A 115343-nucleotide genomic window follows, 5' to 3' on the forward strand; every position below is an offset into this window, starting at 1 on the left:
GGATTAAGACCAAATTAAAAGGCCTGAGTCCGGTGCAGTACCGAAATCAGGCCTTGGCTGCTTAGTTTTTCACTGTCCAAGTTTATGGGGTCAGTTCACCAATGGGTTGCCCGTTTTTGTTGGTATGTCGACAGCTAAGCATCAACACCAAATATCTTTCAATGGCGTTTCAGGTCGATAATGGGTGGCTATTTGCGCCTGCAATAGCTCTGCGGTGGCCAATGCATCCACCAGGGCATGATGTCCTTGATAAGGGGGCAAGCCATAGCGCTCACGACTCGCATGCATACGGATGGAAACCGGTGGGCGACCCAGCCAGCGGCGGAACCGCGCCCATAGGGTTTGGCGGTGCATCCGCGCTTCCAGCGACATGGTATCAATCATCGGAAACAGCACCCCTTCCCCACGTCGGGCTTTGACAGCTGCATTCAAAAAAGGCCGTTCAATATTGCGAAAATGAACGACCACTAGGCGACCTGCTAGCTGGGCCAGAAGTTCGTCCAGTATCGCATCTAAGTCCGGCGCCTGGGCGATCTCTGAATGGGTAATGTGGTGGTAGGTAATTGAGGCTTCTGCTAGCGGCCGCGAAGGGTTCACTACCCAATAGCGCCGCTCAGCCAATTTGATACGATTTAACGTGAAGGGCACGAGGCCAATACTAACAATCGCATGGCGCCTCTCATCCAGCCCAGTGGTTTCCATATCCAGCGCCACCATGGGCACCTCAGAAATGGGCGTTTCAGGATCAGGCAACGGCGTACCAAAGAATTGCTGAAGGGCAGGATTTTTCGCTTGTTGCGCTCGTTGGGCCATATAGCCCTTCCAATCGGCCTGGACGATTTTTTGACGTGGGCGTATACCGCGCATCTTAGCGCCCCTGCCGTTGTGCAGGCATGGGATAGCGGAACTTGAGGAATTTTTGCGCGTTGCTAAGCACTTGGAAAGCGTCTTTCAGGGTGTGGCGTTCGCTGTCCGCCACGTTTTCGGGCTCGATATTGTTATCCGGCAGGCGATCCTCTTGTAGGTCAATCATTTGATGGCGAATCCGCGACATGCATAAAAACTCAAACGCATAACTTAGCTTGTCGCTCATGCCGGTCGCCAATAGTTGGGTCTTACTGATGTCATTCAAGCGCTGAAAGGAGTTCTGCGCTTTGGAACCGCAGGCCAAAGCGTGAATACGCACCAAATCCACCATCGGCGCAGTTCCCCGGCGCTTCAAGTTGATCGAGTTGTTGTGCTTGCCATCTTGCTCCATCACAAAGGTACGGAAAAACCCCAGCGGTGGCGTACGGTTTAAGGCATTGCGCGCCATGGCGGCTAAAAACAGCGGTGATTTTGGCGCTGTCTCGGCAATCAAATCTTGCAGCGTTTCCACATAAAGGTCTTCGCCATAGCAACTATCCAGGTCAAAGAAAATCGAGCTGTGCAGCAGCCGTTCAGGCGTGGGATTGGCCATCCAATCCTGAAAATACCCCTTCCAAACGCTGAGCGGCTGACGCCACTGAACGTTGGTCGCCATAACGTCACCTTTGCAGTAGGTGTAACCGCAGGCATCTAAGCCATCGCTGACAATTTTTGCCAGGGCGTAAAAGTAGTCGTCATGCTCTTCGGGATTAAACTCGTCGGAGAGGATCAGCGCATTATCCTGGTCAGTGACGATGCTCTGCTCATTGCGGGCCATTGAGCCATTCACCATAAAACAATAAGGCACCGGCGGGGGGCCCAGTTCTGCTTCAGCCATTTCCAGCAACCGTCGAGTAAAGCTGCGTCCGATCGTGGAAAGGGCGCTACCCACCATCTGCGAGTTAGCGCCCTCTTGCACCATACGCACAAACGCCGCGCTCACATCCGGCGCCAAGCGTGCCAGCCCCTGGGCGCTGGACTGATTAAAAATATTGCTGACCAGATAGAGACCACTGTGGGTCTCGTAGCGAATAATGTCGGAGAGATGCACTACGCCCACAGGGCGCTGACGATAGAGCACAGGCAGGTGATGCACGTTACTGCGCAACATCGTCAGCATCGCTTCATAAACAGAGGCGTCAGACTGGATAGTAATTAGCCGCGAGGAAATCACTTCACCGACGGAGGTTTGTGGCGATAGCCCCTCGGCCACAATGCGGGTACGAAAATCACTATCGGTTAAAATACCGCACATCTGCCAAGTTTGGCCTTCGCTATCTTTAAAACTGTAGCGAGGGTTATCGCTCCCCTCTTTTATTACCAGCAGGGCGGAGGCTTGAGCCTCGCTCATTTGCTGCGCGGCGTGCTGAACGCTGGTAGACGTTTCCACCATTACTGGATAGCGGGTTAGCAGCTTGCGTATCCGCGTCACCATCATGTCGTTGGACTTCTTTTGCTGCTCGGCAGCGCTCTCAAGCCGCGGTCGCTCCAACTCGACAAAATCCGCAAAATGGTCATCCTCCTCGCACAATCGCAGGAAGACCGCCTTGGGAATAAAATAGATCAGGGTATCTTCGATCGCCTGGGCTGGGAAACGCACCTTATGGTTACGCAAGAGGCTGAAGTGACCGAAAATATCGCCTTCGCCCAGGCGGTTATACAGCTCGCCCTGACTACGATAAACCTCCACAGCGCCACTGCGGATATAGCAAAGATCATTGAGCATCTCGTTAAGCGTTAATATGCTGCTACCTGTTTTGAAGTAGCTCACTTCCACCTGCTCAGCAATGGCATCAAGGAGATCATCCGACAGCCCATCAAAAGGGGGAAACCGTCCCATATGTTGGCGTATTTCTAACAGTTCGACATCCATACGGACTCCTTGGTGTTGCCGGTCAATAGGCTGGATAATCAACGCATAATCTAAAGTGTGGCGGGAAGGCTAAGTTAGGTAAACCCCACTAAGGATAATAAAACTAACCGTAGGCCAATCGGCTCACAAAAAAAGCCCGGTGCAGTTATGCACCGGGCTTTGGTGGCCGAAACCATACTAATATTAACGTTGCTAAATAAAGGTTGCTATATTAGCCAGACCAAATTAGCAAAAACACATCAGCCACTTTTAGCAGTATGACTTATGACTGGTTAGCCATTTCCTGCACACGCTGCATCATTTCCGGATCTTGCTGAATGGATTGACCAATAGCGTTGAAGGTATCAACATCTAGGCCGCTGTCTTCGACCACTTCGATCATGCGGTCGTTAGCTTCGGTGCGCACTTCCTGTTGCGCTGATTCATCTTCCGCTTCCTGCAGACGCTGGGTATATTCCTGAGAAATAACCGCAATTTCTTGAGAAGCATCGGCAAACTGCTGGAGCTGGTCGTCAGAAAAATCCTGGGCAGGAGCTTGCTGGGTTGCCATTGGATCTTGTGCAGCGCCTTGTTGCTCTTCCTGGGCGTGGGCGGTGGCCGTCATCAAACCGGTCGCGAGCAGAGCAGCGGAGAACAGAGCAGTCATACGTTGCATAGAAGAAACCTCAATATTGCGTTGTGTATGTGCCCTCTGTGACGCGCCATGCTCAAGCAGGTTCAATCTTTTATGTAAAAGTTAGTAACAAAAAGAACCAAATGTATCTAAAAGACGAATTAAACACGCCACCTCGGAAATAATATGTCTATCATATTCAGCAAGTTACGTAAAAACGACTTACCTTCAGCAGGACTTGCCGCCATGCCCGCACTTTTTGTTCTGCTTTGGAGCACTGGCTTTATTGGTGCAAAGTTCGGCCTGCCTTACGCAGAACCTTTTACGTTTCTGTTTATTCGCTTTGTACTCACGCTACTGCTACTGACTCCGCTGGTCGTTGTGATGCGGATACCTTGGCCCTCATCACCCAGGCTATGGACACATATCGCCATATCAGGCTTTCTAGTCCATGGTGCTTACTTAGGTGGCGTCTTCTATGGCATTTACCTGGGCATGCCCGCCGGTTTAGCGGCCTTACTGGTGGGGCTGCAGCCGCTTCTGACCGCCGCCTTCGCTGGCCCACTGCTGGGTGAGCAGCTCTCTTGGCGCCAATGGACAGGGCTAGCGCTGGGCCTGATAGGTATCAGTTTAGTCCTCGGCAGTAAGCTTGAGCTGGGTGAGTCGCTGTTTGACGGCTTCGGGATTAGTGCTCTGCTGTGTGTCACCGCCGCGTTAATGGGGATTTCGCTGGGTACGCTCTATCAGAAAAGATACTGCACCAGCATGCCGCTGCTTTCAGGGGCGGTGATTCAGTACTTAGCAGCGGGCGCTCTGCTGGGCGTTGGAGCCCTGCTTTTTGAGTCCCGCCAGGTGGAATGGAGCAGCACCTTTGTGCTGACCATGGGCTGGTTGGTGTTGATTCTCTCAATTGCAGCTATTCTGTTACTCATGGCCTTGATTAAAAAGGGGGAAGCCTCGCGTGTAGCGAGTCTTTTTTATCTTGTGCCGCCAGTCACGGCGCTTCAGGCGTGGTGGCTCTTTGACGAACGCCTTCCCTTGTTAGGGCTTGTGGGTATGTTGGTGGCCATCACTGGGGTAGTGATGGTGATACGGAAACCCGGCCCTAAGGCGAGTAGGCGATGACCCGATTTTTATAATGGTCGATAATTTTATTCCAGGGCTTGGCTAAACATGTCAGCACAACACCACTGTGCCAGGGTGAACGGACACTGTAACCGTTGCAATTCTCCGGTACCTTTTGCATTCACGATGGTGTTTCAACCGATCATCAATTGGGGGGCGATAACGACAAGTGCTACCAAGCCATACTGCATAGCCTGGTGGCACTAGCAAAAACCTTGGGCACTCAGCTAATTGCTGAAGGTGTTGAAACCCGTGAGGAATCACGCGGCCTGCTGCCCTTGGGTCTTCCCATGTAGCAGGACTATTACTTCTCCTATCCCAATCTGGAAGCACTCGCGGAAATTGACGACGCTAAATACGAATAGCGTGGCTAAAAATAGCTATATAAAAATAGCTATAGATGTTGCAAATAATCAGCCCCACCTAAGTTACGCATCTGCTGGCGAATCCACTGACTTCGCCGCTCAACCTGGGCATCGGGGCGTGCGGCGCTGCGCGTCAGCGGGCTGGGTAAGATAGCCGCGAGAAGACTTGCCTGGCGCTCAGTTAACGAAGCTGAAGAGACGCCAAAATAGTGCTGAGCAGCGGCTTCTAGGCCAAACACACCGCGATCCCACTCGGCGACATTGAGATAGACCTCTAAAATACGCTGCTTGCTCCAGAGTATCTCGATCAGTAGCGTAAACCACGCTTCTAGCCCCTTCCGCGTCCAGCTGCGACCTGTCCACAGAAAAACGTTTTTAGCCGTTTGTTGGCTCAAGGTACTGGCACCGCGCAGTCGTCCGCCGTCCCGACTAGCCTGCAATGCGCGGCGCAGTTCGACCAGATCAAACCCGCCGTGGTGTGGAAAGCGCTGATCCTCCGCGGCAATCACTGCCAGCTTAGCGTTCACCGAGAGCGAGTCCCAGCCTCGCCACTCGCGCTGTATACGAATCGGATCGCTGTGGATCCAGCTCTGAATTTTGCGCTCGACCATCACCATCGACCCCGGTGGTGGAACGACTCGAAACAGCAAGACCAGCGCGACCGACAACAGTACAAACGCTAAAACGCCGCGCCATACAATCCGCCATAGCAGACGCATAAAACGGCGCAGCAAGCGATTGAGCATCCCGTTATCCTTAACGCTTCATGAGGTGATCTGCATGATAGCGCAGATGATCCTCAATGAACGAGGCAATGAAGAAGTAACTGTGATCGTAGCCCGGCTGGCGGCGCAGCGTTAACGGATGATCATGCTCTTCGCAAACGGCTTCTAAACGCTCTGGCTTAAGCTGCTCCTCCAGGAATTGATCCGCTTCGCCCTGGTCGATAAACAGGCGCTGGCGTGATGCGCCGTTGGCCACCAGCTCACAGGCATCGTACTGACGCCAGCGGGACTGATCGTCCCCCAAGTAGGCGTTAAACGCCTGCTGCCCCCAAGGGCAGTTCATCGGGTTGACCACTGGAGAGAAGGCCGACACAGAGCGGAAACGACCTGGATGACGCAGCGCCAGGATCAATGCTCCGTGCCCACCCATCGAGTGTCCGCTAATAGATTCGCGCCCATTGACCGGGAAGTGCTGACGCACCACGGAAGGCAGCTCCTCAATCACATAGTCATACATGCGATAGTGGGGCTTCCAGGGTGACTCGGTAGCATTGACGTAAAACCCAGCCCCAGAGCCTAAATCATAGCTTTCATGCTCGCCGGGCAAGTCGGTGCCCCGTGGGCTGGTATCAGGGCAAACAATCGCCACGCCCAGCTCAGCGGCAATACGGTGAGCGCCCGCTTTCTGCATGAAATTTTCGTCATTACAGGTCAGCCCCGAGAGCCACCACAGCAGCGGTACGCGCTCGTTTTCCGCCTGGGGTGGCAAGTAAACGGCGAAGATCATGTCGCAGTCCAGCGCACGGGAATAGTGGCGGTAGCGCTTATGCCAGCCCCCGAAACTACGGTTGGCAGACACCAGTTCTAGAGTTTCACTCATGCTCATGGGCAGGTTCCTTTAAATACAGCAAACGCGGCAGGTCTACCCTACCGCGTTTTAGCGTTTCAAACGTGCTTTCTATACTACTTAATAATGCTAGGCCTAGTAATGCAGCACGGTACGAATGCTCTTACCCGCATGCAGTAATTCAAACGCTTCGTTGATCTTTTCGAATGGCATATCGTGGGTAATGAAATCGTCGATATTGATTTCGCCGTTCATATAACGATCAACGTAGCCCGGCAGCTCGCTGCGTCCTTTTACGCCACCAAAGGCGGAGCCTTTCCAGACCCGCCCGGTGACCAACTGGAATGGCCGTGTGGAGATCTCTTCACCGGCTCCAGCGACACCAATGATGATCGATTCACCCCAGCCTTTGTGGCAGCACTCCAGCGCTGAGCGCATCACATTGACGTTGCCGATACACTCAAAGGAGTAGTCAACGCCGCCATCGGTCAAATCGACAATGACCTGCTGGATTGGATCTGAATACTCTTTGGGGTTCACAAAATCAGTGGCGCCAAACTGCTTGGCCAGCTCAAATTTATCAGCGTTGACGTCGATAGCAATAATACGCCCCGCCTTGGCCATGACCGCGCCTTGGATGACGGCCAAACCGATAGCCCCGAGACCAAACACTGCCACCGTGGCGCCCGGCTCTACTTTAGCGGTATTGAGCACCGCACCGATGCCGGTGGTCACGCCGCAGCCCAGTAGGCAGATTTTATCCATGGGTGCTTCTTTAGAAACCACCGCCAGGGAGACTTCAGGCAACACGGTGTACTCGCTGAACGTGGAGGTGCCCATATAGTGATGAAGCATTTTGCCCTCGAGTGAAAAACGCGAGGTACCGTCAGGCATGACCCCTTTACCTTGGGTAGCACGCACGCTGCCACACAGGTTGGTTTTGCCCGACAAACAGAATTTACACTTTCCACACTCAGCGGTGTAAAGCGGAATAACATGGTCGCCTGGCTTAAGGCTGGTAACGCCCTCGCCGACTTCCTGTACAACGCCAGCACCTTCATGGCCCAACACGGCAGGGAAGTTACCTTCGGGATCAGCACCGGAGAGCGTGTAAGCATCGGTATGGCAAACGCTTGTCGCGGCCATTTTAACCAGCACTTCCCCCGCCTTCGGGCCTTCAACATCGATCTCAACCAGTTCAAGCGGCTTACCCGCTTCCAGTGCAACAGCTGCGCGTGATTTCATATTGACTCCTAAATGTTCATTACTTCAACAACAGACACTAAGCCGTTACTCGTCAACTGCCACTGGGCCAAATTCAATCGGCAGCCAGCGATAGCCTTCTTCATCTTTTACGATATGACCAATGCCGGGAAATGGCATGTGGGCACCGGCGACCCAGTGCTTATCTTCAACCGCGCTTTCGAGCACTTCTTCTCGAGTGCGAATGGCTTGCTCGGGGTCTGAGTCAAACTCGATAGCGACAGTGGGATCAGCAAATTGAACGCCGTAGCTGTGTACTACGTCCCCCCATACCAGCATGGCGTCATCATCGCTATTGAGCATAAAGCTTGAGTGTCCGGCGGTGTGGCCATGTGTATCTTGGGCAACAATGCCCATCAGAACTTCATCACCAGCCGTGAAGGGGTTGAAACGATCAGCTTCCTGATAAGGCGCTACCGCGTCTTGAGCCATGGTAAAGAAGGGTTGATTGGCTTCAGGCGCCGCAGCCGCACGCTCCTCATCCAGCCAAAAATCGGCATCCGCTTGGCTGGCACGCAGTTCAGCATTGGGATAAACCGCTTCGCCCTCCTCATTGGCCAAACCACACACGTGGTCAGGATGCAGATGAGTCATCAACACCGTGTCGACATCCTCCGGCGAGTAGCCAGAAGCGCGTAGGTTACTCTCCACCTGACCTAATGAGGGGCCAAAGCAAGCAGCCGAGCCGGCATCGACCAGCACAAGGTTCTCGCCAGTGTGAATAAGAAAGGCATTGACCGCAGTTTGCATGCCACTCTCTGCATCGATAAATAGCGCATCCAAGTGGCGGAGAATCTCTTCTTGCTCCATGCCTTTTAGCAAGGAGGTATCAATAGCCGTATGGCCATCGTATAGCGCGGTTACCTCATACTCCCCAACCATCATGCGAAACCAACCTGGCGCCTGCTCCTGCTGCTGGGCGGGCAGCTCTGCCTGGGCACTGACTGCCCAGCCAGCGCTCACGGCCACTGCTAGCGCACCGCGAGACCACTGAGATAAAGATATAGACATAAGCAAAAGACTCCAGTCATAGGCTAGCGATGCTAGCAGTGTAGGCCAGCTAGGCGCTCTTGATAAACCGGGATACACTCATAAAATTATTGCCACACAGCAACAATCGCTATCAACCCAGGGAGTTAGCATGCAGCACTGGAGCCGTATCGAAGCCTTTGTTGAGGTGGTGCGTTTAGGCACGTTCTCTGCTGCGGCCCGCCACCTGAAGGTATCGACCTCGCATATCAGCCGTTTGGTCAGCCAGCTCGAAAACCAGCTGGGCGTGCAGTTGCTCTATCGTACCACCCGCCAGATCCGCTTAACCGATGCGGGCACTATCTACGTGGAACACTGCCGCCATCTATTTGATGGGCTACGCGATGCCGAGCAGGCGCTTAGCGAACTTCAGGCTACCCCCAATGGGCTGCTTAAACTTACCTCGGCCACCACCTTTGGCGAGCGTTTTATCGCACCGCTGGTTAATGACTTCCAGTGTTTGCATCCGCAGCTGGATGTTCACATGCACTTCACTAACCGACCGGTGGAGCTAATTGAAGAGGGCTACGATATTGCCATTCGGATGGGCGTGTTGAAGGATTCCAGCCTGATCGCCAGACGGTTATGCGACCGCCGCGAGTATATCGTCGGCTCACACAGCTACTTTCGCCAAGCGCCACGCCCGCATACGTTGAGCGAGCTTAGCCAGCACCGCTGCTTGATTGGCTCACGGCCCAACTGGCTGTTTGAAGTCAACGGTCAACGACGCGAGGTGCGCGTAGAAGGGCGCTGGAGCGGTAATTCTGGCCCTGCTTTATTAGATGCCGCACTTAAAGGGCTCGGCCTTGCACAACTGCCCGACTATTACGTAGCGCCCTACTTGGCCAGCGGTGAGCTGGTGGCCGTGCTTGAGCCTTTTCAGCACCACGATACCGCTGTCTGGGCGGTATACCCTCGCCACCGTCACCTGTCGCCCAAAATCCGCCAGCTGGTCGACTACCTAGTCACCAATATTGACAGCTTACTGCCTCCTAATCCGCTGGCCTAGCACTTGATGACCTAGCACTCGATGGCATTGACGGCGAGCCCGCCCTTGGAGGTCTCTTTGTATTTGTCCTGCATGTCACGGCCAGTATCGCGCATGGTACGGATCACTTTATCCAGCGATATAAAGTGCTCTCCATCGCCATGCAGCGCCATTCGTGCAGCGTTTATAGCTTTGACGGAGGCGATCGCATTGCGCTCGATGCAGGGCACTTGGACAAGCCCGCCGACCGGGTCGCAGGTCAAACCAAGGTTATGTTCCAAGCCGATCTCAGCGGCATTTTCCACCTGCCCAGGTGAGCCGCCTAGCACTTCGGCAAGCCCTGCGGCCGCCATAGCACAAGCGGAGCCAACTTCGCCCTGACAGCCCACTTCGGCACCGGAAATGGAGGCGTTCTTTTTGCATAAAATGCCTACGGCCCCGGCGGTAAGCAGAAAATCCACCACATCAGCTTCGCTAGCGTCGGGTTCAAACTTCAAGTAGTACGCTAATACGGCGGGCACGATGCCCGCTGCGCCGTTGGTCGGCGCAGTGACCATCCGCCGCCCGGCGGCGTTCTCTTCATTTACTGCCAACGCAAACACGTTAACCCAATCCATTACGGTAAAACTCGACACGATCAGACGCTGATTTTTCGGTGGATGAAGCAACTGCTGGTGGAGCAGTTGCGCACGGCGGCGCACATTTAATCCACCGGGCAAATGGCCTGTAGCGCGTAGGCCATTCTCAATGCTATCGCTCATAGCGTGCCAGATGGTCAGCAGCTCTTCACGAATGGCCGATTCGCTACGCCAGGCTTTCTCGTTTTCTAACATAAGCTGGCTAATACGCAGTTGATGCTGCCGGCATAGTGCGAGTAGTTCGGCCGCCGTATTGAAGGGATAAGTCAGTTCAGTAGCATCTTCACCGACCTCGCCTTGATCTGCCTTCGCTTGATCGACATAAAAACCGCCGCCGAGGGAGTAAAACGTATTGGTCGCCACTAGCGCGTCATCACAATAGGCGCTCAGCACCATGGCATTGGGATGGAACGGCAAACAGGCCTCATCCCATTCGACATCGTTATGAGCGTCAAAAGCGATCTGTTGGCCATTGGCCAACAACAGCGGCTCGCCTTCGGCAAGTTGTTTTAACCGCGACGTAATCGTGTCTGGATCGATACTTTCTGGTGCTTCGCCCATCAGCCCCATGATGACGGCTTGATCGGTACCGTGGCCCACCCCGGTGGCGGCAAGTGACCCATGAAGCCTTACCACCAGCCGGGTAACGCGGGTATCGCCAAGCGCCAAGGCAAAATCTCGCGACGCGCGCATCGGGCCCACAGTATGGGAACTCGATGGCCCGATGCCAATTCGGAAAAGATCAAACACACTAATAGCCATGCCTGTTACGCCTCACAACGCTGTTATTCCCTGCGGTATGTTGATTGTGATGGATTCACAGTTCGCAGGTCGAGCAAAATGTCAGCAAGTTATAACGTCTTAAAGACTTATTCTGCAGCCCCCATTTTAGGCTATTTCAGCCGACTGTATGCTATCACTAGCCTCCAAAATCACTCTTTACAAAATGCGCCCCCTCCTTTGCATCTTACCCACAACCGCTGGGTTGGTCGGACAACACTCGAAACGGGGAGATAACCGGTTCGGTGTCGCTCCACCCAGGAAAAAAGCAGGAAATAGAGCGTAATAAAAGGCCACTTAATTTAGTACGAGGTAGAGAACCCACTTAATCGTCAGAGATATTCACAACCAACTGAAAGAGTAAGCCAGGTTCCATCCTTTGGGCAAAAATTGACCAATCATGAACATGTGCTATTTCCTGACATATAGACAAGCCTAAACCTGCCCCAATATCCCGCCGGTGATCTCCTCGCCAAAAACGAGTAAATAAGAGTGGTAGCTGGCTTTCATCAATGCCACTCCCCCAATCTCTCACCTGAATTTTATTAGAATAAATTGCTATCAGAATAGACGTACCAGCAGGAGCATGTTGTATAGAGTTTTCTAATAAATTTTTCAACAAGGTAAATAGTGCCCCCCTGTCGGCGCGCCATTGGCTTCCGTTACTATAATCCTTTACAACAAAGTTAACTTTCACAGCTTCAGCCATCCGCTGCAAATAACATACTACCTCATTGACTACATATTCAATATCGACAACAATAAAGTTATAGTTATTAAACTCACTCGTTTCAGCCAATAAAAGCAATTGCTGAACCTGGCGAGACATGTAATTAGCGTCATTTAGCAACCAGTTACGCTCTTCTGTTTCTTCCATTAACTCCAGCTGTGTGCGAATTAGCGCCAGCGGTGTCTTTAATTCATGAGCTGCTGTGGAAAGAAATTCTTGTTGTGTGCGATAGCCATGTTCAAGCCTTTCAAGCGTATGGTTAAAACTGATTACTAAAGGAGCAATTTCTGTCGGCAAATTGTTATTTTCAAGCCGAGCCTGCAAAGATCGTGGAGAAATTAACGCAGCCGATTCGGATAGTTCACGTAACGGTTTAAGTGTATGCCGAACAATAAAATGGGCACAGAAAAAAAAGACTAAAAGTAGTACTAAAGAAAATATTACCACCCCACTCCTTACAAAGCGAAAACCAAATGTATCGTGAGAAAAAAACATAAACCGTCTACTTACAGCAAGCTGAACAAACCAGCTTTTCCCGCCATTTTCTGCCTTTGCTGTGGCAGCATCCATTAACACACCTTCATGTTCAAACTTAAAAGGTCCAGTAGTTATTGGATGGGCAATATCAACGGAAGACCAAAATGAAGCTCCTGCAGCAGAATATAATACCACTTTTCCAGATTGATCAATGACTCTGTAAGCTGCTTCCTGCACTAAACTTTCAAACAGCCAAGGATATTCCAGCTCAAGTCCCATTCTTTCTGGAATACCCTCTTTATTGTATAGGATCTCTTGAGAAAAATTCTTAGCAAAATCATTTACATCAGTTTCTGAAAAGATACTATTCTTGAAAAAATATACGGCATCCAGCACGAAAACAATGAGACTAATGCTCAGTATCATGCTAACAAAAAAAGCCAGCAAAGTTTTAAAACTGATACTATTTAGTTTTTTTTCTATCCTGAAGCGCATAGCCGATGCCTCTTCTATTCACTATCCATTGCTGTGAACCAATGGCTAGCAATTTACGCCGAATCCGGTGCAAAGTAACATCCAGCGCATTGGGTGTAACGGCTTCGCTTAACCCCCAGCCAGCAGCTTCCAGTGCACTGTGGCGTACCGACTCTTTATACCTATGCACCAGCAGTAACATTATTTGCATTTCAGCCTGGGCCAAAATTTCGCATTTATCTCCACAACAAATAAGGCTATCAGCCGGTCGTAACGTTAAATCGCCGCACTGAGGCTCCAGTGTGCGGGTTTCTACAGGGCGGCGCAGCAGCGCTCGCACCCTTGCGACCAGCTCTTCCATTGCAAATGGTTTGGCAAGGTAATCATCCGCTCCGGCGTCTAGGCCCTCCACTCGGTCATGTAATTCTGTGCGTGCTGTCAGCACCAAGCAGGGAATGGCATTGCCTGCCGCGCGCAAATGCTGCAACAACGATAAGCCATCACCGTCTGGGACGCCTCGATCGATCACCAATGCTTGATAAGGAACTTGCTGTAAAGCAGCCATCGCGTGATCAATGCGGCTGAATACATCAGCGACGATACCGGCCATTGCTAGCCCTTTACATATCAACCGCGCCAAGCGCTCATGATCTTCAAGCAGAAGTATACGGTTCATCAGAAACGGTAGAGATAACCAAACGCTATAGAACTCTCGGTTGAACTATCAACCAAAGGGCTGTCTTTAATTTCTGAGGCTAGGCTTGTTATGCCAACATCAAGAAGCACAAAATGTTTTTGCTCGAACACATAGCCTCCAAGTACGCCTACTTCGACATTGAAACCGGTTTTACCATTGTAGTAGCCACGACCAACTGTCACTTCATTTTTACGCACGCCATAGTAGTAGTCGATATAATGACTATCTAGCCAATTAGCAGTTAGACGAGGTGTCAACATAAAATTTTCTTTAAAAAGCCACGTTTTTTCTATAGCTAAATTAAAGCTGCTGCCTTTACTATCACCAGCGGCTTCAGTGGCAAATTCAGCGCTAATATCAGCAAAGCTATTTTGCCACTCTGTTTTAAAGCCTGCCCAGAAGCCACCATCACGACCTTCCATACCATCCAGAATGTGTGCATCTCCTTCTTCGTAACCAAGGAAATCATACCTTCCGAAAATACTGAAATTAAACTCATTTGAATCACTAAACTCATAACTGGGCAGCTTAAGCGCAAGTTCAGGCCCTGAAAGCTGAATATACCTATTTTCAAATGCCACTATCGGCAATGGCATAATATCACTATCCATACCAGTATAAGCCTCTTGGCTACTGACGACTCCCAATCCGATCTCCCAGAATGAATCGTCATCTGCCTGTTTGCCAGTAGCGAGCGCCGTCAGAGGTAGGGCTAGGCCAATAATAGTTAGCGTAGAAGCTGCACGACGGATAGCTGCTGTATCGAGACAACGCGCTGCTGTGAATGATGACTGCATAAGGAGCCTCTTTGCATTTTTCTCTGTTCCCCAAAAGGCAGTATTCATCATCTGACTTACATGAAACTTACTGAAAAAAAACTCCTCATTTAAGCCAGGCTTGTCGTCGCCACTCATGTGCATTTTTATGCCAATGTGCCAAAAGCCAGTTTTTTAGTCAGGTGCATCTCCATATCGCACTCGATTTTGGTGAAGTTGGACGCAGAAATGATTGTGGCATCGACGATTCTGCCTTCGCGCAGCATCACGTCATTTTTCTCCAATTGCTCCCAATGGAATTGCTTGCCCTTCCGCTCCAGAAAAATTCGAGGCCAATCTTTCTTTTTGGTTATGGTGATCGGCCTCGTAGACATTGGCTTTACCCATGGTAGCACTGAAACCTATGCAGTTGATGATGGCCGTATTATCGCTGATGTCAGAGATTTACCTGGCATAGAACAATCTGTTGTAGATCACTTCTATTGATAAAACCAGGCACCTAAGACAAATAAAATTAGGCATAGGTACTATCCATAAGTAAGTTTCAGGTAAGTTTCGGGTAAGTGGCTGGTAAGTTTAGTGTTCTATTGTGAATAGCCTAACGGACTGATGAGAGCACTACCATGTATCTCCCTCCCCAAGCTAAAACTAATGGAAAAGGAATAAAGCGCATATATCGTGCTTCCGTGAACGCTATTGATGGACTCTATGCTTGCTGGAAAAGTGAAGCAGCGTTTAGACAGGAAGTTGTCGCTAGCCTTTTTCTTTACCCTCTTATCTTTATCTTAGACACAACGCCAGTTGAAAAGGCAGTCCTATTTCTGTCGCTGACATTAGTTCTTATAGTTGAATTAATTAATTCTGCAATCGAGTCAACTGTAGATCGAATAAGTTTTGAGCACCACCCTCTTAGTGGCCGTGCAAAAGATATCGGCTCTGCTGCAGTTTTATTAAGTATAACTTTGATGATAGGAGTTTGGCTTTTCGTGCTAGTAGGTTAAGGCTATAAAACCATAGCCGATACCAGTTATTTAATAACACACTACACCGAAAACAAATCCCCCCTATTTTTTCATTAAAAATTGGTAGCAGCCATCATGAATAGATATATATTTTTTTATTACAAGCTAACCTCTAAAGCTATAATTTATCGTCCACGCATAAGTTCTGAACTACTTACATTGCTGGTCACAATACTATTTACCATTATGTATAACAATGCCTTCTGGCATGAAGCTTTATTTGGGTATGACATAAGTAAACCCCGGTCAGCAGGCATAGTAACACTTATGCTTTTAATTATCACCAGCCTTCATTTTGTTGTATTTTTATTATTTTCTTTTTACTGGTCTGCCAAGATTTTACTGACAATCTTACTCCTCTTAGCTTCTGTTGTAAGTTACTTTACTGGCTCTTACGGGGTCTATTTTGATACGACCATGCTGGACAATGTTTTGCAGACAGATACCAGTGAGGCTCGGGAACTTTTGACATTCGGTCTGCTTCTCCACTTATTGCTCTATTTTATTGTGCCTTCGATTGCATTATGGCGAGTCAAGCTCAAGAAAACATCCTGGTCTAAAGCAGCGATACGTCGCCTTACCTATTGGCTGAGCGGAGTGGCTGTACTCCTTGTCTCGACAATTCTGTCTTATCAAGATATGTCATCACTAATGCGCAACAACAAGGAGCTTCGCCACCTTATAACACCAGGTAACTACTTGGTCTCCATGGTAAAAGTGCTTGCTAGCGAAGCCCCTTCTGCTAATACACCACGTTTGTCCGTTGGAGAGGATGCCTTTATAGAACCAGATGAGGGAGCAAAACCCAAACTTCTCGTCATCATTGTGGGCGAAACTGTACGTGCCGCAAACTGGGGGCTTAATGATTATCAACGCCAGACAACACCTGAACTGGCCAATCTGTCGTCTGTCATTAATTTTAAACAGGTAACATCTTGCGGTACGAGTACAGCAGTTTCCTTACCTTGCATGTTTTCGCTGCCTGGCCGTCGAGACTACGATAAAACCTATGCCCAGCAGCATGAATCTTTACTTGACGTATTGAAACGTGCTGATCTGAATGTCATTTGGGTAGAAAACCAGTCAGGCTGTAAAGGCGTCTGTGACCGAGTGGAAACCGTGAAGATAACGGCTGAAGAGTATCCCCAACTTTGTCAAGAAGGACGCTGCTTAGATGAAGCACTTGTGCACGAGCTTAGTAGCCAGATAAGGCAGCCAGACCCACGTGACACGGTTATTATTCTGCACCAACTCGGCAATCATGGCCCAAGTTATTTTCAGCGCTATCCCAGCAATTTCGAACGGTTCATTCCAACCTGTAAAACTGCCGATTTATCACAGTGCTCTCAAGAAGAAATTACTAATAGTTACGATAACGCTATTCTTTATACAGATCATATTTTGAGTCAGATCATTGAAATGCTAGCCAATCAATCAAACTATGATGCCTCAATGATCTATCTATCTGATCACGGAGAATCGCTTGGTGAGAAAGGGCTTTATCTACATGGCATTCCTTATGCCATTGCACCGGATGAACAAACTCATATCCCTATGTTGTGGTGGCTTTCACACGATTTTTCTCAACGTGAAAATATAGATATTGAATGTCTAAACGAAACTGCTGAAACCCCCGCATCGCATGACAACTTATTCCACAGCGTACTGGGATTACTGAATGTATCAACAATGATTTACCAGGACGAATTGGATATCAGCCAACGATGTTCCAGCTAAGTCTGCGTTGCTTCGTTGTAGAGCTGATCCTTTAGTCACTTCGTAGCGCCGACGACTAAACATCGAGAGATTAACTGCAATATCGACGTGCGAACACATAAGTGTGACGATATAATGAACATTCACCCATGCATGTTTTAAAATGCGAACAGCAAAACTGCTTACCCACAGAGGATGTTGGTATGTCTTTCCCCCCTGTCTGGCCCATCGGGTTTCAAACCATCTTAGTGCGTGCGGTGCTGTACGTATTTTTTATTGGCGCGATTGCCCAAGGCGCCTATTTAGAAGCGCTTTATCTCCCCTCAGTACGCTTTTCTGAGCTGGGTTTTACCGAATTTACTCAAACACTGGTGCTGGCCACCTGCTGTGCAATGCTGATTTACATTCGTCATGTACTTAAAGTGTGGCCCACCGTTACACTGTTGCTGCTGGCATTTGTGGCCGCCTCCTTGGTACGCGAACAGGATCACTTTTTAGATAACTATGTGGCTCATAACACCTGGAAGGTACTCGTTGCACTGATTATTCTCCCATCGCTTTTTTGGGTGGTGAAGCAGCGCCAACGCTTTCTTGCGGAGTTCGCTCATTACAGCAACACCTTCGCCTTTGGTTTGTTTACGGCAGGCGTGCTGACCACTTATATATTCTCGCGCCTGTATGGGCGACAAGAGTTCTGGCAAGCCGTTCTTGAAGACAGCTATTCAGGAACCTTTAAGAGTGTTGCTGAAGAAGTCGTCGAACTACTCGGTTATAGCCTAATTCTGATCGCCACCCTGGAATTGCTACTACTGGCTCGCCGCATTTATAAAGCCCGGCAGATACCCAATTAAGCGCGGCACACATCGTCTTCAACAATAGTCCCCATAAAAAAGCCCGCCGTTCAGAGAACGGCGGGCTTTTTGGTCTTAGCGGCGACTACTTTCTATTCACCACTTACTACTTTCTATTTACCACTCACAACTTACGACATTCACTCGTCGAGGAACGAACGCAGCGGCTCAGAGCGGCTGGGGTGACGCAGCTTACGCAGCGCTTTGGCTTCAATCTGACGAATTCGCTCACGGGTTACGTCAAACTGTTTGCCCACCTCTTCCAGCGTATGGTCGGTGTTCATATCGATACCGAAACGCATGCGTAGTACCTTCGCTTCGCGGGCGGTCAAGCCACCTAACACGTTGCGCGTTGCTTCGATAAGACCTTCACCGGTAGCCATATCAATGGGCAGCAGCATGGTACCGTCTTCGATAAAGTCACCCAGGTGTGAATCATCATCGTCACCAATCGGCGTCTCCATGGAGATCGGCTCTTTGGCGATTTTGAGCACTTTGCGTACTTTATCTTCCGGCATTTCCAAACGCTCGCCGAGTTCTTCCGGCGTTGGCTCACGGCCCATTTCCTGCAACATCTGGCGCGAGACGCGATTGAGCTTGTTGATCGTCTCAATCATATGCACCGGAATACGGATGGTGCGCGCCTGGTCGGCAATCGAGCGGGTAATTGCCTGACGAATCCACCAGGTGGCGTAAGTCGAGAACTTATAACCACGGCGGTATTCGAACTTATCGACCGCTTTCATCAAGCCGATGTTGCCTTCCTGGATGAGATCCAAGAACTGCAAACCACGGTTGGTGTACTTCTTGGCGATCGAAATCACCAAGCGCAGGTTAGCCTCAACCATCTCTTTCTTGGCACGGCGAGCTTTCGCCTCACCAATCGAGAGCTTGCGATTCACCTCTTTAAGGTCGGCAACCGAGAGCTGCACCATATCCTCTTCGAAGGCGATCTTGCGCTGAGCACGAGCAATATCGGCGCGCAACGGCTCAAGGCGGTCTGCGTACTTGCTCTGCGCTGCCTGGAATTCATCCAGCCATGTTTTGCTCGACTCATTACCAGGAAACGACTTGATAAACGTCTTACGCGGCACCTTGGCTTTTTTCACGCACAGCTGCATGACCGCTTTCTCTTGGGCACGCACCTGCTCAACACTGATACGCACTTGACCGACCAAGCGCTCGAAGTGCTTAGGCACCAGCTTGATAGGCGAGAAAAGCACCGCTAAGCGGGCTTGCTCGGCCTTTAACTCAGCACTGCCGCGGCCATGCTTGGCAAACGCCTCTTCCACCAAGGCGTTCTGCTCGCGAATCTGCTCGAAACGTGCACGCGCCTCTTCGGGATCTGGGCCGCCCTCGCTGGCCGTAGAATCCTCGTCCTCATCGTCGCCGTCGCTCTCAACGTCGTCGTCAATCTCGGCTTCAGGCTCCGGTTCGGGCACCTCTGCTTCGGCAACGCCGGGGATACCCTCATCGGGATCGATGAAACCAGAAAACAGATCCGAAAGACGCCCCGGCGCTTCTTCATCCTGGGTAGCGTCATAGGCGTCCAAAATAGACGCGACGGCACCCGGCAAATAGGCCAGAGACGACATCACTTCACGGGTACCCTCTTCGATCCGTTTGGCGATTTCGATTTCGCCTTCACGGGTCAAAAGCTCAACCGTGCCCATTTCACGCATATACATGCGTACGGGGTCAGTGGTGCGGCCTACATCGCTTTCCACGGCGGCAAGGGCCGCTACGGCCTCTTCCGCAGCGGACTCGTCCGTGGATTGATCCGACATCATCAAAGTGTCTTCATCTGGCGCTTCTTCAGCGACACTTATACCCATGTCGTTGATCATGCCAATGATGTCTTCCACTTGATCCGGGTCGGCGATATCCTCAGGTAGATGGTCGTTGACCTCGGCATAGGTCAGGTAACCCTGTTCCTTGCCTCGAGCGATCAACTCCTTCAGACGCGACTGCTGCTGCGCATTTCCAGCCATAGAAACCCTATCTCGACGAAGAAGAATGAAACACCTGGAGCGCTGAATCGATTAAACTCAACAAGCCGTACAGTATAGCGTAAAAAGCAAGAAATTTTCCAGCTCGACGTATTTGCGCGGTAATTCAGGTGTGTTAGTTTGTTCGGTTAGGCCAACGCTCGGTGGCTGACCCTATATCTGGTGCTGAAACGCTAGGAATTCAACCCCCATCGCCCAAGACACCGCCTCATTGGCGCTGAGCAAGCTCCATTACCAAGCTTGCCAAACGCTGGCGCTGCTCCTTATCCAACTTTTGCCCGGCGCGCTCCTGCGCCAGCAACGCCGTGTACTCCTCTTGAGGAGAACGCTGGCGCTGAACGTACTGCAAGTGTTCCACCAATCCCTTCAGCTCTGCTTCCCGATCTTCCTTGGGAATCAACAGCTCGCGCTTGGCGAAAGCCGCCAAAGCCTGCCCCTGCTGGCTGCCTTGAAAATGCGCCAACACCACTTGTGGGCTGCGGTAGCGCCCTGCCTTGAGCAGTTCAATCAGCTCGCGGCATAGCGGCGCATCGCCATCTTCCGGCAACCACTCCAAATGATCAGGGAGCGTGACCACCAGATTGGGCTCATGCAATAACAGCTGCACGATACGCCCAACCGGGGAGAGCGCCTGAGAACGTGAGCGCGATGAGCGGGCTGGCGCTGCCAAAACAGCGCCGTTCATGGCGGATGAGGCCGATTCGGACTCCAACTGCTCTGCCGGCTCCTGCGAAACATCACCTTGGGTGACGGATCGCTGCGACGCCTGGGAACGCTTTTCGAGCAGCACTTTCAACTGCTCTTGCGCCAGCCCACTACGCTTTGCCAATGACTCCAGCAGTAGCGATTTGAGCATGCCTTCAGGCACTTTGTTCAATGCTTCGAGCACCTGACTGGCAAACCGCTCGCACCCTTCCACGGTATTCAAGTCGCGCCCTTGGGCTGCCTGTTCGAATAGAAACTCCGACAGCGGCATGGCGCAGGTCACGCGATCCTGAAATGCCTGGGTGCCTTCACGGCGCACCAGGGTGTCCGGGTCATCACCTTCGGGCAGAAACAGAAAGCGCGCTTCACGGCCATCAATCATTTGCGGCAGTGCGGTTTCCAATGCCCGGCTAGCCGCCTGCCTCCCGGCACGATCACCGTCGAAACAGAACACTACGCGACTCACCAGTCGAAACAGGCGGGTCAAATGGTCTTCTGTGGTGGCGGTACCCAGCGTCGCCACAGCATTATGAATACCGTATTGCGCCAGTGCCACCACATCCATATAGCCTTCGACCATGACCAGTTGCTCAAGCTTGTTCGAGGCTTGGCGCGCCTCATACAAGCCGTAAAGCTCACGACCTTTATGGAATACGGGTGTTTCCGGAGAGTTGAGATATTTGGGCTGGTCATCGCCCATCACTCGACCACCAAAGGCAATCGTACGACCGCGCAAATCGCGAATGGGGAACATTACCCGATCACGAAAACGGTCGTAGGTACGCCCGGTATCCTCACGGTGAATCAGCAGGCCGTACTCCACCTGCACTGGCTCACCAATACCGCGCTCGCTGAGGTGCTGTTTTAGCGCCTCCCAACCCACCGGGGCATAGCCAATGCCGTAGGTCTTGATCACCTCGTCCGAGAGCCCACGACCCGACAAATAGCGTTGGGCCGGCTGGCCCTCCTGCATCTTTAATCGCTCGCGATAAAAACTGGCGGCGAGTTCGAGCAGGTTAACACCCTCTTTGCGCTTCTTTTCACGCTGCTGGGCACGCGGGTCATCAGCGCCTTCACGCGGCACTTCAATACCCAGGCGACCGGCCAACTGCTCTACCGCCTCAGGAAACGGTAGTTTGTCGTACTCCATCAAGAAGCGTAGTGCATTACCATTAGCTCCGCAGCCAAAGCAGTGATAAAACTGCTTATCAGCACTGACGGTAAACGACGGGGTTTTCTCTTGATGGAAGGGACACAGCCCAGAGTAGTTACGACCAGCCTTTTTAAGCTGCACGCGCTCACCAACCACCTCGACCACGTCAACGCGGCCTAACAGATCATCAATGAAACGCTGTGGAATTTGGCCTGCCATGAACTACGGGCATCCTCGCGCAAAGCGCTAACTTTCGAGACTGTTTTTAAAAGCCCTGTTTTTTAAAACACTGCCTAAGGTCATCAGACCCATTGCCAGATCAGATCATCATAAACAGCGACGGCCTTTAGCAACGACAGCTTTGAAGAACAACAGTCAAAAACAAACGGCCACCTAGTGGCGGCCGCTTGGCATCCCTCTTGAGACGACCAGCTAACTGCTCCGGCCCCCTCGGGTACGGATCAATAGAGCCGTTCGAAACGCTTTTGCTCACGCTGAACTTTCTTAGCGTGGCGTTTTACGGCAGCTGCCGCTTTGCGTTTACGCTCAGCAGTCGGCTTCTCATAGTGCTCGCGGCGGCGTACTTCAGAAAGAACACCGGCTTTTTCGCAAGAACGCTTGAAGCGACGCAGGGCGACGTCAAACGGCTCGTTATCACGTACTTTTACAGAAGGCATTAAGCACTCACCTACCTTAAGGAGTCTTGAGTTCGGATAGTACGTACACTGCGATATTACATTTAGAACGCGGTGTACGACCCAGTTTTACAGCGCACAGTAGTTTAGTCGCCGTTGGCCATCTTTGCAAATGCTTACGCTGACCCAGGACGACAATGCTAGACTAGTGCTCTTGTGTTTTTCACCTTTACATCTTTTGAATAGCCTTTGAGAGGCCCTTTTTATGCGAGTTCTGGGCATTGAAACATCCTGCGACGAAACGGGTGTCGCGCTTTACGACACCTCGTCAACCGGCGGCAAGGGGCTACTTGCCGATGCGCTGTATAGCCAAATCGCCATGCATGCAGAATTTGGCGGCGTAGTGCCCGAACTCGCCTCTCGCGATCACACCCGCAAACTGCTGCCGCTGATCGAGCAAGTGCTCGGTGACGCCAAGCTAACGCGCCGCGACCTGGATGGCATCACTTACACCGCTGGCCCCGGCTTGGTCGGCGCATTAATGGTGGGTGCCAGTACCGCCCATGGCATGGCTCGGGCCTTGAACATCCCCGTGCTCGGCGTACACCATATGGAAGGCCATTTACTGGCACCGATGCTGGAAGACGAGCCACCCGAGTTCCCTTTCGTGGCGCTGCTGGTATCCGGCGGCCATACCCAGCTCGTCGAAGTTCAGGGGCTGGGTCGCTATCGACTGCTCGGCGAATCGGTGGATGACGCGGCTGGTGAAGCGTTTGATAAAGCCGCCAAGATGCTCGGCCTGGCCTATCCAGGCGGCCCTCAGGTAGCCAAGCTGGCGGAACAGGGTGACCCCAAGCGCTTTCGCTTCCCGCGCCCCATGACCGACCGGCCAGGGCTAGACTTCAGTTTTTCGGGCCTAAAAACCCACACCATGACGGCCATTCGCCAGCTGGAAACAGCCGACGAACTCGACGCCCAGGCCCGCTCCGACGTTGCCCGCGCCTTTGAAGAGGCCGTTGTCGATACGCTGGTGATTAAGTGCCGTCGAGCACTGGATCAAACCGGCTTGAAGCGCTTAGTGGTGGCGGGCGGGGTCAGCGCCAACCATCGCCTGCGTGAACGACTGCAGGCTGAGTGCGAAAAACGCCAGGCCCGCGCCTACTACCCGCGCGGGCGATTCTGTACCGACAATGGCGCCATGATTGCTTATGTCGGTGCTCAACGCCTGGCAGCGGGAGAGTGCGACACCCCTGGCATGATGCAGGCGACGCCCCGCTGGCCGCTGAATCAGCTGACACCGCCTGTCTCACGCTAAGAACCACGAAACGGCGGCTCTTCACCGCGTCGCAGTCGGCGAATATTAAGCCCGTGACGGGCCAGCACCAGCAGGCTGAATCCACCCACCACCATGACGTACTCCGGTGCCAGCCAGCCGCAGGCCAGCGGCGCCACGAGAGCACTCACTAGCGACGCCAGCGCAGCTGTTTTTAATCGCCACGCTAGCAGCGCCCATATCGATGCACTCAGTAACGCCACCTGAGGCACTAATACCAACAACACACCAAAGGCACTGGCGACCGCTTTACCGCCACGAAAGCCATGCCACAGTGGAAAGCTGTGGCCTAGCAATACTGCCAATCCCACAAGCCCCTGCAGCCAGACCGGATAGCCCATCAGCTTGGCACCCAAAACAGCAGGCATGGCTTTTAAGGCGTCTAACAGCAGGGTGGCTGCCGCTAAGCGGGGGCCATATAGGCGCAGTACGTTGGAAAAGCCGGGATTAAATGAACCGTGTTGACGGGGGTCGCCCACACCCGCCAGGCGGCAAACGCTCAGCGCTGCCAGCCAACTGCCACTTAAATAACCCACCACTATCCATACCATGGCGCCATGCTCGCTTTGTGGCCCGATATACTGTCGTTTAGCCCCATCCTAACGTACAATCGCCCGCTTGTTACCGTAGGGGGAAGCTGGATGGATCGCATTTTGATTGAAGCGTTAAGCGTCGATACCGTGATTGGTGTCTACGACTGGGAGCGCTCGATTCAACAGTCGCTAAGCTTAGACTTGGTGTTGGCGACCGATATTCGCTCGGCGGCAGCCACCGACGATCTGCGCCTCACCCTGGATTACGCTGCTATCTGCCAGCGCATTCAGCAGTTTGCCGATGCCCATCAGTTCGCCCTGGTAGAGACTTTTGCCGAACGCCTCGCTGAGTGCCTGCGTACGGAATTCCCTATCACTTGGCTGCGCTTGACGGTACGTAAACCGGGCGCGGTTGCCAACGCCGTTAGCGTCGGCCTGGAAATCACCCGCGGCAACCTGCCGGAGGCAACCCAGGAGATCAGCGCATGAACCTGGTGACCGTCAGCTTAGGCAGCAATATTCACCCTACTCGGCATATTCGCTGCTGCCTGGATGCGCTTGCTGATACCTTCGGCCCCCTGCAGATCTCCCGTGTGTTTGAAAGCGAGCCGGTCGGTTTCGCCGACAGCCGCAATTTCTACAACCTGGTGGTGGCGTTTCACAGTGCTTGGACACCCGGCGAACTTCAGGCATGGGGGAAGCAACTGGAAATAGAGCATGGCCGCCTGCCTGGTCTTGCCAAATTTAGTCCCCGCGCGCTGGATATCGACTTGCTCACGGTGGGCAGCCTTTGCGGCACGGTTGACGAAATCGCCTTACCGCGTAGCGAAATTACCCATAATGCGTTTGTTTTGCAGCCGCTCGCCGAGTTGCTGCCCGAGCAGCGCCACCCCCGCTGCGGCACGTCCTATGCCGCGCTATGGAGCGCCTTCGAGCTAGGCAGCCAGCGCCTTTGGGCGGTGGATTTCAGCTGGCGCGGCCGCTGGATCTCCCAAGCGGATGAACAGCCCCTGCTGGCGGCGGCACGCCGGTAAATTACTTGGTTAGCGCCGCCTCCACGGCCTGCCCGCGGCGCGCTCGCAAGGCCTCGCCCAGCGCTGCGCCTTGATATCCCTCAGCTATCAGTGCCTGGGGGCTTACCTCCCGAGCAGCCTGCCAGGCGTTTTCGAGCGGGCCAACCTGCTCAGGCGCCAACACTTTGACTAACGCCAGCTGTCCCTCGACCTGCTCAGGCTTACGCCAACCATCCAAACGTTCCAGCCAACGTAGCACGCTGGGGCCCTCTAATGCGTCGGAAGGCAGCGCATGGTTTTTTAGCGAATGGTTTATTAAAGAATAGGTAAGCGCGGTATGGCGAGCCAATTGGGCAACGGCATTGGGCAGTTTGAGTCGTTCCGACAAGGCATCGCGCTGCTCAGCGCTTAGCGGCGATACCAACTGCGCATGGCGCCAATGAGCCAATGGGAACATATCGCTATCAGGTACCTCAGCCATCGCTGCCAAGCCCTTCACTAACGCTTCGCCCGCCAATTCTGGCCACCAGACGTTGAGCGCGTCGCAACGTTCAAGGGTGGTGAAATAGACCTCTGGGCTTGGCTCACCCAGCGCTTTTTCCGTTTCGACCCACACCCGCTCGGCGGCCAGGTGCTCAAGTTCGCCGCTGTGGCTCACCTTACGCATTAGTGCCTGGGTTTCAGGGGCAATGGTGAAGCCCAGTGACGCATAGCGGGCCAGAAAACGTGCGGTACGCAGCACTCGCAGCGGGTCTTCGCTAAACGCCGCGGAGATATGCCGCAACACGCGCCGTTCGATATCGCCTTGACCATTAAACGGATCGGTTAATTCGCCCTCAGTACTCTGGGCAATGGCATTAATGGTTAAATCACGCCGCAATAGATCCTCTTCCAGGCTGACATCGGGGCTGGCATGCACTTCAAACCCGCCATAGCCGTGGCCAGACTTGCGTTCGGTGCGGGCCAGGGCGTATTCCTCAGCGGTTTCGGGATGCAGAAAAACTGGAAAGTCGCGCCCCACGGGCTTAAATCCGCGCTTGCGCATGGCGTCTGGCGTAGTGCCCACCACGACCCAGTCATTGTCATATACCGGCCAGCCGAGTAACTCATCGCGCACGGCGCCGCCTACCCGATACACGTTCAAGCCTGCTAAGCGGGGATCACTGTTTGTTTCTTTCACTGTCGTTTTTCCTGCTGAAGGCTAGCTACACTGGTTCGCTCGCCGCTGTCCAGATTGAGCGCGGTTAGACGTCCGCCCCACACGCAGCCCGTATCCAACGCCTCAACGGGTACCCGAGCCTGGGGGGTACTCCCCTCCAGCGCCGCCCAGTGGCCGAAGAGTAGGCGAGTGTCATCGTCACGCGGGTATTGAAACCAGGGCAGAAAGCCCTCTGGGGCACTGTCCAATCCCTCTTTGGCCGCAAAGTCCAAACGGCCCTGGGCATCAATAAAGCGCATCCGAGTCAGCACATTGACAGTCAGGCGCAGCCGATCCATGCCGTCTAAATCATCGTGCCAGCTATCCGGCTGGTTACCAAACAGTTGGGTTAAAAACTCACCGGATGCCTCACTGCCTAGCGCCATCTGCACTTCGCGCCCTAAAGATTCGGTCTGGGCTACGCTCCATTGGGGAAGCAGCCCCGCGTGGGTCATTAACGTACTGTTTTCAAACACGCTAAGCGGTTGGCTCTGCAGCCAATCCAGCAGCGCTTCGCGATCAGGCGCGCCAAGAATATCGCTCAAGGTATCGTTTTTTTTCAGCTTGCCGCCCCCGCGCGCTACGACCAGCAAATGAAAATCGTGGTTGCCCAATACGCTGCGTGCCGAGCTACCCAGTGCGCGCACTTCTCGCAGACACTCCAATGAACCAGGCCCACGATTAATCAAATCGCCCACCAGCCATAGCGTATCCCGCGCGGGGTTGAAGCTAAGCTTTTCAAGAAGGGCTACAAATTCGGCGTGACAGCCGTGCAGATCGCCGATCGCATAGGTGCTCATGCACGAGGCCTTTTTAATAAAATGAGTAGGCTAAATACTACCACTTCACCGACATCCTATGCCTGTCGCTGGTGGCTTATGTTGATGATTAGCACTGGTGAAAAGTACAAACCTGGATCACTATAAAAAGTACGCTTTGGCGCTCTTGAGCTTCTCGCTAGCTTAACCACTCAATCGAGTAGCCACCTCGCAACAACTGTTAAGGAAAACGGTACGCTTATGACAATGGATTACTCTCGACGCGGGCTACTGAGAGCGGCAACTCTGGCAGGTCTTGGCGCACTCATACTCCCCGGCACAACACTTCTTCCAGCCGCACGAGCCGCTGCTCCCAAGCTTGGCCCGCCCCCCGCTGCGGTGACGGTTAATGGTTGGCTCCTGCGCAGCAGTGACTGCTGATGTATATCGCTTTTGAGGACATTAGCGAACACAGCCATGCAGTGGATGTCTGCATTATCGGCGCGGGTGCGGCGGGCATTTCCATGGCCGTTACCCTGGCCGAGCGGGGCCACCGCGTACTGCTCTGCGAAGGTGGCGATGCGGACTACAGCGAACGCTCCCAGGAGTGCTACCGGGGCGAAGTCGTCGGCGACCCTTATATTCCCCTTTATGGCGCTCGCCTGCGCTATTTGGGCGGGTCGACCAACCACTGGGGTGGCATCTGCCGACCACTCGATCGCTATGACTTTACCGCCAAAAGTGCTGCCAGTGAGACGGCCTGGCCTATTGGCCGGGATGCGTTATCGCCCTACTACCGCGCCGCGGCCAGCGTGCTCGACTTGGCGCCTACGCCTGCTGATCAGCCGATCACGGATTCTGGGCTCAAGCGCATCTATTTCTCACTGGGCCACCCGACGCGTCTGAAGGAGAAATATGCCACCACGCTAAGCGAATCGAACACGTTGGAGTGCTGCCTAACGGCCAACTTGGTGGCGCTGGAAAGCCAGAATGGCAAAGTCACCGGCGCTATCTTCAAAAACTACCAAGGCGATTACCGAAAGGTTCAGGCGCGCTACTTTGTGCTGGCCTGTGGCGGCATCGAAAACTCGCGCTTGCTGCTGTGGTGCAACCAACAGTTAAATGGCCAGCTTATACCTCAAGCCGACACCCTAGGGCATTACTGGATGGAGCACCCCCACGCCACGGTGGGTCAGGCGCTAATTTTTGAGCCAGCGGCACTGGGGCTGGACGAGGATTACAACGTGTTCCTCTCCCCCACCGCTCAATCCATCAGCTCACGCCAAATACTGAATTGTGGGCTGCGCTTGCACCGCATGAACGCTGAAGCCACCCAGGAACTGATTGACGAGCTCGCGGATCAGGCCCCCACGCTGGCGGGACGACTGCGTGTCTGGCAGGCCCAGGGACGGGTGATACACGGCGCGGTACTCAGAGCCGCCTGGGAGCAAGAGCCGCGCTTTGACAATCGCATAGAGTTAAGCGAAGAGCTGGATGATCTGGACGTACCCCGCAGCCGATTGGTGTGGCAGCAGTCCGAGCTGGATCGCCATACGATCCGCGAGAGCATGCTGCTATTAGGGGAGTATCTGCGCGACCACGAGGTGGGAAGGCTGCAAATGGCTGACTGGCTGGCCGATACGCCGGTACAACTGCCTACCGAGGGCGAGTTGGCTGGCCGTCACCATATGGGCGGCACGCGTATGAGTCTTAATGCCGAGGAAGGCATTGTTAACCCCGACTGCCGACTGTTTGCCCAGGATAACTTCTATGTGGCGGGTTCCAGCGTTTTTGCCAGCGCCGGGCACGCCAACCCGACGTTAACGCTAGTACAGCTGGCCCTGCGGCTTTGCGATCACCTGGAGAGCAGGCTAACCCAAACTGTCTAATGGAGCTGAAGCGGTACGGCTAACCTAAAAGGAGTAATGGCTACCTCAAAAACACGCTGAGTAGAGGTATCCAACAGCGTATAGGCACCCTCCATCACCCCCACCGGGGTTTGCAGAATGGCGCGACTGGTGTAACGAAAACTCTGGCCGGGGCCAATTAGCGGCTGTTGGCCGACGACGCCTTTGCCGCGGACTTCCTGGCAGTCGCCGCTGCCCTGGGTGATTTTCCAGTAGCGCGCCATCAGCTGAACGCTATGGGGGCTCTGATTGTGGACAGTCACGGTGTAGCTAAACACATAGCGCGACTCTCCATCGTTAGACTCATCAGCGCGATAGCTAGGGACGACGCTCACTTTGATTGCTAGGCCACTCACGTTTGGCTGCCCCGCTCACCGCTTGCCTGCTCATCGGCGGCGACACGGTTGGCAATCGCCACGTACTCCGCCACGGTCAACGTTTGCGGACGGCGGATGGGGTCAATGCCCAGATCTTCCAGGGTGTCGGCACTCACCCGCCCTTTGAAGTTATTGCGCAGCGTTTTGCGCCGCTGACCAAAGGCGAGCTTCACCAGCTCAAACAGCATCGCTGGGTCATCCGCCGTATGGGGCAGCGTTTCATGGGGGGTTAAGCGCACAATGGCGGAGTCGACTTTGGGTCGTGGCACAAAGGCTTCCGGCGGCACGATAAACAGCTGTTCGACCTGGCAGTAGTACTGAGCCATAACCGACAGACGCCCCCAATCAGCACCGCCGGGTTCTGCGGCTAAGCGTTCAACCACCTCTTTTTGCAGCATAAAGTGCATATCTTGTATGGCACTTCCTGCAGCCAGCAGATGTATTATCAGTGGTGTGGAGATGTTGTAGGGTAGGTTGCCTACCACGCGTAGCGCGGGCCCATCGCCTTTCAGCGCAGCAAAATCGAACTTCAGTGCGTCGCCTTCATGAATCACAAAATCGGGATAGTTGAAAAACTGTACCCGCAAACCGGGAATCAGATCGCGGTCGAGTTCGATCACCTCCAAGTGCCCCGCGGCTTCCAGCAACGGCTCGGTCAGCGCCCCCTGGCCTGGGCCAATTTCGACGAGGCGATCCGTCGAGCGCGGGCCAACGGCGCGAACGATCCGCGAGATAATGCCAAGGTCGCGTAAAAAATTCTGACCAAAGCGTTTACGAGCGCGGTGTTGGGGCACAGTAGACATCAAACGGTGTTCCTTGGGGTGCGGATTCAATCGGGAGTATGTAGTAGCCAGCACTGTTGCAACTGGTCGTCTGCTTGCATCAGTACCAGAGTAGGTTTCCGCGAGGGCGCTGTGAACCCGTCCTTGGGCGCTACTTTTCCCATCTGACCGCCATGGATGGCGGAAATGCCGGAATTGTCAGGAACATTTTCCGGCCCTGGAAAAAGACCCTCGCTGCAACCTACCCTGGCACCGGATTAAATTTCAGCCGCAGACAGCCGCCTTGCGGCTAAACGGCGCGCAAGGGCGATAGCGACGTTTAGGCTGCCGGGATCTGCCACGCCTTTGCCTGCCAGATCCAGCGCGGTGCCATGGTCGACCGAAGTGCGTACCAATGGCAAGCCCAGAGTAATGTTAGCGGCCTGACCAAAGCCTGCGTATTTTAACACCGCTAAACCCTGGTCGTGGTACATCGCCAGCACCGCATCGACACCAGCCAAATGCCTGGGGGTAAACAGTGTGTCGGCGGGCAAGGGGCCAAGTATATCCATTCCCTCAGCGCGCAGTGCATCAAGGGCGGGAATAATAACATCCAGCTCCTCGCGCCCCAGGTGACCATCTTCACCGGCGTGGGGATTCAAGCCACATACCGCAATACGTGGCTGGGCAATCCCAAACTGGCGCTGTAAATCAGCCGCAAGCAGTCGGCTAATACGGGTTACCCGCTCAAAGGTGATGGCGTCGGCAACATTGCGCAGCGGCAAATGGGTGGTCACCAGCGCCACACGCAGATCGCCGCCACCCTGCCAGCTTGGTGACGCAGCATGCAGCGCCGTATCGGTGGCGAGCATCATTACCACCTCATCGACGCCGCAGGCATCGCGCAACCACTCAGTGTGGCCGGTAAAGGCTGGGTGACCACCTTCGATGATGACGCCTTTATGAAGTGGCGCCGTAACCATAGCGGCCGCCTGACCTTTTTGGCAGGCATCCACCGCCAGCGCCAAGGTAGCCAGCACATAGTCAGCGTTGGCCGGATTGAGAACGCCCGGCGTGGCCGGTTGGTTCAGCGCAACCGGCCAGACCGGCAAACCATGGGGGCTACTTGGGTACTCGCCAGGCGAACACTCAATCACCGTGACACCTAGTCCCAGCGCTGCTGCACGCTGGCGCAGCATATCCGGGTCGCCAATCGCTACTGTACCCGCGGGGAGGATGCCCTGGGCCGCTAGCAACAGCATTAGCTCGGGGCCAATGCCCGCCGGCTCGCCGGTAGTCACTACTACCGGCAGCTCGCTATCGGAAGATAAAGTGCCCGCTACCATTCCCACTACCATTAGAGTCGAATATCAACAAAGGCCTGGGAGCGAATCTCTTGTTGCCATGTCTCTAACTCTTCGTTCGCGCGACGCTGGAAGATCGCCTGGCGCACCTGCTCACGCTGGCTCTCTTGGGTAACGTTTTGACGACGGCGCTCTTCCACCTCAATCACGTGGTAGCCAAACTGAGAGCGAACCGGCTGAGATATCTGGTTAACATCCAGGTCGCGCATCGCCTCTTCAAAGGCGGGTACGGTTTGCCCTGGGCGAACCCAGCCCAGCTCGCCGCCGTTGAGGGCAGTGCCACTGTCGTCGCTCATCTCACGCGCCACCGAAGCAAAATCCTCGCCTTGTGAAAGGCGCTGACGTACCTCTTCTGCTCGCGCGCGGGCCTGGTTTTCATCGCGATTAGGGGTCAGTGCAATCAGCACGTGGCGGGCACGGGTCTCTTCAATAAAGTTCTGCTCGCCGGACTGGCCGGGCTGCTGGTTTAGAAAGCGCTCAACGTCGCGATCGCTGACCGATACGCGGTTGCTAATTTGGCGCTGCTGCACCTGACGCATCAGCATTTCGCGGCGAATATCTTCGCGCACGCTGGCCAGCGTCATACCATCAGCTTCCACGGCATCGGCAAACTGGTCAAGCGTCATGCCATTGGATTCGGCAATCGAGCGCACTTGCCCATTGAGCTCGGTATCATCGACGCTCAAGTTGGCATCTTTCGCCATCTGCAGTTGAATCTCTTCCATTACCATGCGCTCAAGCACCTGACGCTCCAATTGGGAGCGCGGAGGGAGATTACCACCCTGGGCCTGCGCCTGCTGCTCGATTTGCGTCATGCGATCATCTAACTCGCTGCGCATAATCACATCGTTATTGACCACGGCCACGACGCTGTCCAGCACTTGGCGCTGGGTGGACTGGAAGTTCTGCGCCTGAAGGGCTAGCGGGGCCAATGCAAGGCCTGCGCCTACACACAAAGCGAGCAGGCTACCAGCCGATAGCTGTTTCATACGGCCTAGCAGGGGCTTTCTCATTTTCATAACAAACGTCTCTTTCATTAGCCATTCGATGGAAGTCATTTACAGGGCAGTCGGACGATAGCCAGGAATGGTCTGTTCAAAATAGCTATCCGCATCCTGGCCAACGCCGCCTAAGCCACGGAATACGAAGCGTAAAAATAGCCCGCGATCATTAAAGTCATCATTAATGGGTGCGGTGTCATTGTCATCTACCCATTCGCGCCACACCAACTGCAGACCGTAACAGCAGTTGTTCCACTGCACGCCTGCCAATTGCTCCAGTGAGCGTTCATTGGTTTGATCGTGCAGGTAGCGGCCAATCAAATCAATGTTGGTGCTGGCTTTCCAGGCAAATGAGAGATCCCACTCTTCGCGGTTATAGTCGCGAAAGCCGTTATCGCCCGGCAATACGCCTGGATCGAACCCTTCGATCTCCCAACGGTAGCCAAGGTTCACTACGTGCCCTTCGGGATGCCGGTAACTAACATCAACACTTGATCGTTCGGTGCGTTCCCGGTGGTCATCGTAGAGCCATTCTGCTCCGCTGCTCCAGCGATCATTAATCTGCCAGTCAAGGCGGGTAACCAGCGGCGAACGATCTCGGGTGGCCTGATAGCGGCTTTCCGGATTGACGCTTGGGTTGTCTTCCGGCCGATCCGGCAGCGTATCGGCATCGCCCTCGCTATCGATACGGCGGTCATCAAAGTAAACGCTCTGACCTACCCCAAACGAGAGCCGGTCACGACCGGAGGCATCTTCCAATAAGCGTGACTGCACGCCGTAAGAGAGCCGGTTGAGATCGCCAACGCGGTCAGTACCGGAAAAGCGCTGCGCTGACCAAAGCTGATCCCAGGAGAAAGCGCGTTCGCGGCTGTCAAAGTCGGGCAGTTCGCTCTGATCGGTGCGCGGCACATAGGCGTAGTTCAAACGCGGCTCTAGGGTTTGGCGGTAGTCCCGCCCACCCAGTGCAAGCTCACGTTCAAAGACGAGCCCACTGTCGATGGAGGTCAGCACAACACTGCGGCTGGGTGAGTCGCTACGCTGTGTATCGCGCTCGCCGTAATCCAGCTCGTAAGCAGTGTTCCATAGCTCGGTACGCGGCTCCAGGTAGCCCCAAGGGCGCTCGAAACGCCAGCCAACCGCAGGCATTAAGTGCAAACGGCTACCGGTGGCCGCTTCGCGCTCCGGAACGCGGCGCTCATCCACGTCGCGCCAAAAATAGGTCGCGTTTGATCGCCACTGGGTATATAGCCCGTTGTCGAACTGCCAGTTGGCATTCGCGCTCAGGCTCGGCAGTTGATAAAAAGGTTTATCGCTATCGCTAAGCGGGTCTTCCAAGCGCTGGAAACCCTGGGCGCGGGCATCCAACTGCCAGCGCTGGCCGCGGTAATCGACCTGGGCCAAACGCTCCATACTGGCGCGCTCGCTCTCGCCAAACTCACCGCCGAAGTCATCGAAATAGCGCCCGTCACTGGCGGCCCCGTAGCGCAGCCGATAATTACTGCGCTCATTTACCCGCCCCGCATGGCGGGCATCCACATACCAGCGATCATCACCCTCAAAGCGATTTTCTCCGCCGCCAGAGCCACCGTCATCACTGTTTAAATAGCCGCCTTCAACGATGCCCGAGCTCTCCTCAAACAGGTAGCGGTACTCACCGTTCATCAACAGCCCGCGGTCGCTCATCCAGCGCGGAGTGATGGTTGCATCATGGTTAGCGGCAATATTCCAGTAAAACGGCTGGGCGTAATCAAAGCCGTCCGATGAGAAGCCAATCGACGGAGACAGCAAGCCTGTATGGCGGCGATCGTCGATGGGAAAGCGCAGCCATGGCCAGTAAAATACCGGCACATCTTTCACTTCCAGGCGCGCATGACGCGCTGTGCCAAAGCCTTCGGCTTGGTTCAAGCGAATATCGCTGCTGACCAGTTGCCAGCTATTGGCGCCTGGGTCACAGGTGGTGAAGCTTGCGTCTTGCAGGCGGTACTCGCCCTCCCCGGTCTGCTCTAGCTGACTAGCCTGACCGCGCAGATGCTGCTCGTAGAGCACATAGTGGCTGTCACCCAGGGTAGCCCGATCTTCGTTTAGCCGGAGCATCGCCTGTTCGCCACGCACCAAAGCGCGCCCATCGCGGATGGCGATATTACCTTCTGCGTCGACCTGCTGACGGTCGGCGGGTAAAAAAATACGCTCCGCTTCCACTTCTTCATTGCCGCGGCGCAGTACCACATCGCCGCGTAGCAATGCTTCGCCATCGGCAGCGTAATCGACTTCCCGGGCCTCCAACGAGACGGTTTCCGGGTTATCTTCCGCTGGCAAGCGGTAGCTGGGCATTACATAGCGGCCCCGGCACAGTTGGTTAGCCGCTTCCTCTTCCCCCCAGGGTTGCCAATCCAACGCTTCAGCGGACATGGTTTGACCCTGAGCCACCGCTGTAAACGAGGCGCCAGCAAGCAAACTGCCCATCAGCGTATGCGCAACCGGCAACGTGCGCGAAAATCGCTTGCCCATGTTCGTTATCCTTGGCATCCAGAATCGGTATTATACAGCCCGCATGATGCCCGACCAGCAAGGAGCTTGCATGTCCTCATATCGGATTAACGCCCTCACCATGTGGGCCGCCCAACAAAACGGTCTCTCTGAGACCGATATTTCGCTTTCATCCGCCGTGGGCGATGCGAGTTTTCGGCGCTATTTTCGCCTAACACTACCCGACGGCACCACCCAGGTGGTCATGGATGCCCCGCCTGAGCAAGAGGACTCCCAGCCGTTTGTAACCATTGCCAAGCGCTGGCGAAGCGCCGGACTGCCGGTACCCAAGGTGCACGCCACCAACCTGGCGGACGGCTTTCTGCTGCTTGAAGACTTGGGTAACACCCCCCTACAGTGTTTGTTTAGCGACGACGCTAGCATACAGGCTTACCATAAGCAGGCTCTCACGCTGATCGCCGAGCTGCAAAATCGCGCAGGCCCTGACTCGCTGCCCGCGTATGATACGGCGTTGTTGGGCCGCGAACTCGACCTGTTTCCCGAGTGGTGTCTCAGCGCTTGGTTAACGCTGCCATCGCCAGAGAGCTGGCACATTGTTCGTGAGCAGCTTATCCAGCATGCCTTAGCGCAGCCGGTAGTGACTGTGCACCGTGATTTTGATGCCATGAACCTGATGCTGCACGATCAGCGTCTGTTTATGATCGACTTTCAGGACGCCGTGGCTGGCCCGCTCAGCTACGATGTGATCTCGCTGTTACGGGGGCGATACTGCCGCTTTAGCAATGAGCAGTTCGCTGGCTTTGTCGAGGCTTTTTATCACCAGGCCCGCCATGATGGTCGACTGCCCAGCAGTGTCGATTTTGCCACTTTTCTGCTTCAGTGCCACGCGATGGCTGCCCAGCGCTCACTAAAAGTGCTGGGGATTTTCTGCCGCTTAACCCTGCGCGATCAAAAAAGTGGTTATCTCGAGCGCTTACCCCACTTTCTGGATCATCTGGAAGATAGCTTTTCGTTTCTGACCGAGCAGGCTGAGTTCGCTGAGTGGCTCCAACTCACCTTACGACCTGCCATTATGAAACGACTAGCGGAAATACCGTCATGAAAGCGATGATTTTAGCCGCAGGCCTAGGCAAGCGAATGCGCCCGCTCACCGACCACTGCCCCAAGCCGCTGCTGCCCGTGGCGGGCAAGCCGCTAATCGTGCACCACCTGGCGCGTCTTCGCCAAGCAGGTATTCATGAGGTCGTCATCAATGTCAGCTACCGTGCAGAGCAGATTATCGCAGCGCTCGGCGATGGTGACGCCTATGGACTGCACATTCACTGGAGTCGCGAAACCGAACCGTTGGAAACCGGAGGCGGTATTCAGCAAGCGCTGCCGATGCTTGGCGAGGCGCCGTTTCTGTTGATTAACGGCGATGTTTGGTGCGCAGCGCTCCCCACCCAGCACGCGCTGCAAGGCAATGATCTGGCTCACCTGATGCTGGTGGAAAACCCTTCTCACCACGCCAGTGGGGATTTTGGACTAGCAGGAGGGCGCGTGAATCAAACCAGCACTGAGCGTTTGACCTACTCAGGCATCAGCGTGATTCACCCTGGGCTGCTCGCCGGGCAGCCCCAGGGCGCTTTTGCCTTGGCGCCACTGCTGAGAACTGCTATCGATAACAACCAGGTAAGCGGCGAGCACTATAAGGGGCATTGGGTCGACGTTGGAACCCCTGAACGACTGGCGGCGCTGGAACGCCAGCTACAGAGCGAAAGGGGTTAGCCTATGCATCCGCACCACTTACGTGAGGCAATCGCCAACACTCCACGGGTAGCGGTCTACGGCACGCTCAAGCAAGGTTTCAACAATGCCCACTGGCTAAACGGAGCCTCTCTGCTCGGGAGCGACGTTACTAAAGCGCTCACGCTTTACGATATTGGCCCCTACCCCGGTGCCAAATGGCAGCGGTCAAAAGGGGTGACGATTGAAGTCTATCAGATCAGTATTGACCATCTGGCCCAGCTAGACTGGTTAGAGGATTACCGCATCGATGCACCGTCAGAGGGTGAGTATGACCGCCAGCAGATAACCACCTGTTTTGGTCTCTCCTGGGTGTATCTTTACAATCCGAGTGTGACAGGTAAAACAGCCATTCATGAGAGTGGCTGGCGCATGCCGAACATTAGCAATGTTCAACAGCGGCGCTGAGAAGAGGCGCGCAGGCCAAGAAATGTTATGCTGCGCGACTTACCTTTCGTCGCCTAGATGAGGAGAGCAACGTGAAAGCACGGGTAAAATGGACAGAAGGCCGCCAATTCGTGGCGGAATCCGGTAGCGGGCACAGCGTTGTGATCGACGGCCCGCCCGACCACGGTGGTCGCAACACAGGGCCTCGCCCAATGGAAATGCTGCTAATGGGCATGGGCAGCTGCACCGCTTTTGATATCTTGAATATTCTTGATAAAGCGCGTGCCAATGTGACCGACTGCGTTGCTGAGCTAGACGCCGAACGCGCCGATGAAGTGCCCGCCGTTTTTACCAAGATCCACGTCCATTTCGTGGTGACCGGTCGCGCGCTGAAAGAGAAGCAGGTGGCCCGCGCAGTTGAGCTCTCCGCTGAAAAATACTGCAGTGCCTCGATCATGCTCGTTAACGGCGGCGTTGAGATCACCCATTCCTTTGAGATTATGGAGGAGGCTCGGACGTGACAGACAATCTCCGACTCCACGGGTTTAACAACCTGACTAGCTCGCTGAGCTTCAACATTTACGATATCTGTTATGCCAAAACCGAAGAGCAGACGGCGGCTTACATCGACTATATCGATGAGCTGTATAATGCCGAACGTTTGACGCAGATCCTTAAAGACGTCACCAATATCATCGGCGCCCATGTGCTCAATATCGCCCGCCAGGACTACGAGCCCCACGGCGCGAGCGTGACGATTTTGATTGCCGAACATGAGCTTGATGAGGCGGCGCCTGAGCAAATTGAGCCAGGTCCCGGCCCGCTACCGGAGACGGTGGTTGGCCACCTGGATAAAAGCCACGTGACGGTGCACAGCTACCCCGAGTCGCACCCCGACAACGGTATTAGCACCTTCCGCCTGGATATCGATGTCTCCACCTGTGGTCATATCAGCCCATTAAAAGCGCTGAACTACCTGATCCACAGCTTCGACTCCGATATCGTCACCATGGATTACCGGGTGCGTGGCTTTACTCGCGATGTGGATGGCAAAAAACTGTTTATCGATCACGGTATTACTTCCATTCAAGACTACCTCGCTGAAGACACCAAGAATGCGTATCAGATGATGGACGTCAACGTGTATCAGGAGAACATGTTCCACACCAAGATGCTGCTCAAAGACTTCGAACTGGATAACTACCTGTTCGGCACGTCGCGTCGCGATATTACCTTTGAAGAAGCCCGGGATATCGAGGGCCGTTTGCGTAAAGAGATGCTGGAAATTTTCTACTCCCGCAATCTGGATTAAGCCCCCAAACGGGTCTCAACGCAGCACCGAAACACCAAAAAGCCAGCGAACGCTGGCTTTTTTTTCATATCAACTAAATATACTGGCTTATCCTGTCATTGCGAGGAGCCTGCGACGAAGCAATCTCTACCCGCGGTGGCACTCAAGTCGAGATCGCCGCGCTTCGCTCGCGATGACAGGAAGGGCATTAGGAGCCTGGCTTATATGTCATTGCGAGGAGCCTGCGACGAAGCAATCTCTACCTACGGTGGGCACTCAAGCCGAGATCGCCGCGCTTCGCTCGCGATGACAGGAAGGGCTATCGCCGTTTAATAAACGCTTGGCTCGCCTTCAGGGCGAGTCTTAAAACGTCGGTGTAGCCAGAGGTACTGCTCGGGATGCTTGCGAATGGCCAGTTCAATAAACTGGTTGATTCGTGTGGCATCGGCAACTTCATCGCCGCTGGGAAAACCTTCCAGGGCAGGCAGGCTTTCAATGGTATAGGTGGCGTTATCCGGGTTGCGGTGAAACATCATCGGCACCACTGACGCGCCGGTCATACGCGCAAGCTTGGCCGTTAAGCGAATAGTCGCGGCCTGCTGACCAAATAGCGGCGCAAATACGCTCACATCGCGGCCAAAATCCTGATCCGGTGAGTACCACACCATACGTCCATCCTTGAGCTGACGCACCGCGCCACGCAAGTCATAACGGTCGAGGGCAACACCAAAATTGCGCCCGCGGGCGCGGGTCATAAAACGCTCAAACAGCGGGTTATTATGCGGTCGATAGACCGCATCGGCAGAGAAAAACAGCGCGTGCAGGGCACCCCCTAAATCGAGGGAAGAGAAGTGAACCCCCACAATGATCACGCCTTTACCCCGGGCCTCGGCGCGGGCCATATGCTCTTCGCCGATGTAAGCGACCCGGTGGCGTAGGCTTTCGCCATCGCGACACCAGCCGGTTGCGGTTTCAATCAGACCAATGCCATTGGCAATAAAGGTATCTTTAACGAGCTGATACTGTTGCTGGGGACTCTTTTCGGGAAAACAGAGCGCTATATTGGTTTCGGTAATATGGCGCCGCCGTTTGGCAAAGCGCCAGGCGAGCAGTCCAAGCCCTTTGCCAATGGCCATTTTTAATCGCCAAGGCAACCAGGCAGCGATATACATGGCACCAATAGCCAGCCAGGTGGGCCAGTAACGCGGGTGGGCGAATGAGCGCGGGTAACGTGATTTCGACATGCAAACAACCGTTTAAGCAGAACGCCCATGATAACGCCGCGGCGCCCGAGGCAGTACCCCTGTTAGCAGCGTATAGCTGATGGTATCGCAGTAGCGGGCCACTTCATCCACCGACAGCACCTCGCCGTTGCTGGCCCTGCCCCACAATACAACGTCGCTGCCAATCGCGGCGTCGGGTACGTCCGTCACATCAACGGTCAACATATCCATGGAGACTTTTCCGGCAATCGCACAGCGCTGGCCGTTGACCAGTACCGGCGTGCCATCGCGGGCATGACGGTCATAGCCATCACCGTAGCCGCAGGCGACCACGGCAATGCGTGAACGCCGCGGTGCGCGCCAGCGCCCGCTATAGCCAACGGGCTCGCCCTCTTCCAGCTCCCTCAGGGCAATTATTTCCGAGCGTAGGGTCATCACCGGCTGCAGTTGCTGAGTGATTTCGTTGGCAACTTCCAAGGGGTCGCTGCCGTAGAGCATCACACCTGGCCGGTTCCAGTCACCATGGGCCACCGGCCACGCCAGGGTAGCCGGTGAGTTGGCCAGGCACAGCGGCGCTTCTAGCTCGCTAGCAAGACCTTGCAGCCGGGTCATTTGCTGGTTGAAATAGCGGTTATCGCGGGAATCGGCGCTGGCAAAATGACTCATAAGGTGGAGCGAGGCCACGCTTGGCGCGGCACTTAGCTGACGCCAGATAGCGGCGGCCTCGTCGATGGCAAAGCCCAGGCGGTGCATGCCGGAGTCAACTTTCAACCAGACAGGAATTGGCTTTTTAGGTGAAGCGGCTAACAAAGCATCAACCTGCCATTGGCTGTGTACCGCAATCCAGAAGCCGTGGGAATCCACCAGCTCCAGCTCGTCGGCGCTGAAGATACCTTCCAACAGGATGATGGGTTGGGTAATGCCGCCCTGGCGCAGGGTAAGCGCCTCTTCGATACAGGCAACGGCAAACGCGGGAGCCTGGCCTTCCAGCGCCTGAGCGCAGGCCAGCGCGCCATGCCCATACCCATCGGCTTTGATAACTGCCACTGAGCGGCTTTGCGGCGCGCAGCGGCACGCCAATTGATAGTTGTGACGCAGCGCGTCCAGATCAATATCGGCCACAAGGGGGCGCATGTGCTTTCTCACTTACCTGATTTAGCAATAAAAGTTTATTAATAAAACTGCCAGCAATAAAAAGCCGAGTAAGCGCTCACTGGCGCTCGCCCGGCTTAGAGAGATAACGCGATTTACGTTCGCCTAAGCTTCACTCAGGTTTCAAACAGCGCCTCTAAAGAAAGGCCCTGTTTTTCCAATGCACGGCGTAGTTTCTTGAGTGCTTCGACCTGAATCTGGCGAACTCGCTCGCGGGTTAAACCGATTTCGGCGCCCACCTCTTCCAAGGTGGCCGATTCGTGACCGCGCAAACCAAAACGGCGCACCACGACTTCGCGCTGTTTTTCGCTCAGCTCATCCAACCAAAGATCCACATGCTCTTTAACGTCGCCATCCACTAGCCGCGCCTCAGGCCCCTGCACTTCATCGTCAGCCAATGTATCGATCAGCGGTTTATCACTTTCACCACCCATGGGGTAATCGACAGATGATACGCGCTCATTAAGACCGAGCATCTTTTTGACCACATCGACCGGTTTATCAAGGTGATCAGCGATCTCTTCGGCGGTGGCTTCATGGTCAAACTTTTGAGTCAATTCACGCGCCGCACGCAGGTAAATATTGAGCTCTTTGACCACGTGAATGGGCAAGCGGATCGTCCGCGTCTGGTTCATCAGCGCCCGCTCAATGGTTTGACGAATCCACCAAGTGGCGTAGGTCGAGAAACGAAAGCCCCGTTCGGGGTCAAACTTCTCTACCGCGCGAATCAAACCTAAATTGCCCTCTTCGATCAAATCCAGCAACGTCAAGCCGCGGTTTAGGTAGCGGCGGGCAATTTTCACTACCAGCCGCAGGTTGGATTCAATCATTCGTGAGCGACCCAAGGGGTCGCCTTTACGCGCTAAGCGGCCGTAGTAAACTTCCTCTTCTGGCGTTAACAGTGGCGAAAAGCCGATTTCGTTGAGGTAGATTTGCGTCGCATCCAAGCTTTGGGTCGATTGACGATCCTCACGCCCTAGCGCTTTCTCAAAGGCATCTTCTTCTATCGTGACATCGTCATCGGTATCATCAAGTGCCTCCTCAGCAGCGTCCAGGTCAACCTCCTGTAGATCTTTCTCCAACATACTCATGGCCTTACCCCTCGTTTGTCGCCTACCCGCCATTTAGAAAGTCAAAGGGTGCGTTCTAAGACGCACACCATATTGTTATGTGACGATTGTTATATGACGCTCGAATGCTGCGATTCGGGCAACGTCCAAGTTATGCGCTGACTGCTCACTATCCCGGTGAGTGCATTAGCGAGAAGGCAGGAAGTCCATGGGATCTTGCGGCTGCCCATCACGGCGAACTTCAAAGTGTAATCTGACGTTTTCAGCATCGCTATCCCCCATTGTGGCAATCACCTCACCAGCCTCTACTACGTCATTTTCACTGACCCGTAAGCTGTCGTTATGAGCATACGCGCTCAGGAACTGATCGTTGTGCTTGAGAAGGATGAGGTTGCCGTACCCCCTGACGCCACTGCCCGCATAAACCACAATGCCGGGGCCTGCTGCTTTAACAGGTTGCCCCTTTTCACCAGCGATATCAATCCCGGCGGTGATGCTATCACCCTGACCAAATGCCCCGACCACATTACCATCGGCAGGCCACTGCCAGTCGATGTTTTCGGCGGGCGTATAGGTACGCGATGAACGGTCTACGCTGGCACTTTGTGTGGCAGACGCTGCTTCAGGCTGTGGTTCGGGCTCAGATTCGGCCTCAGATTCGGGCTGCGGTGCCGGCGCTTGCTGTGGCTCAGCTTGTTCGGGTTCTGATGATGGCTGTGGTTCAGGTTGCTCGGCGGGCTCAGGCTCAGCCGCCGCGACGACTTCAGGCTGAGGTGTTGAGGACGATTCATCAGCCTCTTGCTCTGCTGCATTGCGTTCAGCGGTAAGGCGCTGGTTGCGTTGAATCGCGGATTCATCGGGCAGTAGCCAATCCAACTCCTGGTCGTCGCTGGCCACTGAGGCCGTCTGTGGGCTCAGCCCGGTCGCCACTGCGCCACTTGAGGTATTCGTCGTGGGCTGGTTACTGGCCGTTGATGCCAACCCAGCGCCTTCACGCAGGGCAATCGTTTGCCCTGGCCGAATTTGGTAGGGCGGATCAATGTTATTGATTGCCGCGAGCTGGCGATAATCCAAATTGTGCTGCCAAGCAATGCCATACAAAGTATCACCCGCTTTCACCGTGTACTGGGGCGAGTTTTCCACCGCCTGGCGTGCTTGGCTTAAATCGCGCACCTGGGGGCTTCCGCCTTGCTGGCTGGCACAGCCAGCAATGGCTAATGCCAGCGCCGACATCATGAGTACTTTAGGTATATGACCTTTACGCATTCAAACCTACTCCTTTTCAGCGCCAAGCTGGGTATCGATTGGCCGACGATCTGCATGTCGGTTGAGTAACACGACAATGAGGGCACCCACGGCCATTAGCGCAACAACACCGGCCACTTGTGCCGAAGCGCCGGTCAATACGGCATAGTCAGCGGGCAATAAATAGCGGTACTCCAGAGGAATCATTTGCCCTTCTGGCCCGATTTGGTAGCGTAACAGCTCGCGCCATGGCCAGAGAACCGGCAGCGAACCGGCAATAAACCCCAATAGCAGTTGCATCGTTGGGGTATGGTGACGCCGTAACAGCCAGGACAGAAGTCGTGAAAACAGCGCTAAGCCGACTATGCAGCCCATGCCAAACAGCACGATAATGCCCAGATCCAAACTGCGAATTGCACCCATAATGGTGCCGTAGAGGCCCATAGTCAGCAATAGAAAGCTACCTGACACGCCCGGTAACAGCATGGCGCTAATCGCGATGCAGCCTGCCACCATGACTACCAGCGCTTCATTACCAATTAATAACACCAGCGGCATCATGCCCGGTAACGCCTGGGCGAGCACTAGCCCCACCAGTAGCGGCAATAGATACCAAAGCTTCCAGCCGCTACTCGCCTGCCCGACCACCAGAGCAGAGGCTGCCACCAGGCCAAAAAAGAAGCCATCCAGCAGCAACGGGTGCGCTTCCATCAACCAGAGCGCTAAATGCGCTACGCTAAACAGGCTAACCGCAACCCCCGCCAATAGCGGCACCAGAAAGGCGAGATTCAAATGGTTGCTAAGAGCCCGCCAGCCACCGCGGTGCCAAGCGCCGATGGCACCGGGGCCAAACTGTTTGATCGTATTGATCAGCTCTTCATAGATACCGCTAATAAATGCAATCGTTCCTCCCGACACGCCAGGCACTGCGTCGGCGGCGCCCATCCCTGCGCCTCGTAAAAATATTCCCAAGGGTTGCCGCTTCAATCCACTACTCCTTGCAGTAAGGGTACAAAACGCACGGGCTCAAGCCGACGTTTTTCAAAGGCACTGCCAATGCGCTTTACTTGAGTAAGCCACTGGTTGCCATCGGGCTCTTCCAACGGAGCAATCAGCACCCCGTCGTGGCTCAATTGCTCTAGTAGCGGTGTGGGTAGCGTCTGTGCGCAGGCGGTTAGCAAAATAACGTCAAACGGCGCAACGTCTGGCCAACCATAGCCGCCGTCCGCCACCGCCAGTCTGGCAGGTGCTGCTAGCCGTCTTAACCGCTCCGCCGCACGCTCGTGTAGCGCACTGATGCGCTCAATGGAGTAGAGCTCTTCGACCAAGCGCGCCAGTATTAACGTCTGATAGCCAGACCCTGTCCCCAGTTCCAATACCCTGCGCGGCTCGGCGCGCAACACAAGCTCCGTCATGCGCGCCACGATGAACGGCTGCGACAGCGTTTGGCTAAAGCCAATGGGTAGCGCGGTATCTTCGTAAGCGCGATGGGCCAGCGCTTCATCAACAAATAGATGACGCGGCTCTCTGGCCATAACTTCCAGCACCCGGGCATCGCTGATGCCCTGCTGCATGAGGCGCTCGACCATGCGGTCACGAGTACGCTGGGAGGTCATGCCGCGACCGCGCAGCTCTCCTGGAGAGATATCAGGCAAAAACATCCAACCATTCCTGCACATCGTTAAGCGCGGGGTGCCGCGTTAGGTCTGTTTGTAAGGGAGTAATCGACACATAGCCCGCCTCGACGGCAGCAAAATCGGTATCATCACCGTCATCGGCATTGGCCGCTACCGGCGCAATCCAGTAGCGCGTACGCCCCCGCGGGTCTTTTACCGCTAACGGTTTCTCGGCTGGCCCACGATAGCCTAAGCGAGTCACTTTTACGCCTTTAACCTCCTCCCAGGGCACATCGGGCACATTGACATTCAGCAGCGTTCTCGGCGGCAGAGAGAGCTGATCAGCAGCACCAATCAAGGTGGCAGCGACCCTGGCAGCGGTGGCGAAATGACGCTCGCCACACAGCGACATGGCAATCGCCGTCATACCTAAATTACGCCCCTCCATCGCCGCCGCGACAGTGCCTGAATAGAGCACGTCATCGCCCAGATTACTGCCGTGATTGATGCCGGAGATGACTAAATCGGGTTTTTCATCCCATACGCCGTGAACGCCCAAATAAACGCAGTCCGCGGGAGTACCATCGACGCTATAAAAGCCGTTATCCAGAGGCGTCAACGAGAGAGGCCGTGACAGAGTAAGCGAGTTGCTAGCACCACTGCGGTCTCGATCAGGCGCCACTACGCGAATATTGGCATGGGCCAACAGCGCATCGTGCAGCGCACGCAGTCCGGGCGCGTACACACCATCATCATTGGAAAGCAGCAGTCGCCGCATAGTGGGTCTCCCTGTTCTTAACCACAAAAGTTATAAGCACAAGAGTCGTAAGCCAAGAGTGATAGCCACAAGAGACGTGAGCGCAAAAGCATATGCACGAAACGCGGCCGCTCATATCCCTCTCTTTTACTAACTTTTCTGTATGCTAATCTCAAATCTAATAGCTAAATCAGTTCGCTAACATCAGCTCACCCAGCACAGCGGTGGCAAAGCTGCCCCGCGGCAGCGAAAACGAAAGCCGGACAGCACCTGACTCCCAAGCATACTGGGGTTCCAGCAGCCGCATACGAAGTGCACGGCGTGCCTGCTTTACTCCGCTGCGTTGTAAGCCACTGCATAGCCCAGGGTAGTGCTCCAGCAAACGGGCTTCATAGCCAGCGGCGTCGCCCTGGTCAGCTTCACCAACGCCCCAAAGCACCCCAGTGGGATGCACATCCAGTTCAGCGGCGCGGGCCTGAAGCGTATGGTCGGAGGCGTCGATACGAAACACACTTTGGGTGCCGTCCAGCATCAACGTGTCTCCCGCCAGCGGCTGCGACCAGGTGCCATCCGCAATGCGCGCGCTGAGCAGTTCGTTAAACAAAAAACTGCGCGCAGTGGAGAGCATCATACCCTGGCGATCGTCGCGTTTTCGCCAACCTCGGTTAAGTAATGCTTCGGCACGCTGAAGATTACGTCCTTCGGGCCCAAAGCGCTGGGGGCCAAAATAGTTAGGCACGCCATGCTGACAAAGGGCTTCCCAGCGGCTGACAAAATCTTCGCTTTCAATGGCCTCACCGCTAAGGCGCAATACAAAACGGTTAGTGCGGTGAACGCCACGCTTCAGCTTACGTGGGTGGCGCGCCTGCTCAACGACAGTGATCCCCAGCGCATTAAGCGACTGCTCAAGCTCCGTGGGCGCGTCGCGGCCGGGCAGATGCACGCTCAGCCACTGGCGCGTGACGGCAATGCGGTCTTTCATGCCAGAGTAACCGATATCACGGGGCGTTACGCCACAAAGCCGACTTAATGTATTGACGACATCTAACGTGGTTTGATTGCGCTTTTCAACTCGCAGCCACAAATGTTCCCCGTGTGCTTCAGGGGTGAAATCCAGCTGCTCATCGACCCAAAAATCTTCCGGCTGGGCACGGTACTGGCCCGGTTTGGGAGAGCCAAATTGAGCATCGAGACAGCGCTGCCACTCAGGCATATTAATCATTAAGCGCCTCAGCACGGTTAAGCAGCACCACCGCCTCCGCGGCGATACCTTCACCGCGCCCGGTGAAACCTAATCGTTCGGTGGTGGTGGCTTTAACGTTGACTTGACCAAGCGCGACGCCTAGATCGGCAGCAATGACTTCTCGCATTGCCTCGATATGCGGTGCCATTTTAGGTGCTTGAGCCATTAGCGTGGCGTCGATATTGACCACCCCATAGCCTTGACCTTGAGTCAGCGTGACTACATGACGCAGCAGCTCGCGACTATCAGCCCCCGCCCACGCCGGGTCAGTATCGGGGAAGTGGCGGCCAATATCGCCCAGCGCACAGGCGCCCAACAGTGCATCACTAATCGCGTGAAGCAGCACATCGCCGTCGGAGTGGGCCACAAAGCCGTGTTCAAACGGCAGCTTAACGCCGCCGATCATTAAATGATCGCCGGGGCCGAAACGGTGTACATCAAATCCGTGGCCGATACGCATTATAAGCTCCTAGTGATTAAAGCCTGTCAGGCGTGTTAACGGTTTGTGCCGCCATAATCGCGGCTGCCAGCGCCAAGTCATCCGGGTGGGTAATTTTCAGGTTGTCGCGCCGTCCGCTTACCAACTGTGGGCATTCGCCCAAGGCTTCAACCGCCGAGGCTTCATCGGTTACCAAGGTTCGTTGCTGGCGGGCGGTTTCTAAGGCTCGCCGAAGTAGCGCATAGCGAAACCCTTGGGGCGTTAGCGCGTGCCACAAGTCATCCCGCGGTTCGGTTCGCGCGCTTTGGCACTGATCATCGGCACGCTTCATGGTATCCGCCACCGGCATCGCCAAAAGCGCGCCTGCGGGGTGGGTCGCGGCGGCTTGGTACAGCGCCTGGAGATCGCTCACGGTAATACAGGGGCGGGCCACATCATGCACCATCACTACGTCATTATCATCGGCGGCCATCGCGTGCAGGGCATTTAAGACGCTGTCCATTCGCTCATCGCCCCCGGTCACGCGCTGCCAGACAGTAAAAGGCACCCAGCGGGGCGAGAACCAGCGGTCGTCGGCATCTAAACAGAGCACCAAGCGAGCGCTAGGAAAGGCGCTATGAAGGCGTGCCAAAGTATGCGCCAACACCGGCTGCTCATCGGCCAAGGTTAAGTACTGTTTGGGCTTATCGGCCCCCATACGGCGCCCTTGACCCGCCGCGGGCACAATTAACCAGGTTTGGCTCACTGTGGCGGCTCCTGGGGAGCGACCAGACCTGCATTAATACCGATAAGCTCCTTCTCAATCGCTACACCAGGCACCCAGAAGAACTGCTCGTCGGTGCGCACCATGCCCATATCGCTACGTGCCCGCTCCTCAATGGCGTCTAAACCGTTTTTTAAATCCGTCACTTCGGCCGCCAGCCGCGCATTGCGCTCGCGCATGGGCACATTGGCCGCCTCTTGCACCGCGACCCGCTGCTCCACTTGCTGCAAATCGTGCCAGCCACCGTTGCCTAACCACAGCTCGTACTGAAGCAGCGCCAAGACAGCGAGCAATGTCATCACTAACCATTTACGCATCACGGCACTCCTTGGAAATATCGGCTGGATTTTATTCAAAGCCCTGGTTTGATCAAAAGCGGCGTTGATACACTAAAGAGTGCTTATCGGCGCGCATTATGCCATTAAGGGGCAGCACCAGCGAGCCGCACGTCGTTATAATGACAGCTTAAATAACTACTTAAATGGCAGCGCTTGATGGGCCGCATCGCGGTAGGCGCTGACATGCTCGCCCTCTTCATGACAAAACTGGGCAACACCTGCGGCAAGCCCAGGGTGGCTAATATAGTGCAGCGAACGCACACGCTGGGGCGCAAACCCGCGTACCAGCTTGTGCTCGCCCTGGGTGCCCGGATCAAACAGCGTTAAGCCGCGCTGCAAACAGTACTCGATACCCTGGTAGTAACATGCCTCAAAATGCAGGCAATCGGCGACGACTTCACTCCCCCAGTAGCGCCCATAGAGCGTGCTACTGCCACGAAAATAGAGTGCTGACGCCACCGGGCGCCCTTCAACGTAAGCCTGCACCAGCACCAGCGCCTCTGGCATGGTTTGGCGCAGGCGCTCAAAAAAGTCATAGTTTAAGTAAGGCGGCCTGCCGCGCTCATGGTAGGTAATTGCATAGCAGCGATAGAAATGCACCATGTCCGCTGATGTAATTGCATCACCCTCAAGGTGCGCTACCTGTAGCCCCTGCTCGGCGACCAAGCGACGCTCGCGCTTGATCATCTTGCGCCGTTTCGATGTCATGCTGGCTAGAAAGCCCTCAAAATCGCCGAAGCCGCGATCACGCCACTGAAACTGTACGCCTTCACGCGTAATAAGCTCAGGACACTGCGCCTGCCAGGCGGTGACATCGGCCTCGTCGGCAAATAGCAAGTGCCAGCTAGACAGACCGAGACTTTCACACTGCTCGCGCCAGGCGCCGGCCAGCAGCCCACGGACGGCGCGGGCATCGACATTCTTGGCGATTAACGTGCGCGCGCCAGGCACTGGCGTAAACGGTACCGCACTGAGGGCTTTTGGATAGTAGCGACCACCGGAACGCTCTAGCGCTTCCGCCCAACCCCAATCAAACACATACTCACCGTAAGAGTGGTGCTTGCGGTACATCGGCAGCGCCGCTACCAACTGCTCGCCTTGCCATACACTCAGATGGCACGGTTCCCAGCCCGTGGCCTCACTGACCGAGCCGCTTGCCTCCAGGGCGTGTAAAAACGCGTGACGCAAAAAGGGCTGATCATTATCGACCAGTGAATCCCACTGGCTTGCCGTAACGGCCTCAATGGTGGGTAGAATGGTGATCGATAGTGGGGGTAACGGCATAGCACCTTCCCGAACGTGTGGGGGCTAAAAGGTCACTTTACACTAACTGTTTATATAAACCGTTTACACTAACCATCTACACCGATGTCTAAATCAACTGGCTAAATCAACGAGCTATGCCATCGGGCTATGCCAACGAAAGCAGATACGGCTATTGAACTGCAGTATTTAACGTTAACGCCACGCCGGTAACGGCATATGAGGAGAGTCCATGACGCGCGATATGACGGGTGACTTTCAAACGCAGCGCCACGCTGTCGATCAAATGCCCTACCCGACGCTAACGGTGCGTCGTGACCGGCTGGCCCGCCTCGCTCGTATGACCAAGCATCACCAGCTTGAGATTATCCGCGCGATTCAAACGGATTTTGGTCAGCGCAACGAGGTGGAAATACGCATGGCTGAAATCAGCGCGGTGCTCCACGCCATTCGCCATGCCAGACTGCATCTATGGCGCTGGATGCGCCCTTGGTCGGTCAGCATGCCGTGGCGATTGATGCCTGCCCGGGCACGCATCGCGCCGCAGCCGCTGGGCGTTGTCGGCGTGATGTCACCCTGGAATTACCCCTGGAGTTTGGCGCTAATGCCGATAGTGGATGCATTTGCTGCGGGCAATGTGGTGATGCTTAAACCCAGCGAGCACTCCCCCGCTACCAGCGCCCTACTGCAGCGACTGGTGCCGCAATACTTCACCCCTGAAGAACTCAAGGTAGTAGAAGGCGATGTAGAGGTGGCGCGTCGTTTTAGCAGTTTGCCGTTCGATCACCTGGTGTTCACCGGCTCCAGCGCGGTAGGTCGGCAAGTGGCCCAAGCAGCCGCGGCGAATTTGACCCCAACGACGCTTGAACTGGGCGGCAAGTCGCCCGCCATCGTGGCAGGCGATGCGGATTTCGACAAAGCGGCAGCAGATATTATTTTTGGAAAAGGCATGAACGGCGGGCAAACCTGTATCGCCCCCGACTACGTGCTGGTTGAGAGCCGCCATATTAATGCCTTGGTTAAAGCGTTGAGCGAGGCTATTCAACGGCAGCGCCCCGACGATCATGCGGCCACCCACGCGATTAACGCGGCCCACCAGCAGCGGCTAGATGCCATGCTGCAAGAAGCCCAAGACCACGGCTGCAGAGTCATCGATCACGGCACTCATGCCCCAGCGCTGATTATCGACCCCCACCAGGGGCTACAGGTGATGCGCGAAGAGATTTTTGGCCGCTGCCTACCGGTAATTGGCATTAGCGATATGTCGGCCGCAATACGTTATGTGAATGCCCGCCCTCACCCGCTGGCACTGTATGCCTTCACACATGATAAGGGCTTACAGCAGCAGTTGCTGCAAACGACACGCTCTGGCGCACTGGTGTTTAATGCCACGCTTCTTCATCACGCCGTTCCTTCACTGCCCTTTGGCGGCGTCGGCGAGAGTGGCATGGGCGCCTACCATGGCCGTCACGGCTTTGAGCGTTTTAGCCACTTACGCAGCGTTTTTTATCAATCAAAACGCACCTCGAGCCACTTGCTTTATCCACCTTATCGGCGCTGGTTAATGAAATTGTTAGGAGTCGGTTAAAGCTTAAGAACTGATGATCGTTTGCTAATAACAAATTTTCACAATGCCCTTATGATATATTTCACATACGCTCTACGTTGGAATTATCTACAAAGCCCACGTAAGCACAGCAGAAACTGCCCTGAGCATTTGCAACAGCTTACTGAAACTCGTGGGAAAACTTTTGTAAGCATAGGAAATTTGCTGCTTTCCATACACGACACGGAGACCGTTAATGGCTCATGACTTACTTGACCGCTTACGCGAACGTTTAGAAGAACTCAACCGATCGGAGCGTAAAGTCGCCAATGTAATTCTTGAAGACCCAACGGTCGCCACCAGCCTAAGCATTGCCAGCCTGGCCCAGGCAGCTAGCGTCAGCGAACCCACGGTTAACCGGTTTTGCCGTAACTTTGGCGCCAAGGGGTATCCCGATTTTAAAATCAAATTGGCCCAGAGCTTAGCTGGCGGCACACCCTATGTGACCCGTGCAGTGGAGCCTGGCGACTCCGCCACCCAGTACACCCACAAAATCTTTGGCGCCACCATCGCCGCCCTCGATGAAGCCCAGCGCGACATCGATATGGGTGCTGTCGAGCGCATGGTCGACTACCTTACCCAGGCCAAGCAGATCCATATTTTTGGCTTGGGTGCCTCTGGCGCGGTGGCCCAGGATGCCCAGCACAAGTTCTTCCGCTTCAACCTGCCGGTGATGGCATACATTGATGTGCTGATGCAGCGTATGGTCGCCGCCGCTTGCCATACGGGGGATGTGGTGGTGATTATCTCCTACACCGGGCGCACCCGGGAGCTGGTGGATATCGCCCGTTTGGCGAGGGATGCAGGGGCCGTCGTTCTTGGTATAACCGCGCCAAACTCGCCACTGGCCAACGAATGCACCGCCACCCTGGATGTCGCTACCCCCGAAGACACCGACCACTACATGCCGATGACCTCGCGGGTAATTCAATTAACGCTGATTGATGCGCTGGCCACTGGGGTAACCTTGAGGCGTGGTGAAGACTTCTTACCCCACCTCAAGAAAATCAAAGACAGCCTGCGCGACACCCGCTTTCCGGTAGAAAAGCCCGGTAAGTGAATGATAAATAGCAAGTGAATGGAAAATAGTGAGGGGTGAATGGTGAGTAGCGAATAGAAAGCAGTTAGCTCACTGCGGCAGTCACCGTAATTTCCACTTTAAGCTCATCGGCGGGCATGGGCGCGCAGACGCAGGTGCGCGCCGGTGCGTAGCCTGCGGGCATCCAGGCATCCCATACCCCGTTCATAGCGGCAAAGTCACTGCCCTCTTTCAGGTAGATCGTCGCGCTAAGCAGCTGCTCACGGCTTGAACCAATCTCTTTCAGTAGCGCATCCACCCGCGCCAGCATGCTTTCCGTTTGGGCAGTAATGTCGCCCTCGCGGGCCTCCGGGCCAGCCACTTGGCCGCACAAATAGGCCACGCCCTGGTGAATCACCGCACGGCTCATGCGGGCTTTTGTATCGTGGCGTTGAATGGTCATAGGGAAAACTCCTAGTGGGTTTAAGAAAAGCAGTCTAAACCGCTTGGCTTATCCTTGACTATGCCTTCTTATCAAAGCCGATCCGTAGGTACCGGCCGATGCTCAAAGACCCGCCGGAGCACAAAGCTGGTATGCGCGCCGGTAACACCCTCGATGCGGTTAATCACATGCAGCAGCAGGTGTTGGTAGTCATCCATGTCCCGCACCAGGATTTTGAGCTGAAAATCCGCCGCCTGACCGGTAATGATCAGGCACTCGATAACGTTGGGTATCTCACGAATATGGCGCTCAAAATTATCGAAGCGCTCCGGCGTATGCTGATCCATGGAAATATGCAGCAGCGCCATTAACTGATAGCCCAGTTGGCGGGAATCGACCTCCGCACGGTAGCGCAGTATTAGGCCGTGCTCCTCCAGAGCCCGCACCCGGCGCAAGCAGGGCGAAGGCGAAAGCCCGATGCGATCAGCCAACTCCTGATTACTGATGCGCCCCTCCTGCTGCACAATATCCAGAATATGGCGATCAAATCGATCAAGCGACAGCGGCATTACGGCCATAGAAAGCAGCTCCTACCAATAAAAGCGAATTATGCGATATTTAATGTCAATTATTGGCGATAACACTACATTTTCGCAATAACCTTTCGTCGCTCTCCGCATACACTATGTCAAGTACGAGATAGCTAGTAAAAGATAGTCCAGTAAGAGATAGCTCAGTACCACAAGAGTCATTGCCACAAGCAGCCCCTTAAAGTGCCTCACCCTGGCACTGCAGCAATGCGGCATACGCCACAAGCGGCCGCTTTTAACAACTCACCGCCTTTAGGAAACTCACCATGTCTGCTTTTGATCATCGCAAATATCGCCCTGCGCCCCGCGTACCTGCCTTCAATCGCCAATGGCCAGATCGTGACCTGGATCATGCCCCGATCTGGGTGAGCGAAGACCTACGCGACGGCAATCAGGCGCTGCTTGAGCCGATGACCGTTGAGCAAAAGCAACGCTTCTGGCAGCAGATCGTTAAAGTGGGCATTAAAGAAGTCATGGTAGGCTTTCCTTCGGCCAGCCAGCCCGACTACGACTTCGTGCGTTGGCTGATCGAAGAGAATCAAATTCCCGATGACGTCACCATAGCGGTACTAGTGCAGTGCCGTGAACACCTGATTGAGAAGACCTTTGCCTCGCTGGTGGGTGCCAAGCGCGCCATTGTTCACCTATATAATTCCACCTCCACCATTCAGCGCGAGCGGGTGTTTGAGATGGATCGTGCCGGGATTGTCGATATTGCGGTACAAGGGGCCACCTGGGTCAAAACCTACGCCGACCAATACCCCGAGATTGAGTGGTGTTTCGAGTACACCCCGGAAAGTTTCTCCAGCACCGAGATCGATTTTTCGCTGGAAATCTGCGAAGCGGTGATGGATGTGTGGCAGCCGACGCCAGAGAATAAATGCATTCTCAACCTGCCCACCACGGTGGAAGTGGCCGGGCCGCACCATCACGCCGATCAGATTGAGTACTTTTGCCAGCACATTAGCCGCCGCGACAGCGTGATTATCTCGGTGCACACCCACAATGACCGCGGTGGTGCGGTAGCCTCTGCTGAACTCGCCCTGCTGGCCGGCGCCGAGCGGGTAGAAGGCACCCTGCTGGGCAATGGCGAGCGCACGGGCAATATGGATATCGTCACCCTGGCGATGAATCTCTACAGCCAGGGCATCGATCCTGAACTGGATCTATCCAACCCTGATGAAATCATTCAGGTGGTCAACGAGTGCACCGGTATCGCTATACACCCGCGTCACCCCTGGGTGGGCGAGATGGTCTACACCGCTTTCTCGGGCAGCCACCAGGATGCGATTCGTAAATCCCTCAAGCACCAAAAACCCGACGAGCCTTGGCAAGTGGCTTATCTGCCCATCGACCCCCATGATATCGGCCGCGATTATCAGGCGGTAATTCGCGTCAATAGTCAGTCCGGCAAGGGCGGTATGGCTTTCCTGCTTGAGCGGGATTACGGCATTAACCTGCCGCGCTGGATGATGCTGGCTTTGGCCCCCTTTGTTCAGCAAGAGAGCGAGCGGCGCGCCAGCGAACTCTCCAGTGAAATGATTCGCCAGGTGATGTTCGACAATTTCACCCAGGAAGCGCCCCTATCTCTTGTGGATTATCAGCTCTCCAAAGGCCAGCAGGAAGGCATTGAGCTGACACTGAAACAGGGTGACGAAACGCTGCGCCTTTCTGGCAAGGGCAACGGCGCGATGTCGGCATTTACCGATGCGTGGCAACGCCACTCCGGCAGCAGTGTAGGGATTATCGATTACAGCGAGCATTCGCTGGGTGCCAGCAGTGAAGCCAATGCCATCGCCTTCGTTCAGCTCAATATCGATGGCCAACGGCTTTGCGCAGTGGCCGAAGATAGCGACACCGTGAGTGCATCGCTCAAGGCACTGTTGTCAGGTATTAACGCAACGATTAATCCTGGTCAGACAACTGAGCAGCAGCAAGAAGCTGCCGCCGAAGCGTAAACGGCTTGGCTCTAAGGAGCAGGGTCTAATCAGCACACTCAATACACTTCAGCACTAATGGGTCCCAGGTGAGGCGTTTGGCCCCAATCCATTCGCCGCACTCTATACACTCACCAAAGCTTTCACTCTCAATGCGTTGCAGGGCAGCGGCAATCTGCTTCAGCTTTAGCTGACGTCGCTGCTCGCCTGCTTTGGCCATCGCTTGCCCTTGCATTGCATCCATACGCGACAGCCGACCTACCGACGTTTGATCCAGCATCACCGTATCCCGGGACTCTTCACTGCTGGCGCTCTCCTCGCGGAGCGTGGCGTCAAGAGCAAGTAATTTCTCACGGATAACGACTATATCCACCTCAGGGTGATTCATCTGCACCTCCCACTAGCCTACAATCATTTACCAACAATCGTTAACCTACTAATTATTTGATCGCGAAGGGAACGTTACGATGGGCTATCGCACCCTGCTGCGCGATCACCGCAGCGTACTCAGTATCGCTTTTCTAGCGATGTTTAGCTCAAGCCTTGGGCAGAGCTACTTTATTGGTCTTTTTCAAGCGCCCCTTTCAGACCACCTGGGTCTTAGCGTCGGCCAGTTTGGCACCGCCTATGCCGTGGTTGCCCTGATAGCGGGTTTCTGCATGCTGCGCTTTGGGCCCTCCATCGACTGGATTAACCCACAGCGCTTTGCGGCAATCGTCTTGTCACTGCTGTTAACCGGCGTTGTACTGCTTACCTTATCGCCCTGGTGGTGGCTGGGGATAGTCGGCCTTGGCATAGTGCGGCTATGCGGCCAGGGCATGTTGACCCATTTGGGTAACACCCTCGCTGCCCGAGAGTTTTCCACCATGCGCGGCCGTGCCATTGGCCTGGCTAACCTAGGGATACCGCTGGGAGAAGCGCTGCTGCCCCCGTTAGTGGCGGCTGCGCTTATCTGGAGCAGTTGGCAAACCTTCTGGTGGCTACTGTGTGGCGTCATCGCCTTGCCTTGGCTGTGGCTACTGTTAAAAGCACCTTGGCCCGACGCACCGGGCGTTAAACCAACCAGGCAGACGCCCCATGGCCCTCGTCCCTTTCGCGAAAAACGCTTTTGGCTGCTAATGCCACTATTAATGGCCCTCCCCATCACCATGACGGGGCTGTTTATCTATCAAGCGCAATTAACGGAGTCTCTGGAGAGCTCCCTGGCGGTTTACGCCCTGGCGCTGACCGGCATGGGAATCGCCAAACTGCCGGGGGCCTTATTAGGAGGCCGCTGGGTGGATAAACTGGGCCCCGTAAAGCTAGCCCGCCTTTACCTACTCCCCTACGCCTTTGCCATGGTGATGGCACTCACCATTGGCGGGCATATCAGCATTTGGGCATTGATGGTAGGGGGCGGCTTGGCCATGGGCGCGCAAGAGCTAATTGCATCGGGTCTGCTGATCAAGCTATGGGGAGCTGAGCACCTAGGGAGGGTTCGCTCCGCTCTTAGCGCTGCCATGGTGTTCTCCACCGGCGTCGCGCCCGCCGTACTGGGGTTAGCCCTTAGCGCAGGCGCACCTTTTCATGCCCTTCTATTAGGCATGCTATTGTTTATCATCGCCGGTTGGCTACTGGCTCAGCGTGTACTGCGGGAAACCTCCACTATCCCGGCTGAGCCATAAAAGTGCAGAAATCAGCGCAAAATCAGCACCGGCAACTGGGCATTACGCAACATTGTGGTGGTAGTACTGCCGACCAGCAGGTGACGGATCCGCGAGTGGCCGTAGGCGCCCATCACCAGCATGTCGATATCATGCTCTTGCTTATAGGTACGCAGCGTCTCTTCCACCTCGCCCGCGCGTATCGCCCCTTCGGCGGTGTGCCTGGCCTCGCGTAAGGTTTCCAGCGCCCAGCTCAGCTGCGAGCGGTTTTCAGCGGTTTCCGCGCCCACAATCACCACGTGGCAGGTAGCGCCCTCAAACAGCGGGCTTTTGGCCAGCATTTCCACGCCTTTACGAGCCGTTTTACTGCCGTCAAACGCCATCATCACATTGTGCGGTTGAGTAAACTCTTTCGGCACCATGAGAATCGGGCAATGCATTTCCCGCACCACGCGCTCTAGGTTGGAACCTAAATGACCACTGGCTTGGTGCGCCGTCTCGCCCCGCTTGCCTACCACTAACAGCCTTACACCTTTTCCATTCTCGACCAGGGTTTCCACCAGAGTGCCGTTGCGCTGCAAACACTGCGGGTCGGCAATACCGGCGTTGGCCGCGCGCTCCTTGGCGGCGTCGAGTAGCAGGCGGCCCCGCTCGCGGGAGACTTTGGCATGCTGCTCTTCAATAGCTGACAGCTTTTCCAGCAGGTGCTCTCTAGTACCTAGTCCCAGGTTACCGGTTAAATCCGGCTCAGCTACTTGGGCATGGTTATCCACGGTATGAATAAAACTGAGCGGAGCATCCAGGGCTTGGGCGGCCCAAGCCGCATAATCACACACGCCTTCTGAAAACTGAGAACTATCAATAGCTGCCAACACGCGATCTGACATGAGGTACTTCTCCTTGAGCATCAACATTATTTTTATATTCTCACCCTTTTCTACACGAACTCATTGACCCGCGACACCCTAGGCTTTGTTCGAAAACTGCCTACGCTCGCCTATACGGCGTTAAAAATCATCTCAAAATGCTCATTTACACCCCGTAAATTCGCACGCGAATCCGATCCTTTTTTCGTTGATTTTTGCCTTGTCTAGCCTTCGCTCGCCGACTTTTCGTACAAACCCTAAAACGTTCTTACGTGCTTCGGACGCTATAAAACGCACATGCTAAACTTAGCGGCCTATTGAAGTTGGCGACTCGGAGGAAAGCATGGGGCATGGCTTAACAAGCGTACTGTTAGTCGCACTAGGCGGCGCGCTGGGCGGGATGGGACGATTTGCGGTTTCAAATCTACTCGCCCGCTATCTCGGCAAGGCCTTCCCCTGGGGAACCCTGGCGGTTAACGCCAGCGGAGCCTTTCTAGCGGGCTGGCTGCTCGGCAGCCTAGGTATCGCTAGCGCCCCCTCTTCTGTATGGCTGTTCACCGTCGGAGGTGTGTTAGGTGGCTACACCACTGTCTCCTCTTTTAGCTTGCAGACCATTGAGCTATGGCAGGGCGGCCAGCAACTCCGCGCAGGCATTAATGTGGGCACCACGCTGCTGCTTGGTTTAGTCATGGTCACCCTGGGCTGGTTGTTATCAGGGGCTTCTCTGTCAGGAGCGACCTTATGAGCGCCTGGAAGGCTTACCTTGCGGTAGGTGTCGGTAGCGGCGTGGGCAGCGCGCTGCGCTACGGCGTTTCGCTATTATCCCAGGCAGCACTAGGGGGCTATTTCCCCTGGGGAACACTCATTGTTAACGTACTGGGTTCGTGCTTAATCGGTTGGTTGGCCGCCACCCTCTCGCGCTCCCCCCACAGCCAGCTAGCGCGTTTTCAGCCATTATTGGTGGCCGGTTTTTGCGGCGGTTTTACCACCTTTTCGCTATTTAGCTTAGAGACGCTACATCTGGTGCAGTTAGGCCGCCCGGGGATTGCGCTGGTTTACATTGTGGTTAGCCTTCCCCTTTGGCTGGGCGCTGCCGTGGTGGGTGAGCGCATGGCGCTTTTTCGTTAGCAAAACAGCCCCGATTGCAAAACCGTTAGCGACAGGATGTGCCAGCATGCGCGATCAGATGGAAAAGCATCAGTCTTGGCTCTACCTGATTTTCATTGGCTTAGGCCTAACGTTAGGCATCAGAGCACCGCAATTCGCTGAGCCGCTAGCGCATTTTTTATGGCCGCTGTTAGCGGTGCTGCTTTACGCCACCTTTACGCAAATTCCTTTGCTGCATATTGCCCGAAGCTTCGCTGACACACGCTTTATGGCCGCGTTGATGGTCGGTAACTTTATTGCCATTCCAGCCTTTTTAGCCCTTACCGTTATTTGGCTACCACTCTCCCCCGCCGTGCTGGCAGGCGTTTTACTGGTACTGCTGGTGCCCTGCACCGATTGGTTTATCACCTTCACGCATTTAGGCAAGGGCGATAGCGCTCGGGCCGTTGCCGCCGCCCCACTACTGCTGCTGGTGCAGTTAGTCGCGTTACCCGTTTATTTGTGGCTGTTCCTGGGCAGTGAGTGGTTTCAGCTAACGCTCTCTAAAGAACTATTGAGTGCTTTTGCAGGGCTTATTCTCACGCCTTTAGCACTCGCCTGGTTAACCGAGTACATAGCCCAGCGTCACAAGGCAGTTAAACGCACCGTGTATTACCTGGGAATACTGCCAGTGCCCTTACTGGCCTTAGTGGTGTTTATGATCGCCGCTTCCCAGGTCAACACTGTGTTCGGCCTTAGCCAAGTGTTGGTTCAGGTGGTGTTTATTTTTATTGGTTTTTTACTCTTTGCAGCTCTATTGGGTAAGGGGCTTGGCAAGTTGTTTAAGCTACCCACCGCCAGCGCTAGAACGCTAGCGTTTAGCTTTGGTACACGTAACTCTTTTATGATGTTGCCCATCGCCCTGACGCTACCCAGCGCTTGGCAGGCGGCGGTTGTGGTGGTGGTGTTTCAATCACTGGTAGAGCTATTTGGTATGGTGACACTCTTACGCTGGGTGCCCAATAAGCTACTGCCAGATCCCTAGCTTGTGTTAGATAGCGATTAGCTAACGCGGGAATAACCGCCCAGTACCCCCTGCTTACTCATCACCAGTTGCCAAAGATGAATTTCTCTGGCTCGGAAAGCACCGGCGCAACTCAGCAGGTAGTAGCGCCACATGCGATAGAAACGCTCGCCATACTGGCTTTCGAATGTGGGCCAGTGCCTCTCGAAATTATTGTGCCATGCCATCAGAGTACGGTCGTAATCAGCCCCAAAGTTATGCACATCCTCCACCACAAACAGTGCTTCGGCGGCATCAGCTATTTGCCCCAAGGTGGGCAGTTCGCCATTGGGGAAAATATATTTATCAATCCAGGGATCAGTCACCGTGTTGCTTAAGTTTTTGCCGATGGTATGTAGCAAAAACAGGCCGTCATCCTTTAAGCAGCGGTTAACCACGTTCATATACTCGCGATAATTTTTATGCCCCACATGCTCAAACATGCCGATGCTGACAATACGGTCAAACTGCTCGCTTTCATTGCGGTAATCCTGCAGTCGAAACTCTACCGGTAAGCCCTTTTTGATCAATCGTTGCCCAAACTCCGCTTGCTCTTTGGAGATAGTCAGGCCCACGCACTCAACACCATAGTGCTCAGCCGCGTAGGCCATGAAGCTTCCCCAGCCGCAGCCAATATCCAGCACGCGCATGCCTGGCTTTAATTGCAATTTACGGCAGACGAGATCGAGCTTGGCTTCCTGGGCCTCGTCCAGGGTTTTGGCATCTTTCCAGTAGCCGCAGGTGTAGGTCATGCGCTGATCGAGCATGGCCGCGTAGAAGTCATTACCCAGATCGTAATGCTTTTCGCCCACTTCCCAGGCACGCTTCACCGTTTGCCGATTCAGCAGGCGCGAACGCAGAGAGTGATAAATCAATTGAGTGGGCTTGATACGTTGCCCGAGCTGGGCACGCATTAAGCGGTAAAACAGCTCATCAAGCCGATCGGCGTTCCAGTCCCCCTTCATGTAGCTTTCGCCAAACCCAAGATTGCCTCGCGAAAGAGCGCTATCAATAACGCCGGGGGCATTCAATTGGATATCCCAGGGGCGGTGCCCGTCGAAATGAATATCGGCTTGGGCCAGTAGCTCAGCAACAAAACGGTGGGAAGTAGAGGCTTCGTCGAAGCCAACAGGCTTTTTTTCCAACATAGGCATGTTCACAGCAGGCTCCTTACGCTATTCCAGTGGGTGAATAGGTTACAACCTGACTACTAGCATAGAAGCGCATGGCAACATTAGCATCATTTGATGGAGATCATTTATGCACTGCAGAGACTAAAAAGCCGGCTCACTCAAGAAAGAGGGCCGGCTGCGAAGGTAATACGCAAAGCGAGCTAAACGGTTATGCGCTGCTGCTTTTTTTGAGTTTTAGCTTATTGAGCCCTAGCGCAAAATCAGCACCGGTATGCGGCTACCACGTAGCATAGCCGTTGTGGTGCTACCTACCAGCAAGTGGCGAATACGCGAGTGCCCATAAGCGCCCATCACCAGCAGGTCAATACCATGCTCTTTTTCGTAAGCTTGCAGGGCTTCATCTACCTCGCCTGCACGAATGGCGCCTTCGGCTTGGTGGCCCGCATCGCGCAATATGCCTAACGCCCACTCAAGCTCGGAACGGCGTTCAGCCGTTTCCGCACCCACGATCAGAACATGGCACTCAGTGCCAGCAAAAAGCGGCGAACGAGCCAGCATCTCGACGCCTTTACGGGCGGTTTTGCTGCCGTCAAAGGCCATCAATATCTTTTCAGGTCGCTTGAAGGTTTTCGGCACCATCAGGATCGGACGGTGCAATTCACGCGCCACCCGTTCAAGGTTAGAGCCAAGGTGGCCACTGGCCTGGTGGGCGGTTTCACCGCGCTTACCCACCACCAGCAAACGCACCTCGTTTTCAAGCTCTAACAGGCTCTCTACCAGGGTGCCATTGCGCTGGCGAGTAACGGGGTCAATGACCCCATCCTCAATTGCCCGCTCTTTAGCTGCTTCCAGCATCAGCTTGCCATGCTCGCGATTCACTTTAGCGCGCTGCTCATCAAGCTCGGAAAGCTCTTTCATCAGCCTTTCGCGGGCACCGAAACGCAGGTTGCCGGAAAGGTTCTGCTCTTCGGGTACTGCTGAGTGGTTGTCGACCACATGCACAAAGGTTAACGGTGCATCCATAGCCAAGCTTGCCCAGGCAGCATAATCGCAGACGCCTTCAGAAAACTGGGAGCCGTCAATAGCGGCTAATACTTGATCTGTCATGTCGCTCTCCTTGCGTTGGTTAGTGGCCGCCCATCAGCTTTTCAACCGCTTCGGGGTCGTTGTGTACCGCATAGCGATCCACGACCGTCGCACTGGCCTCGCTCAAGCCCACAAGCTCTACCTCGGTACCTTCACGGCGGAATTTAATCACCACGCGATCCAGCGCCTGCACGGCGGTAATATCCCAGAAATGCGCCCGGGAGAGGTTGATAGTGACTTTATCGATACTCTCTTTGAAATCGAACGCGCCGATAAAGCGTTCGGAGGAAGCAAAAAATACCTGACCGACGACTTCGTATTCACGCTCTTTCCCCGGCTCTATTTCTTTGGAGCCGATATACATGATGTTGCCGACTTTGTTGGCAAAGAACATCGCCGCCAACAGCACACCAACGAACACGCCAATCGCCAAGTTGTGAGTACCTACCGTAACGATAACGGTGGCCACCATGACGATATTGGTGCTCATGGGGTGCTTTTTCAGATCGCGAATCGATTCCCAACTAAAGGTACCGATAGAGACCATAATCATTACCGCCACCAGCGCGGCCATGGGGATCTGGGATACCCAATCCGCCAGGAAGACCACCATCAGCAGTAGTGCGATACCGGCAATTAACGTCGAGGTACGACGACGACCACCGGATTTAATGTTGATCACCGATTGGCCAATCATGGCGCAGCCCGCCATACCGCCAATCAAACCCGCGCCAATGTTGGCAATACCCTGGCCTTTACACTCGCGGTTTTTATCGCTCTTGGTATCAGTTAAGTCATCAATAATGGTCGCCGTCATCATCGATTCAAGCAGGCCCACCACGGTTAACATTAGCGAATAGGGCAGGATGATCATTAGGGTTTCAACGTTCAGCGGCACATCAGGCCACAAAAACATCGGCAGGCTATCGGGCAGCTCGCCCATATCGCCAACGCTGCGAATATCCATGCCAGTCAGCATGTACACAGCGGTGAGCACGACAATACATACCAGTGGCGAAGGAATGGCTTTACCAACTACCGGCACATAGGGGAAGCCGTAAATGATGGCTAAGCCCGCAACGGTCATGGCATAAACGTGCCAAGTGACGCCCGTCAGTTCAGGCAACTGGGCCATAAAGATCAGGATAGCGAGCGCGTTGACAAACCCAGTCACCACCGAGCGCGATACGAATCGCATCAACTCAGCAAGCTTTAGATATCCTGCCACAATCTGCAGCACACCGGTCAACAGCGTGGCGGCCAGCAGGTACTCTAAACCGTGCTCTTTCACCAGGGTAATCATGAGTAGCGCCATGGCGCCGGTTGCCGCTGAAATCATGCCGGAGCGGCCGCCAGTAAAGGCGATAATCACACAGATAGCGAAGGAGGCGTAAAGGCCGACTTTCGGGTCAACGCCAGCGATGATCGAGAACGCAATGGCCTCGGGGATTAGCGCAAGAGCCACGACAATCCCCGCAAGGGTGTCGCCCTTGAGGTTGGAGAGCCAGGATTGTTTAAACTTTTCGTACATGCAAGGGATCCATGGTTTTAGGTTAATAACAGGCCAAAAGCGGTCAAACAGCGCAGCCAACAAGAGGAAGCACCGCCAACACATTGGCACGCTGGGATAATCAGCTTTTTATTTTAAATAGTGGTGAGCTAGCGTTAGGTGCCGCTAAATTCAGGTACTGAAAACTTGAGTACTGAAAACATAAGCACTTTAAAAGAAGGCACTAGAAACAAGTACCAGAAAGCGATGACAGCACAATGAATGCACTATCAGCACCTTTAGAGGAAGCGAGGGGCTAGGGCGGAGTCATCAGCCCTGAAAAGCAATGTTTGAATACATTCATTGGCAGAGATTCTTTTACAGTTGCGAAAAGAAAGAGTCGTGCATAAAACGTGTCGCAAAAAGCATATTGTAGGCAAGCAAGGTGCGACAAAGTGCCGTATCCTACCAGGAATTCTGCTGCATTGCACCTCACGTCTAACACCGCTAGTCAGGTTCTACCACTACGTAATAGACCACTACGATAGGTAAAGTGACCTCTGCCCCCTTTCTGAAGTACCATTGCGCCGCTAACTAACAGGATATTAAATCCCAACTTTGCACGTTGAAGCGGCACGCTATTCTTTACTGAACACACCTGCCGATTTAAAGAGGAGCAGTCAATGAGCCAATCTATTGCAGTCATCAAGGGCGACGGTATCGGCCCCGAAATTATGGAGGCCACGCTGCGAGTACTCGACGCCTTGGATTGTGGCTTAACCTACCAGCACATCGATGCTGGCTTAGGTGCCCTTGAAAAGCATGGCACGCTGATTCCTCAAGAGTCGTTGGATGCCATCGAAAAATACGGCATCGCGCTGAAAGGCCCGCTAACCACGCCGATTGGCAAGGGCTTCTCCTCGATTAACGTACAGCTACGTCGTCACTTTGACCTTTATGCCAACGTGCGCCCGGCGATTAGCTTCCCCGGTACTCGTTCGCGCTACGACGATATTGATATGATCACCGTGCGCGAAAACACCGAAGGCGCGTATCTTTCCGACGGCCAGGAGATGATCGACGACGGCGATACTGGCATTTCGGTGATCAAAGTGACTCGCAAAGGCTCCGAGCGCATTGTGCGCTACGCCTTTGAGCTGGCCAAAAACAACGGTCGCAAAAAAGTCACCGCGGTACACAAAGCCAACATTATCAAAACCAGCTCGGGTTTATTTCTGGACGTAGCGCGGGAGATTGCCAAAGAGTACCCCGAGATCGAATTCCAAGAGATGATCGTCGATAACGCCTGCATGCAGCTGGTAATGAACCCACATCAGTTTGATGTAGTGGTCACTACCAACCTGTTTGGCGATATTCTCTCTGACCTTTGCGCTGGCTTAGTCGGCGGTTTGGGTTTGGCTCCAGGGGCGAACATCGGCGAAAAAGCAGCGATCTTTGAAGCTGTGCATGGCTCAGCGCCGGATATCGAAGGCAAAAACATCGCTAACCCCTGCGCCTTGCTGCTCGCCGCAGCACAAATGCTTGATCACCTGGGCATGACAGAGAAAGGCACCGCCATCCGCCAGGGTATCCGTACCGTGCTGGAAACCCGCCGCGATATGGTCACCCCCGATATGGGCGGCACTGGCTCTACCGACTCCTTCGCCCAGGCGTTGGTTGAGTACGTACAGAGCCACTAGTCGACTCTTTCTAGCTGATCGCTTTCTAGCCAATTTCATTAAAGCGGTAACGCAATAAGTACAATGCATTGAGGGTGACCAGCACGGTCGCCCCAGTGTCAGCCATTACCGCGACCCACATCCCTGTAATCCCCAGCACCGTAGAGACCAAAAACAGCGCCTTGAAGCCAAGCGCCAAGGCCACGTTGGTTTTTACATTGCGCATGGTCGCCCGGGAAAGTGCGATCATCTCGGCTATCCCACCTACGCGGTTTTTAAGCAGCGCGGCGTCGGCGGTTTCAAGCGCCACATCGGTACCGCTACCCATGGCAATACCCACTTCTGCCGCTGCGAGTGCCGGTGCATCGTTAATACCATCGCCCACTTTACCCACTGGCCCAAGCCCTTGCGCCTGCCACTCGCGCACGCGCTGGGCTTTATCTTCCGGCATCAGCTCGCCTTCTGCTTCAATGCCCAACTGTTCACCAATGGCCGCCACGGTGCGGGCATTATCACCGCTGAGCATCACGGCTTGCACACCTAGGCGCTCTAACGCTTGAAGACCTTCGCGAGCATCTTCACGGGGTTCATCACGCAGAGCGATTAGTCCTAATAGGCGCTCACTTTCTATCCCGTCCTCTCCTTCTATCCCTCTTTCTATCAGTACGGCCAGGCTTTTGCCCTGCGCTTCCAACGCCGCAATACGGGCTTTTATCTCACCGGTGTGCTGGGTGAAAGATTGTAAATAGCGCGGGCTCACCAGCATTAACTCACGTCCTTCGACGTGTCCGGCAACGCCCTGCCCTGCTAGCGCACGAGCACCTTGCACAGTAGGTACCGAAGCCCCCTCCTGCCGGTCATAATAGTCACTGATCGCCACAGCGAGGGGGTGACTCGAGCCCTGCTCCAGAGCGGCAGCAAGACGCACTATCTCAGCGCAACGGCTTTTATCAAGACGGCTACCAGCTTCAAGGCTCTCTACATCCGTCACGGTGGGTTTGCCCGCGGTTAGCGTGCCGGTTTTATCCAGCGCGACCCGCTTGAGTTTGCCTAACTGCTCTAATACCGCACCGCCTTTCATCAGCAGACCGTTGCGAGCGCCCACCGATAACCCGGCTGCAATGGCCGCGGGCGTCGAAATCACCAGCGCACAGGGGCAAGCAATAAGCAGTAGCGCTAGGGCGCGATAGATGGATTCCGACCACAGCATCGTCGATACCAGCGGCGGTACGATAGCGACCAGCAGCGCCACCCCGACGACCGCCGGCATATAGTAAAACGCAAAGCGGTCAATAAAACGCGCCACCGGTGCTTTGGCCGCTTGAGCCTCCTCCACGAGCTTAATCACTCGGGCGATGGTGTTGTTTTCAGCGCTGCGGGTTACCTCAACTTCAAGCACGCCATCCAGATTGACGGTGCCAGCAAATACTGACTCGCCTTCGCTACGCTCCCGTGGCACCGACTCACCATTCACAGGCGATTCATCAATCGAGGAGTGACCGGCAATAATTTGCCCGTCACAGGGCAGACGGTCGCCAGGGCGTACCTGCACTCGTTGCCCCGGCACCAGAGACGCGGCAGCAACTTCCCGAGCTTCGCCCTGCTCCATCAACCGCGCAGTAGAGGGAGTCAGCTTGGAAAGCGCCGAAATACTGCGGCGCGCCTGAGCGGCGGCAACGCCTTCCAGCATCTCCCCCACTGCAAATAGAAACACCACCACTGCCGCTTCAGCGGCGGCGTTTATCGCCAGTGCCCCTAGGGCTGCGATGCTCATCAGCATTTCAATGGTGAACGGGTTACCCATCTTAAGCGCCTGCCAAGCACGCTGAATAACCGGCACAAGACCAACGACCGTTGCGGCGATGAACGGCCAACTGCCCAGGGTGGGCCAGGCGAATTTAAGCCCCCAGGCAAGCGCCAGCAATACACCGCTGACAATCACCAAACGCCCTTTAGGCGACTGCCACCATGAGGACGACTTTTCCGATTCAGTTGTGTTCACCGACTCATCGATTACCTGGTAGCCCAGAGCCGTGATCGTTGACTCAATATCGGAATGTGGCAGGGTCTTACCGGGCGGTGCGGTTAATCGCACCGAGCCGGTGACAGAACTCGCGGAAACATGTTCAACATGGTTTAAACGATTTAGCGCCGCCTCAACTTTACGTTCGCAGCCACCGCAGTCCATACCTTGCACGCGCAGGGTGGTCGGCGACGGAGAAACTGCAGAGGTTTTAGCCGGTGTGGTCGTACTCATCGCTCTTTGCTCCAAGTTAGTCTATCTTAGGAGCAGCGTAATACCTGTAGTCACTAGAGGTTCAAGTAATGAAAGATCAAACCCCTGAGCCAACTGCCACTGAGCGTTATATCGGCATTGGTGAGCTGGCACGCGAGTCCGGCTGCAAGCCAGAAACGGTGCGCTACTACGAACAGATTGGGCTACTGCCTTCAGCACCGCGCAACGAAGGCAATCAGCGGCGCTACACTACTGCTGCTATCCGCCGTTTGACGTTTATTCGCCATGCGCGGGATTTTGGCTTTTCGGTGGAGGCAGTCCGGGAGCTGTTACAAATGGCGGATTACCCCACTATGCCCTGCGAAGAGGTAGACACGCTAGCGAAGCGTCACCTAGCCGAGGTCGAGGCACGACTTGCACGACTCACCTCGGTACGCGATGAGCTCAAACGCATGATCAATCAATGTGCGGGGGGCAATGTTGGCCAGTGCCATATTATTGACGTACTCAGCGACCACCGGTTGTGCCATCAAACGGGGCCTCACGGTGGCGCGGATGTCATAGGTTAACGCGCAATTAACCCAGCCACACATCCAAGAACAGCATAATCACCAGCCCCATCGCCAAGCCAAAGGTGGCTTTTTTCTGGTGCCCGCAGCGGTGGGTTTCGGGGATGATTTCGTGGCTGATCACGTACAGCATCGCGCCGGCGGCAAAGGCCAGGCCCCAGGGCAGCAGTATTTGGGAAACGCTGACAATACTGGCACCAAATAGCCCGCCAACGGGCTCGATTAGGCCGGTTAGCGCAGCAATCGACCAGGAGCGCCACTTTGAGTAGCCCTCGCCCATTAAGGCGACCGCAACGGCGAGTCCTTCTGGCATGTTCTGTAAGCCAATACCGATCGCCAGGGGCATACCGCCCTCTAACCCATTGGCCCCAAAGCCAACGCCCACTGCCATGCCTTCCGGCAGGTTGTGGATAGTAATCGCAAACACAAACAGCCACACCCGGCGAAGCGATGCAGCCTCCGGCCCTTCACGGCCCTGGGCAAAATGCTCATGGGGCAGATGCTCGTTAAGCAGCGCAATCGCGCCCATTCCTAACAAAATAGCCGCACAAACAATCGCGGCGGGCACGGGGCCACCGGGATAATAGATTTCCGCAGCGTCAAGCGCTGGAATAATCAGCGAAAAGAATGACGCTGCCAGCATTACCCCCGCCGCAAAACCTAACGCCAAATCACGAAAGCCACGGCTAGGCGTTTTACCTAGCAGCACCGGTAGCGCACCTACCGCCGTCAACAATCCAGCAATTAAGCTGCCCAAAAACCCTAATAACAACGTATTTTCCATGGACAGCATAAACTCGGTTGGCATTCAGAAAGGCATCAAAGAGAACGACACGTTGTTGTCTAACGTGGTATCAACACGTACTTTAACGCATTAATGCCTAATGAATAAATAACGATGGTTTTCATTAGCGCGATGTCAGTAGTGCGCCTTGGGAACATTAAAAGGGGATTCTCGTGCCTCATTCCGCTACGTTCGCCGCTGCCCACTTTACCCAGCTACGCCCCCGCTTAGTAGCCTTTGCGCGCCTGCAGTTACGCGACTCTACCGCCGCTGAAGATGCTGTACAGGAGACCCTGCTCACCGCCTTTGAGAAAAGCGCCACCTTTGAAGGGCGCTCCGAGTTCGAGACCTGGGTATTTGGCATATTAAAATACAAAATTCTGGATCAACTGCGTCAACAGCGCCGTCAAGGTACTTGGCAACCGTTAGGCCTGGACTTAGATGACGACACCTTTGACCGTCTATTTCAACAGGATGGTCACTGGCAGAGCGCTGCCCGCCCCAGCCACTGGGGAGAGCCTGAGCAGGTGTTAGAAAACCAGCGTTTTTGGCAAGTATTTGATGCCTGCTTGATAGCCTTACCGGAGAATATCGCACGCGTATTTACCTTGCGTGAACTCATGGGGCTCTCCACCACAGAGGTCTGTAAGGAAACCGGCATTACTGAAACCAACTGCTGGGTCATCTTACACCGTGCGCGTTTACGGCTAAGAGAGTGCTTGGATCATGGTTGGTTAAATTAGCTGAGGGGAACCTGATATGCTTATGTGCCGCGAAGCCACGAGGTTGATGTCTTTAAAACAGGACAAAATATTAACATTGCGTGAAAAGATGGCTCTTCGCCTTCACCTATCGATGTGCCGGGATTGCCGTCACTGCGCCCGCCAATTTGATCTGTTGCACAACATTAGCGACCACCACCCCGCCTCGCGAACCTCTTCCCGCAAAACGCTAGACGATTAGCTTTTTCGGCTAAGTGCTGCAAACCACTACTCTCTCCTGCTTCGCTTCTCCGTCAGCGAACTCCTACGTACGCCCGACAAAAACATTGTATAGAGTCCACTTGATGGCCCATGCAAAAGCCAGCGCATAGGCGCTGGCTTTTCGCTTTTTACACTATTCTACTAACGCAATTAACGCAGTGGCGTCTTACGCAGGTAAGGCAGAACCGTTTCATACTCGCCATACTTCTGCTTGGCATCGGCGTCAGAAACGCTAGGCGGAATAATCACGTCCTGACCTATCGTCCAATCGGCTGGGGTGGCAACGCCGTGTTTCGTCGTGGTTTGCAATGCATCCAGGGCGCGTAGGATTTCCGCAAAGTTACGCCCTACGGTCATTGGATAGGTCATGGAAAGCTTCAACTGCTTATCCGGCCCGATAATAAACACCGAGCGCACCGTTGCGCTGTCTGCTGGCGTGCGGCCATCGGGCAGGTAGGCATCTTCCGGCAGCATGTCATACAGCTTTGACACCGTAAGACCGTCGTCGGCGATGATCGGAAAATCGACTTCGCTGCCGCTGACGGTTTGGATGTCATTGCCCCAGCGTTTGTGGTCTTCAACACCATCCACGGAAACACCGATTACTTTGGTGCCACGTTTCTTCCACTCTGCGCTCAGCTGCGCGACGGCACCGAATTCTGTCGTGCAAACCGGGGTAAAGTCTTTAGGATGCGAAAACAGGATCGCCCAGCTGTCGCCAATCCAGTCATGAAAACGAATCGGCCCTTGGCTCGTCTCCGCTTCGAAATCGGGCACGACTGCATTAATACGTAATGACATGCTTTCCTCCTTAATGGGCGTTAGACGCCCTAATAGCTTATTTGACTTTCAACACCTTCACTATAGATCATTTAGCGCTAAGACAGCGAGTCGTAGTACAACGTTCACTCGCTCTGCCAAGCGTAGTCTAACGGCGTAAAAGCCTGAATATAAATGCCTGTAAAAGCAGAACGGCGCCCCAAGGCGCCGCTTTAAATCAACAACAGAGAGCACCTTCTTTGGGATTACTCGGCTGCTTTGGCAGCTTTATCTTCCCGTTTAACCCGCTTGATCCACTGCTGTTTAGCATAGTGGCGTAGATTGGCCACATTGTCGGTCTCATCAACAATATCTTGCCCCAGAATGGTTTCGATAATGTCTTCTAACGTGATTAAACCTACAAAAGTGCCATGCTCGTCGTAGACAACCCGCATGTGCAGGTGATCTTTTAGCATAGAGGTGAATACCTGCTCGATGTTATGTGAGACGTCCACGCTGCCAATCGGATGCATCAACTCGCGCATCGTTTTGGCATCGTCAGCGTGGTACATATCTGCTTTATGCACATAACCAAAGGCCTGCTCACCGTTGCCCATCACTGGGAAGCGCGTAAACGGTGCTTTGCCATACTGCTCATCGAACGTTTTCACGGTCATGTCAGGCAAAACGGTTTCACACACCGTGCGCGGCGTCATCGCTTTGCTGACGACGATATCGTGCAAGTTGAGCATATTGATAATGGTGCGCGACTCGTCCTCGTCCAGAACCTTCTCTTCCAGGCCGACGCGGGCAAGTACTTTAATTTCATCACGCAGATCGACATCATGCTCTGACTTACCTAGCCGGCGGGTGATCTGCTCCGACATCCAGATAAAAGGCAGCAAGCCAATGATCATCGGGTTTAACAGGCGTGGCAAATACGGTGACAAGCCGCGCCAGTACGTCGCGCCTATGGTTTTAGGAATAATTTCCGACAGTATTAAAATCGCCATTGTCATTACTGCCGAAACGATGGCAATAGAGGCTTCGCCAAACACGACCGCCGCTTGAGCCCCCACAGCAGTTGCACCCACAGTATGGGCAATCGTATTGAGCGTCAAAATAGCGGCTAGGGGCCGGTCGATATTAGCCTTCAGGCGCGTAAGCGAGGCGTGCAGCTTGGGGTTGTCTTCTTTCTGCTTAGCAATATAGCTGGGTGTAATTGAAAGAAGCGCCGCTTCAAGGATGGAACATAAAAACGAGAACGCGATTGAAAGGGTAGCAATCGTGATTAGGAGGAACATGAGGGCCTAGAGTGATGGGTTGTACCCAGTTTATAGGGGCATCATAAGCGGAAGTCAATGGTTCTCTATCGTGCGCTCGCCACCACGCAAAGCCGCATTCATGGGCGCAGCGGCAACGCAGTCCCGATGGCAACGAAGATGCCGCCGCAAGTGCGATTGAAGCCGCGGCCAACACGCTTCAGCCAGTGGCGAATGCGGTTAGCCATATTGGCGAGCAGGCCTTCAACCATACATTCAATAGCCACAAAGGTGCCTGCCAGCACGAAATATTGCAGCATCAAACTGCGCTGTGGGTCGATAAACTGAGGTAGAAAAGCGCTAAAAAATAACAGTACCTTGGGGTTGGTAACCGATGCCAGCACCCCCTGGCGGTACAGATGCCACCCTCTCGCTTGGCTTGCGCTCACATCCACCTCGCCCGTAATCGGCGGCGAGCGCCATACCTGGATACCCAGCCAAATAAGATACCCCCCACCGACCCATTTCAGCACTGTTAACCACACCACCGACGACTTAAGCAGCGCACCAATGCCAAACATGCACAGGGCAATAATCAGCATAAATCCTGTGGCGCCGCCTACGATGGTAAACAGGGTTCTACGGCTGCCATGTAGCGCGCCGTGGGTCAGCGCCAGCAGGCCGTTTGGCCCAGGCGAAAGCGAAAGGCCAAGGCAGGCGATTAGGTATAAAAGCCACGTGTCCAACAGCATAGTAACGCCTCCCCCATGAAAAAATGCTTTCAATGCGCCAGCATGTCACTGTTGGTCGGCGTTTTCCATTCGTTAAAGCACGCTCAATAAAAACGCCTCCCCTTTGCTATATGTAACAAGGGGGAGGCGCCGTCTAACGACCTTTTGCTGCCACATAGCGCTTAGGCGAACACTTCAGTCCACTCACTACGCTTGGCCAGTAGGCCTTTGGCCAATTCTTTAGCGCCTTCCAGGCTGTGGCTGGCGGCCCAGCCGCACTGCATCTCGTTGCAGGCAGGTACTTCGGTGGCTTCTAGCACATCGTTCAGGGTTTGTTCGATGATAGTGATCACACCGTCGTAGTCGTCGTGGTTAATCATTGCGATGTAGAAGCCGGTTTGGCAGCCCATGGGGCTGATATCGACCACTTTATCGGTGTGATTGCGCGACAGCTCAGCCATCAAGTGCTCAAGGGAGTGCAGCGCCGGCATCTCCATATGCTCTTTATTGGGCTGGCAGATACGCAGGTCATATTTATGAATACGGTCGCCGTTCTGGCCTTCTTTAATATCGGCTAACCGAACGTACGGGGCTTTTACCTTGGTGTGATCCAGGTTAAAGCTCTCGACGTTCATCTTTTTATCGGTCATGTTGGCTCCTTTTTCACTGAAACCTTGATTCGCTTAAACCTTGGGCGCGTCAAAATTCCATGGTTCGTCGGTATAAACACACACGTTGGCATCTTCGATATCGCCATCCGGCGCTTCAACGTGCTTGGCAAAGAAGTCTTGAATCTCTTTGCGCTGACAATGGGCTTCAAACTCTTCGCGACTGGCCCAGATTTCATGAAAAACAATCGGATAACTGGTGCCCTGGGCGAAGGGGTTATCAATCTGCCGGGTTACGGTGTAGTGAATGCACGCATCTTCCCGGTGGGTGTTCGGCTCTAACGACTGAAGCGCTTTGAATACCGCTTCTTCTTTGCCAGGTTTGGGCTTAAAACCGGCAACACAGTAAATTTTTTCTGACATGGTCATCTCCTAAGTCGTTAAGCGTACGTCATTATGCGGCTTGTCGACGTAGGTTAACAACCTAGCGGATTATGCGCTCGGCCAATGCTTCTAGATCGGTAACCGTCATATCCGGCTCGACACCCCAAGGGTCGAAAGGGGCGTCGGAACTGCGCCGTATCCAGGCACTGCGTAGGCCTGCATGGGTGGCGCCAATCACATCAAAAGGGTTACTGGAAACCAACCATGTGTGCTCGGGGCGTGTCTCTAAGCGGCTACGCAAATGCGCGTACACTGCTGGGTCTGGCTTAAAGCGTTTTACCTCATCGGCGCTGATTACATCGTCCATATGGCTCTCAACGCCTGCTCGAGTGAGTAACTTGGACACGGCATCTGCTGTGCCGTTCGAAAACGCCACGCAGCGTATGCCTGCTTCGCGAAGCTGATCGAGCGCAGGCACTACATCGTCAAACGCGGGCAGCTCAGCATACACCGCCATCAGATGATCTTGGTCATTATCCGAAAGCCCGGTTTGCAGTGCGCGGTCAATAAAAACCAGCGCTTCGCGGGTGCACTCCGAGAACGGCACGTAAGCCCCCATCAGGCCGTGGCGAAAGCTGTACTCAAGCTGCTTATCGCGCCAGCGGCGAGCAAATTCGCCAGCTTTGGAAGCATCCGTTAGGCGATGTTCGAGCTCAACGGTAACGCCTTGGGTATCGATCAGCGTACCGTATACATCGAAGGCTAAGACCGGTTGCATCGTTGGCTACTCCTTAACTTTCAATTGATTGTGACCTGAGTTCAGCTTATATCTTTAGCATAGACGACACCTTCAATAACAAAAGCGCCGCTGCACAGGCAGCGGCGCTCAGAAGACTACGACACTCGGTCAGACCGTAAACGCGGCCTCTTTTTCACCGCTTTTCAGGTCGCCAGAGCGCGTAAGCTCATCGGTAACCCGGTCAATGGCGCGCTTGGCGCGGCCAATCATCTCGTCCACTTCACCACGATTAATGGTCAGCGGCGGCGCAAAGCCGAGAATATCGCCTTGCGGCATGGCCCGGGCAATCAGGTTCTCTTCCATGGCGGCAGCCGCCACGCGAGGGCCGACTTTAAGCGCTGGGTCGAAGTGCAGGCGCTGCTTGGCATCCGGAGAGAACTCCAGTGCCGCCATCAGGCCTACACCACGAACGTCGCCCAGCAGCGGATGACCTTCGAAATTGGCTTTTAGCTGCTGCTGGAAGTAAGCACCGGTTTCCGACGCGTTACCCACCAGGTTTTCACGCTCGATGATATCCAGGTTGGCAAGCCCTGCCGCACAGCCCAGAGCGTGGCCAGAGTAGGTCCAGCCGTGGCCGATGGGGCCATACTCACCGGTGCCCTGCTCCAGCACCTGCCACACCTTCTCGCCAACAATCACGCCGGAGAGCGGCTGGTAGGCGCTAGTTAAGCCCTTGGCGATGGTGACCAGGTCAGGCTTCATATTGTAGTGGTGGCTACCGAAGTCAGAGCCGGTACGGCCAAAGCCACAGACCACTTCATCGGCAATCAGCAGCACGTCATACTTCGCCAGCACGCTTTGAATGGCATCCCAGTAGCCTTCCGGCGGCGGTACGATACCGCCAGTACCCAGTACCGGCTCACCGATAAAGGCGGCCACGGTATCCGGGCCTTCTTCCAGAATCATCGCTTCCAGTTTCTCAGCGCAATACGCAGAGAACTCCAGCTCGGTCATGCCGTGCTGTTCGGCGGCACGCAGGTAGTAATGCGGCGCTTCGGTATGGCGAATGGTATCGATGGGCAGATCGAAGTGGTCGTGGAATGCTTTCAGGCCGGTCAGCGAGCCCGAGGCAATGCCCGAACCATGGTAACCACGCATACGTGAGATAACCTTTTTCTTCTGCGGACGGCCCAGCACGTTGTTGTAGTAGCGTACGATCTTGAGCTGGGTTTCGTTGGCATCAGAACCCGACATGCCGTAGTAAACCTTGGACATATTCATCCCGGCGATTTTTAGAATACGCTCGGAAAGCTCGATCTGCGGCTCGTTGGAGTGACCTACGTAGGTATGGTAGTAAGAGAGTTCAAGTGCCTGCTTATAGATCGCCTCGGCGACTTCGGTGCGCCCGTAGCCGATGTTGACGCAGTAAAGCCCGGCAAAGCCGTCGATAAATTCGCGGCCGTCCTTATCCACGATATTGATGCCTTTGCCGCCGGTAATCACGCGGCCCGGCGCATCGCCATGGGCGAAATCGCGCAAGTGGGTAGAGGCGTGGAAAGTGACTTTACGGTCGCGTTCGATCAAATCCTGATGCAAGCTCATAGTGTTCTCTCTGTACGGTAAACCTCCCCAGTCAGCGGGGAGGTGCTTTATTCATTAATGATGAACTTATTTTTAGGCACCTAACGGTGCCTTCGCCCGGCCGAGCCGGCCTCCCACAAGGCCAACTCAAGTTCCCGGACTTAACTACCCGATACTGAGCCCAGCGCGCCCAGGCAGTAATACTTCGTTTCCAGGTATTCATCGATACCCGTGGCACCGCCTTCACGGCCAAGGCCAGACTGCTTCACGCCACCAAAGGGAACCGGCGGGCCGGTCATCTTAACCGAGTTAACGCTGACCATGCCGTACTCCAGGGCGCGCATCAGCTTCCAGATGCGGCGAATATCGTGGGTGTAGATATACGCCGCCAGGCCGTACTCAGTGTCGTTGGCCATTTCAATCACTTCGTCGTCGGTGCTATAGGCGGTGATCCCGGCCACAGGCGCGAAGTTCTCTTCCCGCCACACTTTCATCTGCGCCGTCACGCCGGTCAGCATCACCGGCATAAAGAAATTTTCCCCCGGTGCCTGGCTTTGATCACCACCCACCATCTTGGCGCCTTTGGAAATGGCGTCATCGACAATCGCGGCCGCCTTTTCTACCGCCTGACGGTGAATCAACGGGCCAAGATCTATCTCACTGTGGAGGCCATTGCCCACGGTAAGCGCCGCCATACGCTCGCTGAAATGCTCTACGAATTCATCGTGGATAGATTCATGCACCAGAATGCGATTGGCAGCCAGACAGTCCTGCCCAGCGGTTTGGAACTTGGCGTCAATGGCCGCAAAGGCCGCCTCTTTGGGATCCATATCGGGCCCAACAATAAACGGCGCATTGCCCCCCAACTCCAGGGAGAGCCGCTTGACGGTATTAGCGCTCTGCTCAATCAGCAGACGGCCCACGCGGGTGGAACCGGTGAACGACAACGCCCGAATACGCGATTCGGCGCAGAGAATCTTTGAGACTTCCGCAGGATCGCCCAGCACCACATTGAAAATCCCCGCGGGAATCCCAGCACGCTCGGCCAGCTCCGCCAGCGCCAACGCCGAGAAGGGCGTTTCATTGGCGGGTTTGACGATCACCGGGCAGCCCGCTGCCAGCGCCGCCGCAGCTTTGCGGGTAATCATCGCCAACGGAAAGTTCCATGGCGTAATCATCGCCGCGATTCCCACCGGCTCTTTAATGGTACCAAGTGATGCGTTGGGAATATGGCTGGGGATGGTTTCGCCATAGGTACGCTTACCCTCTTCGGCGAACCAGCGCACGAAACTGGCACCGTACTGCACCTCCCCACGGGCATCGGGCAGCGGCTTACCCTGCTCCAGCGTCATGATGGTCGCAAGGTCTTCACGGTTGGCTTGAATCAGGTCATACCAGGCCAGCAGGCGCTCGCAGCGCTCATCGGCGCGTAGCGCCCGCCACTGTACAAAAGCGGCTTCAGCGGCATCTACAGCGGCGGTTATCTGCTCGGCTTCCAGCAACGGGATATGACCAATGGCTTCATTGGTAGCGGGGTCATAGACAGCCTCTTCGCGACCGCCTTCCCCGTGAGTCCACTTACCGTTCACGTAGGCGTACTGCCGGAACAGACGCGGATCTTCCAGGCGCTTGGCGAGCGTGGTCGATAGTGTGGTCATGGGAACCTCCCCCTCAAATGCAGTCTGGCTAACCGAGCGCTGCAGTCACTGTGTGGCATTGTCAGCAAGCGCTGATTAGCCTTGCCGTCGAATGCCCACAGGTTAACGGAGAGGAGCCACGAAGTGTTTTTGAAAACCGAGACTTATCACGCGACTTTTTTTGTCAGAGAGCGTTTGGCAGTGCTTTTTTTTGGTGGGCTTACGATAGGGGGCCAAAACTACATTAAAGAATGTCGTCGGTATCAATGCCTATAGGAACGCGCTTGACGGTTTTGGTCACGATATAGGTGAAGTAGCGCTCGATACCGGCTTCAGAGACCAGCCACTTATCCATCAAACGCTGGTAGCTATCGATGGTGCGCGCTTCAAACTTCACTAAGTAATCCACCCCACCGCCCACCGCCACGCACTCGGTAACTTCCGGGGTTTGCATCACTAGCGTTTCAAAACGAGTGAAGCTTTCAGCGTTGTGTTGCTTGAGCTCAATCTGCACCCAGACAGGATTGCGCGGCACCAACACGTCCGCATTGATGCGCGCGGTATACCCTTCAATGATGCCAGCCTTTTCCAGGCGCTTTACCCGCTCCCAGCAGGGGCTGACCGAGAGGTTGATCGCCTCGGCCAGCTTCGACTTGGTGATTCGCCCATCGCGGGAGAGGATATCGAGAATTTTCAGATCGTAACGGTCAAGTTTCATCATGCCGAGGATTACGCCTCCAGGCGTTCAACAACATCGGCAATCACCGCCAGGGTATCCCCCATATTGATCAGTGAGGGGGCACGGCGAGCCATTAGAATGCCGTCGCGCTCTGCTTTGTAAGCAACCGGGTCGGTGCCACTGCGGGTCATGTCGTACACGTAGGCGATGGTTTGGCCTTTTTTCACTTCGTCGCCTAGCGCTACCAACAGCTCTAACACGCCCGAGTGCTGGCTCTGCACGTAGCAACTGGCGTCGGGCATATCGAGATACAGCTGCCCACCTGTGGGCATTTCCACTTCGCCTTCTACAAGGCCGTAGTGAATCAGGAAATTGCGCACGCCGCGCTCGGCAATGGCAATGCTTTGTGGGGTGGAAGTACCGCCGCCGCCAAGCTCGGTGGCCACAAAGACTTTGCCCTGGCGCTCGCAGGCAGTGTCGAAGAGTTTTTCCGCATCCAGCTCAAACATCACCATGGCATAGGGGGCGCCGAACGCTTTGGCACCTTCCAGAGCGGCCTGCTGCTGCTCTTTATTATCCAGCACGTGAGACGCGCCGAAGGGCAGAATATCCAGCGTGCGGCCGCCCGAGTGAAGGTCGAGCACCACGTCCGCCATGGGTACCAACACACGGGTGAAGTAGTCGGCAATTTGCGGTGTGACGCTGCCATTGGGGTCGCCGGGAAAGCTGCGGTTGAGGTTGCCCTTGTCCATCGGAGAGGTACGCTTGCCTGCCATAACCGCTGGAGTATTCATGCACGGCACGATAATCACCCGCCCTGTCACGTCCTCTGCCTTCAGCGTTGAAGAGAGTTTCAGTAGCGAGGTGATGCCCTCATATTCATCGCCGTGGTTGCCGCCGGTCAGCAGTGCCGTGGGGCCTTCGCCGTTTTTTACCACGGTCACAGGAATCATCACCGCGCCCCAGGCAGACTCATCGGTAGAGATCGGTAGCTTTAAAAAGCCGTGCTGCACGCCATCGGCATCAAAATCAACGGTGGCGGAAATGGGACTTGGTCGCATCGTCGTCATGAAAAAATTCCTTTATGTTACGGGCAGCTATATCAGCACTACTTCACAAACAGCTGGCGCGGGAAATTGGCCAGCGTCTCACAGCCATCGTCGGTAATCAGAATGCTTTCGGTAATTTCCAGACCCCAGTCATCGACCCATAGCCCAGGCATGAAGTGGAACGTCATGCCTGGCTGGAGAATGGTTTCATCCGAGGGGCGCAGACTCATGGTGCGCTCGCCCCAGTCGGGCGGATAGGAGATACCGATAGGGTAACCACAGCGGGCGCCGCCACGGTCAAAACCGTATTTATCCATCGCCGCACCCAGTGCCATGGCGATATCCGCCGTACGGTTACCAGGTTTGGCCACTGCCAAACCATTTTCGATGCCTTCTAGCAGAGCTGATTCCGCGCGAATAAAATCCGTCGGCGGTGTGCCCAGAAATACGGTGCGCGACATCGGCGCATGATAGCGTTTAAACACCCCGGCAATCTCAAAGAAAGTACCTTCACCTTTGCGGAACGGCGTGTCGTCCCAGGTTAGGTGTGGCGCGGCGGCGTCTTTACCAGTAGGCAGCATGGGCACTATGGCGGGATAGTCGCCGCCAAATACTTTGCCGTTCTCATCCACAAAACCTTCGATGCCAACGCGGTAAATCTCTGACACCAGCTTGCTCTTGGGCAAGCCAGGCTCAATCACTTCAAGAATACGCGTATGCATGCCTTCCACAATCTTGGCGGCAATGCGCATATAGGCCACTTCTTGCGGCGATTTGATCGCCCGGCACCAGTTAACCAGCGCATTGGCATCCATAAAACGCGCATGGGGGAGTTCGCGCAGTAGGCTTAGATAGGCCTTGGCGGAGAAGTAGTAGTTATCCATCTCCATACCCACCACCCCCAGATGCCAGCCGCGATCCGGCATGATCGACTGAGCCAGATACTCCATCGGGTGCATGTCCGGATTCTGTACGTAGTAATCTGGATAGTAGGTAATGTTTTCGGGATCGATCCAACAGGTGAGCAGAGCACCGTTGGCATCCATGCGCCGCCCGAACCATACCGGCTCGCCTTCAAGGCCCACCAGCACACACTGATGCACATAAAACGACCAACCGTCGTAGCCGGTCAGCCAAGCCATATTGGAAGGGTCACTGACGATCAGTACGTCAATACCACGACTGGCCATTTCAGCACGCACTTTCCACAGGCGGTTAGCGTACTCTTCGCGCGTGAAAGGCAGGGAAACCTGAGTCATCGGGCAACTCGCCATTAAAGATCACCAAGAACCAGCGCACTGCCTACGATAGGCACGCAACGCTGGGCCACAGGATCGACCTGGCCACCACCGATCAGGCGTCGGGGTTGCATCTGCCGCGCTTGCAGCAGGCCCGCCAATGTCGTCTTAAGCCGATACTAGCACCGACCCTTGGTTAGCGGTCAAAGGCTTTATGACAAAAAGTGCATACGGCATCGTTATTTGCACTATGCGAGCTTGCAACGGCCCCTATCGCTCACCATGATAACCTGCATTGGAAACACGTTTAGCGAGAGGAAACGAAATGAAAATTGTCGTGCATATTGATGAGGCGGCACAGTGGCAAGCGGCGCTTGCGGAAGCGTTGCCCCAAGCCACTGTACTCACCAGCGAGGCACCAGCGGATGAGCGTAAAGATGCTGACTATCTCGCCATCTGGAAAGCCCCCGCCCATTTACTGCAAGAGCAGACCCAGCTCAAAGGCATCATCAATTTAGGCGCAGGGGTGGATTATCTGCTGAAAACCCCAGGCCTACCCAACGACGTGCCAATTGTAAAATTACGCGATGCGGGCATGGGAGAGCTGATGGCCGATTACGCCCTCTATGGCGTACTGCACTTTTACCGCAGCATGGATCGTTACTCAGAGCAGCAGCAAAGCGCCACTTGGGCGCCGCAAGAGGTGGTGGAAAAATCCCAGTGGCCGGTGGGTGTATTAGGCCTGGGCGCTATTGGCAGCTTTGTGGCCAGCGCCTTGGAGCAAGCAGGTTTCCCAGTACTGGGTTGGAGCCGCTCCCCCAAGCAGATCCGTGGTGTGCACTGCTTTCATGGCGACGATGGATTAAGCGAACTGCTCGGCCAAGTGCAGAGCCTGATCACCATTTTGCCCGATACGGCCGCCACTCAACATATTCTCAACGCCGAGCGGCTGGCCCAGCTGCCCCAAGGGGCTAGTGTGATTAATCCTGGCCGAGGTAGTTTGATTGATGAGCAGGCGCTATTGGAAGCACTGGGTAGCGGTCGCCAGCCGGGGCACCTGCGGGGTGCGCTATTGGATGTATTCCAGGAAGAGCCGCTGCCCGCTGACAACCCGCTCTGGCAGCATCCTAAGGTAATCGTCACACCCCATATGGCGGCACCTACTCCGCTGAATGATGCCATCGACCAAGTGATCGCCTACTTGCATGCCTTTGAATCGGGTGAAAAACTCTCCACCATCAACCCGGAGGCAGGTTACTGACGCCCCCCACCCAGGCTATACTGGCGCACTGGGAACCAAGCAGTGGCTAAAGGCTCTTAGGAAGATACCCTTTATGGAGGAAAGGCCCTTGGTCAATGTTTTCGCACGACTACCTGGCCGCGCGCTCAGGTGTGTGGGGTTGGGTTTTGCTATTTCCTGCTCAAGTGGCATGGCATTAGCAACTGAGACATTCAAAGAGCCGCAGCCCTTTGAACCCCCCCAGCCCTTTGAAGCACAGTACCGGCTTGAGGTTCGCGGTTGGCCTGGGGCTACCATTACCCATCGCCTCTCTAACGAAGGGAATCACTGGTTAAGCGATATGCGCTTTTCAATCACCGTGGCGCGCGGCCAGGAGTTCAGCCGTTTTTCGCTCAATGGCAATGACACCAACGCTCTGCTCTTTAGCAGCAGCTATTCGGTGCTGGGCGTGGGTGATAGCTATCAACTGAACGAAGGTGAGATCCCCACTTTAGATCGCCAAGCGGCGCTATTTGATCTCTCCCGCCGGGCGGGACACGAAAACTGTACACAGAGTACGCCCTGCGCGATTGAGTTTGTCGATCAAAAAGGCCGCGATGAGCACTTTCAATATTATGTTACCGCCCCAGGCAGCATTGAGGTTCCCGCAGGAGAGTTTGAAGCACTGAACGTATCGCTCATCGATATCGAGAAGCCCGACCGCCTGCTAACCATTAGCTTTCACCCTGACTGGCCCGGGCTGATTCTTTCTGCGGTGTATCGAAAAGAGGGTCGCCGCGAAACGCAGCTGACATTAACTAACTTCAACCCAAACGGTGGCGCGACGCCCTAAATGTTTTCCGGTTTATTGATTGTTCTACTACCGCTTTTTCTTGGCTATCTGGTTCGCGTCCGTTCCATACAGTTACAGAATCTGATCAACCGAGCGGTTAATGGCTCGGTTTACCTGATTCTGCTATTCATGGGCATAAGCCTTGCCGGGCTTGAAAACCTGACTAGCCAGCTTTCGCGCCTGGGTGGCAACGCCTTGCTGTTATTTAGCATTACCACGCTATTTAACTTAGCAGCACTATGGTGGCTATCGCGCCGTTTAACGCTTAAGGCCGGTAGCTCACCGGTGGTGAAAAATGCTCCGACCAGTAAGCTGGCGGCCATGCAGGGTTCGCTTTTATTGGTCGCAGTGGTGGCAGGGGGCGTTATCGCTGGCCTGCTGCTGGGGCCACTCCTGGGTGATAGGCTTTTCAACAGCGCAGATTTACTGGCCGAATGGGTACTCTACCTGCTGCTGGCACTGATTGGCTGCCAGCTGCGTAACTCCGGCATGCCACTCAGGCAGATCTTACTTAACCGCATGGGGCTGGCGATTGCGGTGACGCTAGCAATAAGTTCGCTGCTGGCAGGCTTGGCTGCCGCCCCGCTGCTCTCATTAAGCTGGAACGAAGGCCTGGCGATGGCGTCAGGCTTTGGCTGGTACTCTCTTTCGGCCATCTTGATCGGCGACCAGCTAGGCCCACTGATGGGCGGTGTGGCGTTCTTCAACGACCTGACCCGGGAGCTGCTGGCGTTTATATTGATTCCACTGGTGATTCACCGCCATACCGCACTGGCGATTGGTTACGGCGGCGCCACCTCCATGGATTTCACCCTGCCCGTCATTCAGCAGCACGGCGGTGTGGCCTGCGTACCCATTGCCGTGGTCAGCGGGTTTATCCTTTCACTGCTCTCCCCGCCGCTAATTCTGTTCTTTCTTTCGCTGTCAGGTTAGCGGTGACGGGCGCTCATTGGTTAGGATAAGTGGCATTGCTGGAGATATAAAAACTCTTAACCCCCAGGATGCCCACTCCCCATGCTCAACGGAATTTGGTTAAGCTTCTTTATCGCTGCCTTCGCGGCCTCACTCTGGCAGTGGTTGGTTGGCGGCGATAGCGAGGTATTTGCCCGCTTGGTGCAGTCGCTGTTCGACATGGCGGAAGTGAGCGTTGATATTATCCTGGTGCTGCTGGGCACCATGACGCTGTGGCTGGGGTTTCTTTCGATTGCCGAAAAGGCAGGCTTGATTCGCCTGCTTGGACGGGTGCTCGACCCGCTGTTCTGCCGCTTGATGCCAGAAGTTCCCCGCGGCCACCCTGCTATGGGGCTAATCAGTATGAACTTCGCGGCGAACATCCTGGGTCTGGATAACGCCGCTACGCCGATTGGCATCAAGGCGATGCACTCGCTGCAGAGCCTTAACCCCAGCAGTGAGACCGCCAGCAACGCACAAATTTTGTTTCTGGTGCTCAATACCTCTTCTCTCACGCTATTGCCGGTAACGATTTTTATGTATCGCGCCCAGCAAGGCGCCGCCGACCCCACGCTGGTCTTTTTACCTATTTTACTAGCGACAACCGCCTCCAGCCTGGCAGGGCTTTTGGCGGTGGCACTGATGCAGCGCTTAAAACTTTGGCAGCCCGTGGTGCTAGCCTATTTAGCGATTGCTGCACTTGCGTTGGGGCTACTGATCACCACGCTGGCAGGCATGTCCGCCCAGGCGCTAGCCGCGGCCTCTACGCTAGTCGGTAACCTGACGCTATTTAGCATCGTGATGATGTTTTTAGTGGTCGGGGCGTTACGTGGGGTGAGGGTGTACGACGCCTTTATTGAAGGCGCAAAAGAGGGGCTGAGCTTTACCATCACGTTGCTGCCTTACTTGATCGCCATGCTGGTGGCGGTCGGCGTACTGCGCGCCAGCGGCGTTTTAGACGCTGGCTTAGGCGGTATCCGCTGGATAGTAGAAGGCTTTGGCTGGGACACCCGCTTTGTCGATGCTCTCCCCACCGCCTTTGTGAAACCGCTTTCTGGCAGCGGCGCCCGCGCCATGATGATCGAAACCATGGATACTTTCGGCGTAGACAGCTTCGCCGGGCTACTCGCGGCCACTATGCAAGGTAGCACTGAAACCACCTTCTATGTGCTGGCTGTCTACTTTGGCGCCGTGGGTATCACTCGCATTCGCCACGGGTTGGGCTGTGCGTTGGTCGCCGATGTGGCGGGAGTAACCACTGCGATTGCGGTGTGTTACTGGTTTTTTGGATAGCTGGTGTTAGCTGGCTTTCGTTCACTGGGCTCAGCGTCTACCTTTCAGGGGAGCCGCATTAAGGTCTACAGGCAGTAGATCAGGAGCCATCGCTAAGCAGTAGAAATGCGTTTAAACATTCGTTGCTCCCGAGTGTTTACCGCTCAAGGACGATAGGTGAAATATGGCAGGCGCAAGCAGTTTATTGATAGCGCTGGCGGCCTTCTGCTGGGGGATATCTGGGGGAATCGCAGGCATTTTGTTAGACGACGGCTGGGATGCAGCCGTCGTGTCATTTTATCGAGGGTTTATAGGGCTTCTCTTCGCACTTGGGTGGCTGCTGCTTCAACGTCGGCATAGCGGCCTAAACAGCAAGCGGCTTTGGTTCTGGTCAGTGGTTGCAGGCCTGGGCGTCGCTGGCAATTTTACGTTCTATTTTCTTAGTATTGAGTATGGCAACGTTGCGGTCGCTGCCACCCTGATGTACTGCGCCCCTGTTTTTGTCTACCTCGTCTCATTTTCCCTCAAACTAGAGCGCCCCACCGCTGCCAAGTGGCTGGCCATTGCGCTGGTCATGGTGGGTATTGTGCTGTTAACCAAGCTGTATGCCATCAGCGCCAGTGGTCTCTCGTTAATTGGCGTAGGCACCGGGCTGCTTGCCGGGCTCTCTTATGCAGCGTTCATTTTTGGTTTCAAGTATGCCGCGCCCCATGGCAGTCCTCAGGCAATTCTTTCGGTCGCCTTCACCGTGCTAGCCATCGCACTGCTGTTTCCAACGGACATTAACCAGGCTGTCAGCGTTATCAGCGCTCCGGAGCTGCCGCTGTTTGTGGCGCTGGGCATTCTCGGCGCTGGACTATCTTTTCTGCTGTACGTGGTAGGTATCAAGCATGCGGCACCTGCGCTAGCCTCCATGGTTGCCATGGTCGAGCCGATTACCGCCACCCTGTTTGGTGTAGCGGTGTTAAACGAAAGCCTGGGCGTTATTCAAATGGTCGGTATGGGGATCATCTTGCTAACCGTCACCGCGCTGAGCGTTTCTTCCCGCTGATAAGCTTAACGGCTACACTCACCGCGCATGGGCGCACTCAATGCCTTGCTCAGCATTGACCCCACCAGCCCTTGCCCAATGAGTACGGTGAGCTTTGCGATGGCGGCTTCCAGAGTGATATCGCTGCCGGCAATCACGCCCGCTTGATTGAGTGCAGCACCGCTGGCGTAGGCGCCCTGCACTACCTCACCTTGGGCACACTGGGTGACGTTAAGCAGCGCTACGCCTCTCTCGCTGGCCGCCTTCAAGGCGTCAAGCAGCTCGCCTTCAAAGCTCAGCGGGTTGCCAACCCCGTAGCTATAAAGCACCAGCCCTTTTAGCGTTTTATCCGCCAGCAACGCCTTTGCGCGGCGCAGCGACATTCCTGGATGCAGCGGCAGTACCGCCACCGCCTCGTCGTCCACCTCAATAGGTACAAAGTTGGGTATACCGCTTAGCAGCGCCGAAGGTTGGGGAAAACTAATGCCAATACCAAGCTCGGCAAGCCAGGGGAAGTTGGGTGAGTCGAAGGCATCCAAGCCTTGAGTGCGCACCTTGCGGGCTCGGTTACCGCGCAACAGCCGGTCGTGAAACACCAGGCTTACTTCACAAGGTGTTGCGGGGTGAGCCGCAAGCTGCAGCGCGCTGAACACATTATTCAGCGCATCGCTTCTTGGCTCACCCAGTGGAATTTGGGAGCCGGTGAAGATCACCGGCTTATTCAACGCACCGAGCATAAACGAAAGCGCCGCGGCGCTGTACGCCATGGTATCGGTGCCATGGAGTATCACAAACGCTTCATAGCACGACCAGTGGATTTCCAGCTGTGCCACCAAACGGTTCCAGGCCTCTGGCATTAGCTCGGCGCTATCAATCAACGGCTGCATTTCCAGCACATCAAACGCTGGCAGCCGGTAAAGATCGTCCAATGCCAAATACGCCGCTAGGCGTTCGGCCAGCCCCGCGCAAGGTATATAACCCTGTGACGATGGTTGCATACCAATAGTCCCACCGGTATAGAGCATCAGTACGCGGGGCATGGTCACTCCTTTCCTAATCAGTACAGTCGTCTAAATAAATACTTACTTCGCAGGCGCGCCTTCCAGGCGCTGCTTTAACGCTTCGGCCTCTTCAGGCTCTAGCTCCCAGGCTTTTGGATCCAGGTCAAGATCCGGATGCTGGTTAGCGTCAAAAATCGGCTGTTTGATGCCCTGCCGACGCTGACCATCGAAGTCTTTCAAAATGCGCAGGCCGCACTTAAACAGCATGATCAGCGCAATCAGGTTGACCACTGCGAGCAGCCCCATGGTGACATCAGCAAAGCCGAACACGGTGCCCAAATCAGTGGTCGCGCCCCAGCAAACCAACAGCACGATGGCAACGCGGAAGGCGTTAAACAGGTTCTGGTTGTCGCGGCTAAAGAAGTTGAGGCTGTTCTCACCCAAGTAGTAGTTGTAGAGAATGGTGCTAAACGCAAACAGCAACAGTGCCAAACTGACAAAAGTGCGGCCCCATTCGCCCACATGGTCGGCCAGCGCTGCCTGGGTCAGGGCGATGCCTTCAACACCAGCACCTACGGTCGGGTCATAAGCACCGCTGAGCAGAATCACAAACGCCGTGGCGGAACAGATAATCACGGTATCGATAAATACCGAAAACGCCTGCACGATGCCCTGGTTGGCAGGGTGCGGCACATAGGCCACCGCCGCGACGTTTGGCGCACTACCCAAGCCCGCTTCATTAGAGAACAGGCCACGCTTCAGGCCCATCATAATTGCCGCGCCAATACCGCCACCAATCAGTGGTTCAAGGCCGAAAGCGCTCTTTACAATCAGCACAATCACGCCAGGTATTTCCGTAATATTCATGGCGATGACCAGCAGCGCAATGGCGATATAGCTCACCGCCATAAAGGGCACCAAAACCTCGGAAATACGTGCAATACGCTTAATACCGCCGAAAATAATCAGCCCTACCAACATCGCCAGAGCAATGCCGCTATACAACACCGGTACGCCAAAAGCATCGCCGAAAGAGGTTGCCACCGCATAGGATTGCAGTGCGGTAAAGGCAAAACCGAAGGTCAACAGCAGCAGAACCGAGTAGAACGCTGCCAGCCAGCGCCACTGCTTACCCAGCCCTTTAACAATGTAGTACGCGGGGCCGCCGCGATAGGTGCCGTCACCTTCGGCTTCTTTATAGGTCTGTGCCAGGGTGCATTCCAAAAAGCTGGTGGCCATACCCATTAAGCCCACCAACCACATCCAAAAAATCGCCCCTGGGCCACCCAAGGTAATCGCAACCGCTACGCCGGCGATGTTGCCACCACCAACGCGCCCAGCCACTGAGAGCACCAGCGCCTGAAACGAGCTTAAATGGCCGTGTTTATTGCGCTTAAAGGCTTGGCCGGAACCGAGGATGCGAAACATCTCACCGAAATAACGAAACTGCACAAAGCGGGACGCAACGGTAAAACCGATGCCAACGCCCACCAGCAGCACTAGTAGAACCTTCCCCCACAGGAGGTCATTGAGCATATCGAGCATGTGATTCTCTCCGCGTTTTTGTATTAGCGTTATGTTTGAATTCGCGTCGTTTGTTATCGCGCTTGTGGAATTCGCGCCGCGGAGAACGTTTTACCAAGTGTGGGGCAGGATTAAATTTGGCGCAGCGGTGCAGTTGTGTGCACTCGCTGCATCAGTGGGTGCACCATAGTGCATCAGGCAAGCCGTCAGACCTTCTCGGCAATGCGGTGGGCTAACTTATGGATAAAGGGGCCGCTGATAAACGCAATGATCCCAGCGGCTGGCCAGGCAAGAAACCAAGCGTGCATCCAGATGCCAACAAAATCAGCATGCATGCCGATATTCACGTAGGTCACCCAGGCAGACATAATTAGCGATAGCGTAAACGACATGAGAATAGCGAAGATAATTCTATGTTTCATGAGAGTACCTAAGGATGATGTATAAGTGCAGGTAGATTAACAAACATCTATAACGGTAATATATGCCAATATATGAGAATCAATTTTACAGAATTGCAAAATGCGAAAACCCTCGTTAGATGACCTAAATATCTTTATCGTGGCCGCTAATCAACGCAGTCTCACGGCTGCGGCGGCATCGTTGAAGATGACTATTGCCACCGTGTCGAGGCGTATAAGCGCATTAGAAGCCACGCTAGGCGTTGAGTTGCTCTATCGCTCAACCAAGGGGTTGACGTTGACGCCTCACGGCGAATCCTACTACCGCGAATGTGAGGAATTGGTGCTCGCACTAGATCAGCGCATTTTGGATCTGGATCAAACGCTGCATAGCCTAAGCGGGCCGTTGAAAATTATGGCGCCGGTCAATTTGGGCAGCGGGCCGCTAGATGCATTTTGGCGTCACTTTATCCATCGCTACCCTGAGATTTCGCTGACCATCGAGCTGGACAACAACGTAGCCGACATTCGCGGCCAACAAGCGGATATTGCACTACGCTCTGGGCCACAAAAAGACGATACGCTGATCCAGAAATACCTGGGCTATATAGAGATCATATTGGTGGCATCACCCACCATGATGCATCCTCTTCCCAGTAAGATTGATGAGTTAGAAGCGTGCCCCAGCGTGGCCGCCAAAATGTTTAGCGACTGGCATCTCACGCACAGGGAAGGCAGTCAGTACACTTGCCGCAAAAGCCATTTTCACATCAGTAACGACATGAGTATTGTGCTGAATCTCACCCAATCGGGCGCCGGCGTTTCCTTGATGCCTACCAGCATGGTGGCCAACAGCCTACAAACGGGGGAGTTAATCCGAGTACTGCCTGAGTGGCAGGGGCTCAACAGGGAAATTTTCCTGGTATGGCCCTACCGGCGAAGCCTTTCAGCGCGGGCCAAGCTGTTTCGCAGCGAGTTAATCGAATTCCTCAGTCACCAATCCTGGTTCCACTCTGCTGATTAGACCGACTGTACGGAGCAAACTGGCTTCTCTACTGGCGCCGTAACGCCAGCAGTTAACGATCATCATTTTTGGATAATGCTTAGATGCCCGCTTTTGCCGCCCGAGCAGCGTGGAGCTTTTTATAGCTTTCAATCAAGCGCTGGTGGCGCTCTAGGCCTTCTAACTGCATGTTAGTGGGCGTTAGGCCGTGGAAACGCACCTCGCCACTCACTGAACCAACCACCGCCACCATGGTGGCTTCGCCGAACATGCGCTGGAAGTTATGCAGATAATCTTCAAGCGCCAGCTCGTCATCCAACACAATTTCCAGCACCGCGTTCACCGCCTGGTAGAACAGGCCGCGCTCGACGGTATTGTCGTTGTACTGCAGGAACATCTGAACACAGTCCAGCGCTTCTTCGTGACGGCCAAGCGCCAGGTAGACCAACAGCTTCAGTTCCAGAATCGTCAGCTGTCCCCACTCGGTGTTTTCATCAAACTCAATACCAATCAGCGTAATGATATCGGCGTGGTCATCCATCTGGCTCTCTTCCAGCCGCTCGACTAGGTCGGTGAGTTGATCGTCATCCAGGTGGTGCAGATTGAGAATATCTTCACGGTAATCCAACGCCTTATTGGTGTTATCCCAGATCAAGTCCTCGATGGGATATACCTCCGAGTAGCCCGGCACCAGAATACGGCACACCGGTGCGCCCAAGTCTTCGTGTACCGCCATGTACACTTCGGCATCTAGCTCTTCAAAGATACCAAACAGCGTGTCGGCCTCTTCTTGGTTGCTGCCGGAGAAATCCCACTCACTGAATTCAAAATCGGGCTTGGCGCTAAAGAAGCGCCAGGAGACCACACCTACCGAGTCGATAAAGTGCTCAACGAAGTTATTGGGCTCGGAAACCGTCTGCGAATTAAACGTCGGTAGCGGCAGATCGTTCAGGCCTTCGAAACTGCGGCCCTGCAACAGCTCGGTCAGGCTGCGCTCCAGCGCCACTTCAAAGCTTGGATGGGCGCCAAAGGAGGCAAACACGCCGCCGGTGCGCGGGTTCATCAAGGTGACGCACATCACCGGGAACTGCCCGCCCATGGAGGCATCTTTGACCAACACTGGGAACCCCTGGGCTTCCAGAGCGTTAATACCCTCTACTATGCTTGGGTACTTTGCTAACACTTCCTGCGGTACATCCGGCAGGGTTAGCTCCTGCTCAAGGATTTCACGCTTCACTGCCCGTTCGAAAATTTCCGACAGACACTGCACCTGGGCTTCCACCAGAGTGTTGCCCGCACTCATGCCGTTACTCAGGAACAGGTTTTCGATCAAATTGGAGGGGAAATAGATCGTTTCACCGTCGCTTTGGCGCACAAACGGCAGTGAGACAATGCCCCGGTCTTCGCGGCCAGAGTTGGTATCAATCAGATTCGAGCCGCACAGCTCGCCTTCGGGGTTGTAGATATCAAGGCAGTGTTCATCGAGAATCCCTTCGGGGAGCTCGTCATTCGGCCCTGGCTTGAACCACTTCTCATTGGGGTAGTGAACAAAGGCGCTGCCCGCCATCTCTTCGCCAAAGAACTGGTCGTTATAGAAGAAGTTGCAGCTCAGACGTTCGATAAACTCGCCCAACGCCGAACACAGCGCACTCTCTTTGGTCGCGCCTTTGCCGTTGGTAAAGCACATGGGGGAGGCCGCATCGCGAATATGCAGTGACCAAACATGAGGCACGATATTACGCCAGGAGGCGATTTCGATCTTCATGCCTAGGTTGGCCAGTATCGCGCTCATATTGGCAATGGTCTGCTCCAGCGGCAGGTCTTTACCCTCGATGTAGGTACTGCCGCCTTCCGGTGCGCCCATCAGCAGCGCCTGGGCGTCCTCGTCGATGTTTTCTACCGTCTCGATCTGGAAATCAGGGCCGGTTTGCACCACCTTCTTAACCGTGCAGCGGTCGATGGAGCGCAGAATGCCCTGGCGATCTTTTTCAGAAATATCTTCCGGCAACTCGACCTGAATTTTGAAAATCTGCTTATAACGGTCTTCCGGGTCGACGATGTTGTTTTGTGACAGGCGAATATTTTCGGTAGGGATATCGCGGGCGTTGCAGTACACCTTTACAAAGTAGGCCGCACACATGGCAGACGATGCCAGAAAGTAGTCAAACGGCCCCGGTGCCGAGCCGTCACCTTTGTAGCGAATCGGCTGGTCGGAGATAACCGTAAAATCGTCGAACTTAGCCTCCAAGCGGAGGTTGTCGAGATAGTTAACTTTGATTTCCATGAGCGGGCATCCGGAGCAATGAGTTTGCCTAGCAGTAGGCAGTAGGCGAATTGCGGCCCATTATCCAGTTTTTTACCCGCTTCGTCTTGGTCAGTCTCCCAAATCATCTACCACATGTCGTGCAAAAATGGTTGTTCTTACTACAGCAGCAACTCGGGGTTCTCTTCACGAACTATTGAGCTTGCATCATACGCTCCGCCTCAGCTTCGCTGACCCCGAGCATCAGCAAAATCTGGCGTTGTGTGGCTACCAACACCTGCTTTCGCTCCACCTCCCCCGGCAAACTTTTGGCAATGGCGACGGCCCCTACCAGGGAGGCCAATATGACCCGGGATTTATCAGCAATCGCTTTGCGGTCATCGGCAAAGGGAAGTTGTTTCAGCTTACTCAGCGCTATCAATCGCGTTTCAAGCATCTTTTTCATACTCATATATGACGCTTCAAACAAGGTGCGGATTTCGGCTTTTTCACTGCCTATTTCGTTGAACAGTACCGCTTCAGGCCCCGGCTTATGCTTAGCTTCCAACTCTTGGAGATTGCAGTAGTTGGCGACTAATTCGGTTAGATGTTGTAACGAAAGTGGGCCTTTTACCAGCCTGGCCGCCCGGCTGTTATCAATGGTTAGGCGAACAGACTCATTGTAAAGGGCCTCTTTGGAAGCGAAATGGGCGTAAAAAGCGCCATGCGTCATCTTGGCTAGCTTCATGATCTGGCCAATCGATACCTTTTGAAACCCATTACGGCTGAATAGCTCTGTCGCCGAAGCCAAAATGCGCTCTTTGGTTTTCGATTTATGGCTCTTGGGATAAGGCATATCTACCTCGTCAGCTAAATATTATCTTGATCATATAGTGCCCATTGCTAGGGTGACCATATCAATAAATTAGGAGCCACTATGCACTCACCTATCGTGATTACCGGCATGGGTATGGTCAGCCCGCTAGGCAACAGCGTCAATAAAAGTTGGCAGCGACTGGTTGACGGCCAGTCTGGCATCAGCACCATTGACCGCTTTGACACCAGCAATATCCCGATCAAAATTGCTGGGGTGGTGCCTAGCATTAACCAAGACCCCAGCGGCGGTATTGACCTGAATGAGATAGCTGACCCCAAAGAGCAGCGCAAAATGGACTTGTTCAGCCTTTACGCGTTAGCAGCAGCCCATGAGGCACTGTCACAGGCCAACTGGTTCCCCGCTGAGCAGGCTCAAAAACGCAGAACGGCCACCATTATTGGTTCTGGCATTGGCGGTTTCCCGACCATTACGCAAGCCCAAAAAAACCTTGCCGAGCGCGGCTATCGCAAACTCTCCCCCTTCACAGTGCCCGCCTTTCTAGCCAATTTGGCTGCTGGCAATCTGTCCATTCGCTATGGCTTTCAAGGCCCACTGGGGTGCCCGGTTACAGCTTGCGCGGCAGGTCTACAGGCCATTGGTGACGGTATGCGCATCATACGCAATGGAGAAGCCGATGTAGCCCTCGTCGGCGGCGCCGAGGCATGTATTGACCCGCTTTCACTGGCCAGCTTTAACGCTCTAAAGGCCGTTTCCACAGAAGCAGACAACCCTGAACGCGCGTCCAGACCCTTTGATAAAGCCCGTAACGGTTTTGTGATGGGAGAAGGCGCTGGCGTTATGGTGATCGAAACGCTTGAGCATGCGGTCGCGCGGGGTGCAACGCCGTTAGCGGTGATTAGCGGCTACGGCACCAGCGCAGATGCCTATCATCTAACGGCAGGCCCAAAGGATGGGGCCGGCGCAGCGGCAGCGATTCAAGCGGCGCTAGGCATGGCGAACCTTACCACTGATGCTATTGACCATATCAATGCCCACGCTACCTCGACGCCCGTTGGCGACCGGGCTGAAATTGCCTCATTGCGTAATGTATTCGGTGAGCGCTTGCCCGCCATTCCTATTTCGGCAACCAAAGCCGCCACAGGCCATCTCTTAGGCGCAGCAGGGGGCATAGAGAGTATTTTTTCTGTATTGGCAGCCAATACGCAGCAACTTCCGCCTACCATCAATCTTGAGCACTGCGATGATGATATGCAGGATTTAACCTTCGTCACGGCGACTCATCAGAAGCACGTCACTAAGCATGTATTGTGCAACGGATTCGGTTTTGGTGGCGTCAATGCGGCGCTTATTGTTAGCAGTATCGAGCGTTAAAGACGGAAATAAATAAACCGATCTGCCGCCAGGCTATGATCGGTTTATCTAAACACTATTGTCACCCTTTCTTGCATAGAAACGACAGCGCTTCCTCAAGCAGCATTTCGGGAACTTCCTCAGCGATGTAGTGGCCGCAAGGCAGCGCTTTGCCGTCTACATCGGTGGCGACTTTTTGCCACTCGCTTAAAGCATCGAAGCAGGCTTCAATAGCGCCTTCAGCGCCCCACATCACTTTTATCGGGCAGGTGAGTTTTACACCCGCGTCGATATCTGCCTGATCGTGCGCTAAATCAATCGTGGCGCTGGCGCGGTAGTCGCCGCAAATGCCGGTGGCGGTACCGGGGAGCGACAAGCAGCGCTCATATTCGGCCAGGGCTTCTGAGGAGAAAGGCGCCATACCGGCACTGCGGGCACCCATTACGCTTTTCAGATATTGGGCGGGATCGCTCTGGATCAGCATTTCCGGCAGCGGCTGAGGCCGAATCAAGAAGAACCAGTGCCAGTAACTGCGTGCAAAGGCCTCGTTGGTGCCGCGATACATGGCAAGCGTCGGGGCGATATCCAATAGCACCATGCGCTCTACGCGTTCAGCGTGGTCAACCCCTAAACGGTGGGCGACCCGCGCGCCGCGATCATGGGCCAGCACTTTAAAACGCTCGAAACCCAGCGCGCTCATTAGCTCAGCCATATCCTGCGCCATAGCGCGCTTGGAGTAATTTAGATGCTCAGGATCATCGTCGGGTTTACTGCTGTCACCGTATCCGCGCAGATCCGCGGCGATAATGGTGAAATATGGGGCAAGTTCTTCTGCCACTTTGTGCCAAATCCCGTGGGTCTGAGGGTGGCCATGAAGCAGTAGCAGTGCCGGGCCTCTGCCACCCATTCGAAAAGCGATCTCGACGCCATTAACGTGGCGCGTTTGTTTTTCAAACCCATGAAACATGGTGTTCTCCTGGTCTGCTGGCAATGTAACTAACACAACGTAATCGCGTAACCCTTTTATAAACGCCTATATCAGTGATTCGCAATACAAGTTGATGTTAAACCCTGACCTCAGTCGCTAGCGGCTGTAACCTTTTAACTGCTGAATAAGAAAGTCTTTTAACGCTATCACGGCAGGCGTCAATGAAAGGCGATGAGGGCACACAAGGTAAAGCGGCGTTGGCTCGCAGGGAAACTCCTCCAGCATTGCCACTAGGCGACCATTGCGAAGATCTTCTTCAACGTCTAGCCGTGACTTGTAAGCAATGCCCTCGCCAGCCAATGCCCAGCGCCGCACACAATCGGCATCGTCGCTCACCCGATTGCCTTTTACGTTGATGTTGTCACTCCCGAACTTCCACTGGTTATGAACACGTTCGCCAAGCACGAAACACAGACAGTTGTGCTGGTGTAAATCGTCGGGGTAAGCAGGACTGCCATGACGCGTAATATAGTCTGGAGAGGCACATACCACGCGATAGTTATCGCTTTTAAGCGGCAATGCGACGAGGCTGGAGTCTTCCGGAACGCCGTATCGCAGGGCGATTTCTACGGGTTGGCGGAACAGGTCACTCACGCGGTCACTTACTCGCAGGCGTAAATGCAACTGCGGGTGCTGGGCCATAAAGGTGTCCAACCAGCCCAGCAGCACATTGCGACCCAGGTCGGAAGGCATGGCAAGACTGAGCTCTCCAGCGATCTCTTGGCGCTCGCGGTGAAGTTCTTTCTCGCCTTGGTTGAGAGCATTGAGCGCCGCTTTAGCGTGCACAAGGTAGTGTGCGCCCGCGGTGGTTAGCCGCAAACTGCGGGTAGAGCGCACCAATAGCCGTGTGCCTAGCGCGTCTTCCAAACGTTTGATGGCCACACTGGCCACCGCTGGAGTAATCGCTAACTCCCGCGCAGCGGCAGAAAGGCTGCCGTACTCGGCGGCATAGGTCAGCACTTTTAGATCATCGACACGCATTAGACCCCCTGGCGCCTGCTATCTTCAAAATTTATTAGAAACTGTTAGCAAGATTACCCCTCTTTTTAGCAAAACAACATCCAGGCATGATGGCGCAACGACAACTCACGAGACTCCCCATTATGAAAGCGATTGCCTTTACCCAAAGTCTGCCTATTGATCATCCTGATGCACTTCAAGAGATTGAGTTACCGATCCCAACACCAGAAGCCCACGATATTCGTGTTGCGGTTAGCGCCATTTCCGTAAACCCCGTTGATGCCAAAGTGCGCAACAGCGCCTTGCCGAAAACCGGCGAGCCGCGCGTACTTGGGTACGATGCTGTGGGCATTGTGGATGCCGTTGGCAGCGCCGTTACGCGTTTTCAGCCAGGTGACCGGGTGTGGTATGCGGGTAACGTTGCTCGCCAAGGCTCTAACGCCGAGTTTCAACTGGTCGATGAGCGCATCGCCAGCCTAGCGCCAAAAAGCCTTTCTGACACTGAAGCCGCTGCGCTTCCATTAACCGCCATTACCGCTTGGGAACTGCTGTTTGACCGGCTAGAGCTGGGCATGCGCGATACCCAAGGCAAAAGCCTGTTGGTGATTGGCGCAGCGGGGGGCGTGGGCTCAATCCTTGTGCAACTTGCCAAACAGCTCACCGATATTACTGTTATTGGTACGGCGTCTCGGCCCGAAAGCCAATCCTGGGTGAAGTCGCTAGGCGCGGACGCAGTGATTGACCACCACCAACCACTTGATCAGGCGCTTAAAGTGGCAGGCTTTGACGGGGTGGATATGGTGATCAGCCTTAACCAAACCGATCACCACTTTGAGGCCATTGTTGAAGCCCTTAAGCCTCAGGGCAAATTGGCACTGATTGATGACCCGGAACTGATCGATGTGCGGAAGCTCAAAGTGAAAAGCCTTTCGCTGCATTGGGAGCTGATGTTTACCCGCCCGTTATTCACCACCGACGATCTTGCCAAGCAGCACGATCTGCTCACAGAAGTGGCAGCCATGGTCGATGATGGAAGGCTAACAACCACCTTAGGCGAGGTGTTAGGCCCCATTAATGCTGAGAATCTAAAACGCGCGCACGCACTTATTGAGAGCAACCGCACGATCGGCAAACTGGTCTTGGAAGGTTTTTAAACAAAAAATTGCTTAATGGGCGCGACGGCCCTGGCACAAGGCCGTTGCACTCTGAGGCGTGAACCATCACATTAGGCAGCCACGACACCAAGAGAATCGAGTCACCCCATGCATGACGATTTTGTGGCCAACCTGCGCCTGCTCTGCAGCTACTACCCGTCTATTGCAGAGGTTTGTCGGCGTTTAACGATCAACCGTGCTCAGTTTAACCGCTACCTGAGTGGGCGCTACCGCCCCAGCCACGCCGCTCTTCAGCGCATTTGCCACTTTTTCGGCGTCACCACTGAGGATATCGCGCTACCCCATCATGATTTTCGTGCTCTGGTACAAACCGGCCAGCTCAATAGAGAAGCAACCCCAGCAACGCTGCCTTGGCCTAACGCGCTGGTTCAGCGCGGCAGCGAAGGCATGGAGCGCTATATTGGCCGTTACTTTGAGCTTTATCACTCAATGTCGCGACCGGGGCAGTTAATGCGAACTTTGGTGTGCCTGGAAGCACGGGAAGGTGGCGTGGTCTATCAGCGCACCGAGCGGATGCAGACCACGCCCGGCTCCCGCCCGTGTCACAATCGTTATGTAGGTACCGCGGTTAAGCTTGCTGATCGACTCTTTTTGGTCGACCACGAAACCCTTAACGGCCATGAAATCACTCAGACGATTCTGTTTCCGAGTTTTCAGAGCCAAGTAACGCGTTTGACCGGCTTAAAAATAGGCGTGGCGGATAACAGTGAACGCATGCCCTGCTGTGTGCGGGTGGTGTATCAACGCCTGGATGAACAGGTCAGCCTGCGCGAAGCGCTGGCACAGTGCGGTTTAATAACACTGGACGACCCTTCACTTGATGACGCTCTAATAGCCGCCACTCGAAACGATGTGGCCGCTGATGAGCATCACTTCAGAGCTCGTCACTAGAGCACGGATGTTTAAGTAGGTAAGCGTTAAGAGGAAGGCACCAGCACTTGCTGGAACAGAATCTTTTCAAAGTGTTCCATGGGCTCGACGGATTTCAACGTCTTGGCGCGTAGAATAGCGCCTTCCCAGCCGGTAAGAATAAAGCTGGCTAGCGCTTCTGGGGGCGAATGGGTGGCAATATCTCCCCGCGCCTGGGCATCTTCCAGGCAGCGCACAAAACGCTGCTCCCAGCGCTGAAAGACTAGATTTAGCGCATCGCGGAAGGTATCGCTCTGCCCCGAAAGCTCTTGGCCAAGGTTGCCAATCAAACAGCCCGTGGCGTGGTCGCACTCGTGCATATGCTCACGGCCAGCCGCGAAGTAACGTTTTAGACGCTCAAGCGGCGGCGTGTCATTATCTTCCAGCAGCGCCATCAACGTTTCATCATAGCTGGCGGCAAAACGCTCGATCACCGCCAACCCGAAATCTTCTTTGCTGGAAAAGTAGTGATAGAAAGAGCCTTTAGGCACACCGCAGGTTTTTAAAACGGCATTAATGCCCGTTGCGTTGTAGCCTTGCTGACTAATCAGCTGGGCGCCGCTATCGATTAATTTGTCGCGCGTTGCAGTATTTTTCATATGCCTAAAGTAGACCAGTCAGTCTATTGCTTTCAAGTGAGAGAAAGCCAAGTGAATGAAAGCCAATTTGTAAGAGAACCCAATTGTAAGAAAATCTAGCTGTAAGAAAGCCTGGTTAAGTGGCAGTTGCATGTTATTTGCACATTTTTTGACTAATGGCTGCTTAACAATGCGCGATGCTGGGCTTTGTACGAAAACTGACTGCTCTCGCCAATACGGCGTTAAAAATCAACTCGTGCGCGAGTCCGATCAAAATGCTCATTTACACCCGTAAATTCGCACGCGAATCCGATCCTTTTTTCGTTGATTTTTGCCTTATCTAGCCTTCGCTCGGCGACTTTTCGTACAAACCCTAGCATCATACGCTTATTTTTCTGGAATTTTCGCTCCCAATGGATGACGCGCGGTAATGACTCTTTCTCGCTATTACGCTACGAATCAACATGGCCGCATTCGTTTGGGTGCTGTGGTCGCATTATTGATTCTTATTACCACATTGACCCTTGCTTGGTGGATCATTACTCAACCACCGCGTATAGAGCGTACCCCACCGCCTGAGCCTCTGCCTAGTGTGGTAGACGTCGTCACGGTGAATGCCAGTTCCCAGGCACCCAACCTGTACGCTTTTGGGCGTGTTGAAGCAGAGCAGGAGACGATGCTGGCCAGCCGTGTAGCGGGCCAATTGGAGCGTTTTGCTGATAACGTTGTGCCCGGTCAGGTGGTCGAGCAGCAAGCCCCTGTGGCCTATATTGATCAAGCCGACCTGGCACTGAGCCTTGAAGATGCTGAGGCGCAACTAGCCAATGCTCAAGCGCAGCTGGCGCTAGAGCAGGCGGAGCAGCAACGCGCCCGCAGCGAGTACGAATCTTTTGGTCGTCAGCTCTCAGCAGAGCGGCGGTCACTGGTACTACGCGAACCGCAGCTGCGCCAAGCACAGGCCCAAGTCACCCAAGCACGAGTGGCCCGCGACCAAGCGGCTCTGAATGTGGAACGCGCCACTCTCACTGCTCCCTGGCGGGCCATGGTGCAAGAGCGCCTGGTCGGCGCCGGCAGCCTGCTCAGTCAGGGTACAGAAGTAGTCCACTTGGTGGGCGTTGAGCAGTTTTGGGTGCGCGCCTCGCTTCCCAGCGAGTGGACGGAGTGGCTGGAAGCGGGTAGCAGCGTTACGTTAACCAGCCGCAGCTGGCCCGAAGGCGCCACACGCGAAGGACTCCTGGTCTCAATGCTACCCAGCCTTGAAGAGAATGGCCTGCAGGCACAGCTGTTGATTGCGGTTAACGACCCGCTCGCCCTAGAGACCGACGGCCCTGCCCTGCGCCTGGGCGATGTCCTGCGCGCCTCTTTTCAACCGGCTATTCAGGAGCAGCTTATTTCACTACCTTCTGCGGCTCTCCGCCCGGGTGACGTAGCGTGGCGGGTAGATGAAGAGAATCGTTTACGCCGAACGCCGGTCACCCTGGCTTATCGCGGGGAAGATGATGCTTTGATTCGGGGCGGCTTGGAAACCGGCCAGCAGGTCGTCACCGCGGGCTTGGCCCAGCCCAGAGAAGGCCAGCTAGTGCGCATTCGTCACCCCAACGACACCCCGGCTCAAGCAGGAGATGGACCGGGAGATGAATCATGAAGGTACCACGCGGCCCATTGGCTTGGATGGTAGATCACGGGGTAGCCCCCAACTTATTGATGGTGCTGTTTATCGTCGGCGGCCTAATGGCGTCGCTAGCGATTAAAAAGGAAGTGTTTCCTGAATTCGACATCGAAGTCGTGCAAGTCACTATCAGCTACCCTGGCGCCACGCCGGAGGATGTGGAACAGAGCCTGCTGCTACCGGTGGAAGCCGCGATTTCCGATGTAGAGGGCATCGACGAGCTGACCGCGACGGCCAGTGAAGGCAGCGCCAGCGTCTACGCAACGCTGATTGATGGTGTGGATGTGATGCGCGCCTATCAGGATATCCAGCAGGCGGTGAACGCCATCACAACCCTACCCAGCGCTGCCGATCCACCCCGCTTTACCCTCGCGGGGCGCTCCCGCAGCGTGTTGAGCCTACAGGTTTACGGCCAAGTCGGTCTGGAAGCACTGCACAACGCGGCCGAAGATGTACGCGGTGAACTGCAAGCCACTTCCGGCATCTCCCGTGCGGAGCTATCCGGCAACCGCGAGCGAGAGATTCAAGTCCACTTGGATGAAGAGGCCATCAAGCGCTATGGCCTCGATCACCAGGAACTTGCCAACCGCATTGCCGAAGAAGCCCTTGACCTCGCTAGCGGCCAGCTCACAACAGAAGAAGGTGAGTGGCTGATTCGCTATCAGGGGCGGCGTAACAGCGCCGAGGCCTTTGCCGAGCTGCCGATTCTGACCAGCACCCAGGGGGCGCCGATTACCCTGGGCGAGATCGCCAGAGTCAGCGATGGCTTTGCCGAAACCGACCGAGAGGAGTTTTATAACGGCCAGCCCGGTCTCTCTGTGGATGTTTACCAGATTGGTGATCAAACCCCGACCAGTATTTCGGAAGCGGTCAACGGTGAGCTTGAGCGCCTACGCGCAGGTATGCCAGAAGGCGTCAGCCTGGATATTTCCCGCGACAGCTCAGAAGTTTACGAAGATCGTCTTAGCCTGCTGTTAAAAAACGCCTGGATGGGGCTAGCGCTGGTATTGGTACTCATGGCGCTATTTTTGGAAGCGCGGTTGGCGTTCTGGGTCACCCTGGGCATTCCAACGGCGTTCCTGGGTGCCATGCTGTTTCTGCCCTGGATCGGCGTCTCGCTCAATATGATGTCGATGTTCGCCTTTATTATCGCCCTGGGGATCGTGGTAGATGACGCCATTATCGTTGGTGAGAATATCTACAGCTACCGGGAAGAGGGTTACTCACTGCGCGATGCGGCGGTCAAAGGTGCCAGCGAAATTGCCACCCCGCTAACCTTCGCGATTCTGTCCAATATCGTCGCCTTCCTGCCGCTGCTATTTTTACCCGGCTTTTTGGGGCTGATTTTTGCCACCGTGCCGGTAGTGGTGGTCACGGTATTCTTGATCTCCTGGCTGGAAGCCTTGGTGATTCTACCCGCTCACCTGGCGCATAGTCGCAAACCGCGCCAAACCCCGGCGTGGCAGCGTCCCCTTGAAGCACTGCGCCAGCGCCTTCAGGGGGGCCTGCACCACTTTACTTATCACCAGTTCGAACCGTTCCTGCAACGCGCCCTCAATCAGCGCCTGCTCAGTGTTTCGCTGGGCATCGCGATTCTGTTGATCGCGCTCTCCTGGGCGATGAGTGGGCGTTTGGGCTTTTCCCTGATGCCACGGGTCGAATCGGATCAGGTGCAGGCCACGGTCACCCTGCCCATTGGCAGCAATATCAACGTTAGCCGCGAGCTTAGCCAACAGTTGCTCGACGCCGCCGATGCCCTCAGCGAGCGCGAAGAGACACTTAGCTTCAGCAGCTCACGCAGCCGCTTAGATGGCGAAAGTTTGGAAGTGCGTTTGGATATTGCCAGCGAGAGCCTGGAAGCGTGGCCACCCTCGCGTATCGCCCGGGAGTGGCGTGATCTCACCGGCGATTTACTCGGCGCCCAGTCGGTGCGTTTTGAAGCCGATGTCGGCGGGCCCGGTAGCGGCGCGGCACTCAGCCTACGTCTTTCGCACCCGGATACTCAGGTGCTGGAAGCCGCCGCCGAACGCTTAGCGGAAACGCTGGGCGGCTATGGCCTCACAGATATCGACAGCGGCCTTGGTGACGGTAAACCGCAGTTAGAAATGCGTCTTTCTGCCGAAGGCCGCGCCTTGGGGCTCACGGGTAATAATCTAGCCCAAGCCCTGCGCGGGCCACTCCAGGGCGCCACCGCGCTTGAACAGTACGTGGGGCGCAGCGAAATCAGCGTTGAGGTACGTTTACCCACCGACAACCGCGACAGTTTGAATGAGCTCTACCGCATGCCGGTGCGCACACCTGATGGGCTGAGTGTACCGCTATCGCGAGTGGCCGACATTACCATCAGCCAAGCCTCTAGCAGCCTTGAACGCATTAACGGGCGGCGGATTATTACCGTTACCGCTGACTCGGAAAGCGATGTGGCCATCAATCAAGTGCTCGCCACGCTCCAGGAAGAGGAGTTTCCCAGTCTGGAAGCGACCTGGCCGGGGTTGGAAGTCAGCATGGGTGGCCGTCAGCAGGATACCGCCGACAATTTAGCCACGCTAAGAACTTCCATGTGGTTAATGATTGCCGCGCTCTATGCACTGCTGGCGATCCCTTTTAGAAGCTACCTACAACCACTGCTGGTGCTGGCCGCGATCCCCTTTGGCATTGTTGGTGCCGTCGCTGGACATATGATCATGGGCTTCGGGCTATCCATCATTAGCCTGCTGGGTATGCTGGCGCTCTCAGGCGTGGTCATTAACGACGCCTTGGTGCTGATTGATTACGCCAACCGCAAACGCCGTGAGGGCATGGCCGCCCGGGAAGCCATTGTGGCAGCAGCCACCCGCCGCTTACGCCCGATAATGATGACCACGCTGACGACCTTTCTAGGTCTGGCACCGATGATCTTGGAAACGTCCAGACAAGCGCGCTTTATGATCCCCATGGCGATCTCGCTCGGCTTCGGTATGCTTTTCGCCACAGTGATACTGCTGATCCTGGTGCCCTGCCTCTATTTAGGCATGGAGAATGTTCGCGAGCGGCTCAGCGCGCCACGCCAACCGACACTAGATAAAAACCCTAGCCAAGAAGAAGAAGGAGCCCACTGATGGCCTTGCTCACAGCCATACGTCAATGGCGCCCCTCTCGGCTGGGGCTCAAGCTGTTCGTGATTATTCTCAGCGTCAATGTAGCGATCTCAGCGAGTATGTTTCTTGCTGTCTCGTACAGTATTGACCGCGGCTTTCTCGACTACCTCAACCAGGCCCAGGAACGCCGTGCCACACTGCTGGCTGACGGCCTCGTGACTCGCTGGGAAACCCAGCAGAGCTGGGGATGGCTGGAGCAGTCACCGGAACGCTGGCCGTATATTGTCCGCTTTGAACTGGGTCAGGAGCATAGTGACCGCCCTTCGCCACTCGGTGAGGCGCGGGACTTCACCCTGCGCGCAGCGGATGGCCGTTTTGTGGTGCTCCCCAGGAGCGGGCGCGAAGGTTCGGGCAGTTGGCATTGGCTAACCCTTCGCAGCGGCGATACCGATATCGGCTCGCTGGGTTTTCGGCCCCCCCGAGAAATGATGGAGCGTATGGAGAGCCGCTTCCTTGAGCGCCAACAGCGTAACTTGGTGCTTATCGTGATATCACTCTGCGTTGCCTCACTGCTACTGGCAGGCGGGCTCTCCTGGTGGCTGGGGCGACGCACTCGGGCACTGGCGGGCGCCACGCTGCGGCTTACCGAGGGCGACTATCGCACTCGACTGCCTGAACGCGGTCGCGATGAGCTATCGCGCCTGGCACGCGACTTCAACGTATTGGCGGCAACGCTGGAGGCCAGCCGCGATGCCCGCGCCCGCTGGGTTTCTGATACCGCCCACGAGCTGCGCACGCCGCTGGCGGTGCTGCGCGGCGAAATCGAAGCCATGCAGGATGGGATTCGTCCATTGAATCAGGAGAACCTTAGCTCCCTCGCCCAGGAAGTGGGGCAGCTAGAGCGTTTAGTGGCGGATTTACGCTTGCTATCGCAAAGCGATGCTGGCGCGCTGGATATTCAGCTGGCGCCGATGGATCTTAGCGACTGCCTTGCCAGCCGCCTGTCCGACGCCGACCGCTGGTTAGTCGAAAGCGGTTTAACGCTGACCGAACAGATCGAGCCTGGCATTATGATTCGTGGCGATGCCCAACGCCTGCGCCAGCTGTGGAACAACCTGTTGGATAACAGCTGCGCTTATACCCAGCCGCCGGGAGAGCTACGCGTCACGCTTACCGCTCAGCAGGGAATGGCCGTAGTCATCTGGGAAGACAGTACGCCAGGCGTGCCGGAAGGTGAATTAGCCCGCTTGACCGAGCGGCTCTATCGCGTTGAAGGCTCGCGCAGCCGTGCCAGTGGCGGCAGCGGTTTAGGACTCTCAATTGCCAGCGCCCTGGTTAATGCCCACGGCGCAACGCTGACACCCTCTAGCTCAACGCTAGGTGGGCTACGCTGGACGCTACGTTTTCCGCTGTTGGCTGCTGATTAATATTTCCGGGATTAGTGTCACCAAAACTGATAGTACAAGAACCGTTACGCCCTGCTTTTACGTTCACTGTTAAGCGAGTCTACCGCTATGTCTGATGCTGCCTCTTTACTGATTGTTGAGGATGAACCGAAGATTGCCCGCCTAATGACGGACTACTTAACCACTCATGGTTTTGAGGTGACGACCTTAGGCCATGGCGATGAGGTAATGCCGTGGCTGGAGCAACACTCCCCCGCTTTGGTGCTGCTCGATATCATGCTACCAGGCAAAGATGGCCTCACCCTAAGCCGGGAAATTCGTCAAAAGTGGCCGACCATTGCGATCATTATGGTCACCGCCAAGGTAGAAGAGGTGGATCGCTTGCTGGGGCTAGAGCTGGGTGCCGATGACTACATCTGCAAGCCATTCAGCCCCCGGGAAGTAGTCGCCCGGGTGAAGGCGGTGCTGCGCCGCAGCCAAGCAGTCGCCGATGCCCCAACCAAGGTGCAAAACGCCCCCGTGGTATTAAACGAAGACGGCTGGCAAGCGCTCGCCCACGGGCAGGATTTAGGCCTAACGGCGGTGGAGTTTCAACTGCTGCGGGTGATGATGCAGGCGCCAGGACGTATCTTCAGCCGCGAACAGCTGATGGATCACATGTATCGCGACAACCGCATCGTCTCGGAGCGCACCGTAGACAGCCACATCAAAAAGCTGCGCAAGAAGATCCACGAAGCGCTTCCGGAGCTGGAGATCATCCGTTCTGTCTATGGCGTAGGGTATAAGTACCAGCCGGAGGGATAACAACAGGACTGCTTATGAAGGCGCTTGTAGTAGAAGACAACGTTAATTTAGCCAACTCTATTGCAGCCACACTTAGCGAGGCTGCCTTTAGCATTGATGTCGCCGACGATGGCAGAAAAGCACTCCATATGCTTGAACAGGGCGGATACGACCTGTTGGTGTTGGATCTTGGCCTGCCTGAATTGGATGGCATCTCCCTACTACGCACATTACGCCACCAGCAGGATACGATCCCTGTCTTGATTATTTCGGCACGCGACAGCCTGGATCAGCGCATACATGGTCTTGAAGTGGGCGCAGACGACTATCTATGCAAGCCTTTTTCGTTGGAAGAAGTTACTGCACGTGCCCGTGCGTTAGTGCGGCGTGCCAAGCACTTTGGCGGAGAAACGCTGCAGTGTGGGCGCTTAGAGTTTTTACCTGATGCCATGGAGCTTCGGCTTGATGGCAAACCCTTGCTGTTGCATCGCCGCGAGTTAGAAGTCATGGAGTACCTGCTGATAAACCAAAATCGCCTCGTTAATAAGGATCAAATTATCGACCGACTATCTACCTCCGATGAGTCGGTCAGCTACGCCGCAGTGGAAACTTACATCTCCCGGATTCGTAAAAAAATTGGCTACGATTTCGGCTTAAAAACGGTACGCGGCCTGGGCTATTACCTGGAATCTAAAGAAGTGAAAGCCCCTGATTATGAATAAACGCCAATCGATCCGCAGTCGGCTGCTTTTATGGATTGGACTGCCTTTCACCGCCCTCGCGATCTTGGCATTGATCTCTAGTCACCTGCTGCTGTCTCGCCAAATTAATGCCACCTTTGATGACCTGCTACTTAATGCAGCTCAGAGACTGGAGCGTCGAATTTACACAGCGGATGGTGAGCTACGCATCAATATGCACTATTTCAGCATCAGTACACTTGGCAGCAGAGGTGAAGGAAAAATTTTCTATCGCATTAAAGAAAATGACGGGGACATAATCGCAGGCTTTAGCGGTTTGACAGATCCACCCCAAACGTCGCATGAGCCAATTTTTTATGATGTAGATTATGCGGGCAATGCTTTAAGAGCCGTTGCGCTTACCCTTCCGTTCCGGCGCGGAGGCGAACCGGTAGACATTGAAGTCGTCGTCGCCGAATCCAAAGAAGCCCGCCACACCCTTACCAACGACTTCATGATAACGCTCACGGGATTAATGGTCGTTACAGGATTACTAGCAATTTCAATTGCACTTTTAGCCATTCACCTTGGGTTAGCACCTCTTAACGCGGTTAGCCAAGCCTTGCGACAACGTTCACCGAATGACTTGCATGCATTGGATGATGCAGCCCCAAAAGAGATCCTGCCGCTAATCCAGAGCATTAATCATTTAATGCAGCGTATGCGGCGCAGTATTGAAAGCACTCAGCAGCTCAATGCTGATGTCTCGCATCAGCTTAGAACACCGGTCTCAGAGATTCGCGCTTTAACGGAAATGTCGCTTAAAGACCCCTCGCAATCACCCGCTCATACTAGCCTGCGAGAGATTCAACGCATCGCTGAACATGCCAGTCATACCGTTAAGCAACTGCTTAAATACGCCAAGACACGCAGCGAATTAGTCGATACGTCTCATCTCGAAAGTGTCGATTTAATCGCCATTTGCCATGATGCCTGTGCCCAGACTGCCCCTAATATTTATAAACAAAGCCAAGAACTCGCCTTTGATCAACATAAAGCAATACCTAACATTTTGGGCGACCCCATTATGCTGCGCTGGTTGGTGACCAATCTCATCGAAAATGCCAGCGTGCATGCGGGTGGCAGCATGGCCTATAGAGGCGTTATAACCGTTGCACTAACGGCTGACACGCGCCAAGTAACGTTAACGGTTAGCGATGAGGGTACCGGCGTGGAGGAAGCGCAGCTTTCCAAATTGACGGAGCGCTTTTTCCGCCACAACAAACATACGCCTGGAAGCGGATTAGGGCTGGCCATTGTGGAACAAATTGCAACGACGCACTCTGCCCGACTGGCGTTAACGAATCGGCCCCAGGGCGGCTTTGAGGTCACGGTGACTTTCCCCGCTATTTAAGCGGCTGATTGACTATCCGCAGCATTAGCGGGGTCATAAAGATCAATAGCAGTAGGCGCAGTATGTGGTGAGAAACAACATAGACTGGGTCGATACCCATCACCATGGCGATCACCGCCATTTCTCCTACTCCACCAGGAATTAACGCAAGCAGGACGGCAACGAAGGCTAGTTGAGTAAAACTTGAAACCAACCATGCCATTAGCGCCGCTACCACCAACGCAAATAGGGCAAATGTAATCCCATAGCGCCCCATGCTGACTACCTGCGACCACTGAGTTCCTGAAAAACGCGAGCCTACAGAAGCCCCCAGCACCAGAAATGCTGCAAGCACTACCCCGGTCGGCAGGGAGTAATCAAATCCAAGATTAGCAATAATGGCCCCTGCGGCCATGGGCCCTAAAAACTCAGGCAGAGGAATTCTTAACAAGCGCGCTAACCACCAACACAGTGGTGCCAATAACAGAGGCAAAATATCGACTAAGGCTAGCGCTGATGGCGAACTGGCAAGCGCCACATCATCAACAAAAAAACTCGCCACGAAAGCCGCACCCGAGACCACGGTGACTAAGCGTAGTGAGTGAGAGATGGCGATCCAACGTAAATCTCCATTTGCACGTTCAGCCAGCACCAGCGCTGAATTCATACTCCCTGGGTACGAGCAAAAAATAGCATTCATCCGCCCTACTCTTGCTCGGTTAAAAATCCAGAACCCGCCGATCAACATTAGTCCCATATAAACCAGCATTGCCAGCACACTGGGGTACCACAAAACCAATCCTACGAGCTCATCTGCTTGGATTCGACTCCCGATAAATAGCCCTAGCAGTGCGATGGCGGTGCGGTGTACGCGCTTATCGACACCTGTTTTCACCCCCACCAGTGATAAGCCCATCACCATAAACAGAGAACCAAGCATCCAAGCCAAGGGCAATGAAAAAAGGGTGGCAAACCAGCCACCCACAAAACCCAAGCCAACGGTAATGACAGTTCTTTTCAACATTTCAAATTCTGAATTCAGGAATCATAGTTGAGCAGCCTCTTGACGCGCTTTAAGCCGCTTCATTAGTGGCTGGCTAAATAGTGAGATAAGCAGTAATGCAAAAATAGCCAGCGTTACTGGGCGCTCAAAAACGTACGTGATGTCGCCACCACTGATTTGGTAGGAGTGAAGTAGCGATTTTTCAGCCAGCGAGCCCAGTAGCATGCCGATCACGGCAGCGGGTACGGAGTAGCCATAGTGGCGAAATATCCAACCGATCACCGCAAACACCAGCACCGTAGCGGGCCCAGTCATATTGCCGGTTAGCCCGAATGACCCCATTACCGCCAGCACCAACACAGAAGGTATCAAGTAGCGCATGGGCACTTTGACGATATTGGCCAAGAGAGGAATAAACAGTAAGCCGATGATCACCAGTAGAAACACCTGGGCAAAGTTAGCGAAGATAATCGCGTAAACCACATCCGTTTGTTGGCGAATAAACTGCGGGCCGCCAGTGATGTTATGCATAGCAAACGCCGCTAACATTACCGCTGTAGCGCCACCGCCGGGAATCCCTAGTGCCAGCAGTGTTGCCATCGAGCCCCCTTCGGAGCTGCTGTTAGCCGCCTCAGAGGCCACGACCCCTTTCGGATTGCCTGTCCCAAATGAATCGGGATCCCGATCACGGCGCTTAGTTTCTATGTAAGAGAGCAGGTTAGACACGGAGGAGCCCACACCAGGAACCGCCCCTACCAACACCCCAATCAAACCACCCCGAATCATCACAACAGGGTAACGCATCGCCATTCTGCAGCCTTCGAAGATCTCACTCACCTTGACCTTGCGGGCATCGGCAGATTCAACGATGAAGCCTTTATTAGCTAGCTTAAATAGCTCTGAAGCAGCAAACATGCCCATCATGGCCGGAATGACGGGGACGCCGTCCAACAGGTAAGTTTGCCCCATCGTCCCGCGTGCTAAACCAATTTCGCTAAACCCAATCGTCCCCACTAACAGGCCAACAAATCCTGCAATCAAGCCTTTAAGCACCTGTTCGCCTTTTAAGCTCGCAATCAGCGTCATCCCCCAGAGAATCACTACAAACATCTCTGCTGGTCCTAATCTCAGCACCATGTAGGAAAGCGGCTGTATCATAAAGAACAGCACCACGTAGCCCATCAGCGCGCCAATCACCGAGGAGGCTAACGCGACACCTAACGCCTGGTTATGCTGCCCCTTTCGCGCCATGGGGTAACCATCAAACGCGGTAGCGATTGCCGAAGAGGTTCCCGGAATATTCATCAGAATGGCTGGGATACCGGCACCAAATGAGCCGCCAGTAAAAATAGCGGTAAGGAACAACATGGCTTGAATAAAGTCCATGTACATGGTCATTGGCAGGAAAATGGCCATAGCCATTGATATCTGCAGGCCTGGCGTTGCGCCAAAAATAAGCCCCAGCACGATACCTGGCACTACCACCAACCAAGGGCCAAAATTAGAAAAAAGCAGATCAAAACTCTGCCCTACTGCGCCAAAATCAATCATGGTATCTCCTCAGCTTGGAAGCAGCAGCAGTGTCATCGGGTACGGCAGCATCTGCGAGAAAAAGAACGCGACACTCAGCCCAAAAACGACGCTATAACCACCTACCAACAACCAATTGCGCTCCCCCTTAAGGATCAGGAAAAGCGCCAGAAACGCTACGGTGGCAATATCAAAGCCTATCGCTTCAAGCGACATTACATAGGCGGCGAAGAGGCCCACAACAGGTAATGTTTTATGCAGCGGTTCTTCTTCAGAGGAGCGAAACAGCGAGCCGTGTTTAATACGCAGGATCAACTCGAGTGCAATAATCGCTAACACGATAACGGCAAGTGGCAGTATAAGCAGCAGGTTTTGCGGTGTGGCGGATACGCGAATGGCATCTAATAAATACCATAGTGTAAAGCCAGCCAGACCCATGAGAACGATAAAGTCCCCATAGTCACGTTTACATTCAGACATGGTAAAACCCCATACTGGCCCCTCATTAATGTGAGGGGCCAGCTATCATGGAAGGATTCGTTCGGAAAAGCTGTTCGGAAAAACCTGGTCGTGAAAACTAGTTAAGCAGGTGAGCGTACTTTTCAAACACCTGATAGTTTTCGCGCATCAGCTCGTTGGAGCGCTCTGGGCCTACCCAAACGCCGCCCATTTCGTTGCGCTCAAGCTGCTCTTGAACATCCTTGCGGGCAAGCGCACTTTGAATAGCCGAGGAGATCTTCTCGAAACGCTCAGGATGCTGGCGCTCCATTTCACTGGTCACTGCAAAGCCGCGCATTGAGCCCTGAAGAACGGGCACCTCAAGATTCATCGGCGCCAGCGCTTCATTGATAGGGAGTGCATCCCACTGCTCAATGCGCTCATCACTTACGATCGCCAACGGGGTTAAGAACTCACGGATTCCCTCACTGCCCTGGGCACTAATAGAGACGAAATCCACCTGCCCACCCGCTACCGCTGAACGAGCTTCACCGCCGCTATTATAGGTCACCAAGTTGAGGTTATCTTGGGGAATACCTGCCTCATCAAGCAGCAAGCGCACCATTAAGTGACCAGCAGAACCTTGGACCACCGCACCGCGTACTTGACCCTCTTCTTCGCGGATCGCTTCAAGCAGGCTTGGCAGGTCTTCATAACCGCTGTCTTTATTTGCAGCGATTAGATCCAAATCAAACCACTGGAAGTTGATATAAGAAAAGTCGTCGACACTAAACTCTGCATCACCAGTAAGGATCGAGTTGGTTAAGTAGGGAGCAAACGTCGAGGCATAGACGGTATAACCATCATCAGGCACGTTAAGAACGTAATTAGAAGCAACCTGAGTGCCCGCACCGGGGCGATTAGTTACTTGTACCGGTACACCTAGCTCTTCGGAAATAGGCCCTGACATCATGCGGGTCATACGATCCGCACTTCCGCCGGTGCCAAAACCTACTACCATATTGAGCGGCCGAGAGGGAAAGTCGTCAGCTACAGCAGGAAGCGCCATTGATAAAGAGGCAATGGCGGCCGTTGCCCCTACCAATATCGATTTGATATTAAACGATAAGGAAGCACTGGAAGTGTTAAGCATAGCGTGGCTCTCTTTTTATAGGTTTGTTTGGTTTTCGACACAGATCTTACCTTGTGTGCTTAAGACGCTACCCCACGAAACTGTCACCAACCTTGCATAAAGTAAGAACGCAACTAAAGTCTAACCCCTGCTAACTACCTGCCGATTAAGAAACGTGATGCCTGCATCAATGGTCATGCAGCAATGATGGCTATCCCTATTGCACTGACTTCCAGGTCACCTGGGTGTTCCTTAGCGTAAGCTAAAGTATTGTCTCGGGCTGTCGATAACACTATTAGCCTGCTTTGAACCTATTTCTCTAAGCAAGCCTGTGTAGCCGCGGTCGCGCCTGCTTAAAATAGCCCTTAACACTAACGAGAGATTGCCATGACCATCTCTTTACCTACCGGGAGTGCTTCTTTAGACGCACATCCTTTACGTAGTGAGCCGTTAAATGCCGAGAAGGTAACAACTACACCGGTCACTTCTAACGCCGCCCAGGAAGAAGCCAACACCAGCATTCATTTGGATCTTTCGCCCGTGGCTAGAGGCATCGCCTCAGCTTCAGAAAAGGCTGGTAACACACAGGAAGCGAAGAACACCAAAATCGATGAAAGCAATCTCCCGCAGGAGATTAAAGAACTACTAAAGCGAATTGTTGAATATAGAGAAAAATTAAAGGAGAAACAGCAGGAACTGGAAGAGGTTATGCGCGACAAGTCCCTAAACGATGAACAACGCCAAGCAAAACTCGACGCCCTGCAACAGGAAATCAGTAGCCTCAATAATTCGCTTCAAGAGGCTATGAGCCAACTAAGCAAACTCGTCACTCAGCTGGATCTTGATGATGATGCTGTTGTCGGAATGATGTCATTGGCCATGTCTTGATGACGTATCGCCGTTAAGGATTGATCTGCCGATTAAGAAACGCAATGCCTGCATCAATGGCGCCGCCACGGAATAGAAAGCTGGCGAAGTGGCCGCGCCAGCGCTGCAGATACAGCTCGCTCTCGATGTTATTGTCCTGCAGGGCTTGATAGAAGTCCGTGGCGTGATCCACCGGCACCAGTTGATCCCACTTGCCGTGGAACAGAAAAAATGGCGGCGTCTGCGGAGTAATTTGCCGTGCGGGAGAGGCTAGGCGATACGCTTCGTTTTCTTCAGCGCGGGTACCGCCGATAAAGTCGACGACTAAGCGTCCATCGTCAAACTTAAGCAAATCACTAGGTAGTCCTCCTGCCAATACTGCAGCCAAACGGCTCTGCTCACCGCCGTAAGGTTCAGCCAGCGGCCCCTCTACTCCCGCCACTGCCAGCAAACTCACTAAATGCGCCCCCGATGAAAACCCCACCCCGACAATACGGCTCGTATCCACCTGCCACCTATCGGCATTGGCGTGAATCCAGGCCATCGCCTGTTGCAAGTCGTGCAGTTGGCTGGGGAAGCGATACTCCGGCGCAAAGCGGTGCTCAATATTAACCGCCACATAGCCTTGCCCTGCTAAGCGCTCAGCGATGCCCTGCATATCTTCCGGTGTGCGATTACGCCAGCCGCCTCCATGCACAACTAAGGCAGCAGGTCGCAACCCACCGAGCGAGTCGTCGGGTAGATAAACATCAGCTGTTAACGCCTGGGGCCACTCTTCGGGCGTATAAGTGGCAGGTGACAAGCGCGTAAAAGGCTGGGGTTCGCGCAGCGCATTGCTCTCAATCGCAGGCTCACCCTGGCTAACGTGTTGGGCAGCGCTACAAGCACTCAGCATTAAGGCAATGGCCCCCAGGCCAGTCACGCGGCGGAGAGAGGTAAACGCGCAACGCTGCTGCCATACGCGAAGTTGCTCGGTTCGCGACATGATGCTTCTCCTTGAAAAGTAGGTGACCCCTCACCTAGCGACTACGACCTGCAACAAGCCAATAAGATCATGATTGTTGCACACTATCTGCAAACGGTTTGCACGTCGCCTAGCGATACTGTCATCGTCAACTCATCAGGAGAGTACTTATGAACGTTTCAAGTGCTAGGAAAATGTCAATTCGCCAACTGTTCGCCCCCGCCCTGCTGGCTATCGCCATTGTTCCATTAGCGTTTACCGCTCAAGCAAATAGCCACGGTGACCATGAAGGGCAAGGCCCTGATCGCGAACGCATGGAAGAGCGCATGGAAGAGCGTCGCCAGGAAGTGTACGAGCGTGCAGATATCTCAGCAGAGAAACAGGCAGAGCTTAACGAAGCACACGCTGAACATCGCGAAGCCATGCAGGCACTGCGTGAAGAGCATCACGAACGGGTAGCTGAAATTCTCACAGAAGAAGAGCAGCAAGCACTGCGCAACGCCATGCAAGAAGCCCATGAAGAGTATCGTGGCAAGCACGGCAAACGTGGCCATCACGATGGTAATAGTGACGAAAACGCCGACAGCGAATAAACGCAGGCCAAGCCTCAAACCTTGATCCAACGCCCGGTTTTCCGGGCGTTTTTGTGTCTGCGCTTTCATCAGCACGCTGATAACTCCACGCTAATTCAACCCAAATAGGAAGGTTAACTTGAAGGGGGACACTTAATCGCGTATTTTATTTGAACGTTCATTCAAAATAAAAATTCATCTTTCAACAACAGGAGTCCGCCTGCATGGCGAAAGACAACCCCATCCTCCCCTCCCGCGACCGCCTCAATCCCGTGGTTTTCCACGGCAGTGTGGCGGGTATCGTTATCTTTTTAGTACTCACCATGCTGTTCACCGAGCAAGCCGGTGCTTTTTTTGATGCCGGGCTTGCCTGGGTCAGCAAAACCTTTGGCTGGTACTACATGCTGGCGATTGTTGCCTACCTGGTCTTTGTGGTTGCTATTGGCATGTCACGCTTTGGCAGTATTCGCCTAGGGCCCGATCACTCACGACCCGAGTTTTCGCTACTCTCCTGGTCAGCCATGCTGTTTGCCGCGGGTATCGGTATCGACCTGCTGTTTTTCAGCGTTGCCGAGCCAGTGGCCCACTATTTGGCACCGCCGGATTTAACCCCGGAGAGCCAAGCTGCGATGCGTAACGCCGTCGTCCAAACCTATCTGCACTGGGGGCTCTCCGGCTGGGGGCTGTACGTGTTGATGGGTATGGCGCTGGCCTACTTTAGCTACCGCCATCGCCTGCCGCTAGCGATCCGCAGCGCGCTCTACCCAATTCTAGGGAAGCGTATCCACGGCCCCATTGGCAACGCAGTGGACATTACCGCGGTTATTTCTACCGTGTTCGGCATTGCTACCAGCCTGGGTATCGGGGTGATGCAGCTCAACTACGGCCTCACCTATATGTTCGGCGTGCCGGAAACGCTCACCGTGCAGGTGATTTTGATTGTACTGGTGGTGGTAT

Annotated in this window: 112 protein-coding genes (1 of these 112 running past the window's edge); 44 read left to right on the top strand and 68 right to left on the bottom strand. The window is 54.6% G+C overall.

Translation table 11 applies throughout. The features are described 5' to 3' along the window. Positions 1–2: 2 nt before the first annotated feature. A complete protein-coding gene (locus RO22_RS25365; RefSeq protein ID WP_152618913.1) occupies positions 3–65 on the top strand; it encodes an IS3 family transposase in 63 nt (20 codons plus the stop codon). 76 nt (positions 66–141) lie between these two features. On the opposite strand, the gene RO22_RS15930 is transcribed toward RO22_RS25365, so the two are convergent. The 3 genes from RO22_RS15930 to RO22_RS15940 all read right to left on the bottom strand — a co-directional run bounded on the left by RO22_RS15930 (position 142) and on the right by RO22_RS15940 (position 3434). After that, entirely contained in the window at positions 142–867 is a 726-nt protein-coding gene (locus RO22_RS15930) for a 3'-5' exonuclease (RefSeq protein WP_022522392.1), read from the bottom strand. Between the two features lies 1 nt (position 868). Then, complete coding sequence (locus RO22_RS15935; protein ID WP_027958007.1) at positions 869–2779, bottom strand: DUF294 nucleotidyltransferase-like domain-containing protein; 1911 nt, start codon at positions 2777–2779, stop codon at positions 869–871. A 262-nt stretch (positions 2780–3041) separates the two neighbouring features. Then, a complete protein-coding gene (locus RO22_RS15940; RefSeq protein ID WP_022522390.1) occupies positions 3042–3434 on the bottom strand; it encodes a DUF4168 domain-containing protein in 393 nt (130 codons plus the stop codon). A 144-nt stretch (positions 3435–3578) separates the two neighbouring features. Here RO22_RS15940 and RO22_RS15945 point away from each other — a divergent pair, with 144 nt between their 5' ends. Next, entirely contained in the window at positions 3579–4517 is a 939-nt protein-coding gene (locus RO22_RS15945) for a DMT family transporter (RefSeq protein WP_051430480.1), read from the top strand. 394 nt (positions 4518–4911) lie between these two features. Here RO22_RS15945 and mtgA read toward each other — a convergent pair whose 3' ends face one another. The 4 genes from mtgA to RO22_RS15970 form a co-directional block, all read right to left on the bottom strand. After that, positions 4912–5628: a monofunctional biosynthetic peptidoglycan transglycosylase gene (gene mtgA / locus RO22_RS15955; RefSeq protein WP_009288686.1), complete on the bottom strand. Its 717-nt coding sequence runs from the start codon at positions 5626–5628 to the stop codon at positions 4912–4914. Positions 5629–5638: 10 nt separating this feature from the next. Beyond that, entirely contained in the window at positions 5639–6493 is an 855-nt protein-coding gene (gene fghA, locus RO22_RS15960) for an S-formylglutathione hydrolase (RefSeq protein WP_027958010.1), read from the bottom strand. 96 nt (positions 6494–6589) lie between these two features. Further along, positions 6590–7699: an S-(hydroxymethyl)glutathione dehydrogenase/class III alcohol dehydrogenase gene (locus RO22_RS15965; protein ID WP_027958011.1), complete on the bottom strand. Its 1110-nt coding sequence runs from the start codon at positions 7697–7699 to the stop codon at positions 6590–6592. A gap of 45 nt (positions 7700–7744) precedes the next feature. Continuing rightward, positions 7745–8728, bottom strand: coding sequence for an MBL fold metallo-hydrolase (locus RO22_RS15970; RefSeq protein WP_027958012.1), 984 nt, complete (start codon positions 8726–8728; stop codon positions 7745–7747). 130 nt (positions 8729–8858) lie between these two features. On the opposite strand from RO22_RS15970, the gene RO22_RS15975 reads away from it, so the two are divergent. Next, complete coding sequence (locus tag RO22_RS15975; protein ID WP_041158816.1) at positions 8859–9755, top strand: LysR family transcriptional regulator; 897 nt, start codon at positions 8859–8861, stop codon at positions 9753–9755. A gap of 11 nt (positions 9756–9766) precedes the next feature. Here RO22_RS15975 and RO22_RS15980 read toward each other — a convergent pair whose 3' ends face one another. The 5 genes from RO22_RS15980 to RO22_RS16000 form a co-directional block, all read right to left on the bottom strand. Beyond that, positions 9767–11134: an L-serine ammonia-lyase gene (locus tag RO22_RS15980; protein WP_041158817.1), complete on the bottom strand. Its 1368-nt coding sequence runs from the start codon at positions 11132–11134 to the stop codon at positions 9767–9769. Positions 11135–11477: 343 nt separating this feature from the next. Next, on the bottom strand, positions 11478–12854 hold the full coding sequence (locus RO22_RS15985; RefSeq protein ID WP_041158818.1) for an ATP-binding protein: 1377 nt from the start codon (positions 12852–12854) through the stop codon (positions 11478–11480). Then, a complete protein-coding gene (locus RO22_RS15990; protein WP_041158819.1) occupies positions 12823–13509 on the bottom strand; it encodes a response regulator transcription factor in 687 nt (228 codons plus the stop codon). The genes RO22_RS15985 and RO22_RS15990 overlap by 32 nt, the downstream gene beginning before the upstream one ends. Next, positions 13509–14444 (bottom strand): MipA/OmpV family protein, encoded by a 936-nt coding sequence (locus tag RO22_RS15995; RefSeq protein WP_161575213.1) that lies wholly within the window; start codon positions 14442–14444, stop codon positions 13509–13511. Before RO22_RS15995 ends, RO22_RS15990 begins: the two co-directional genes overlap by 1 nt. An 8-nt stretch (positions 14445–14452) precedes the next feature. After that, positions 14453–14680 (bottom strand): hypothetical protein, encoded by a 228-nt coding sequence (locus RO22_RS16000; RefSeq protein ID WP_041158821.1) that lies wholly within the window; start codon positions 14678–14680, stop codon positions 14453–14455. 249 nt (positions 14681–14929) lie between these two features. Between RO22_RS16000 and RO22_RS16005 the strand changes: the two genes are divergently transcribed. From RO22_RS16005 to RO22_RS16015, 3 genes are all read left to right on the top strand, one after another. Next, a complete protein-coding gene (locus RO22_RS16005) occupies positions 14930–15307 on the top strand; it encodes a diacylglycerol kinase (RefSeq protein ID WP_041158822.1) in 378 nt (125 codons plus the stop codon). Positions 15308–15403: 96 nt separating this feature from the next. Then, complete coding sequence (locus RO22_RS16010) at positions 15404–17065, top strand: phosphoethanolamine transferase (RefSeq protein ID WP_041158823.1); 1662 nt, start codon at positions 15404–15406, stop codon at positions 17063–17065. A 182-nt stretch (positions 17066–17247) separates the two neighbouring features. After that, on the top strand, positions 17248–17895 hold the full coding sequence (locus RO22_RS16015; protein WP_041158824.1) for a hypothetical protein: 648 nt from the start codon (positions 17248–17250) through the stop codon (positions 17893–17895). Positions 17896–18035: 140 nt separating this feature from the next. On the opposite strand, the gene rpoD is transcribed toward RO22_RS16015, so the two are convergent. From rpoD to rpsU, 3 genes are all read right to left on the bottom strand, one after another. Then, positions 18036–19886: an RNA polymerase sigma factor RpoD gene (gene rpoD / locus RO22_RS16020; RefSeq protein ID WP_027958016.1), complete on the bottom strand. Its 1851-nt coding sequence runs from the start codon at positions 19884–19886 to the stop codon at positions 18036–18038. A gap of 226 nt (positions 19887–20112) precedes the next feature. Next, entirely contained in the window at positions 20113–21981 is a 1869-nt protein-coding gene (dnaG, locus tag RO22_RS16025) for a DNA primase (RefSeq protein ID WP_041158825.1), read from the bottom strand. 242 nt (positions 21982–22223) lie between these two features. Then, complete coding sequence (rpsU, locus tag RO22_RS16030; protein WP_008956349.1) at positions 22224–22439, bottom strand: 30S ribosomal protein S21; 216 nt, start codon at positions 22437–22439, stop codon at positions 22224–22226. A 223-nt stretch (positions 22440–22662) separates the two neighbouring features. Between rpsU and tsaD the strand changes: the two genes are divergently transcribed. Further along, on the top strand, positions 22663–23712 hold the full coding sequence (gene tsaD / locus RO22_RS16035; RefSeq protein WP_041158826.1) for a tRNA (adenosine(37)-N6)-threonylcarbamoyltransferase complex transferase subunit TsaD: 1050 nt from the start codon (positions 22663–22665) through the stop codon (positions 23710–23712). On the opposite strand, the gene plsY is transcribed toward tsaD, so the two are convergent. Further along, a complete protein-coding gene (plsY, locus tag RO22_RS16040) occupies positions 23709–24281 on the bottom strand; it encodes a glycerol-3-phosphate 1-O-acyltransferase PlsY (protein ID WP_022522379.1) in 573 nt (190 codons plus the stop codon). The two genes, tsaD and plsY, sit on opposite strands and share 4 nt — an antisense overlap. 90 nt (positions 24282–24371) lie before the next feature. On the opposite strand from plsY, the gene folB reads away from it, so the two are divergent. Both folB and folK read left to right on the top strand, forming a co-directional pair. Next, a complete protein-coding gene (folB, locus tag RO22_RS16045) occupies positions 24372–24752 on the top strand; it encodes a dihydroneopterin aldolase (protein ID WP_041158827.1) in 381 nt (126 codons plus the stop codon). Beyond that, positions 24749–25297, top strand: coding sequence for a 2-amino-4-hydroxy-6-hydroxymethyldihydropteridine diphosphokinase (gene folK / locus RO22_RS16050; protein ID WP_041158828.1), 549 nt, complete (start codon positions 24749–24751; stop codon positions 25295–25297). The genes folB and folK overlap by 4 nt, the downstream gene beginning before the upstream one ends. A 1-nt stretch (position 25298) precedes the next feature. Here the strand turns inward: folK and RO22_RS16055 are convergent, their stop codons facing one another. Then, positions 25299–26456: a polynucleotide adenylyltransferase gene (locus RO22_RS16055; RefSeq protein ID WP_052475663.1), complete on the bottom strand. Its 1158-nt coding sequence runs from the start codon at positions 26454–26456 to the stop codon at positions 25299–25301. Continuing rightward, on the bottom strand, positions 26453–27274 hold the full coding sequence (locus RO22_RS16060; RefSeq protein ID WP_041158829.1) for a symmetrical bis(5'-nucleosyl)-tetraphosphatase: 822 nt from the start codon (positions 27272–27274) through the stop codon (positions 26453–26455). Before RO22_RS16060 ends, RO22_RS16055 begins: the two co-directional genes overlap by 4 nt. A 398-nt stretch (positions 27275–27672) precedes the next feature. Between RO22_RS16060 and RO22_RS16065 the strand changes: the two genes are divergently transcribed. After that, positions 27673–29121 (top strand): FAD-dependent oxidoreductase, encoded by a 1449-nt coding sequence (locus RO22_RS16065; protein ID WP_027958022.1) that lies wholly within the window; start codon positions 27673–27675, stop codon positions 29119–29121. Here RO22_RS16065 and apaG read toward each other — a convergent pair. The 5 genes from apaG to RO22_RS16090 all read right to left on the bottom strand — a co-directional run bounded on the left by apaG (position 29118) and on the right by RO22_RS16090 (position 35150). Next, positions 29118–29495: a Co2+/Mg2+ efflux protein ApaG gene (apaG, locus tag RO22_RS16070; protein WP_022522372.1), complete on the bottom strand. Its 378-nt coding sequence runs from the start codon at positions 29493–29495 to the stop codon at positions 29118–29120. The genes RO22_RS16065 and apaG overlap by 4 nt on opposite strands. Next, a complete protein-coding gene (gene rsmA, locus RO22_RS16075) occupies positions 29492–30319 on the bottom strand; it encodes a 16S rRNA (adenine(1518)-N(6)/adenine(1519)-N(6))-dimethyltransferase RsmA (RefSeq protein ID WP_027958023.1) in 828 nt (275 codons plus the stop codon). Before rsmA ends, apaG begins: the two co-directional genes overlap by 4 nt. Before the next feature lie 236 nt (positions 30320–30555). Continuing rightward, positions 30556–31623 (bottom strand): 4-hydroxythreonine-4-phosphate dehydrogenase PdxA, encoded by a 1068-nt coding sequence (gene pdxA / locus RO22_RS16080; protein WP_035537841.1) that lies wholly within the window; start codon positions 31621–31623, stop codon positions 30556–30558. Between the two features lie 11 nt (positions 31624–31634). Then, entirely contained in the window at positions 31635–32660 is a 1026-nt protein-coding gene (locus RO22_RS16085) for a peptidylprolyl isomerase (RefSeq protein WP_027958025.1), read from the bottom strand. A 39-nt stretch (positions 32661–32699) separates the two neighbouring features. Then, positions 32700–35150, bottom strand: coding sequence for an LPS-assembly protein LptD (locus RO22_RS16090; protein WP_041158830.1), 2451 nt, complete (start codon positions 35148–35150; stop codon positions 32700–32702). Between the two features lie 70 nt (positions 35151–35220). Here RO22_RS16090 and RO22_RS16095 point away from each other — a divergent pair, with 70 nt between their 5' ends. From RO22_RS16095 to speD, 5 genes are all read left to right on the top strand, one after another. Next, positions 35221–36231 (top strand): aminoglycoside phosphotransferase family protein, encoded by a 1011-nt coding sequence (locus tag RO22_RS16095; protein WP_041158831.1) that lies wholly within the window; start codon positions 35221–35223, stop codon positions 36229–36231. Continuing rightward, entirely contained in the window at positions 36228–36896 is a 669-nt protein-coding gene (gene murU / locus RO22_RS16100; RefSeq protein WP_041158832.1) for an N-acetylmuramate alpha-1-phosphate uridylyltransferase MurU, read from the top strand. Before RO22_RS16095 ends, murU begins: the two co-directional genes overlap by 4 nt. Positions 36897–36899: 3 nt before the next feature. Then, positions 36900–37322, top strand: a complete 423-nt coding sequence (locus tag RO22_RS16105; protein ID WP_052475664.1) for a gamma-glutamylcyclotransferase — start codon at positions 36900–36902, stop codon at positions 37320–37322. Between the two features lie 71 nt (positions 37323–37393). Continuing rightward, a complete protein-coding gene (locus RO22_RS16110; RefSeq protein ID WP_022522364.1) occupies positions 37394–37822 on the top strand; it encodes an OsmC family protein in 429 nt (142 codons plus the stop codon). Then, complete coding sequence (gene speD, locus RO22_RS16115) at positions 37819–38613, top strand: adenosylmethionine decarboxylase (protein WP_022522363.1); 795 nt, start codon at positions 37819–37821, stop codon at positions 38611–38613. Before RO22_RS16110 ends, speD begins: the two co-directional genes overlap by 4 nt. Before the next feature lie 308 nt (positions 38614–38921). Here speD and lpxL read toward each other — a convergent pair whose 3' ends face one another. The 12 genes from lpxL to RO22_RS16175 form a co-directional block, all read right to left on the bottom strand. Further along, positions 38922–39836 carry an LpxL/LpxP family Kdo(2)-lipid IV(A) lauroyl/palmitoleoyl acyltransferase gene (lpxL, locus tag RO22_RS16120; protein WP_009287327.1) on the bottom strand — a complete coding sequence of 305 codons (915 nt, stop codon included), beginning with the start codon at positions 39834–39836 and terminating at the stop codon, positions 38922–38924. 12 nt (positions 39837–39848) lie between these two features. Continuing rightward, positions 39849–40949 carry an alanine racemase gene (alr, locus tag RO22_RS16125; RefSeq protein WP_022522361.1) on the bottom strand — a complete coding sequence of 367 codons (1101 nt, stop codon included), beginning with the start codon at positions 40947–40949 and terminating at the stop codon, positions 39849–39851. A gap of 134 nt (positions 40950–41083) precedes the next feature. Further along, positions 41084–42058: an RNA polymerase sigma factor RpoS gene (gene rpoS / locus RO22_RS16130; RefSeq protein ID WP_022522360.1), complete on the bottom strand. Its 975-nt coding sequence runs from the start codon at positions 42056–42058 to the stop codon at positions 41084–41086. A 165-nt stretch (positions 42059–42223) separates the two neighbouring features. Further along, a complete protein-coding gene (locus RO22_RS16135; RefSeq protein ID WP_083868793.1) occupies positions 42224–43303 on the bottom strand; it encodes a peptidoglycan DD-metalloendopeptidase family protein in 1080 nt (359 codons plus the stop codon). Between the two features lie 6 nt (positions 43304–43309). Further along, positions 43310–44269 (bottom strand): DUF368 domain-containing protein, encoded by a 960-nt coding sequence (locus RO22_RS16140; RefSeq protein ID WP_009287330.1) that lies wholly within the window; start codon positions 44267–44269, stop codon positions 43310–43312. Next, positions 44266–44943, bottom strand: coding sequence for a protein-L-isoaspartate(D-aspartate) O-methyltransferase (locus RO22_RS16145; RefSeq protein ID WP_041158833.1), 678 nt, complete (start codon positions 44941–44943; stop codon positions 44266–44268). Before RO22_RS16145 ends, RO22_RS16140 begins: the two co-directional genes overlap by 4 nt. Continuing rightward, the gene (gene surE, locus RO22_RS16150) at positions 44930–45676 is read right to left on the bottom strand and encodes a 5'/3'-nucleotidase SurE (protein WP_022522356.1); all 747 of its coding nucleotides are present in this window, start codon (positions 45674–45676) and stop codon (positions 44930–44932) included. The genes RO22_RS16145 and surE overlap by 14 nt, the downstream gene beginning before the upstream one ends. 169 nt (positions 45677–45845) lie before the next feature. Beyond that, the gene (truD, locus tag RO22_RS16155; RefSeq protein ID WP_027958032.1) at positions 45846–46877 is read right to left on the bottom strand and encodes a tRNA pseudouridine(13) synthase TruD; all 1032 of its coding nucleotides are present in this window, start codon (positions 46875–46877) and stop codon (positions 45846–45848) included. Beyond that, positions 46870–47358: a 2-C-methyl-D-erythritol 2,4-cyclodiphosphate synthase gene (gene ispF / locus RO22_RS16160; RefSeq protein ID WP_022522354.1), complete on the bottom strand. Its 489-nt coding sequence runs from the start codon at positions 47356–47358 to the stop codon at positions 46870–46872. Before ispF ends, truD begins: the two co-directional genes overlap by 8 nt. A gap of 16 nt (positions 47359–47374) precedes the next feature. Continuing rightward, a complete protein-coding gene (gene ispD / locus RO22_RS16165) occupies positions 47375–48082 on the bottom strand; it encodes a 2-C-methyl-D-erythritol 4-phosphate cytidylyltransferase (protein ID WP_009287334.1) in 708 nt (235 codons plus the stop codon). Next, a complete protein-coding gene (gene ftsB, locus RO22_RS16170; protein ID WP_022522352.1) occupies positions 48079–48417 on the bottom strand; it encodes a cell division protein FtsB in 339 nt (112 codons plus the stop codon). The genes ispD and ftsB overlap by 4 nt, the downstream gene beginning before the upstream one ends. Before the next feature lie 156 nt (positions 48418–48573). Continuing rightward, positions 48574–49722, bottom strand: coding sequence for a GNAT family N-acetyltransferase (locus tag RO22_RS16175; protein ID WP_041158834.1), 1149 nt, complete (start codon positions 49720–49722; stop codon positions 48574–48576). A gap of 211 nt (positions 49723–49933) precedes the next feature. On the opposite strand from RO22_RS16175, the gene RO22_RS16180 reads away from it, so the two are divergent. Together RO22_RS16180 and RO22_RS16185 are read left to right on the top strand one after the other, a co-directional pair. After that, positions 49934–51289: an aldehyde dehydrogenase family protein gene (locus tag RO22_RS16180; protein WP_009287336.1), complete on the top strand. Its 1356-nt coding sequence runs from the start codon at positions 49934–49936 to the stop codon at positions 51287–51289. A 214-nt stretch (positions 51290–51503) separates the two neighbouring features. Further along, the gene (locus RO22_RS16185; RefSeq protein ID WP_009287337.1) at positions 51504–52367 is read left to right on the top strand and encodes a MurR/RpiR family transcriptional regulator; all 864 of its coding nucleotides are present in this window, start codon (positions 51504–51506) and stop codon (positions 52365–52367) included. 64 nt (positions 52368–52431) lie between these two features. Here the strand turns inward: RO22_RS16185 and RO22_RS16190 are convergent, their stop codons facing one another. Beyond that, positions 52432–52788 (bottom strand): RidA family protein, encoded by a 357-nt coding sequence (locus RO22_RS16190; protein WP_022522349.1) that lies wholly within the window; start codon positions 52786–52788, stop codon positions 52432–52434. A 71-nt stretch (positions 52789–52859) separates the two neighbouring features. Next, the gene (locus tag RO22_RS16195) at positions 52860–53345 is read right to left on the bottom strand and encodes an Lrp/AsnC family transcriptional regulator (RefSeq protein WP_022522347.1); all 486 of its coding nucleotides are present in this window, start codon (positions 53343–53345) and stop codon (positions 52860–52862) included. Between the two features lie 278 nt (positions 53346–53623). On the opposite strand from RO22_RS16195, the gene RO22_RS16200 reads away from it, so the two are divergent. Next, the gene (locus tag RO22_RS16200) at positions 53624–55315 is read left to right on the top strand and encodes a 2-isopropylmalate synthase (protein ID WP_009287338.1); all 1692 of its coding nucleotides are present in this window, start codon (positions 53624–53626) and stop codon (positions 55313–55315) included. A 25-nt stretch (positions 55316–55340) separates the two neighbouring features. On the opposite strand, the gene RO22_RS16205 is transcribed toward RO22_RS16200, so the two are convergent. Further along, entirely contained in the window at positions 55341–55682 is a 342-nt protein-coding gene (locus tag RO22_RS16205) for a TraR/DksA family transcriptional regulator (protein ID WP_027958037.1), read from the bottom strand. Positions 55683–55761: 79 nt separating this feature from the next. Here RO22_RS16205 and RO22_RS16210 point away from each other — a divergent pair, with 79 nt between their 5' ends. Next, entirely contained in the window at positions 55762–56958 is a 1197-nt protein-coding gene (locus RO22_RS16210) for an MFS transporter (RefSeq protein ID WP_041158835.1), read from the top strand. A gap of 11 nt (positions 56959–56969) precedes the next feature. On the opposite strand, the gene RO22_RS16215 is transcribed toward RO22_RS16210, so the two are convergent. Then, positions 56970–57824, bottom strand: coding sequence for a universal stress protein (locus RO22_RS16215; RefSeq protein WP_041158836.1), 855 nt, complete (start codon positions 57822–57824; stop codon positions 56970–56972). Positions 57825–58146: 322 nt separating this feature from the next. Here RO22_RS16215 and RO22_RS16220 point away from each other — a divergent pair, with 322 nt between their 5' ends. The 3 genes from RO22_RS16220 to RO22_RS16230 are packed head-to-tail and all read left to right on the top strand — an operon-like array spanning position 58147 to position 59934. Next, positions 58147–58548 (top strand): fluoride efflux transporter FluC, encoded by a 402-nt coding sequence (locus RO22_RS16220; RefSeq protein ID WP_027958039.1) that lies wholly within the window; start codon positions 58147–58149, stop codon positions 58546–58548. Continuing rightward, the gene (gene crcB / locus RO22_RS16225; RefSeq protein WP_027958040.1) at positions 58545–58931 is read left to right on the top strand and encodes a fluoride efflux transporter CrcB; all 387 of its coding nucleotides are present in this window, start codon (positions 58545–58547) and stop codon (positions 58929–58931) included. Before RO22_RS16220 ends, crcB begins: the two co-directional genes overlap by 4 nt. Positions 58932–58977: 46 nt before the next feature. After that, the gene (locus RO22_RS16230) at positions 58978–59934 is read left to right on the top strand and encodes an arsenic resistance protein (protein WP_009287340.1); all 957 of its coding nucleotides are present in this window, start codon (positions 58978–58980) and stop codon (positions 59932–59934) included. Positions 59935–59951: 17 nt separating this feature from the next. Here the strand turns inward: RO22_RS16230 and cfa are convergent, their stop codons facing one another. From cfa to RO22_RS16245, 3 genes are all read right to left on the bottom strand, one after another. Continuing rightward, a complete protein-coding gene (gene cfa, locus RO22_RS16235; RefSeq protein ID WP_170834162.1) occupies positions 59952–61106 on the bottom strand; it encodes a cyclopropane fatty acyl phospholipid synthase in 1155 nt (384 codons plus the stop codon). Positions 61107–61334: 228 nt separating this feature from the next. Beyond that, a complete protein-coding gene (locus tag RO22_RS16240; RefSeq protein WP_041158837.1) occupies positions 61335–62192 on the bottom strand; it encodes a universal stress protein in 858 nt (285 codons plus the stop codon). Positions 62193–62211: 19 nt separating this feature from the next. Beyond that, entirely contained in the window at positions 62212–63702 is a 1491-nt protein-coding gene (locus RO22_RS16245; protein ID WP_039859372.1) for a SulP family inorganic anion transporter, read from the bottom strand. 641 nt (positions 63703–64343) lie between these two features. Between RO22_RS16245 and RO22_RS16250 the strand changes: the two genes are divergently transcribed. Then, the gene (locus tag RO22_RS16250; protein WP_009287343.1) at positions 64344–65360 is read left to right on the top strand and encodes an isocitrate dehydrogenase; all 1017 of its coding nucleotides are present in this window, start codon (positions 64344–64346) and stop codon (positions 65358–65360) included. A gap of 25 nt (positions 65361–65385) precedes the next feature. Here RO22_RS16250 and RO22_RS16255 read toward each other — a convergent pair whose 3' ends face one another. Further along, entirely contained in the window at positions 65386–67596 is a 2211-nt protein-coding gene (locus tag RO22_RS16255) for a heavy metal translocating P-type ATPase (protein WP_035537837.1), read from the bottom strand. A gap of 68 nt (positions 67597–67664) precedes the next feature. On the opposite strand from RO22_RS16255, the gene RO22_RS16260 reads away from it, so the two are divergent. Then, the gene (locus tag RO22_RS16260) at positions 67665–68144 is read left to right on the top strand and encodes a MerR family transcriptional regulator (protein WP_022522335.1); all 480 of its coding nucleotides are present in this window, start codon (positions 67665–67667) and stop codon (positions 68142–68144) included. A gap of 7 nt (positions 68145–68151) precedes the next feature. Here the strand turns inward: RO22_RS16260 and RO22_RS16265 are convergent, their stop codons facing one another. Continuing rightward, positions 68152–68928: a ZIP family metal transporter gene (locus RO22_RS16265; RefSeq protein WP_039859457.1), complete on the bottom strand. Its 777-nt coding sequence runs from the start codon at positions 68926–68928 to the stop codon at positions 68152–68154. Between the two features lie 173 nt (positions 68929–69101). Between RO22_RS16265 and RO22_RS16270 the strand changes: the two genes are divergently transcribed. Further along, positions 69102–69671, top strand: coding sequence for a sigma-70 family RNA polymerase sigma factor (locus RO22_RS16270; protein WP_041158838.1), 570 nt, complete (start codon positions 69102–69104; stop codon positions 69669–69671). Between the two features lie 22 nt (positions 69672–69693). Continuing rightward, positions 69694–69891: a zf-HC2 domain-containing protein gene (locus RO22_RS24225; RefSeq protein ID WP_268747814.1), complete on the top strand. Its 198-nt coding sequence runs from the start codon at positions 69694–69696 to the stop codon at positions 69889–69891. 170 nt (positions 69892–70061) lie between these two features. On the opposite strand, the gene RO22_RS16275 is transcribed toward RO22_RS24225, so the two are convergent. The 11 genes from RO22_RS16275 to doeA all read right to left on the bottom strand — a co-directional run bounded on the left by RO22_RS16275 (position 70062) and on the right by doeA (position 80599). Then, on the bottom strand, positions 70062–70712 hold the full coding sequence (locus RO22_RS16275) for a peroxiredoxin (protein WP_022522333.1): 651 nt from the start codon (positions 70710–70712) through the stop codon (positions 70062–70064). Positions 70713–70936: 224 nt separating this feature from the next. Beyond that, positions 70937–71974, bottom strand: a complete 1038-nt coding sequence (locus RO22_RS16280) for a CNNM domain-containing protein (RefSeq protein ID WP_041158839.1) — start codon at positions 71972–71974, stop codon at positions 70937–70939. 98 nt (positions 71975–72072) lie between these two features. Then, entirely contained in the window at positions 72073–72684 is a 612-nt protein-coding gene (locus RO22_RS16285) for a LysE family translocator (protein WP_039859375.1), read from the bottom strand. Positions 72685–72845: 161 nt separating this feature from the next. Further along, positions 72846–73313, bottom strand: coding sequence for an S-ribosylhomocysteine lyase (locus RO22_RS16290; RefSeq protein ID WP_022522331.1), 468 nt, complete (start codon positions 73311–73313; stop codon positions 72846–72848). A 33-nt stretch (positions 73314–73346) separates the two neighbouring features. Then, the gene (locus RO22_RS16295) at positions 73347–73694 is read right to left on the bottom strand and encodes a putative quinol monooxygenase (RefSeq protein ID WP_022522330.1); all 348 of its coding nucleotides are present in this window, start codon (positions 73692–73694) and stop codon (positions 73347–73349) included. Positions 73695–73755: 61 nt separating this feature from the next. Next, positions 73756–74433, bottom strand: a complete 678-nt coding sequence (locus RO22_RS16300) for a haloacid dehalogenase type II (RefSeq protein WP_009287348.1) — start codon at positions 74431–74433, stop codon at positions 73756–73758. A gap of 129 nt (positions 74434–74562) precedes the next feature. After that, positions 74563–75996 (bottom strand): aspartate aminotransferase family protein, encoded by a 1434-nt coding sequence (locus RO22_RS16305; protein ID WP_009287349.1) that lies wholly within the window; start codon positions 75994–75996, stop codon positions 74563–74565. A 140-nt stretch (positions 75997–76136) separates the two neighbouring features. Then, complete coding sequence (locus RO22_RS16310) at positions 76137–77633, bottom strand: NAD-dependent succinate-semialdehyde dehydrogenase (protein ID WP_027958051.1); 1497 nt, start codon at positions 77631–77633, stop codon at positions 76137–76139. Between the two features lie 223 nt (positions 77634–77856). Next, complete coding sequence (locus RO22_RS16315) at positions 77857–78333, bottom strand: Lrp/AsnC family transcriptional regulator (protein ID WP_041158840.1); 477 nt, start codon at positions 78331–78333, stop codon at positions 77857–77859. Between the two features lie 8 nt (positions 78334–78341). Beyond that, a complete protein-coding gene (gene doeB / locus RO22_RS16320) occupies positions 78342–79361 on the bottom strand; it encodes a N(2)-acetyl-L-2,4-diaminobutanoate deacetylase DoeB (RefSeq protein WP_022522327.1) in 1020 nt (339 codons plus the stop codon). 38 nt (positions 79362–79399) lie between these two features. After that, positions 79400–80599 carry an ectoine hydrolase DoeA gene (gene doeA / locus RO22_RS16325; protein WP_027958052.1) on the bottom strand — a complete coding sequence of 400 codons (1200 nt, stop codon included), beginning with the start codon at positions 80597–80599 and terminating at the stop codon, positions 79400–79402. Between the two features lie 304 nt (positions 80600–80903). Here doeA and RO22_RS16330 point away from each other — a divergent pair, with 304 nt between their 5' ends. From RO22_RS16330 to RO22_RS16350, 5 genes are all read left to right on the top strand, one after another. Then, on the top strand, positions 80904–81839 hold the full coding sequence (locus RO22_RS16330; protein WP_039859378.1) for a 2-hydroxyacid dehydrogenase: 936 nt from the start codon (positions 80904–80906) through the stop codon (positions 81837–81839). A 169-nt stretch (positions 81840–82008) separates the two neighbouring features. Beyond that, positions 82009–82650 carry a hypothetical protein gene (locus tag RO22_RS16335; RefSeq protein WP_084625416.1) on the top strand — a complete coding sequence of 214 codons (642 nt, stop codon included), beginning with the start codon at positions 82009–82011 and terminating at the stop codon, positions 82648–82650. Further along, a complete protein-coding gene (locus RO22_RS16340) occupies positions 82651–83583 on the top strand; it encodes a lysine exporter LysO family protein (protein ID WP_009287351.1) in 933 nt (310 codons plus the stop codon). An 81-nt stretch (positions 83584–83664) separates the two neighbouring features. Continuing rightward, positions 83665–84894 (top strand): nucleoside recognition domain-containing protein, encoded by a 1230-nt coding sequence (locus RO22_RS16345; RefSeq protein ID WP_027958055.1) that lies wholly within the window; start codon positions 83665–83667, stop codon positions 84892–84894. A 163-nt stretch (positions 84895–85057) separates the two neighbouring features. Continuing rightward, a complete protein-coding gene (locus RO22_RS16350; RefSeq protein ID WP_009287352.1) occupies positions 85058–85924 on the top strand; it encodes a DMT family transporter in 867 nt (288 codons plus the stop codon). Between the two features lie 5 nt (positions 85925–85929). Here RO22_RS16350 and RO22_RS16355 read toward each other — a convergent pair whose 3' ends face one another. The 3 genes from RO22_RS16355 to RO22_RS16365 all read right to left on the bottom strand — a co-directional run bounded on the left by RO22_RS16355 (position 85930) and on the right by RO22_RS16365 (position 88850). Further along, entirely contained in the window at positions 85930–86943 is a 1014-nt protein-coding gene (locus RO22_RS16355; RefSeq protein WP_039859381.1) for an asparaginase, read from the bottom strand. A 42-nt stretch (positions 86944–86985) separates the two neighbouring features. After that, positions 86986–88449, bottom strand: coding sequence for an alanine/glycine:cation symporter family protein (locus tag RO22_RS16360; protein WP_009287354.1), 1464 nt, complete (start codon positions 88447–88449; stop codon positions 86986–86988). 185 nt (positions 88450–88634) lie between these two features. Then, a complete protein-coding gene (locus tag RO22_RS16365; protein WP_022522320.1) occupies positions 88635–88850 on the bottom strand; it encodes a DUF2798 domain-containing protein in 216 nt (71 codons plus the stop codon). A gap of 100 nt (positions 88851–88950) precedes the next feature. Here RO22_RS16365 and RO22_RS16370 point away from each other — a divergent pair, with 100 nt between their 5' ends. Continuing rightward, positions 88951–89853, top strand: coding sequence for a LysR family transcriptional regulator (locus RO22_RS16370; protein WP_009287355.1), 903 nt, complete (start codon positions 88951–88953; stop codon positions 89851–89853). Positions 89854–89932: 79 nt separating this feature from the next. On the opposite strand, the gene RO22_RS16375 is transcribed toward RO22_RS16370, so the two are convergent. Beyond that, entirely contained in the window at positions 89933–92116 is a 2184-nt protein-coding gene (locus RO22_RS16375; protein ID WP_039859382.1) for an OsmC domain/YcaO domain-containing protein, read from the bottom strand. A gap of 172 nt (positions 92117–92288) precedes the next feature. Further along, the gene (locus tag RO22_RS16380) at positions 92289–92930 is read right to left on the bottom strand and encodes a TetR/AcrR family transcriptional regulator (RefSeq protein ID WP_027958059.1); all 642 of its coding nucleotides are present in this window, start codon (positions 92928–92930) and stop codon (positions 92289–92291) included. A gap of 81 nt (positions 92931–93011) precedes the next feature. On the opposite strand from RO22_RS16380, the gene fabF reads away from it, so the two are divergent. Further along, positions 93012–94283 (top strand): beta-ketoacyl-ACP synthase II, encoded by a 1272-nt coding sequence (gene fabF / locus RO22_RS16385; protein ID WP_041158842.1) that lies wholly within the window; start codon positions 93012–93014, stop codon positions 94281–94283. Between the two features lie 61 nt (positions 94284–94344). On the opposite strand, the gene RO22_RS16390 is transcribed toward fabF, so the two are convergent. Both RO22_RS16390 and RO22_RS16395 read right to left on the bottom strand, forming a co-directional pair. Next, positions 94345–95229 carry an alpha/beta fold hydrolase gene (locus RO22_RS16390; RefSeq protein WP_041158843.1) on the bottom strand — a complete coding sequence of 295 codons (885 nt, stop codon included), beginning with the start codon at positions 95227–95229 and terminating at the stop codon, positions 94345–94347. A 117-nt stretch (positions 95230–95346) separates the two neighbouring features. Then, positions 95347–96231, bottom strand: coding sequence for a LysR family transcriptional regulator (locus tag RO22_RS16395; protein WP_009287358.1), 885 nt, complete (start codon positions 96229–96231; stop codon positions 95347–95349). A 122-nt stretch (positions 96232–96353) separates the two neighbouring features. Here RO22_RS16395 and RO22_RS16400 point away from each other — a divergent pair, with 122 nt between their 5' ends. Both RO22_RS16400 and RO22_RS16405 read left to right on the top strand, forming a co-directional pair. Further along, on the top strand, positions 96354–97364 hold the full coding sequence (locus tag RO22_RS16400) for a zinc-binding alcohol dehydrogenase family protein (RefSeq protein ID WP_022522314.1): 1011 nt from the start codon (positions 96354–96356) through the stop codon (positions 97362–97364). 108 nt (positions 97365–97472) lie between these two features. Continuing rightward, the gene (locus RO22_RS16405; protein WP_022522313.1) at positions 97473–98276 is read left to right on the top strand and encodes a helix-turn-helix domain-containing protein; all 804 of its coding nucleotides are present in this window, start codon (positions 97473–97475) and stop codon (positions 98274–98276) included. 26 nt (positions 98277–98302) lie between these two features. On the opposite strand, the gene RO22_RS16410 is transcribed toward RO22_RS16405, so the two are convergent. After that, entirely contained in the window at positions 98303–98893 is a 591-nt protein-coding gene (locus RO22_RS16410; RefSeq protein WP_022522312.1) for a TetR/AcrR family transcriptional regulator, read from the bottom strand. A gap of 409 nt (positions 98894–99302) precedes the next feature. Here RO22_RS16410 and RO22_RS16415 point away from each other — a divergent pair, with 409 nt between their 5' ends. The 6 genes from RO22_RS16415 (at position 99303) to RO22_RS16440 (ending at position 107901) form a co-directional block, all read left to right on the top strand. Beyond that, complete coding sequence (locus tag RO22_RS16415; protein ID WP_041158844.1) at positions 99303–100517, top strand: efflux RND transporter periplasmic adaptor subunit; 1215 nt, start codon at positions 99303–99305, stop codon at positions 100515–100517. Continuing rightward, the gene (locus RO22_RS16420; RefSeq protein WP_041158845.1) at positions 100514–103639 is read left to right on the top strand and encodes an efflux RND transporter permease subunit; all 3126 of its coding nucleotides are present in this window, start codon (positions 100514–100516) and stop codon (positions 103637–103639) included. The genes RO22_RS16415 and RO22_RS16420 overlap by 4 nt, the downstream gene beginning before the upstream one ends. Beyond that, entirely contained in the window at positions 103639–105045 is a 1407-nt protein-coding gene (locus tag RO22_RS16425) for an ATP-binding protein (RefSeq protein WP_009287362.1), read from the top strand. The genes RO22_RS16420 and RO22_RS16425 overlap by 1 nt, the downstream gene beginning before the upstream one ends. An 87-nt stretch (positions 105046–105132) precedes the next feature. Beyond that, positions 105133–105828: a response regulator gene (locus RO22_RS16430; protein ID WP_009287363.1), complete on the top strand. Its 696-nt coding sequence runs from the start codon at positions 105133–105135 to the stop codon at positions 105826–105828. Between the two features lie 14 nt (positions 105829–105842). Then, positions 105843–106529: a response regulator transcription factor gene (locus tag RO22_RS16435; RefSeq protein ID WP_009287364.1), complete on the top strand. Its 687-nt coding sequence runs from the start codon at positions 105843–105845 to the stop codon at positions 106527–106529. Continuing rightward, a complete protein-coding gene (locus tag RO22_RS16440; RefSeq protein ID WP_009287365.1) occupies positions 106522–107901 on the top strand; it encodes a sensor histidine kinase in 1380 nt (459 codons plus the stop codon). Before RO22_RS16435 ends, RO22_RS16440 begins: the two co-directional genes overlap by 8 nt. On the opposite strand, the gene RO22_RS16445 is transcribed toward RO22_RS16440, so the two are convergent. From RO22_RS16445 to RO22_RS16460, 4 genes are all read right to left on the bottom strand, one after another. Continuing rightward, on the bottom strand, positions 107894–108904 hold the full coding sequence (locus RO22_RS16445) for an AbrB family transcriptional regulator (RefSeq protein WP_041158846.1): 1011 nt from the start codon (positions 108902–108904) through the stop codon (positions 107894–107896). The genes RO22_RS16440 and RO22_RS16445 overlap by 8 nt on opposite strands. A gap of 21 nt (positions 108905–108925) precedes the next feature. Further along, positions 108926–110434, bottom strand: a complete 1509-nt coding sequence (locus RO22_RS16450; RefSeq protein ID WP_041158847.1) for a tripartite tricarboxylate transporter permease — start codon at positions 110432–110434, stop codon at positions 108926–108928. 9 nt (positions 110435–110443) lie between these two features. Continuing rightward, the gene (locus RO22_RS16455) at positions 110444–110893 is read right to left on the bottom strand and encodes a tripartite tricarboxylate transporter TctB family protein (protein ID WP_027958069.1); all 450 of its coding nucleotides are present in this window, start codon (positions 110891–110893) and stop codon (positions 110444–110446) included. A 97-nt stretch (positions 110894–110990) separates the two neighbouring features. Continuing rightward, positions 110991–112004 carry a Bug family tripartite tricarboxylate transporter substrate binding protein gene (locus RO22_RS16460; protein ID WP_009287368.1) on the bottom strand — a complete coding sequence of 338 codons (1014 nt, stop codon included), beginning with the start codon at positions 112002–112004 and terminating at the stop codon, positions 110991–110993. A gap of 366 nt (positions 112005–112370) precedes the next feature. On the opposite strand from RO22_RS16460, the gene RO22_RS16465 reads away from it, so the two are divergent. Continuing rightward, positions 112371–112871: a hypothetical protein gene (locus tag RO22_RS16465; RefSeq protein WP_041158848.1), complete on the top strand. Its 501-nt coding sequence runs from the start codon at positions 112371–112373 to the stop codon at positions 112869–112871. A 13-nt stretch (positions 112872–112884) separates the two neighbouring features. Here the strand turns inward: RO22_RS16465 and RO22_RS16470 are convergent, their stop codons facing one another. Further along, on the bottom strand, positions 112885–113835 hold the full coding sequence (locus tag RO22_RS16470) for an alpha/beta hydrolase (RefSeq protein WP_041158849.1): 951 nt from the start codon (positions 113833–113835) through the stop codon (positions 112885–112887). Positions 113836–113984: 149 nt separating this feature from the next. On the opposite strand from RO22_RS16470, the gene RO22_RS16475 reads away from it, so the two are divergent. Both RO22_RS16475 and betT read left to right on the top strand, forming a co-directional pair. Next, positions 113985–114407, top strand: a complete 423-nt coding sequence (locus tag RO22_RS16475) for a hypothetical protein (RefSeq protein ID WP_041158850.1) — start codon at positions 113985–113987, stop codon at positions 114405–114407. Between the two features lie 203 nt (positions 114408–114610). Further along, positions 114611–115343 carry the start of a choline BCCT transporter BetT gene (gene betT, locus RO22_RS16480; protein ID WP_009287370.1) on the top strand. Its footprint extends 1316 nt past the window's final position, so 733 of the gene's 2049 nt are visible here — the first part of the coding sequence; it begins with the start codon at positions 114611–114613; the stop codon falls past the right edge of the window.

It is taken from the genome of Halomonas sp. KHS3, from assembly GCF_000830495.1.
In the GTDB taxonomy this organism is placed as follows: domain Bacteria; phylum Pseudomonadota; class Gammaproteobacteria; order Pseudomonadales; family Halomonadaceae; genus Vreelandella; species Vreelandella titanicae.

Coding starts and splice junctions, on each gene's coding strand:
- RO22_RS15930 (WP_022522392.1), bottom strand. CDS start 867: ATGCGCGGTATACGCCCACGTCAAAAAATCGTCCAGGCCGATTGGAAG.
- RO22_RS15935 (WP_027958007.1), bottom strand. CDS start 2,779: ATGGATGTCGAACTGTTAGAAATACGCCAACATATGGGACGGTTTCCC.
- RO22_RS15940 (WP_022522390.1), bottom strand. CDS start 3,434: ATGCAACGTATGACTGCTCTGTTCTCCGCTGCTCTGCTCGCGACCGGT.
- RO22_RS15945 (WP_051430480.1), top strand. CDS start 3,579: ATGTCTATCATATTCAGCAAGTTACGTAAAAACGACTTACCTTCAGCA.
- mtgA (WP_009288686.1), bottom strand. CDS start 5,628: ATGCTCAATCGCTTGCTGCGCCGTTTTATGCGTCTGCTATGGCGGATT.
- fghA (WP_027958010.1), bottom strand. CDS start 6,493: ATGAGCATGAGTGAAACTCTAGAACTGGTGTCTGCCAACCGTAGTTTC.
- RO22_RS15965 (WP_027958011.1), bottom strand. CDS start 7,699: ATGAAATCACGCGCAGCTGTTGCACTGGAAGCGGGTAAGCCGCTTGAA.
- RO22_RS15970 (WP_027958012.1), bottom strand. CDS start 8,728: ATGTCTATATCTTTATCTCAGTGGTCTCGCGGTGCGCTAGCAGTGGCC.
- RO22_RS15975 (WP_041158816.1), top strand. CDS start 8,859: ATGCAGCACTGGAGCCGTATCGAAGCCTTTGTTGAGGTGGTGCGTTTA.
- RO22_RS15980 (WP_041158817.1), bottom strand. CDS start 11,134: ATGGCTATTAGTGTGTTTGATCTTTTCCGAATTGGCATCGGGCCATCG.
- RO22_RS15985 (WP_041158818.1), bottom strand. CDS start 12,854: ATGCGCTTCAGGATAGAAAAAAAACTAAATAGTATCAGTTTTAAAACT.
- RO22_RS15990 (WP_041158819.1), bottom strand. CDS start 13,509: ATGAACCGTATACTTCTGCTTGAAGATCATGAGCGCTTGGCGCGGTTG.
- RO22_RS15995 (WP_161575213.1), bottom strand. CDS start 14,444: ATGAGTGGCGACGACAAGCCTGGCTTAAATGAGGAGTTTTTTTTCAGT.
- RO22_RS16000 (WP_041158821.1), bottom strand. CDS start 14,680: ATGTCTACGAGGCCGATCACCATAACCAAAAAGAAAGATTGGCCTCGA.
- RO22_RS16005 (WP_041158822.1), top strand. CDS start 14,930: ATGTATCTCCCTCCCCAAGCTAAAACTAATGGAAAAGGAATAAAGCGC.
- RO22_RS16010 (WP_041158823.1), top strand. CDS start 15,404: ATGAATAGATATATATTTTTTTATTACAAGCTAACCTCTAAAGCTATA.
- RO22_RS16015 (WP_041158824.1), top strand. CDS start 17,248: ATGTCTTTCCCCCCTGTCTGGCCCATCGGGTTTCAAACCATCTTAGTG.
- rpoD (WP_027958016.1), bottom strand. CDS start 19,886: ATGGCTGGAAATGCGCAGCAGCAGTCGCGTCTGAAGGAGTTGATCGCT.
- dnaG (WP_041158825.1), bottom strand. CDS start 21,981: ATGGCAGGCCAAATTCCACAGCGTTTCATTGATGATCTGTTAGGCCGC.
- rpsU (WP_008956349.1), bottom strand. CDS start 22,439: ATGCCTTCTGTAAAAGTACGTGATAACGAGCCGTTTGACGTCGCCCTG.
- tsaD (WP_041158826.1), top strand. CDS start 22,663: ATGCGAGTTCTGGGCATTGAAACATCCTGCGACGAAACGGGTGTCGCG.
- plsY (WP_022522379.1), bottom strand. CDS start 24,281: ATGGTATGGATAGTGGTGGGTTATTTAAGTGGCAGTTGGCTGGCAGCG.
- folB (WP_041158827.1), top strand. CDS start 24,372: ATGGATCGCATTTTGATTGAAGCGTTAAGCGTCGATACCGTGATTGGT.
- folK (WP_041158828.1), top strand. CDS start 24,749: ATGAACCTGGTGACCGTCAGCTTAGGCAGCAATATTCACCCTACTCGG.
- RO22_RS16060 (WP_041158829.1), bottom strand. CDS start 27,274: ATGAGCACCTATGCGATCGGCGATCTGCACGGCTGTCACGCCGAATTT.
- RO22_RS16065 (WP_027958022.1), top strand. CDS start 27,673: ATGTATATCGCTTTTGAGGACATTAGCGAACACAGCCATGCAGTGGAT.
- rsmA (WP_027958023.1), bottom strand. CDS start 30,319: ATGTCTACTGTGCCCCAACACCGCGCTCGTAAACGCTTTGGTCAGAAT.
- pdxA (WP_035537841.1), bottom strand. CDS start 31,623: ATGGTAGCGGGCACTTTATCTTCCGATAGCGAGCTGCCGGTAGTAGTG.
- RO22_RS16085 (WP_027958025.1), bottom strand. CDS start 32,660: ATGAAAATGAGAAAGCCCCTGCTAGGCCGTATGAAACAGCTATCGGCT.
- RO22_RS16090 (WP_041158830.1), bottom strand. CDS start 35,150: ATGGGCAAGCGATTTTCGCGCACGTTGCCGGTTGCGCATACGCTGATG.
- RO22_RS16095 (WP_041158831.1), top strand. CDS start 35,221: ATGTCCTCATATCGGATTAACGCCCTCACCATGTGGGCCGCCCAACAA.
- murU (WP_041158832.1), top strand. CDS start 36,228: ATGAAAGCGATGATTTTAGCCGCAGGCCTAGGCAAGCGAATGCGCCCG.
- RO22_RS16105 (WP_052475664.1), top strand. CDS start 36,900: ATGCATCCGCACCACTTACGTGAGGCAATCGCCAACACTCCACGGGTA.
- lpxL (WP_009287327.1), bottom strand. CDS start 39,836: ATGTCGAAATCACGTTACCCGCGCTCATTCGCCCACCCGCGTTACTGG.
- alr (WP_022522361.1), bottom strand. CDS start 40,949: ATGCGCCCCCTTGTGGCCGATATTGATCTGGACGCGCTGCGTCACAAC.
- rpoS (WP_022522360.1), bottom strand. CDS start 42,058: ATGAGTATGTTGGAGAAAGATCTACAGGAGGTTGACCTGGACGCTGCT.
- RO22_RS16135 (WP_083868793.1), bottom strand. CDS start 43,303: ATGCGTAAAGGTCATATACCTAAAGTACTCATGATGTCGGCGCTGGCA.
- RO22_RS16145 (WP_041158833.1), bottom strand. CDS start 44,943: ATGTTTTTGCCTGATATCTCTCCAGGAGAGCTGCGCGGTCGCGGCATG.
- surE (WP_022522356.1), bottom strand. CDS start 45,676: ATGCGGCGACTGCTGCTTTCCAATGATGATGGTGTGTACGCGCCCGGA.
- truD (WP_027958032.1), bottom strand. CDS start 46,877: ATGATTAATATGCCTGAGTGGCAGCGCTGTCTCGATGCTCAATTTGGC.
- ispF (WP_022522354.1), bottom strand. CDS start 47,358: ATGCGTATCGGCCACGGATTTGATGTACACCGTTTCGGCCCCGGCGAT.
- ftsB (WP_022522352.1), bottom strand. CDS start 48,417: ATGCGTAAATGGTTAGTGATGACATTGCTCGCTGTCTTGGCGCTGCTT.
- RO22_RS16175 (WP_041158834.1), bottom strand. CDS start 49,722: ATGCCGTTACCCCCACTATCGATCACCATTCTACCCACCATTGAGGCC.
- RO22_RS16180 (WP_009287336.1), top strand. CDS start 49,934: ATGACGCGCGATATGACGGGTGACTTTCAAACGCAGCGCCACGCTGTC.
- RO22_RS16185 (WP_009287337.1), top strand. CDS start 51,504: ATGGCTCATGACTTACTTGACCGCTTACGCGAACGTTTAGAAGAACTC.
- RO22_RS16190 (WP_022522349.1), bottom strand. CDS start 52,788: ATGACCATTCAACGCCACGATACAAAAGCCCGCATGAGCCGTGCGGTG.
- RO22_RS16195 (WP_022522347.1), bottom strand. CDS start 53,345: ATGGCCGTAATGCCGCTGTCGCTTGATCGATTTGATCGCCATATTCTG.
- RO22_RS16200 (WP_009287338.1), top strand. CDS start 53,624: ATGTCTGCTTTTGATCATCGCAAATATCGCCCTGCGCCCCGCGTACCT.
- RO22_RS16205 (WP_027958037.1), bottom strand. CDS start 55,682: ATGAATCACCCTGAGGTGGATATAGTCGTTATCCGTGAGAAATTACTT.
- RO22_RS16210 (WP_041158835.1), top strand. CDS start 55,762: ATGGGCTATCGCACCCTGCTGCGCGATCACCGCAGCGTACTCAGTATC.
- RO22_RS16215 (WP_041158836.1), bottom strand. CDS start 57,824: ATGTCAGATCGCGTGTTGGCAGCTATTGATAGTTCTCAGTTTTCAGAA.
- RO22_RS16220 (WP_027958039.1), top strand. CDS start 58,147: ATGGGGCATGGCTTAACAAGCGTACTGTTAGTCGCACTAGGCGGCGCG.
- crcB (WP_027958040.1), top strand. CDS start 58,545: ATGAGCGCCTGGAAGGCTTACCTTGCGGTAGGTGTCGGTAGCGGCGTG.
- RO22_RS16230 (WP_009287340.1), top strand. CDS start 58,978: ATGCGCGATCAGATGGAAAAGCATCAGTCTTGGCTCTACCTGATTTTC.
- cfa (WP_170834162.1), bottom strand. CDS start 61,106: ATGCCTATGTTGGAAAAAAAGCCTGTTGGCTTCGACGAAGCCTCTACT.
- RO22_RS16240 (WP_041158837.1), bottom strand. CDS start 62,192: ATGACAGATCAAGTATTAGCCGCTATTGACGGCTCCCAGTTTTCTGAA.
- RO22_RS16245 (WP_039859372.1), bottom strand. CDS start 63,702: ATGTACGAAAAGTTTAAACAATCCTGGCTCTCCAACCTCAAGGGCGAC.
- RO22_RS16250 (WP_009287343.1), top strand. CDS start 64,344: ATGAGCCAATCTATTGCAGTCATCAAGGGCGACGGTATCGGCCCCGAA.
- RO22_RS16255 (WP_035537837.1), bottom strand. CDS start 67,596: ATGAGTACGACCACACCGGCTAAAACCTCTGCAGTTTCTCCGTCGCCG.
- RO22_RS16260 (WP_022522335.1), top strand. CDS start 67,665: ATGAAAGATCAAACCCCTGAGCCAACTGCCACTGAGCGTTATATCGGC.
- RO22_RS16265 (WP_039859457.1), bottom strand. CDS start 68,928: ATGGAAAATACGTTGTTATTAGGGTTTTTGGGCAGCTTAATTGCTGGA.
- RO22_RS24225 (WP_268747814.1), top strand. CDS start 69,694: ATGTGCCGCGAAGCCACGAGGTTGATGTCTTTAAAACAGGACAAAATA.
- RO22_RS16275 (WP_022522333.1), bottom strand. CDS start 70,712: ATGTCATTACGTATTAATGCAGTCGTGCCCGATTTCGAAGCGGAGACG.
- RO22_RS16280 (WP_041158839.1), bottom strand. CDS start 71,974: ATGTTCCTCCTAATCACGATTGCTACCCTTTCAATCGCGTTCTCGTTT.
- RO22_RS16285 (WP_039859375.1), bottom strand. CDS start 72,684: ATGCTGTTGGACACGTGGCTTTTATACCTAATCGCCTGCCTTGGCCTT.
- RO22_RS16290 (WP_022522331.1), bottom strand. CDS start 73,313: ATGACCGATAAAAAGATGAACGTCGAGAGCTTTAACCTGGATCACACC.
- RO22_RS16295 (WP_022522330.1), bottom strand. CDS start 73,694: ATGTCAGAAAAAATTTACTGTGTTGCCGGTTTTAAGCCCAAACCTGGC.
- RO22_RS16300 (WP_009287348.1), bottom strand. CDS start 74,433: ATGCAACCGGTCTTAGCCTTCGATGTATACGGTACGCTGATCGATACC.
- RO22_RS16305 (WP_009287349.1), bottom strand. CDS start 75,996: ATGAGCTTGCATCAGGATTTGATCGAACGCGACCGTAAAGTCACTTTC.
- RO22_RS16310 (WP_027958051.1), bottom strand. CDS start 77,633: ATGACCACACTATCGACCACGCTCGCCAAGCGCCTGGAAGATCCGCGT.
- RO22_RS16315 (WP_041158840.1), bottom strand. CDS start 78,333: ATGATGAAACTTGACCGTTACGATCTGAAAATTCTCGATATCCTCTCC.
- doeB (WP_022522327.1), bottom strand. CDS start 79,361: ATGACGACGATGCGACCAAGTCCCATTTCCGCCACCGTTGATTTTGAT.
- doeA (WP_027958052.1), bottom strand. CDS start 80,599: ATGACTCAGGTTTCCCTGCCTTTCACGCGCGAAGAGTACGCTAACCGC.
- RO22_RS16330 (WP_039859378.1), top strand. CDS start 80,904: ATGAAAATTGTCGTGCATATTGATGAGGCGGCACAGTGGCAAGCGGCG.
- RO22_RS16335 (WP_084625416.1), top strand. CDS start 82,009: ATGGCATTAGCAACTGAGACATTCAAAGAGCCGCAGCCCTTTGAACCC.
- RO22_RS16340 (WP_009287351.1), top strand. CDS start 82,651: ATGTTTTCCGGTTTATTGATTGTTCTACTACCGCTTTTTCTTGGCTAT.
- RO22_RS16345 (WP_027958055.1), top strand. CDS start 83,665: ATGCTCAACGGAATTTGGTTAAGCTTCTTTATCGCTGCCTTCGCGGCC.
- RO22_RS16350 (WP_009287352.1), top strand. CDS start 85,058: ATGGCAGGCGCAAGCAGTTTATTGATAGCGCTGGCGGCCTTCTGCTGG.
- RO22_RS16355 (WP_039859381.1), bottom strand. CDS start 86,943: ATGCCCCGCGTACTGATGCTCTATACCGGTGGGACTATTGGTATGCAA.
- RO22_RS16360 (WP_009287354.1), bottom strand. CDS start 88,449: ATGCTCGATATGCTCAATGACCTCCTGTGGGGGAAGGTTCTACTAGTG.
- RO22_RS16365 (WP_022522320.1), bottom strand. CDS start 88,850: ATGAAACATAGAATTATCTTCGCTATTCTCATGTCGTTTACGCTATCG.
- RO22_RS16370 (WP_009287355.1), top strand. CDS start 88,951: ATGCGAAAACCCTCGTTAGATGACCTAAATATCTTTATCGTGGCCGCT.
- RO22_RS16375 (WP_039859382.1), bottom strand. CDS start 92,116: ATGGAAATCAAAGTTAACTATCTCGACAACCTCCGCTTGGAGGCTAAG.
- RO22_RS16380 (WP_027958059.1), bottom strand. CDS start 92,930: ATGCCTTATCCCAAGAGCCATAAATCGAAAACCAAAGAGCGCATTTTG.
- fabF (WP_041158842.1), top strand. CDS start 93,012: ATGCACTCACCTATCGTGATTACCGGCATGGGTATGGTCAGCCCGCTA.
- RO22_RS16390 (WP_041158843.1), bottom strand. CDS start 95,229: ATGTTTCATGGGTTTGAAAAACAAACGCGCCACGTTAATGGCGTCGAG.
- RO22_RS16395 (WP_009287358.1), bottom strand. CDS start 96,231: ATGCGTGTCGATGATCTAAAAGTGCTGACCTATGCCGCCGAGTACGGC.
- RO22_RS16400 (WP_022522314.1), top strand. CDS start 96,354: ATGAAAGCGATTGCCTTTACCCAAAGTCTGCCTATTGATCATCCTGAT.
- RO22_RS16405 (WP_022522313.1), top strand. CDS start 97,473: ATGCATGACGATTTTGTGGCCAACCTGCGCCTGCTCTGCAGCTACTAC.
- RO22_RS16410 (WP_022522312.1), bottom strand. CDS start 98,893: ATGAAAAATACTGCAACGCGCGACAAATTAATCGATAGCGGCGCCCAG.
- RO22_RS16415 (WP_041158844.1), top strand. CDS start 99,303: ATGACTCTTTCTCGCTATTACGCTACGAATCAACATGGCCGCATTCGT.
- RO22_RS16420 (WP_041158845.1), top strand. CDS start 100,514: ATGAAGGTACCACGCGGCCCATTGGCTTGGATGGTAGATCACGGGGTA.
- RO22_RS16425 (WP_009287362.1), top strand. CDS start 103,639: ATGGCCTTGCTCACAGCCATACGTCAATGGCGCCCCTCTCGGCTGGGG.
- RO22_RS16430 (WP_009287363.1), top strand. CDS start 105,133: ATGTCTGATGCTGCCTCTTTACTGATTGTTGAGGATGAACCGAAGATT.
- RO22_RS16435 (WP_009287364.1), top strand. CDS start 105,843: ATGAAGGCGCTTGTAGTAGAAGACAACGTTAATTTAGCCAACTCTATT.
- RO22_RS16440 (WP_009287365.1), top strand. CDS start 106,522: ATGAATAAACGCCAATCGATCCGCAGTCGGCTGCTTTTATGGATTGGA.
- RO22_RS16445 (WP_041158846.1), bottom strand. CDS start 108,904: ATGTTGAAAAGAACTGTCATTACCGTTGGCTTGGGTTTTGTGGGTGGC.
- RO22_RS16450 (WP_041158847.1), bottom strand. CDS start 110,434: ATGATTGATTTTGGCGCAGTAGGGCAGAGTTTTGATCTGCTTTTTTCT.
- RO22_RS16455 (WP_027958069.1), bottom strand. CDS start 110,893: ATGTCTGAATGTAAACGTGACTATGGGGACTTTATCGTTCTCATGGGT.
- RO22_RS16460 (WP_009287368.1), bottom strand. CDS start 112,004: ATGCTTAACACTTCCAGTGCTTCCTTATCGTTTAATATCAAATCGATA.
- RO22_RS16465 (WP_041158848.1), top strand. CDS start 112,371: ATGACCATCTCTTTACCTACCGGGAGTGCTTCTTTAGACGCACATCCT.
- RO22_RS16470 (WP_041158849.1), bottom strand. CDS start 113,835: ATGTCGCGAACCGAGCAACTTCGCGTATGGCAGCAGCGTTGCGCGTTT.
- RO22_RS16475 (WP_041158850.1), top strand. CDS start 113,985: ATGAACGTTTCAAGTGCTAGGAAAATGTCAATTCGCCAACTGTTCGCC.